This is a genomic window from Saliphagus sp. LR7 (assembly GCF_003344565.1).
In the GTDB taxonomy this organism is placed as follows: domain Archaea; phylum Halobacteriota; class Halobacteria; order Halobacteriales; family Natrialbaceae; genus Saliphagus; species Saliphagus infecundisoli.
Window position 1 is genome coordinate 1 of sequence record NZ_QPND01000009.1, and the last position, 109,678, is coordinate 109,678.

Here is a 109,678-nt window from a genome sequence, read left to right on the forward strand (position 1 = left end):
ATTGTACTTCCGCGAACTGATTCCCTTGAACCAGTTGGCGAGAAGTGACGGGGCGTGCTTCGGTGGGCTACTCACGAACAAATGAACGTGGTCGGGTTGGACGGTGAGGTCAACAATCTCCAACCCTTTCTCGTCGGCGATTTCGTGGAGTATTCGGCGCACACGGTCTTCAACCTCATTACCCAGTACCGAGTTTCGGTACTTCGGCAACCACACTATGTGGTAGTTGAGGGTGTAGGTTGCGTGCCGTGTGGTCTTCATCCGTACTACACACTATGGAAGGCGACCGTCTTAAAACCACCGAGTGCAGGGGAAATCCAGCCGTTCGTAGCAACATAGCCCAGACGCACTATGCCTACCGCTCGACCCGCGCCTGAAGACGCGGGTATGCGCTCGCACTATGTATCAACGACAGAACACGGAGGTCAGTTAGATAAATACTGCGTGTGAACGTCCCATATGATAAAACGCAGCCCCGTGACTGTTCCGATTACACCTAATACGGGAAGCAGAAACGGGCTCCCGCGTTCATTACATCCATCGTTCCAGATGAGTCCACCTCCTCGGAGAGGACCACCCGTTCCGGGTGGAACGACCCCTTCGATCGAACTCCGCGTCGGGTGGATGCCGATCATATCACAAATCGCACTGTCAAACTGACAGGCAAGTGCCGTCTGTGAGGAGAACACAATGGTCGCAACGAGCATCAGCAATCCGAAGGCAAAAATTCCGTAACTGGCGTATCCGGCCGATATCGAAGCCATATCTCAGCTATAGACACATATTCGAATTGATGTTTTAGGATTGACTAGTCTCGGAGGTCTTACTCGTTACCGATCGCTCAGTCGGCACCTCCACTGAACAGGATCGCCCTCGGACGTCCTCGCGAAACCGATTCGGTGAACCGTCCACGAGTTCCTGGGACTACTCGACCACGTCGGCGGGCCTGGCCCCCGCGAACTCGACCAGCCGCTCGGGGTCGATCGGGAAGACGGCCTCGGGGGTGCCGGCGGCGGCCCACACTTCCTCTTCCGCGAGGAGCGTCTCGTCGACGAGCGTCGGGACGTCCCCGTCGTGACCGAACGGCGGGACGCCCCCGATGGCGTAGCCGGTGGCCTCCCGGACAGTGTCGGGATCGGCCATCCTCACGTCTCCGGTCTCGAGTTCCTCGGCCACCTTTGCCTCGCTGGCCCGGTTGGCACCGCTGGTGACGACCACGATCGGATCGCCGTCGGCGACGAAGACGAGCGCGCTGGCGATCGCCCTCACCTCGCAGCCGACAGCGGCCGCGGCGTCCTCGGCGGTCTTCGTCCCCTCGGGGAACTCGTGGATCGCGAGGTCGATGCCGAACTGATCGGTCACGCGGTCCCGAAACTCCCGGGCTCGCCGGTGCATACCGAGGTCGGACGGGGTGGGGGAACATGATCTCCACGATCCGGCCGAACCGTGTGTGTTCGGCGCCGAACTCACTCGCCGTCGTCGAGGAAGAACTCCTCGCGTTCGAACGGCTCGTCCTCGCCTTCCACCGCGAGGACGTCGAGGGCCGTCACCTCCGCGTCGGTGCCGAGCAGGCCCGCGAGGCTCGGCTCGGTCCGGTCGTCGTCGCCGCTTATCAGCTCCTTCACGTAGAGGCCCCCCTCGCCGTGGATCTCGACGTCGGCCCGGGTCGGCTCCTCGAGGTCGCCGCCGGCGTCGTAGACGGTCCGCTCGCGGACCATGCTCGCCCGGCGGTGATCGACCCGCTGGGGCGTCTCCTGGGCGACGGTCGTTCCCCGGAGTTCGGCGAGGGCGCCCTCCAGTTCGCCCTCCTCGACCGGCTCGCCGAAGGCGACCTCGGCCCGATACCGCTTGCTCGCCGCGTGTTCTTTCACGCGCTCGACGGTCTCGTAGCTCGCGAGCCGGAGGCCGGAGACCTCGACGCCCACCTCCGATTCGTTGATCGCCGTCTCGACCGGCGCGAGCTCCGGCGAGCGGTTACGGGGGCGTTCCACTTCGAGGACGAAGGGCCGTCCCTCCCCGAGCATCCGGGCGTCGACGTCCTCGCGGCCCGCGCCGTGGAAGGTGCCCGCTTCGCCGTCCATCGCCTCGACGACGTGGGGGCGGACGACCTGCTCGACGCTCGTGTCGTACATGTAGCCCGAGCCCCCGCAGTGGTCGCAGGGCTCCTCGCCGTCGTCGCCGAGCTGGACGCCGCTGCCGCCACACTCCCGGCAGGGCCACTCGGTCTGGGGGATTTCGCGTTCGCGCTTGCGGTAGCGCCCGTAGACGAACGCGGGGTTGACCTGGACGTCGACGGCGTGGCCCGTCACGGTGCCGGTCTCTATGACCTCCCGGGGGTCGAACGCCTCGAGATCGATCACGGCGAGGGCGTCGGGTCGGTCGAAGTCGACGTCGGCCCCCTCCAGGCGGGTGCCGACCCGGCGGCCGACCTCGCGGTTGCGGTCGCGATTGAGTGCGTCGCCGGCGTCGGCGGGGAGGCCCGCGTCCTCCCGGAGGAGGCGGTCGTTCTCCTCGACCAGCGGCGGCGTTCGGGTACCGACCTGGTAGCTCCCGACCGAGAACCCCTCGAGGGCGGCGACGACGGCCTCGGCGAGCGCGTCGGCGACCTCCGGGGCGCAGTAGCCCTCACAGACCCAGCAGTCGACGGGGGAGACCGGCTCGTGGGGCTCGTCGTCCTCCAGGGCGATCGTCGTCCGCAGTGCCCGCCCGCGCTCGGCGTTCGTCAGCCCGAAGCTCCGTTCGGCGAAGGGGCGTCCGAGACAGGTCGCACAGACCGGCCCCGTCCCGGCGACCGCGCGGGCCTGCTCGAGTATCGTCATCGCCTGTCCTCGGGACGGGCGGGGTAACACGTTTTCCCTTCGACGCCGAGGATTCAAGTCCGTCCCGTCCCTCGACGAGGCCATGAGTGATCCCCGAGCGGGCCCGGACCTCGGCCGGCGACGGCTTCTCGCGGCCGTCGGCGTCGCGTCTGCGAGCGCGCTCGCCGGCTGTTCGAACCCGCTGAACCAGGCGGGGACGAACGACACGGACGATGCAAACGAGACGAACGGGAGCGCGACCAACGGGACCGACGCCGCCACCGGGACGAACGAGACGGACGCGAACGGGACCGCGACGAACGGAACGGAATCCAACGGGACGGCGACGGAGGCGGGCGAGAACGCCACCGATCCGGCGGCGGACGCGGACGTCTACCACGAGGTCTACGAAGCGGTCGTCGGTTCGGTCACGTTCCTCCAGGTCGGCGGCGTCGAGGACCCACGGACCGGCAATCAGGGCCAGGGACAGGGCTCGGGCTTTCTGTACGACGACCGCCACGTCGTCACGAACCAACACGTCGTCGTCAACGGCGACGAGGTCGACGTCCGCTACACCAACGGCGACTGGGCGACGACCGAGATCCTGGGCTCGGATCGCTACAGCGACCTCGCCGTCCTCGAGGTCGATCACGTCCCCGAGGACGCAGAGCCCCTCGGCCTCGCGACCGATTCCCCCCGGGTCGGCCAGGAGGTGCTCGCGATCGGGAACCCGTTCGGGCTCGAGGGCTCGATGAGCCAGGGGATCGTCAGCGGCGTCGATCGCACCCTCGAGATGCCCGGCCAGGGGTTTGCCTACCCGAACGTCGTCCAGACCGACGCCGGGATCAACCCCGGCAACAGCGGCGGCCCGCTCGTCGATTTAGAGGGAGAGGTCGTCGGCGTCATCAACGCCGCCGGCGGCGACAACGTCGGCTTCGCGATCTCGGCGGCGCTGACCGACCGGGTCGTTCCCGCCCTGATCGAGGAGGGCGAGTACCGCCACCCGGTTCTGGGGATCAGCCACGTGCCCGTCGATCCGACGATCGCCGAGGAGAACGACCTCCCGGAGGCCGACGGCGTCATCGTCTACGACGTCGTCGATGGCGGCCCCGCCGACGGCGTCCTCGAACCGTCGCCCAACCAGGTCCAGCGCGGCGGGAGCGCTGTCCCGGTCGGTGGCGACGTCGTTCTCGAGCTCGCCGGCGAGTCGACCCCCGACGGCCACGCCCTCGCGCGGGTCCTCGCCCTCCAGACGAGTCCCGGCGAGACGGTGCCCGTCCGGGTCTACCGCGACGGCGAGGAAACCACCGTCGAGGTCACCCTCGGCGCCCGCGCGGAGATCGCCGAGGAGATGGGGACGGGATCCGCGTCCCAGTCGCCCTGACGACGGGGGCGCGCCGTTCTCGCGACCTCACGGCGCTCGCGCCTGCCTCCCGCGGACTCTCTGAGTCCGCGCCTGCCTCCCGCGACCTCACAGCGCTCGCGCTGCCGGCGTCCCACACTCCACACAGACGACCGCCCGATCGCCCTTGTAGCGCTCGCGAACGAGGTCGCCATCGCAGTACGTACACGCTCGCCCCTCGAGCCTGGCGAACAGTTCGCGGGCCCCGCCACGCTCGGCTCGTGCCATGGGCCGGGCTCCGCCCGCGCGAGGGGAAACGCCTCCCCATGCGTATGCAACCCGCACGCGAAACGAGGCTCCTATCCCGCCGGCCGCCCTCGTGCCGGTATGCGCCAGTTCGTCTGCCTCGGCCACGAACTCCCGACCGACGCCGACTTCTCGCTCGACGACCTCCCCGGCGCCGGTCGCCTCGACGCGCTCTGCCGGTCGATCACCGCCGCCCTGCTCGTCTCCCACGACATCCGCGAGGACGTCCGGGTCCACGTCGTCTGCCGGGACGAACTCGCGATCACCTTCGACGGGAGCGAGCTGCGGCGGCTGAACCCCGACGAGCGAAGCACTGCAGCCCTGGTTCGGACCGCCCTCGACGCCCGCGAGGAGGCCATCGGCGCGATGCCCGCCGAACCGAGCCCCGGGATCTCCCTCTACAGGCGGGGGCTCGAGGCCACCCTCGATGCGGTCGCCGGCGAGGGGCCGCTCCTCACGCTCCACGAGGACGGCGACCCGCTCGCGGAGACCGAGCCGCCCGCGGATCCCGTTTTCGTCCTCTCGGACCACCGCGACTTCACCGAGCGCGAGGGCGAGCTGCTCGCCGAGCGGGCCGACCGACGGCTCCGGATCGGCCCCACGAGAGTCCACGCCGACCAGGCGATCACCGTCGCGCACAACTGGCTGGATACCGACGGCTACACGGCGTACTGATGGACCGGGAAGCGGGGGACGGCGGGCGGGGCGACGACGGCGACCGGCGGACGACCCCGCCGCCGGAGACCGACGACCGCTTTTCGGTCCCGCTGCGGGGCGTCGCCGTCGATCGCGAGACGCGGTGTGCCCACTACGACGACCCGGTGGACGTGATCGCCTTCCGGTTTCCCTGCTGTGGCGCCTACTACCCCTGTTTTTCCTGCCACGAGGAACTCGCCGACCACGACGGAGAGCGGATCCCCCGGTCGGCGTTCGGCGAGCCCGGCGTGCTCTGTGGTGCCTGCGGCGCGACCCTCTCCGTTGAGGCCTATCTCGCCTGCGACGAGGCCTGTCCCGACTGCGGGGCCGCGTTCAACCCCGGCTGCCGTCGCCACCACGACCGGTATCTCGAGACATAGCCCTCGCCTGCGGCCCGGTCCTCGAGGGTCGCAGTTCCGGAAACGTTAAACGATCAACGGGCGTTAGTCCGCCTGCGGGCCGGTGGGGTAGCTTGGTATCCTTCGGCCTTCGGGTGGCCGTAACCGCGATTCGAATTCGCGCCGGCCCACTTTTCCCGCACCGCGATACGAGGAGCGCAGCGACGAGTCCGAGATGCGGGTAAATGGACCCAAGCGGATTCGAGCACGGCGGACGAGCGAAGCGAGTCCCCAGGAGTTCGAATTCGCGCCGGCCTACTTCTCGTACCGTGATCGACCGGAGTCGCGCTGTTGCCTGCCCGATTCGTCTCCGCCCGGTTCGTCCCGTCCGAGACTGGTCATTGCTCGTGGACATCTCCTCGCGAGAACCGTTGAAGGGGTCGATATCGGCCGTTGCAAGCACTACCTTGTTTACACTCCTCGTGGACGATCCTGGGCATGGTCGTCGCATCCATCATCGTGTTCGTCGTCAGCCTCCTGATCGGCGCGCTGGGCATCTACGTCGGTGCCCGGGTCGTCACGGGGGTCGAGGACTACACCTACGCGATCGTGACCGCCCTGCTGGGAGCGATCGTCTGGGCGGTCGTCGGCTTCTTCTTCGGGTGGGTTCCGCTGCTAGGGCCGATCCTGGTGTTCATCGCCTACCTCGCGATCATCAACTCGCGGTATCCCGGCGGGTGGATCGATGCCCTGTTGATCACCCTCGGGGCCTGGCTCACCGTCTTCGTCGTGATGTACGTCCTCGCCGTCCTCGAGATCGTCACGTTCGAGGCGGTGGGCGTTCCGGGATTCTGACCCGCTCGCGGTCCGCAGATCGCTCGATCAGCGGTCGTCGGAGTCGGGGCCGGGATCGGGGTCGCCGTGCCGGCGGCGGTCGATGGCGGCCATCGCCGGGCTCGCGGTGATCCCGTGGAGGACGATCGAGGCGAGGACGACCAAGCCGACGACCGCCCAGAGGCGCTCGGCCGCGACGAGGAGTTCGATTTCCGTAAACGAGGCGTGAGCGAGCGCAAAGGAGAGGTAGTAAAACGAACCGACGCCGCGGATCCCGAACCAGGAGACCGCCGCCCGGTCGGCCAGGGGGGCGTCCGAACCCGCGAACGCGAGCAGGCCCGAGAGCGGCCGGACGACGAGGAGGATCGCGAGCGCGACCGCGACGCCGGCCGGCGTCAGCGGGGCGAGCAGGCCGCCGGCGACCGCGCCGCCGAAGAGAACGAGGACGGCCGCCATCAGCAGGCGTTCGACGATCGCCGCGAAGTCGTGGAGCTCGCGGTGGTACTCGTGGGTCCACTCGTAGCGTCTGAGCGCGAGTGCCGCGACGAACACCGCCAGAAAGCCGTAGCCGCCGACCAGTTCGGTCAGGCCGTAGGCGAGCAGCGTCGTCGCGAGCGCCTCGGCGCCGGCCATCACCTCGGCCCGGCGGGAGGGCGCCGGCGAGCCGAAGACGAGCCGAGCCATCAGGACTCCGATCGCATAGCCGGCGAGGACGCCGACGGCGATCCGGTAGCCGACGTCGACGAGCGCCCACTCCGCGAGCCACCGCCAGCCGCCCGTGGCGGCGGGCCCGGTCGCCGCTGCGAGCGCGATCGCGAGGTAGGTAAACGGAAAGGCGAGCCCATCGTTGAGCCCCGCCTCGGACGTCAGCGAGAACCGTACCGACCCCCAGCGGTTCTCGGGCGCGCGCTCCTCTTCGACCTCGGTCAGGGGCGCACCGGCTTCGACGTCGGATGCCAGGACGGGATCGGTTGGCGCGAGAACCGCACCCAGCAAGACGGCCGTCGCGGGCAGGAGTCCGAGTACGCCCCAGCCCAGGAGTGCGGTCAGCGTGATCGTGACGGGCATCGCGACGGCGAGCAGCCGCCAGGTCGAAGCCCAGCCCGCGAGGCCGAACGGCCGGTCGATCTTCAGCCCCGCGCCCATCAGGGCGACGATCACGACGAGCTCGGCGAGGCGCTCGGTCGCCGCCGGGGTGGCGACCGGATCGACCGCGGGCGCGCCCGGCACGACCGTAAAGAGGACCGCGCCGAGGGCGACGTAAACGATCGGGAGCGAGAGGGGCTTCCCGGCGAGCCGCCGGGGGAGGACGATCGCCCCGAACAGCCCGAGGGCGACGATCACGAGGAAGACGTCATACGGACTCACTCCCGACTCTACGGCACCGGGGACGGTAAACGGGCGGCTTGCCGCGGGCTACGACCGTCCGGGACCGGTTTCGCCCTCCGCCTCCGCGCGCTCGTCGATCATCGAGGCGGCCGTCTCGAGCCAGTCTCCCCACCGGAAGCCCGCGGCGACGACGGCCGCCCAGCAGACGTAGGAGAGGACGATCCCGGCGTAGACCCCGGGGAGGCCGTAGCCGAGGGTGATCGCGAGCAGGTACGAGCCGGCGAGCATGAAGACGACCGTGCCGAGAAACCGGGCGTAGAACGGCGTCCGGGTGTCGCCGGCGCCCCGCAGCGCGCCCGAAAGCGGGAAGAAGACCCCGAAGAAGAGCATCGAGACGCCGAAGACCCGGGTGAACTCGACCGCGTAGGCCCTCGTCGCCGCGTCGCTCGTGAACACGCCCGCGAGCGGGGCGGCGGCGACGACGAGGACGACCCCCGAGACGCCCATCGTGACGGTCCCGAGGACGAGGATCGCCCGGGCAGCGAACCGGGCGCCCGCGGGGTCGTCCTCGCCGACGGTCTGGCCGACGACGATGCTCGCCACCGTCGAGAGCGAGCGGTAGATCGGCCCGGTGAGCTGCTGGTAGATTCGCCGGCCGATGTGGTAGGCGGCGTTGACCTCGGTGCCAAAGAGCAGGAGGAGGGCGTTGAACGGGAAGTTCGCCAGCGAGGTGCTCATCCCCTCGGCGAAGTTCGGGACGCTGACCGCGATCAGCTGGCGGGTGATCGTGGGGTCTCGAGGCCGGGTGAGCCCGGGCGGGGTCCGCTCGCTGGCGATCGCTCCGACCACCGCGACCGCCTCCAGCGTGCGGCTGACGGCCGTCGCGAGCCCGACGCCGACGATACCGAGGTCGGGCGCGACGGAGATCCCGAGGCCGAGGCTCACCGTCAGGAGGATGTTACAGACGTTCGCCGTCCCGTTGACGTACATCGGGGTGCGGGTGTCGCCCGTTCCCTGGAGCGCGCGGGCGCCGACGAGGCCGACGATCCGGACCGGCGCGGCCACGAAGACCAGCGTCAGATAGGCCCCGCCGAGCGTGACGACCTCGGTCTCGGCACCGAGCACCGCGATCAGGGAGGGGGCCGCGAGCAGGCCGACCGCGACGAGGGGAAGCCCACAGAGAAAACCGATCAGCAGCGCCTGGCTGACCGCCCGGTCCCGGTCCAGGTCGGCGCCCCGGCCGGTGTCCTGGCTCGAGAGCGCGATGGCGCCCGTCCCGAGGCCCAGGCCGATCCGCAGCGGGAGCTGGGCGTAGAGGTCGGCGAGGCCGACGGCGGCGACCGCCGCCGGGGAGAAGAGGCCGGTGACGACGACGTCGACGGTCCGCATCAGCGTGTTCAGCGTCTGCTGGACCGCGATCGGCCACCCTAGCCCGACGGCTCGCCGCCAGACCGCGAGCACGTCGTCGCGTCCCCGACCGAGCAGCGCCATCCACTCGCCCGGATGCCGACCCCGATAAACAGGCTGGCGGAAGGGGAGGGCCTTACTGGGACCGGCGCTAGGCCGGCTCCGTCCCGCCAGGAACTATCATAAATATTATTTTTCTGTGGACGAACCGGGCGTTCCTGCGAACGGGGTCGGGATGCGCGATGCTGCCGGGATGCTCCCGACGGGCACCGGTAACCGATCGCATCGGAAACGTTTTCTATCAGTGCTAACGAGTATCACGTATGCAACTGGATCGACGGGAGCTTTTGTTCTCGGGGACGACCGCCCTCGCCATCGGGCTCGCCGGCTGTGCGGCCGAGCCCCTCGACGGGGACGAAGAGGAGAACGAAACCGACGATAGCGATACCGAGGGCAACGACAGCGACGGCAACGACACCGACGGCAATGAGTCCGACGGGGAGGACCTCGGGAACGATACCGACGACGGCGGTCTCGACGAGAACGGAACCGACGAGACGGACGACAACGACACCGACGACAGCGACAACGGGACGAGCGACGGGTTCGGCGACGACGAGACCGACGGCAACGGGACGGACGACGACAACGATACCGACACCGACAACGGCACGGACGATGCCGATGGCGAGACGAACGGCACCGACGGCAACGAGTCCGAGGGCAACGACACCGATGACAACGGGACGGACGACGAAACGGACGGCAACGACACCGACGACGACCCGGCCGGCAGCGGGGACGTCGAGGCACCACCCCAACACCCGATCACCGTGACGGTCTTCGGCCCGGCGGGCGAACGGGTCGAGGGCGCGACGGTCCACGGCACCGGCGGGTCCCTCGAGGCCGACGTCTCGACGGAGTTCGTCGCCGAGACCGACGCCCAGGGCGTCTACACCGACGAGGTCTACGAGAACGAGTACACCATCGAGGTCAGCCACCCCAACTTCGAGTCGGCGACGGTCGATCACGTCCACGACGGCGAGAGCGAACTCACCGTCGAACTCGAGTCCGCCGAAGGCGAGCCCGACACCTCCCTGCTGCGGCTGTGGGTGACGAACGCGGTCGGCGACCCGATCGAGGGCGCCGAGGTCGCGGGCGTCGGCGACTCCCACCCCGCGGACATCCCCCTCGAGTTCTCCGGCGAGACCGACGGCGAAGGGCTCTACGACGACGTCATCTACGAAAACCAGTACACGATCGAGGTCTCACATCCCGACTACGTCACGAAGACGGTCGAACACAGCCACGAGGGCGAAAGCGACGTCGTCGTCGCCCTCGAGGCCGAAGGCGAGCCCGGAACCGCGGGACTGACCCTCCGGGTCGTCGACGGGAACGGCGACCCGATCGAGGGCGCCTCCGTCCTCGGGACCGGCAAACCGACCCCGGGCGACGTTCCCCTCGAGTTCTCCGGCGAGACGAACGGAAACGGGGTCTACGGCGACGTGATCTACAAGAACACGTACACGATCGAGATCGACCACCCCGATTACGCAGGGACGACCCTCGAACACGACCACCGGATGGACACCGATATCGAGGTCGAACTCCAGGCCCAAAGCGAGGCGGCGCTCACCGTCCGTGCGGTCCACCCCGTTTCGGGGGAGCCGGTTTCCGGCGTGACCGTCTCGGTCGCACGCGAGGACGGGACCGGCCGCGAACTCGAGGCCGAGACGGGACCGACTGGCCTCGCCTCCTTCGACGTCGAGCCGGCGGAGTACCGGATCGTCGCCTACGAGCGCGAACTCTACCGGACGAACCCGATGGCGACGGTCGTCACGGTCGGCGAGGACCCACGGACGGTCCAGGTTCGGGCGGTCGTCGAGCCCGAGGACTGTACCGCCCCGGTCGAGGTCGTCGACGGGGGGACGGGCGACCCCGTCGAGAACGCGACCGTCTCCGTCGACGTCGCGCGGCCCGACCACGGCCTCATGGAGAACCCGACGGGCGAGACGGGCGCCGACGGCACCGTCGAGATCACGACCTGGTGTGGCGAGTGGACGATATCCGCACGCGCCGACGGCTACAACCGGGTCCCCCAGGAACAGGCCCGGGTCGCCGGCGACCGCGACGAGCCGATCACGATCGAGCTCTGAGAGGGTCGGTTACAACGGTGTACCGTTCGATCGCGCCACCGTGTTGCGATCGACGGGGCACTGACTTGGAACCGATCCTATGAGCGGTCCGTTCGGTCCGCCGGGCATCCCGACGGTCGTGTGCCGTCGCTCCCGACGAGCCCGTAGAATCAGGCGTTCAGAACCCGCCGGAGCACGTCGGGTGCGTCCGCCAAGGCCTCTTCGAGGGCCTCGCCGTCGGGCCCGCCGCCCTGGGCGAAGTCGGGCGGACCGCCGCCGCCGCCGCCGACCCGGGCGGCGAGTTCGGAGACGACCTCGCCAGCGTCGACGCCGGTTCCTTCGGGGGCGGCGACGACGAACTGGGCGCCGTCTCGGGCGCTGCCGATCACCGCGATCGTGCCGTCCTCGGCGACCGCGTTCGCCGTCGCCTGGAGCTCGTCCATGTCGGCGTCGATGCGCTGGATCACCGCGGTCGCGTCGCCGACCGCGACCTCCTCGCCGCCGCCCCCGCCGCCCGCGCGGGCCGCAGCGAGCTGTTCTCGCAGATCGTCGATCTCCTTGCCCCGGGCCTTCCATTCCTCGAAGAAGCGGTCGGCGGTTTCGGGAACCTCCTGGGGGGAGACGTCCAGGATCTCCGCCGCCTCGTAGAGGGCGTCCTCGACCTCCTGGGTCGCCGAGATCGCGGCGTCGCCCGCCGCGAACGTGAGCCGCTCGACGCCGTCCTGGACGCGCTCGGTCGAGCGGATCTTGATCGCGCCGACGTCGCCCGTGCGGGCGACGTGGGTCCCGCCACAGGCCTGGACGTCCTCGGCGACGTGGATCAGTCGAATGTTCGTCCCCGGCGGGATGCCGCCCTGATAGAGGTCGAACCCGTGTTCGGCCTCGGCCTCGTTTCTGTGGGGCCATTCCTGGCTCACCGAGGTGTTGTCCATCACGATCTCGTTGGCGACGTCCTCGATTTCCTTTACCTCCGCCCGCGAGATCCGATCGTAGTGGCGGACGTCGATCCGCGAGGAGTCGATGCCCTTCTGGGCGCCGGCCTGGCGGATATGCTCGCCCAGGACCTCCCGGGCAGCGTGGATGACGATGTGGGTCGCGGTGTGGTGGCGCATCAGCCGCCGGCGGCGGGTCACGTCGATCTGACCCTTCACGAACTCGCCTTTCCCGAGGTCGCCGTCGGTCCGGTGGAGGACGACGCCGTCCTCGCGCTGGACGTCCCGGACTTCGACGGTCGCGTCGTCGGTCGAGAGCGTCCCGTGGTCGGCGGGCTGGCCCCCGCCCTCGGGGTAGAACATCGTCTGGTCGAGCACGACGTCGTACCCCTCCTCGCGCTCGAAGACGTCGAGGACGACCGCCTCGAACTGGGTGCGTTGCTGGTCGTCGTAGTACAGCGTCTCGGTCTCGGGGAGGTCGTCGAACCGGTCGTCCCCGCTCCCCTCTACGGCCTCGGCCTCCTCGGGGGTGTCGTGGCGGGCCGCGACGAGGCTGTAGAAGTCGTCGGATCGGTCGACCTCGGCGCCGACCTCGCCGGCGATCTCGGCGACCATGTCGGGCTGGATGCCGTGGGAGTCGTAGAGCTCGAGGAGCTCCTCGGTCGGGATCGGCTCGCCTCGCTCGGCGTACTCCTCGGCGATCGCCTCGACTCGACGTCCCCCGCGTTCGAGGGTCTCGCGGTACTTCTCGACCTCCGAACGGACCACGTCCCGGATCGTATCGCGGTTCTCGTAGCCCAGGCGTTCGGCCTGCATGTCGACGAGTTCGTCCAGCGGCGCGTCGACGCCGACGGCGTCACAGAGGCGTTTGGTCCGTCTGAGCACCATCCGGGCGAGATAGCCCGTCTCGACGTTCGAGGGGACGATCCCGTCGCCGAACATGTACGCGAGGGTGCGACAGTGGTCGGCGATCGCGTAGATCGCCTCGAGGGGCTCGACGAGCTCGCGGAGTTCGGCGACGTCGATGCCGAGTTCGGCGGCGATCTCGCCTCTGGCGGCCTCGACGTCGTCGACGTCGTCGATGTCAAGGTTCCCCGAGAGCCGCGCGGCGCGGTTGACGAGGTCGACCTCCTCCTCCGTATGGTCGATCCCGGCGTTCTCCCGGAGGAAGGCGATCATCTCGGGGTAGACCGCCTCGTAGACCGTCGGCGTTCCTTGGGACATCCAGGTCCAGCGTTCGAGGCCGTAACCCGTGTCGACGACGTAGGTGTCCATGAACGAGTAACGGTTCCCGTCCTTCAGCTCGTACTCGCCCTCGGGGTCCCGTTCCATGCACATGAAGACGAGCGTCGCCAGCTCGAGGCCTTTGTAGATGACCTCGATGGCGGGGCCGGCGTTGCCGCCGCCGACCCAGGGGTCCTCGATGTAGGTGACCTCGGTGATGTCGGCGCCCATCGACTCCAACAGTTCGTCACAGAGCTCGACCGTTCGATCCTTCCAGTAGACCTCGCCCTCGTAGGCGTACTCGCCCTCGACGTCCTCGCGGGCGTTGAACGCGTGGTGGGCCATCATCTCGAAGGCCATCGTGTGCCGGCCCGTCTTCCCCACGTTGTCGATGTCCTGCATCCGGATGCAGGGCTGGGAGATGGTGAGGGGGTTCGCCGGCGGCGGCGTCTCCCCCGACGTCACGAGGGGCTGGAAGTCGGCGATCGAGGCGATGGTCAACATCATGTCCTCGCGCCAGCGCTCGGCGGCGACCGGGTAGGGGTCGATCCGCTCGTGGCCGTGGTCCTCGAAAAAGGAGAGGTAGGCCTCGCGCATCTCCTCCAAACTGTGGGGCTCGTCGAAGCCCGGATCGCCGACGAACTCGTACTCCGCACACGGGGGCTCCCCGCAGGTCTCCCGGTCGTGATCGCGCGTCCAGAAGTGTGCGCCACAGGAGGGACACTCCTTGCGCTCGAACCCCTCCTCCTCGAAGTAGTCGAGACGGTACTCCTCCTCGAGAGCGCTCATGATAGGTGTGGTTGGCCGTGGAGACGGTAAAACAGTTGCGCACCGGCCGTTCGCGGCTCCCGCGACACCTACCCGTCTTCGAGGGCCAGCGAGGCCAACAGCGCCTCGAGCTGGAGGCGTTCGCCCGCGCCCTCGGTGATCCGGTAGTCGGCCTCGCCAAGCCGCTCGAGCAGGCGGACCGTCTCCCGTTCCTCGAGATCAAACTCCCAGGCCGAGCGGTGGAGCTGGTCGATGACGTCGCCGCCGGCGAGCCCCCGATCCGTGAGGAGGTCGTCGAGCGCGGCGCGGGCGGCGGTGAAGTCGCCCGCGATCGCGCGATCGACCATCGCTTCGACCTCCTCAGGGCGGGCGGTCGAAGTGATCGCGAACACCGTCTCCTCGTCGACGAGCTCGCCCATCACGGCGGCGGCCTGGAGCCCGTTGATCGCCTTGCGCATGTCCCCCGCGGCGGCGTACACCAGGGCCTCGACGCCGTCGTCGGTCACCTCGATGCCCTCCTCGCTCGCGATTTCCTCGATCTGGGCCTCGATCGCCTCGTCGCTCAGTTGGGTGAACCGAAAGACCGCACACCGCGACTGGATCGGGTCGATGATCCGGCTCGAGTAGTTACACGAGAGGATGAAGCGGGTCGTGTTCGAGAACTGCTCCATCGTCCGGCGCAGCGCCGACTGGGCGTCGCTGGTGAGGGCATCGGCCTCGTCGAGGAAGATGACCCGGTAGTCGTACCCCCCGAAGCTCGTCCGCGCGAAGTTCTTGATCCGGTCGCGGACGACGTCGATCCCGCGCTCGTCGCTCGCGTTGAGCTCGAGAAAGTTCTCGCGCCAGTCCTCGCCGTAGATCTCGCGGGCGATGGCCTGTGCCGCGGTCGTGTTGTGCATCACCGTCGGAACCCGTCCGGCGACGTAGTTTCGCGTTCCCGGAACCGTGAGATCGTAGACGCGCCTGCTCCCCTCGACGGGTTCGACCTCGGTCACGCGATCGAAGTAGAGCGTGTCCCGCGAGAGGCGATCGAGTGCGGAGAGTCGTTCGATCACCGCCATCGAGCACATCTCCGAGGCGACGTCGTGGATACGCTCGGCGACCGTATCGAACCGCGCGAGGGTGGCGAGGTCGTGACCGTCGCTCTCGATCAGGTTTCTGACGTCCCGACCGAGCAACTCCGTTCTCTCCGCAACGCGGTTGTCCGAAACGCCGAGCGCTTCGATCGACGACCCGAGCACCGTCTGGACGCTGTCGGTATCCGGCGTGTCGGGCCGGGAGCCGAGGGTCACGAGCAACTCGCCCGCGCGGCTCGCGGTCGGGGATCGTCGGCCGTCGGCATACTCAAGCAATCGGTCCGTTCGAACTCCGGTCGTCTCCGCAATATCCGTTCGCGTCTCGAGGGGTTCGAGCATGGCGCGATCACCGGTCCACGTCGAGAGAACGGCGCTCAAAGAACGGATTTCGCCGCGGAGGGACTCGACCTCTTGTCGGACTCGTTGGGCCGTCTCGATTCGCTCGGATGCTGCGTCGAGGACGCGGTCGATGTCCTCCATGTGTGACTCGCGGCCGGGCCTGTCGGGGTTCAGGCTCCCGGTCACCAACGGTCCCTTATCGAGGGCGAGCATCTCACAGAGGTCGTCGATGGCCTCCTGAGCCGGAATCGTATCGTGATTCGGGTTCCCGGTTCCAGCCGTCGCGTCGGCGAGTCGATCGCGCTTGTGGTCGATCGTGAAGCCGATCTCGTCCGCGAACCGCGAGATGTGGGACGTTCCCGAGACGTACAGCGAGTGGTACTCCCGCTTCGGACCCGAGCCGTTCGTCGCCGCCTTCTCGACTCGCTTTCGGCGTGTCGGGATCCCGAAGGAAGCGAGCAGGTACGAACAGAGGGTGATTAGCGACTCGTCTTTCTGCGTGAGTTCGATCGTTCCCTGGTCGGCGACGTACGACTCCGAATCGAAGATCGCCTGCAGGAACGCCGCCCGAACCTCCGCCGGGGCATGGACGAGCGTCGATCCGATCTCGATTGAGTCGCCGAAGACGCCGAAACACGACGCGAGGAAGTGATGAAGGGATTTGGTCCGGAGTTCGACATACAGGACGTCCTTCTGGGTTCCTCGAGTCGTCTCGACGCCGAACAGGACCTCTGCGAGGCGCTCGAACGCATCGAGGAGCGCGTCGTCGGTGTTGTAGAACTTGATGCGTCCGTTCTCGATTCGAGCCTCGCTGATCGCGAGCCCGACGAAGCGTGCCAGCTCCGGCGTTAGCTCCCAGGGCGGTGTAATCGGATCGGATCGCTGGTTGTAGTCGGTGACGTATCGGACTGATTCGACGTGGCCTTCGAGTTCCGATCGGTCGGCGTCGAGCCCACGAAGGAACGAGAGCGAACACGTCGTGGACGGTCTTTCAAGGTCGATCGAAAGCGATCGGGCGTAGTTCCCTGCAGTTTTTCGGGAGACGTCGTGTTCCTCGGTGATCTCCTCGAGGGAGTCGCCCCGTCGGAGACCACCGATCACCGTCTTCTTCTGGCCAACGTAGTTCTCCTCGGCCGGAATCGCGTACTCCTTGGCGAACGACTCCGAGACGGTGACGAACGTCCGGTCGCCGTCCATCGTGGAGAGCCAGTCGAGCGCCGGATCGTCGTCCGCGACGGGCATCGAAAGGGGTCTAGCGATGCGTTCCCCGCCCGAGAGTGATCCTGCCTCCCGCCAGGAGAGCCCCTCCTCGTCGGCTACCAAGAGCTTGTGTTCGGGCGTGACCGTGATCTCGTTTCCGTCCCGGGTTTCGACCGAGATGAGGTCGGAGGCCTCCTTGGAAAAGACCTGGGATGGTGTGGTGTACTCGAAGTCGCCGTCGGATCCGTAGGTGAGAATCTCGAGGTCGTCCTCGGGCTGATCGAACCCCTCGACGTCGCCGACGACCTCCGAGATGGGGGAAACGCCGTTGCTCGTCAGCACCGGGGTCTCGCCGGTAACACATTTCCCCGTCCCTGCCGGCCCTGCGAACATGAGGTGGGGGAGGTCGTCGGTGGCGACGTAGCGCTCGAGACGGGGGACGACGTCCTCGTGGCCCTTGATCTCCGAGAGCCGTTCGGGGCGGTACTTCTCGATCCAGACGTCGGTCCGACCGGGAGTGCCCGCCGCGTCGGCGGCGTCGGCCTCGCTCATACCGGTCGGAGGGGTGGCCCGCCCATAAGTACCCCGAAGGGGCCGCCCCGTGTCACCCGTTCAACCTTTAAGTCCTCCTGCGTGGTGGGGGAGTCCATGCTCGAAGCTCCCTCCGTCCGGCTCGCCGCCGTGTGCTTCGTCTGTGTCCTCGTCGGTTCGGCTCCGGTCGCCGGTGTCCCCGGCGCTGCCGACGGGACGATCGCCCAGCCGGCCCAGCCGAACGTCGGCGGCACAGTCACGGTCGCCGACGGCGAGACCGTCGACGAAATAGCCGCGGTCGCGGGAACGATCATCGTCGAGGAGGGCGGGACGGTCGAGGGATCGGTGAGCGGGCTCGCGGGCAACGTCTACATCGACGGCACCGTGGAAGGAGACGTCTCCGTCGCCGCCGGCAACGTCGAGATCTCGGGGACCGTCTCCGGCGACGTCTCGGCGGCGGCCGGCAACCTCCTCGTCGCGGAGGGTGCGACCGTCTCCGGCGACGTCGAGGCCGGCGCGGGCAACGTTCGTCTGGCGGGGACGGTGGAGGGCGATGTGAGCGTCGGCGCCGAGACGATCGTGCTCGGCGATGGAGCGTCGATCGCCGGCGACATGCGCTACGACGGCGATCTGGAGGGCAACGAGGCTGCGGTCGCGGGCGACCTGACGCGGGACTCGACGGTCGGCGTCGAGGTCGGACCGACGATCGGCCCCGTCGCCTCCTGGCTGTTCGACGCCTACGCGCTCCTCTTGCACCTGCTTCTGGGTGCCGCCTTGCTCGCGCTGTTCCCACGGTTCTCGACGGGGGTCGTCGAGCGGGTCGCCGACGACCCCGTTCGGACCGGGCTCGCGGGTATCGGCGTCCTCGTCGCGGTTCCGGTCGTGCTGATCGCGGTCGCGATCACGGTGATCGGCATCCCGATCACGCTCGTCGGCTCGCTCGTCTTCGCGCTCTCCGTCTGGATCGGGATCGTCTACGGACGCTTCGCCGTCGCGGCCTGGCTGCTCTCGTATGCGGGGATCGGGAACCGCTGGCTCGCGCTCGTCGTCGGCCTGATCGCCGGTGCCGTCCTCGGTCTGGTGCCCTACCTCGGCGGGCTGATCAATTTCCTGATCTTCCTGCTCGGCTTCGGCGCGCTCGCAGTGGGGCTGTACGTCCACGCGCGCGGTAGCCGGCGCGAGCCCTCGCCCGGCCTCGGAGAACCCGCCTGAATAGGCCACACCGGGTCGGTGCCGAACCATCGGTGGAACCGCCGTTTCCAGAGCCCACGTCTCCATGCACGTCCCCGTGAAAGCCGACGTTCTCAAGTTCCACCGGACGAAACTCGGGCCATGACCACCGTCACCGTCTCCGTCGCCGGCGAGGACGACCGCGAGGTCGACCTCGAGGAGATCGCCGGCGGGGCGCCCCCGGAGACGCCGACGTACGCCGACCTCCTCTCGGCGGTCGAACTCAGCCCCCACGAGGCGACCGTCCTCGTCGAGGGCAGGCCGGTTCCCGAGGACCGGCCGGTCGAGGCCGAGCGCGTGACCGTCCTCCGGCTGATAAAGGGGGGATGAGCGAGGAGGTCGCGGTCCGGACGGCGACGCCCGGGGACCGCCTCGCCGTCCGCCGACTCGTCGACGGTGCCGTGCTCTCGGTCCCCGACCTCGACGCGCGGATCGAGGCCGGCGACGTCCTCCTGGCAGTCCGGAGCGACGGCGGCGATGGCAGGACGGGACGGCCGCTGGGAACGCTCGTCTGCGAGCCGATCGCAGGGGGGTGGGAGGTCGTCGCCGTCGCGGTCCGGCGCTCCCGGCGCGACCGGGGGATCGGCCGCGCGCTCGTCGAGGCGGCGGGCGAGCGGGAGGGCCGGCTCGTCGCCGAGTTCGACGCCTCCGTGGAGCCGTTCTACGAGTCGCTGGGGTTTGCGATCCAGCCGGTCGACGACGAGGATCGGTACCGGGGCGAGTTCGATTAGTTCGAGGGCGCGCCCTCGGTTCCCGACGCCTGGTCGTCGATGTCGACGTCGTCGGCTTGCTCCTGGGGGTCCTCGGCGGTTTCGCGGTCGGACTCGCCCGGTGGCTCGGAGGTGTACCGGAGCTCGAGCGAGAGCGATGCGGTGCACGAAAATTCCGTCTCGTCGAGTTCGGTATCCGACTCCGCCTGGTCCATGAACGCGTTACACCGGCCGTGGTTGACGACGTTCGAGAGCGTCGCCGCCGACCCACACTCCGGGCAGTCGATGTAGTGGTTGCCCTCGTCGTCCTGGTGCCAGGCGTCGGCGTCCAGTTCCATCGTGGCGTGGTCGTCCGTGTCGCTCATACCACCCCTTCGGCCTCGACCCGGATACCGTTCGACCCGGAGAGCGCAACCTGCTCACCGGTTGGGGCGGTTCGCGGCCGCGGCCCGCTCCCGGTGACACTTATTGCCACGGGCCGTCTACGGACAGGGGATGGAGTGGCTGATCTGGGCGGCGCTTCTCGGAGTGGCCCTCGTCCTCGCCTACACGGCTCTCGACCGCCTGGCCAGCCCGCCCCGGCAGGCGGTCCTCCCCGCCCAGTACGATCCGACGAACTACGCGACCGACCCCTCGTCGATCCCCGGCCGGTGTGTCCGCTGTGGGAGGAGAAACGACCCCGACTACCGCTACTGCGGGAACTGCGCGGGAGAGCTGCCGGACGCCGATTCCGTCTCCGCGGCGGCCCGATCCCGGCCGTTCGACCGCGAGTGAGCTACACGACCGTCCCGAGCAGCTCCTCGCCCGCTGCGAGCAGCTCCGAGACGCGCTCGCCGTCCTCGGCCTCGGCGTACACCCGGAGGACGGGCTCGGTGCCGCTCGGGCGGACGAGCAGCCACGACCCGTCCGCGAGCAGGAGCTTGAAGCCGTCGGCGGTGACGACGTCCTCGACTGCGACCCCCCGCACCTCCTCGGGAATGTGGTCCTCAAGCTCGGCGATCGCTCGCTCCTTCTCGTCGTCGGGACAGTCGACGCTCGTCTTGTCCTGGACGACGGTGCCGTGGGCCGAGAGCAGCCGGTCGACCCGGTTGTCGGTCGGTTCGACGGCATGCATCGCCGCGGCGACGGCCGCCATCAGGACGCCGTCCTTCTCGCGGACGTGGCCGCGGATCGTGAAACCGCCCGACTCCTCGCCGCCGACCAGCGCGTCCTCCTCCTCGATGGCCTGAGCGATCCACTTGAAGCCGACAGGGACCTCCCGGACGGACTCGCCATGAGCTTCGGCGACCCGGTCGATCAGGTACGTCGTCGAGACCGTCCGGACGACCGGGCCCGCGTCGTCCTCGAGCAGGTAGTCGTACAGCGCGGCGAAAAAGAGGTTCTCGTCCAGGTAGCCCCGCTCGGGGGTGACGACCGCGATCCGATCCGCGTCGCCGTCGTTTGCGATCCCCACCTCCGCGTCGCCTCCCTCGACCCGCTCGACGAGTTCCTCCAAATTTTCGGGGGCGGGTTCGGGCGGCGAGCCGCCGAAGTCCGCCTGCCGTTCGCAGCGCAGGCGGGAGACGTCCGCCCCCGCTCGTTCGAGGAGGGTATCGGTCGTCCCCCGCCCGCTTCCGTGCATGGCGTCGTAGGCGACCGAGAGTCCGGAGATACCGTCGGTGTCGACGAGCTCGCGGACCTGGTCGGCGTGGGGCGAGACGAAGTCGACCTCGCGGGCCGAGCCGTGTTCGTCCTCGGGCAGGGTCTCGGGTTCGGCGAGTCGGTCCTCGATCCCGTCCATCACGGGCGGGAGTGCTGGCGCGCCGTCTCCGGGAATGAACTTCACGCCGTTGTACTCCGGCGGGTTGTGGGAGGCGGTGACGACGACCGCGCCCGCGAGGTCCCGGTCGACGATGCCGTAGGCGAAGAGTGGGGTGGGGCGATCCCGTTCGGGAAGGAGGACGTCGAACCCGTTCGCACAGAGCACGCGCGTGATCTCCTCGGCGAACGCGGGCGAGCTCTCGCGGGCGTCGTAGCCGACCGCGACGGGGCCTTCCGGACCCTCCTCACGGAGATACGACGCGACGCCCTGGGCGAAGATCCGAACCCGGGGGGTCGTGAACTCGTCTAGGGTCGCCCGCCAGCCGTCGGTACCGAACGTGATCGCCTCTGGTTCCATGTCTTCTCACTCGCAACGCGGTGCGAAAAAGGCGACGCACGCGTGCTCGTCCCGGCCCGGCCGGTCGGAGTTGCTGCCGGACCGACCGGTCGGTCGTCAGTGATCGTGGCTGTCGTTTTCGTGGTCGTGATCGTCGTTCCCGTGGTCGTGGCCCGAACGCAGTTCGGTCGCCTCCGGCGCCATCTCGTCGCCGGCCGGAGCGCGGAGTTCCGCGTCGAACTCGTCGGGGACGTGGGCGGTGAACATCGAATAGGACCCGTCCGAACCGACGCGCAACTCGATCGTCGTTTCGCCGGCGGACTCGAACTCGATGCGATACAGCGTCTCAGAGGAGGGTCGTATCGCGTCGCCGTCGGAAACGACCGTGTCCGCGTCGTCGGCCTCGAACAGTTCCGTCGCCGTCTCCCCCGCATGAAAGAGGCCGTGGTCGTCGGATTCCTCGGCGGGGACGAACGCGAGGTCCATCTCCGGGTCGGGTCCCTCGTGATACGTGTAGGTGTAGACCCCCGACTCGAGTTCGTACGACCCGCCCCACTCCCAGGGGGGATCGTCGTGTTCGTGCTCGTGGCTGCCGTCGTCGGTGAGACTGCCGAGACAGCCGGCGAGGCCGGCCGCGAGGGTGGCGACGCCGAGGGCGACCTGACGCCTCGTGGGTCCGGAGACGGGTTCCATGTCCGCTCTGGCCCGTCGCCCAGGATAGCCCTGTCGGAAAATGATCGGGCACTGTCGAGCGCCCGTCCTCGAACTGTCCTCGGGATCCGACGGCGTTTTCCGGTCCGGACCGGTAGTTCGAGGTATGAGTTCGGCCCCACGCGTCGTCGCGGTAAGCGGAAGCCTCCGCGACGAGAGCACCACCCGAACCGCCCTCCAGTACGCCCTCCGGGCCGCCGCGGAGGCCGGCGCGGAGACCGAGCTGTTGGACCTCCGGAAGTACGACCTTCCGGTCTACGACCCCGACGTCGACGGCCAGGGCGACGGCGAGGAGGCGATGCGGATCGTCCGGGAGGCCGACGCCGTCGCGCTCGGCACCCCCGTCTACCACAGCTCGTATTCGGGTGCACTGAAGAACTTCCACGACTACTGTGGCTTCGACGAGTTCGAGGACACCACCGTCGGGCTGCTGGCTTCGGCGGGCGGGGGTTCCTACGGGTCGACGCTCGACCACCTCCGGATCACGGTTCGAGGAGTGCATGGTTGGGTGCTCCCCCACCAGGTCGGCATCCGCGGGGCCTCCGGCGAGTTCGAGGCCGATCCGGACGCGATCGACGGCCGTCGGTTCGTCGACCCCGATCTCCAGGAGCGCGTCGAGAAGCTCGGCCGGATGCTCGCGGAGTACGCCTTCATCGAACCCGACGTGACGACCTCGCGGGCCGCGGCCGACGACTGATCTACTCGCCGCCGACCAGTTCCAGCTTCCGGCGCCGGCTCCACTGCTTGATCTCGTACTCCCTCGAGAGCGCCGCCGACCGCGACTCGTGGGACTCGCTGTGGACGACCGCGACCGGTGTCCGGCCGCGGGTGTACTTCGCGCCCTCGCCCGCGTTGTGTTCGGCGACCCGACGTTCGAGATCGGTCGTGTAACCGGTGTAGAGGCTGTCGTCGGCACACGAGAGGACGTAGACGACGTGGGAAGCGCTCATGTCGGTGTGTGGATCCGGCGGGCCAAAAAGCGTCGCGGCGTGGGGGCGCGTGGTAATCGACGGCGGTGCGTCCTGGAGGGTCAGGTGCTCCGGGCACGTTCCCGGGCCACCTCGGCGATTCCCGCGTTCGCCGAGCAGGCCGTACACGCGTGGACCTCCCCCGTCTCGTCGGAGAAGACCCGCACGAACCGTTCGGAGACGTGCGCACCACAGTGGTTGCACTCGGGCATGGTCGTGCCGGGCGTCACCGGCACGTCGAACTACTCGGCGTAGGATTAAATACTCTTTCCCAAATTCGACCCGGTTTTTTCCTTCCGGGAGGATTTTTTCTCGATACCCTCACTCGCCGGCGCCATCGATCGCGCGGGCGATCAGGACCGCCTGACAGCCCGCGACGAACCCCGCATCGACGTTGACCACCGAGAGGACGGTACACGACTGGAGCATCCCCGAAAGCGCCGCCCGCCCGTCGCCGCCGAACCCGTAGCCACTGGAGACGGGAACGCCGATGACCGGGGTGTCGACCAGCCCCGCGATCACTGTCGGCAGGGCGCCCTCCCGGCCCGCACAGACGATCAGGACGTCCGCCCGCGACAGCCGGTCGACCTGGTCCAGGGTCCGATCGAGGGCGGCAACCCCGACGTCGTCGATCCGGTCGACCGACGCGCCGGCGTCCGCACAGACCACCTCGGCCTCGTCGGCGACGGGGCCGTCGACCGTCCCTGCGGTCACGAGCCCCACCGTCGCCGCGAGTTCGGCGGGCTCGCGGTCGGCTCCGCGGACCACGAGCGTCGATCCCCGCCGCTCTCGGGTGGCGTCCCCGCCGGCGAAACGGTCCTCGACCGCCGCGGCCCCCTCGTCGTCGATTCGGGTAATCAGTGCCCGTCCGGTCGTCTCGACGGCGGTCGCCGCAAGCGAGGCGACCTGTTCGGGCGTCTTTCCCTCCGCGAGGATGGCCTCGGGGATCCCCCGGCGTTCCCCCCGTGCGGCGTCGAACCGCCCGGCCTCGCCGGTGACGTACCCCGCTAGCTCCGCCTCCGCGCGGACCGGCGAGAGCTCGCCCGCCGCGACGGCTTCGAGGATGTCGCGCATAGCGCGTCTCGGGTCCGCGCCTACTCGAATCCGTCGGACCGTGGCGCGCGCGAGCGGCTCGGACGGGCGATCGCGGCCGGTCAGAGCGGTCGGACGGACCGTTCCGGCCGGTGCCACCATCATCGTATATACTTTATGGTGGCAGGAGCCGGTAGATCGCCGTGGGAGCCCGCGAGACGCCCGCTATCCGGCATGTAAACAGAACGTTTATAAGCTGGAAACGGAAAGGAGGTATCGTATGGCAGACCTTATCGTCAAAGCCGCCGTCAAGGAAGCGCTCGATGACAAGAACGTCGCCTCGGACTTCTACGACGCCCTCGACGAGGAAGTCGACGAACTGCTCTCCGACGCTGCCCGACGCGCCGAGGACAACGACCGGAAGACGGTCCAGCCCCGCGACCTGTAAGGTCGTCGAGTCCCCGTTTTTTCGCGCGTGAACCCGCCAGCGGCCGCTGTCGAAGGCGGGCCGCGCGGAACCGCTTTTGTCGACGGCGCCCGTAGGAGAGGTATGTACCGTCCGTTCCTCGTCGTCGTCGGCCTCGTCGAAATCGTCGCGCCGAACCGGCTCGTGGAGTGGGGCGAACGGCTCGCCTTCGAGAACCCCGAACGGGCCCGCCTTCGCCGGTGGACGATCCCGATCGCCCGCCTCGAGGGATTCCTCTTCGTCCGCCTCGCCCTGCGGGGTGCCGTGCCGGCGTCGGCCCGTCGGCTGCTCGCGGTCGTCGGCCTCCCGCTGGCGCTTGCCCCGGACCGGACCCTCGCGGTCGCGCTCGGGGCCGCCTACGAGAACGCCGGGGAGATTGAGCTCAAACCCTGGGTCCGGCCGTTCGCGCGCCTGCTCGGAGCGGTCTACCTGCTCGCCGCGCTCGCGGGACGAGCCGACGCTCCCGAGGAGACCGGAACGTTTTGAATCGGCGGGGCCCACTGCCCGGGCGTGGCCGAACGCACGCGACTGACGGCGGTCGAGACCGTCCGCGAGGAGGGGTCGTGGCTCTTTACCATCGAGGACCGACACGGGGATCGCGAGGAGGTCATCCTGGTGCCCTGCGAGGACGACGGCGCCGAGGTCAAGGCCTGGGTCAACGTCTGCCCCCACGAGGCCCAGCGTCTCGATCCGGGCTTCGGCGCGACGATCCGCGAGGAGGGGATCGTCTGTCCCCGCCACGGCTCGCTGTTCGAGCCCTGTACGGGCGACTGTGACAACGGCGAGGCTGCCGGGACTACCCTCAGGCCGGTCGAGACGGTCGTCGAACTCGGCTCGGTCTACCTCGTCGACGAGGACGCCCGGTTCCGCCACGCCGGCGGGATCGGAAGCGGTGACGGTGACGACGGGGACGACGATATGCCGGGGTCGACCTCCCACATCGGCTTCTAGTAGTCGATCCGTTCGACCCCCTCCTCGACTCCGACGTAGACCGTGTCGGCGAGGTCGACGAAGAGGCCGTGTTCGACGACCCCCGGGATCGCCGACAGCCGGGTCGCCAGCCCGCCGGGGTCCTCGATGGCGCCGAACGCACAGTCGATCAGGAGGTTCCCGTTGTCGGTGATCACCGGGCCGTCTTTCCCCGCGGCCTCCCGGAGGTCGGGCTCGCCGCCACACTCCCGAAGCCGGTCTTCGACGACCGGGCGGGCGTCGGGGAGGCATTCGACGGGCACCGGCCGGTCGAGGACGTCGGTCGCCTTCGTCGGATCGGCGACGACGAGGAACCGGTCGGCGGCCCCGTCGATGATCTTTTCGCGTGCGTGTGCGCCCCCACCGCCCTTGATCAACGCGCCCGACCCGCGGGCGAACTGGTCGGCGCCGTCGATCGAGAGGTCGACTCCCTCGACCTCGTCCAGGCTCGTCAGGGGGACTCCCGCCTCGATCGCCAGCTCCCGGGACTGGTAGGAGGTGGGAATCCCCCGGACGTCGGCGTCCTCGAGCGCCCGGATCGCGTGGGCGGCCGTCGAGCCGGTGCCGAGACCGACGACCCACCCCGGCTCGACCTCTCGGGCCGCCCGCTGGCCCGCCCGGCGCTTTGCCCCCTCGGAGCCCCCCTCGCCCTTCATGCCCCGACGGACGTGCGGGGGCGACAAAAGGGTTGTAACTTCACGAAGCTATCGTTACATACAAGCGGCACCAGTATCGTTCAGAAGAAGATATATAATCAACAATTCCGATCTGAGAAGGTGATGAATCAGAATTGGGTTCATTTTGGAATGTTGTTGATTGGTTTGATGTTTATTATCGCAGGTATTGTTAGTGGGATTGTTGCAGCCGAGTACGTTATTTTCCACGAAAAGAGCGTCCAAAACGCAGAAAACGTGTCCGAAGAGATTCCCAAATATGGGGTCGCCGAGTACGAGGAGTTGTCAGAAGAACATCGACAAATCGTCGATGGAACAATCGAGGGCGAACGATACAGATTCGATGATAACGACACCGAGGCCATTGCATGGGGTACTGGACGTGTCGTGTCTCAGGACGGCCGATACCATGTGATCCCCCGAGAGACAACAATCAACTGGAAGAGTGCGCCGGGAGCCCTAGCACTTGCTCTCGGAATCGCGGGAATACTCCTCATAATCGAGGCAATACGTCGGGATCATTTCCCTCACTACCGCCCCTTTGCTGATTGAGATACATCGGGCTCCGTTACGTATGCACCCCGATGTAACGATTCGACCGATTCGCGTCCGGGTCCACGATCGGGAAACCCGTCGGTTCGAAGAGATCGCTATCACGCACTTATTTTATCGCCGACTGGGTAGGGTTCGCCGATGGTCGAGACGCTCCTCCTGGTCGGTGTCGTCGCCTCGATCTTCGTCGGGTTCAACATTGGCGGCTCCTCGACGGGGATCACGTGGGGGCCCGCGGTGGGAGCGGGGATCGTCACGAAGACGACCGCGGCGGCGGTGATGACGGGCTTCGTCTTCCTCGGAGGGATGACCGTCGGGCGGAACGTGATGGATACGCTGAGCGGGGAGATCATCACAACCGAACTCACGCTGTCGGCGGGGGTCGCCGTCCTCTTTTTCATCGGGCTGGGGATCCTCGTCGCCAACGTCTTCGGCGTGCCCGTCCCCACCTCGATGACGACGGTGGGTGCGATCGCGGGCCTGGGACTCGCGACCGACAGCCTGAACTACGAGACGATCGCCTGGATCGTCTCCTGGTGGGTCGTGACGCCGATCATCGGCTTCTGGATCGGCGGCGTCATCGGCCGGTATCTCTACCCCGAGATCAATCGGCGGGTACGGATCGAGAAGTCAGAGGGGCCGCTGTTGACCCTCGATCGGCGTGGCTCGATCCCGAGGCCGGAACTGGGCCCGAACACGACCCGGGTCGAGCTCGCCACGACGGCGGTCGTCCTCGTCATCGGTTGTTACATGGCCTTCAGCGCCGGTGCGAGCAACGTGCCCAATGCCGCCGCGCCGCTGGTCGGCGAGGCGGGACTGGAGGTGACCACCGCGGTCGTGATCGCCACGCTCGCGATCGGCCTCGGCGGGTTTACGATCGCCCGCCGGACGATGGAGTCGGTCGGCGGCGAGTTGAGCGACATCCCGCTGCTCGCGGCCCTGTTCGTGATGGTGACCGCCTCGACGATCACGACCGCCCTTTCGGCCATCGGCATCCCGATCAGCCTCGTGATGGCGACAGTGATGACGATCGTCGGCATCGGCTGGGGTCGGGCGACCCGCCCGGTCACCGTCCGCGAGGCGGTCACCCGCAACGCCGGCGACCACGAGATCGTCCCGGGCGCGATCACCGCCGCGGAGACGGCCGACGAGCCGGCGGCCCCCATCGGCGAGGAAGAGCCCGCGGAGGTGCTCCGCGCGGGCGATCTGTTCAACCCGCGGGCGGTAATGAAGTATGTCTCGATGTGGATCATCGGTCCCTCGATGTCGACGCTTCTGGCCTACGGCTTCTTCGTCGCCTTCCCGGGGGTCGCCTAGGGAGTTTACGGTCCCGGGCCGCCTACGTCGAGTATGCTCTCGCGCATCCTCGTCCCGATGGACGACTCCGACCCTGCCGGCCGCGCCCTCGCGTACGCCCTGGACAACCACCCCGACGCGGAGGTGACCGTCCTCCACGTCGTCGGCGTCCCGTCGATGATGATGGGCGAGGCCGTGGGACTCACCCTCGAGGACGACCTGGACGCGGCGGCCGCCGAGCGCGCGGCCCCGGTCTTCGAACGCGCCCGCGAGGTCGCCGACGAGCAGGGCCGGGAGATCGAGACGGTCGTCGGGATTGGCCACCCTGCCCGGAACGTCATCGACCGTGCCGACGAGTACGACGCGGTCGTCATCGGGGCCCACGGCGCCGACCGCGAGCGCGTGACCCACAGATTTCTCGTCGGCAACGTCGCCGAGACGGTCTCGAAGCGGGCGCCGGTGCCGGTAACGATCGTGCGCTGACGGCCTCCCGGCCCCGTCGGAGGATGACCCCCGCTCCCGGCTGGGTCTCCCGAAGGGACAGCGTTATTGCCCCGCTCCGGTAACCGATCGGCACACGATGGCAGGGATATCCACCGTTTCCAGGGTTCTCGACGGGGGGGCGCGATGCGGGTCGTAGCGAAGTTCGGCGGCACCAGCCTCGGCAGCGGCGACCGGATCAACCGGGCCGCCGACTCGATCGCCGCCGCCGTCGAGGACGGCCACGAGATCGCCGTCGTCGCCAGCGCGATGGGGTCGATGACCGACGACCTCCTCTCGGAGATCACCTTCGACGCCGAGGAGGAAGACCGCTCCCAGATCGTCAGCATGGGCGAGCGGATCTCGGTGCGGATGCTGAAGGCGGCACTGGCCTCCCGCGGGATCGACGCCCGGTTTCTCGAGCCCGGAAGCGAGGACTGGCCGATCGTCACCGACGACATCGGCGAGGTAGACGTCGAAGAGACCCGCCGGCGGACCGACGAGGTCGCCGCCTCGCTGGGCGAGGCCGTCCCCGTGATCACCGGCTTTCTCGCCGAGGGGACCGACGGCTCCGTGACGACGCTCGGGCGCGGCGGGAGCGACACCACCGCGGTCATGCTGGGCAAGTACATGCACGCCGACGAGGTCGTCATCGTCACCGACGTTGAGGGCGTGATGACCGGCGACCCCCACGTCGTCGAGGGCGCCAGAAACGTCGGCGAGATCTCGGTCGACGAACTCCGCAACCTCTCCTTTCGGGGTGCGGAGGTCGTCGCCCCCTCGGCGCTTTCCTACAAGGACGGCAAACTCGACGTCCGGGTCGTTCACTACCAGCACGGCGACCTCCTCTCGGGGGGGACGAGCATCGAGGGCGAGTTCAGCAACTTAGTCGACATGCGCGAGCGCCCGCTGGCCTGTCTCACCGTCGCCGGCCGGGCGATCCGCAACCAGCCCGGCGTCTTCCAGTCGCTGTCGGCCGCCCTCGGCGACAGCGAGGTCAACATCGACGCGGTCGCCAGCGGCCTCGACACCATCACCTTCTACGTCGACGAGGAGGACGCAGAACAGGCCGAGACCATCCTCCACCGCGAGGTCGTCGCCAGCGACGCCCTCTCTAGCGTCACCGTCGACGCCCCGACGGCCGTCATCCGGGTCACCGGCGGCGAACTCCCCAATCAGCCGGGGATCGTCAGCGAGATCGTCGATCCGCTGGGCGAGGCCCACATCAACCTCCACGACATCATCACGAGCGCGACCAGCGTCGCGCTGTTCGTCCGCTGGGACGACCGCGAAGAGACCTTAGAGATTACCCAGGAGCTGTTCTAGATACTCGGTTGCCCCGGAGGAGCCGGCTACGATCGCCAGTAGGCGGGGGTCAACAGAACGAGTACGGGGATGATCTCGATCCGGCCGATCCACATCATGATGACCATCACCGCGCGGGTGGACGTCGGGAACGCGAGGTAGCTGTCGAACGGTCCCGCTGCGCCGAAGGCGGGGCCGATGTTGAGAAAGATCGAGGCCGCGGCGCCCATGGCTTCGAACTCGCCGATGGCCCCGCCGACGCGGGCCGAGTCGACGACGACGACGACCGTCAGTCCGAAGAAGATCAGGATCGCGAGCAGGACGTAGGAGAAGACGTCCCGGATCGTCTCCTCCTCGACGACGCCGTCGCCCAGCCGAAGCGGGCGGACGGCCTGGGGGTGGACGGCCAGAAACAGCGTCCGCCGGAGGGATTTGAGGATCACGAGCCACCGGATCGTCTTGATCGAACAGGTCGTGCTCCCGGCCATCCCGCCGACGAACATGCACAGAAAGAGGAGGTGTTTGGCCGCGGGCGTCCAGAACGTGTAGTCGACGGAGGCGTAGCCGGTCGTCGTCGTGATCGAGATCACGTTGAACAGCCCGTGGCGGACCGTCGGCTCGAGCCCGCCATCGAACTCGGGGTCGCCCGCCAGGAGGGCGACGACGATCAGGGAGGCGACCGCGAGAAAGCCGACGTAGAACCGGAACTCGTCGCTCTCTGCGGGCCGGCGCCACTCCCCGCGGGTGAGCGCGTACAGCAGGATGAAGTTCGTCGCCCCGAGGGTCATAAACGGCATCAGCGCCCACTGGGCCGCCGGCGAGAAGCCGCCGGCGCTCTGGGGATGGGGGGAGAAGCCGGCGGTGGCGACGCTGGTCAGGGCGTGCGAGACGGCGTTGAAGAGGTCCATGTTCGGCGCCGCCCCGACGAGGTAGAGCCCGTAGAGGACGACGACGGCGACGAGGGTGAGCCCGACGTACAGCCCCCAGATGAGCCGGGCGGTCTCGGCGATCCGGGGCCGGAGCTTGTGGACGTTCCTGGTCTGGGTCTCGGTCTCCATCAGCTGTGCGCCCCCGACCATCAGGTTCGAGAGCAGGCCGATCGCGACGACCAGGATCCCCAGCCCGCCGAGCCACTGGAGGAGCTGGCGCCAGAGCAACACCGCTCGGGACTGGGCCCCGAAATCGGCGAGGACGGTCGCACCCGTCGTCGTGATCCCGCTGGTGCTCTCGAAGAGGGCGTTGACCGGGTGGGCGAGCGCCCGCGAGTCGGTCACGCTACCGGGATCCGCGAGGACGAACGGGATCGCGCCGACGCCGGCGACGGCGAACCAGACGGCCGCGACCACGAGAAACGCCTCGCGCTGGCCCAGGTCGCGATCGTCGCGAAGTCGTTCGAGGAGGGTGCCGACGACGACGGTGACGGCGATCGCGCCGGCGAACGCGAGGACGTCCTCGCCGTCGACGATCGCAATGACCAGCGGGACGGCGAGGGGAACCGCGAGCCACCGGAGCACCGTCCCGACGAGGCTGGCGCTGGATCGCCAGTCGACGCGGACCCTCATCGCGGACCGCCGGCCCGCCTCGACCGTCGGTTCGCCTCTCGACGCTGTATCACACCGGCCCTCCGGACGCCCACGGAATAAGTGGTCCCATACCCGGCCGCCGACGGCCCGTCCGCCGCCCCGGTTTCCGGCGGACCCGAATTTAAGGGCTCGCGACCCCAAACGGCTCCATGACGCCACCTGCCGGCGAGAGTGCGGGCCCGAAGCCGATCGACCGCGTCGCGGGCGGGGTCGGCTGGATCGCCCACCCCGAGGAGACGATGCAGCGCGCGAGCCACGCCGTCGCCGGCGACGACGGCCTCTGGCTGGTCGACCCCGTCGACGCCCCCGGGCTCGACGACCTGCTCGCCGAACACGGCGAGGTCGAGGGCGTCGCCGTCACCCTCGATCGCCACACCCGCGACGCCGCCTCGATTGCAACGCGCCACGACGTTCCCGTCTGGCTCCCCGAGGCGTTCGACGGCCGCGGCAAGCTCCCCGACCGGACGCCGATCGCCCGCTTCGGGAACGAACTCGGCGAGAGCGGCCTCGAGAGCCACACGGTCGTAGAGAGCCGGTTCTGGAACGAGGTCGCCCTCTACGACCCCGATCGGGGAGTCCTGATCGTCCCGGAGTCGGTCGGGACGGCGCCGTACTTCCTCGCGGGCGACGAACGTCTCGGGGTCCACCCGATGCGCCGGGCGGTCCCGCCGCGGGCGGCGCTCGGGCGGTTCGTCGGCAACGTCGAGACCGTTCTCGTCGGCCACGGCGCGGGAGTCACCTCGGGGGCCTCGTGGGCGCTGTCGGACGCGCTGTCGGGCGCCCGCGCCCGGATCCCGCGGCTGTGTGCCGAGACCCTCTGGGGGATGGCGCGATAGGTCTAACCCGCTCGGCGCCCTCAACCGGTCGTGGTCTACGTCACCCGCGGACTGCTGGCGGTCCTCCTTGAGTTCGCGAGCGACGCCGATCCCGACGGAGTGACCATCGCGCTCTCGGCCACGCCCGCTCCCGACGTCGACGACGCGCTCCCGCCGGAGGCGACCGTTTTCACCGACTTCTACCTCCCCGATGCGGGCCGGTCGGTGGCCGCCGTCTTCGGCGTCGACCTCTCGACGCCCCCCGGCCAGGTCGGGGGGCGGTTCGTCTCTCACCCCCGGGGCGAGCTGTCGGTCACCCAGGGCGACGACCTCGCGGAGGTCGTCCTCGTCACGGTCCCGCCCTGGGACCGGGAGTCGGTCCGGGCGTTCGACCGGCGGGGACGCCGGCGCGAACTCGCGGTCGTCGACGCGGCGCCACCCACGGAGTTCCTCGAGTAGCCCGCGGGCCGATCGGGGACTTCCGGGTCGTCTCCGACCCTATCAGAGGCCGACGCCCTCGGCGATCAGCTCGTGTGACCGGACCCGGTCGTCGGGATCCTCGATCAGGTTCTGGACGATCACCTCGCTCGCGCCCACCGCGTCGGTCATTCGAGAGAGGAGCGTTCCGATCGTTTCGGGGCTCCCGGAGATCGCCCGCGGCCACTCGCCCGGCTCGAGATCGGCCGGCGTCGGCTCGGGGACGCCGCCGAGCTCGTCGACCGCCTCCTCGACGGTCGGCGGCGGGCCGAACGCCCCCTGGGCCATCCGCCGGTAGGCGGCCTCCGAGGAGGCTCGCAGCCGTGCGGCCTCGTGGTCCGTCTCCCCGCAGGCGACGTTGACCGCGAGCATACTGTGGGGCTCGTCGAGTCCGAGATCGAACTCCGAGGCTCGGAACGCCTCGCGGTAGGCCTCCATGGCCCGCGGGGCGACCGTCGGCCGGATGAACGCGGCGAACGCGTAGGGAAGGCCGAGTTCGCCCGCGATCTCCGCGCTCGAGGGACTCGAGCCGAGCACCCAGACCTCGGGCGTGCCCGCTCCCGACCGGGGAATCTCGATCCCGCTGTAGGGATGGTCGTCGGGGAAGGCCCCATCGAGGTGTCTCGTCGTCTCCTCGATCTTCTCGGCGTGGTCGTCGCCGGGGCGTGGGTCCCCGCCCTGGAGCGCCCGGTCTGCGGCGGGCATTCCGGTTGCTCGGCCGAGTCCGAGGTCGATCCGGTCGGGGGCGAGCGCGTCGAGGGAGGCGAACGTCTCGGCGACCTTGAACGGGCTGTAGTGGTTGAGCAGGACCGTTCCCGAGCCGACGCGGATCTCCTCCGTGTGCGCGGCGATGTGGGGGATGAGCACCTCGGGGGTGGTGCTCGCGATGGCGTCGGCCAGCCCGTGGTGTTCGGCGACCCAGAAGCGCGAGTAGCCCACGCGTTCGGCCGCCCGCGCGAGACGGACTGACTGCTCGTAGGCGTCCGTCGCCGTCTCCCCCTGCCGAACGGGCGCGATGTCGACGATCGAGAGCTCCATTCGGTTCGGGTTTGTGACTCGGGACACATGACTCGTGGGAACCGGGGCCGCTCCGGCCGCGGACGCCAGTTCCCTTTAAGTTCCTCTCGCGACAAGGTGGAGATACGAGGCGGGGCAGTCCGGGTGCGTTCTTCGACACCGAAGCGACCAGCGACGGCCGGCACGTGATCGGTCAAGCCCGCTCGTGGATTCGATCGGACCCGCTTCAAAAACCACGTCAGAGAGGGATCTACGGGACGAGTATCCACCGCAGGAAGAGCCAAGGGCCGGATTTGAACCGGCGATGGGCGGCTCTGCAGGCCGCTGCGTTAGGCCGGACTCTGCCACCTTGGCGCGCAAATCGGGGTAGTGGGCTGGTGTGGTTAACTGTATCGGTCCACCACGACCGCGGGCGAGCGGTCGGACGCCCGAGGCGATCCTCGAGCGCCCGGTACCCTCCGTCCGTCGATCTCTGTAGTGGCGGGAGCTATCGCTCCTCGTGATGATGAACGCCCCGGGTGGCGAAGCCACTCCGGGGCAAGTAATGAATGGGGGGCGGCGAATCGGATTTCCCAGAGGCTCGCGCACTCCAGTACTGACCGAAACGCAGGCGGGCTTATCTTCCGTGTTCGGGATGGGTACGGGAGTTGCCCCGCCGCTGTGGCCGCCCTAACGCCGACTCGTGGAATCGAACCACGACGTGGTCCACCGTCGGTGGTTGCCGTATGTACGTGTAGTCCAGTTAGCGCCTGGACCCGTTCAACGGGTCCGTACGATCCATGCGTATGAATGGTGGCTCGACCTGTTAGTGCTCGCGGGCTCAACGCCTCGTTGCCTTGGCGCGTACACCCCGAGTCTATCGAACTCCTCTTGTAGGAGTGGTCTCAGTGGTATCTCTTTTCCAAGCGGGTTTCGAGCTTAGATGCGTTCAGCTCTTACCCCGTGGTGCGTAGCTGCCCGGCACTCGCCCTCTCGGACGACCGGTACACCAGTGGCACCCATTCGTAGTTCCTCTCGTACTATACGAACGTTCTCGTCAGATACCGTAACACCCCCAATAGATAGCAGCCGACCTGTCTCACGACGGTCTAAACCCAGCTCACGACCTCCTTTAATAGGCGAACAACCTCACCCTTGGCCGATTCTGCACGGCCAGGATGGAGGGAACCGACATCGAGGTAGCAAGCCACCCGGTCGATATGTGCTCTTGCGGGTGACGACTCTGTTATCCCTAAGGTAGCTTTTCTGTCAGCAATCTCCCGCATCAAGCAGGATGATTGGTTCGCTAGACCACGCTTTCGCGTCAGCGTCCGTCGTTGTGCCGGACACTGTCAGGCTTCCTTATGCTCTTGCACTCTTACTCGGGTCTCCGACCCGAGTGAGGAAACCTTGGGGCGCGCTCGATATCTTTTCAAGCGCGTACCGCCCCAGTCAAACTGCCCGGCTACCGGTGTCCTCCTCCCGGAGTGAGAGTCACAGCCACCATCGGGTAGTATTTCAATGATGCCTCGGTGACCCGCTGGCGCGGGTACCTGTGTAACGGCTCCTACCTATGCTGCACAATGGCGGCCATGTCTCAGCGACAGCCTGCAGTAAAGCTCTATAGGGTCTTCGCTTCCCCTTGGGGGTCTCCAGACTCCGCACTGGAATGTACAGTTCACCGGGCCCAACGTTGGGACAGTGGCGCTCTCGTTGATCCATTCATGCAAGCCGCTACTGAAGCGGCAAGGTACTACGCTACCTTAAGAGGGTCATAGTTACCCCCGCCGTTAACGGGTCCTTCTTCTCATTGTACTGAGCGTTCAGATACCCGCACTGGGCAGGATTCAGTGACCGTACGAGTCCTTTCGGATTTGCGGTCACCTATGTTGTTACTAGACAGTCGGAGCGCCCGAGTCACTGCGACCTGCCCCTTCGCGGGGCAGGCATCCCTTATTGCGAACGTACGGGACTAACTTGCCGAATTCCCTAACGTCGGTTGCTCCCGACGGGCCTTGGCTTTCGCTGCCATGAGTACCTGTGTCGGATCTCGGTACGGACGGTATGCTCGTCTTTTCACGGGCTCTAGGTTGACCCAACTTGCGCTATCTCACCGTTCATCCGCTTCGTGCCATTACGGCTTCCACGAATTTTGATGATTCGACCGGGCGAAAGCCCGGCTTGGGCGGCCCCAAAGCGTCGACTTTTATTGCATACCGGCACAGAAATATTAATCTGTTTCCCAATTGTCAGCTTCGAATTACGGGCTGACTTAGGACCGGCTAACCCTCAGCTGATAAGCATTGCTGAGGAACCCTTACTCGTTCGGCCGTCGGGGTTCTAACCCGACTAACGCTGCTACTATGACCAGGATTTTCGTTACCGCACGGTCCACACGAGATCTCTCCCGTGCTTCCACCCGAACGGAATGCCAACCTACTGGATCACCTTGTGACAGGTGCCGCTAGGTCTCGGTGGTGGACTTGAGCCCCGATCATTTTCGGCGCCTCAAACCTCGGCCGGTAAGCTGTTACGCTTTTCTTAGAGGGTAGCTGCTTCTAAGCTCACCTCCCGGCTGTCTAGGGCTTGAGACCACCTTCGATCGCACTTAGTCCACACTTGGGGACCTTAACCCAGCTCTGGGTTGTCTCCCTCACGGTACACAGGCTTACCCCGCGCACCGGATTCCCCGCGTCGACGGCGTTCGTAGGTTCGGAGTTGGACAGGGGGGCACACTCCTCTCGGAGTGCGATCCCCCAATCCGTCGCTCTACCCCACGAACTACCTCGGCGGAGGTCATGCTTCGACATGTTTCGGTTGGAACCAGCTGTTTCCGAACTCGATGGGCCTTTCACCCCTAGACGTAGGTCACGAGAGGGTATTGTAGGACACCAACTCTAGCAGGCCTCCACGTGCCTTTCGGCACGCTTCACCTTGCCCACGTCTAGATCGTCCGGTTTCGGGTAATGCCCGTTTGACTCCCCGCGCTTGAACACGGTGGCCCTCGTCGTAAGACTGCGGCCATATCGGTTTCCCTTCGCCTTCCCCGATGATCGGGTTAGACTCGCCAAACAGGCATACTCCCTGGTTCGTTTTTCAAAACGTACGACGGAACATCGGCTCCCCGCGGGTCCTACTACAGGTTCGCACCTGGTTCGTTTTCCGCGGGGCCTTGTATGCCCCGTCGTTCAATCGCCAACTGATTTCAAGAACTATTGCACCTCCCTTTGTGGGGTGCTTTTCAGCGTTCGCTCACGCTACTTGTTTGCTATCGGTCTCGAGGAGTGTTTAGTCTTCGCGGTCGATGCCCGCGAGATTCTCGAGGGATATCCAACCCCCGATACTCTGGTACTGACGCGTCTCATACTACTCGACAGTACGGGACTGTCACCCTGTTTCGTGCTCCGTTCCAGGAGACTTCGTGTCGCAGTTCTGAGAGTGAGAGTCAGTCCGAACACCACATTGCCCGAAGGCTTCGGTTTGGACTGTGTCGGGTTCATTCGCCATTACTATCGACATCGCGTTTGCTTTCTTTTCCTGCCGGTACTAAGATGTTTCAATTCCCGGCGTTCCCCATTGCGCGAAGCAATTGCGGTGGGGATTCCCATTCGGAGATCCCAAGTTCTTACCCTCCATGCGGGTCCCTTGGGCTTATCGCAGCTTGGCACGTCCTTCATCGGCACTCGAGCCGAGCTATCCACCAGCTGGCACAGTAGCCACGTTCTACGGATCGGATGTAACGCTGCACTGAGTGCAACGCTAGTGACCCGGGAACGGGTCCAGTGGACGCCTGGACTACACGTACACACGGCCTCATCCGCACGCCAGTAGACGGCTGGCATGCATCAACCCTTCCCACCCACGCTTGCGCGGGGTGGTGCATCGGTCTTCGGGATCAGATCGTAGCGCCGTCTCCCACTTAAGGGACACGGTTCGACCTCGACCCCGACGTATGGACCCACTGGGATTCGAACCCAGGGCATCCTCCTTGCAAAGGAGGCACTCTACCACTGAGCTATGGGCCCACCCCCTCGCGGGGGATGGGTTAGCCTTGACAGTTCAAAGGTGCCCGGTCGGACGACGGGCGATCGCGAACGGACCGAATAGTAGGCCGGGGCGTCGCCCCGGTCCTGATCAGTGGAGGTGATCCAGCCGCAGATTCCCCTACGGCTACCTTGTTACGACTTAATCCCCCTTGCGAAGCCCAGATTCGACCGCCGTTACGGCGGCCTCATCCGGACCTCACTCGGGTGATTTGACGGGCGGTGTGTGCAAGGAGCAGGGACGTATTCACCGCGCCCTTCTGAGGCGCGATTACTACCGAATCCAGCTTCATGAGGGTGAGTTTCAACCCTCAATCCGAACTACGATCGAGTTTCGGAGATTAGCGCCGCCTTTCGGCGTGGCATCCCACTGTCTCGACCATTGTAGCCCGCGTGTAGCCCAGCACATTCGGGGCATACTGACCTACCGTTGCCCGTTCCTTCCTCCAGTTTGGCACTGGCAGTCCTCCTAATGTACCCAACCACCACAAGGGTGTTGCTGGCAATTAGGAGTGCGGGTCTCGCTCGTTGCCTGACTTAACAGGACGCCTCACGGTACGAGCTGACGGCGGCCATGCACCTCCTCTCAGTGGCTCCAATAAGCTCATCACACTGATCTTCATCGCACACTGTCGGTGCTGGTGAGATGTCCGGCGTTGAGTCCAATTAAACCGCAGGCTCCTCCGGTTGTAGTGCTCCCCCGCCAATTCCTTTAAGTTTCATCCTTGCAGACGTACTTCCCAGGCGGTCTGCTTCACGGCTTCCCTACGGCACAGCGCTGGCTCGTAGCCAGCGCCACACCTAGCAGACATCGTTTACAGCTAGGACTACCCGGGTATCTAATCCGGTTCGTGACCCTAGCTTTCGTCCCTCACCGTCGGATCCGTCCTCTCGAGGCGCTTTCGCCACCGGTGGTCCGTCCAGGATTACGGGATTTCACTCCTACCCCGGACGTACCCCTCGAGCCTTCCGGTCCCAAGCCGAACAGTTTCCGCCGGACGCCCGCACGTTAGGCGTGCGGATTTCCCGACGGACTTGTTCGGCCGGCTACGGACGCTTTAGGCCCAATAATAGCGGTCATCACTCGTGCTGCCGGTATTACCGCGGCGGCTGGCACCGGTCTTGCCCAGCACTTATTCTACTACCACCTTACGGTAGTGAAAAGCGAGGACTATATGCCCTCGCACTTGGAGTCCCCCTATCGCACTGTCGTGCAGTGTAAAGGTTTCGCGCCTGCTGCGCCCCGTAGGGCCCGGAATCTTGTCTCAGATTCCGTCTCCGGGCTCTTGCTCTCACAACCCGTACCGATTATGGGCACGGTGGGCCGTTACCCCACCGTCTACCTAATCGGCCGCAGCCACATCCTGTCGCGCCGGAGCGTTTCGAGCTCGGGCCAGTTCCAGGCACCGAGCCGTATGCGCTATTAGCCTCAGTTTCCCGAGGTTATCGCGCTCGACAGGGTAGTTTGACCACGTGTTACTGAGCTATCCGCCACGGGCCTAAACCCGTGCGACTAGCATGGCTAAATCGGACTCCAATAGCAATGACCTCCGGCAGGATCAACCGGAATGCTATTCCCTGGCGATGCCAGGGAGTTTGGCGGAGTGTGTAAACACACTCACACGTAACTTGGTCCGTTCGGTGATCGCGATCGGTCGGACCGATCGGGCGTCACCGAACTGTCAAGGCTAACATCAGATTCCATCTTGACGGCGGACCGCAGGGGTGGAATCCTCATCTCCTTCGGACTTCTTTGTAGGCCCGGAAGGGTACTTAACCCCTTCGGACCTCGCGTCCGAGACGACGAAGCGAGTCGAACGCTCCGTCACTCACGCGTTCTTCGCATCACATCCGAGTGCCCTTGTACTGATAAGGGCTTCGGAACGGATCGCGCCGGAAGTCGCATCCGGAACGACCGTCGCGTGACTTTTCGTATCCGCCCTTATCATATAAGGGCGTCGTCTCGCGACGGTCGCCGGAACCCGGCGTCGTCGTTCGCACCCCGCCGACCGCTCGGCGGCGCGCGGATGTGTGCCGACCCCCGTGCCGGATCTCGGCCGGAGGGGACGTGGCCGCGTGGGCCACGTCGTTTGCGTTCCATCCGAGGAGTGGGGTACATATAACGCCGTCGGACTGGAGGCGCTCCGAAACCCGATACCATGGCACGGTTTTCCACCGCCAGGACCGACACCTTACACTACTTAAACGAAGCGGCGGCTCGATCAGATACGTCGAAGGAGTGTCGCGCGGGTGGAGGTCGATCGGTCATCCCGCCCTCGTGGGCGTGGTCTGATCGGATGATTCCCGCGCGTTCACACGCGAGGGTGCGCGCGTGTATGAACTACCCGATCTCCGGTAGAGTCGGCCCCACGCAAAAACGGGTCCGTTCAGTCGATGTAGGACCCGATCTCCGGTAGAGTCGGCCCCACGCAAAAACGGGTCCGTTCAGTCGATGTAGGCGTCGGAGTCCTGTTCGAACGACTCGCGGCAGTCGAGCGAGCAGAGGTACTATATCTTCCCGTTTTTCTCGGACTGTCCCTCGGTGTCCTGTGGGTGTACCTCCGAGCCACACACCGGACCGGTGACCATACCGATCCCAGCGCGTCGATCCGAAAAGCGGTTGTGCAGTCCGTTACCGGGCGAGGGCTTCCCGCCGAGCCGCCGGCCGCGATCCGAATCTCGATGAGCGACGGTTTATAGACCATCGAGCGCTAGGGGAGGTCAATGGCGCAAGCGGGCAACGCGGAACTCGTCGACGCGTTCGAGCAGTTCTTCAGGAACTACTACGACAACGAGGTCAAACAGCTCGCCCAGCGATACCCCAACGAACAGCGCTCGCTGTCGGTCGACTGGCAGGACCTCTACCGGTTCGATCCCGACCTCGCCGACGACTTCATCAGCCAGCCCGAACAGCTCCAGCAGTACGCCGAGGAGGCGCTGCGGCTCTACGACCTCCCGATCGACGTCAGTCTCGGACGGGCACACGTTCGCGTGCGCGGGCTCGCGGACACGGAGTCCCCCGAGATCCGCGAGATCCGGGCCCGCCACATGAACACCCTGGTGCAGGTTCGGGGTATCGTCCGGAAGGCGACCGACGTCCGCCCGAAAGTCGAGGAGGCCGCCTTCGAGTGCCAGCTCTGTGGCACTCTTACCAGGGTACCGCAATCCAGCGGCGACTTCCAGGAACCCCACGAGTGCCAGGGCTGTGAACGCCAGGGACCCTTCCGGGTGAACTTCGACCAGTCCGAGTTCGTCGACTCCCAGAAGCTCCGGATCCAGGAGAGCCCCGAGGGCCTCCGTGGCGGGGAAACTCCCCAGGCGATCGACGTCCACGTCGAGGACGACATCACAGGCGAGGTGACCCCCGGCGACCACGTCTCGGCGGCGGGCGTCCTCCGGCTCGAACAACAGGGCGACGGCCAGGACAAGTCCCCCGTCTTCGATTTCTACATGGAGGGAATGTCCGTGGAGGTAGACGAAGAGCAGTTCGAGGACATGGACATCACCGACGAGGACAAAAAGCGTATCTACCAGCTCTCGGAAAGCGAGGACGTCTACGAGCGGATGGTCGAGTCCATCGCGCCCTCGATCTACGGCTACGAACAGGAGAAACTCGCGATGATGCTCCAGCTCTTCTCGGGCGTCACCAAACACCTCCCCGACGGCTCGCGGATCCGGGGGGACCTCCACATGCTCCTGATCGGGGACCCGGGGACCGGGAAGTGTCTGAAACATGATAGTAAAGTGACGCTTGCCGATGGGACCGAACGCGAAATCGGACGGATCGTAGAAGAGAACCTACAGGACCCGATTCCGATAGATGATGGGTGGTGCCAGAACGTAGAAATCGACGTACCCACGGTCCTTCCGGATGGCTCGATTGCAGACGGGAAGGCGACGACGGTCTGGAAACGCGAGGCTCCCGATCACATGTATCGGATTCGAACGGCCGATGATTCCGAACTCGAGGTGACTCCGAGCCATCCGTTGTTCGTTCAGAACGATGGTGAACCCCAAGCAAGGCGGGCATCAAAGCTCCAAGAGGGTGATTTCGTTGCTGCTGCACGAGAGGTGGAATTAGCCGGCGACAACACGCTTTCGGTACAGTTCGAGCGAGTCGATTCGAACAACGCCAACACTGTTCGCATCCCCGAGGAACTAACCCCAGAACTTGCCCAACTGTTTGGATTACTTATCGGAGAAGGGCATGTGGTCGATACCGACACCAGTGCGACAACGACCATAACGAACGCCGATAGAGAACTCATCGACGCCGCGGTCGAAGGGTTCGAATCACTCAATCTTCGGTACAACGTTCGGAAGCATCACACTAACAAGGACGTCTGGACCGTTCAATGCCACTCACAGGAGTTCATCAGGTTCGCTGAAACGATCGAACCGGCGATCCTCAGGCGTTCCGACGGCCAACGCGTACCGGACGCGATCAAGCGAGCGACTCCGGCGATACGATCCGAATTCGTCAAGGCATACGTAGACGGGGAATGTCACGTTTCAGCGACACAGCGAGAAATCACGGTTGCGTCGATGAGCAACCAGTTACTTGAAGACGTACGAGGTGTTCTTCGATCGCTGGGCATCAGCAGTCGGCTTGAAAAGCGAAACAACGGAAGTTACCGACTCCGTCTCAGTGGTGGCGATTTCAAACGATACATAGACCGGATCGGGTTCATAACTCCGAGGAAAGAAGAAGCATCGTGTGCGTTCACCGACGTTCCACCGAATACTAATACGGATATCGTTCCACGAGTCGGTAATCAGCTTCAAGGGATCCGACGGAAACTTGCTCTCTCACAGTCGGAATGTGGGATCCCTCGGACGACGTATCAGCATTACGAGCGTGGGGATAGAAACCCGTCGAGAGAGTCGCTAGAGATCGTTTTGGAGTCGTTCGACCAGCGGATAGATGAAATACGACGGCTGAAAGGTCGAATCGAAGAGGGGAACTGGTCCGAAATTGTCACCGCACGCGACGAGTTCAGCATATCTCAAGCCGAGCTTGCGACGGAGATGAGTGTTACTCAGACATCAGTCAGCTACTACGAGCGTAAGCAGGTTCTTCCGGACGGCGGTGACATCCAAGCCGCCGAATCCGTCGTTCTAGACCGAATAGATACTGCTCTTGACTCCCAGGAGGAGGTGATACGTCTCCAGCAACTGATCGACAACGATTTACAGTGGACTCCTATCGTTGGTATCGACAAAATCGAACCCGAGTACGACTGGGTGTACGACCTCGAGGTCGAAGGGACCCATAACTACGTCTCGAACGGGGTTATCTCGCACAACTCCCAGATGCTGAGCTACATCCAGAACATTGCTCCTCGCGCGGTCTACACCTCGGGGAAGGGGTCGTCGGCCGCAGGGCTCACCGCAGCTGCTGTGAGAGACGACTTCGGCGACGGCCAGCAGTGGACCCTGGAGGCGGGCGCGCTCGTCCTCGCCGACCGCGGAATTGCGGCGATCGACGAACTCGACAAGATGCGATGTGTCACCGGAGACACGCTGGTTCGGGCCGGTAACGGAATCAAACCCATTCGCGAGCTTGCACACGAAGCGGTAGACGACGGACGTATCGAGGGCCTCGAGAACGGACGAACGATCCGGGACGTCGATGCGGACGTCTGGACGATGGCCGAAGACGGAAACATCGTCAAGCGAGACGTGCTCGCGGTCCACGAGTACGACGCTCCGGACGAACTCCGACGCGTCGAACTAGAGAGCGGAGAGCAACTAACGACGACCGCCGACCACCCGTTTTTCGTTCTGGACGGAGGGAAGCAAACCGAGCGTCAGGCACGGAACCTGAACGAAGGAGACTGGGTCTTCGTTCCCGAACGGATCCCGGAAGAAGTGATGGACGGTGGGGTTAGTGTCCTGCCGACAGGGGAGACAGGTCAGGAAATACACCATCTCTCACCCTCGCACGGGGCTATCCTCGGATACCTCGCTGGCGATGGGAACGTCTTCTACGACCGTGATGAAGGCGTCTATGGCCTCCGGTTTACGAACAAGGAGGAAGAACTGCTACGCGACTTCGAAAACGCGTGTACGAACGCGTTCGATACCCGAACCGTTCGTCATCCGAGCGAGCAACGAGACGACGGCGTCGAAACCGTCCGCGTCCACGGAAAGGAGTACGTCGACGAACTCCTCGAGGCCGGAGCGAATCTCGAAAACTATGACGGGAAACGGCTCCCAGAAGCAGTAACGAACGCGTCCAGGGAGACGAAAGCGGCCTTCGTCCGTGCGCTCGCGGATTCCGAAGGGACGGTCGGCGGGCGCGCCGTCAAAATAGCCTCCTCGAGCTACGAGTTGCTGCTCGGGACGAAGATGCTGTTGCACGAGTTCGGCGTCTCGAGCCAGATACAGACGCGGTCCCGAGAGCGAAAGCGCGACCTGTTCGTTCTCGCGATCACGTCAGACGACTCGCTCGCCGCGTTCGAGCGCCACGTCGGATTTACGCTCGAGCGAAAACGGCAGGCGTTAGCTCGCGCCTGTGAACGGACCACCGGCACTCGAACCATCATAGACGTGCTTCCGGAGTGTGGCGAACTGTTCGAACGGGCTCGCGGTGCGCTTCGCCTCCACCAGTCGGAATGCGGCCTCGAACACGATTCGACCTACTGTAACTTCGAAAACGGCGATGCAAACGCATCGATCCGTCTCTCGAAGCACGTCTTCGAGGCGTTCGAAAGCCGACGGGCTGAGGCGAACGACCACTACGACGAACTCACGACGGAGACGTCCTGGGAGCGACTCGCCGAACTTCGGGAACGGTATCACGTCTCCCAACGGGAGTTAGCCGCAGAAATGTCGATCTCCCAGCCCCGACTCTCGGTCCGCTGGGGTGACGGACCCGAACTCCGAGAACGGGTCCGAAACCGGCTCCGCGAACTCCTCGAGACGCCAGCCGCGGTCGATCTGGATCCGCTTCGGGAGTTACTCGAGGGGGACGTGAAGTGGCGGCGAGTGGACACCGTCCGGCGGGTCGATTCCCACGAGCATACCGATACCAGGGTCCAAGTTCTCGAACAGCGTCTTGCCGACGAGATCGGCGCACACACCGTCGATTCGGTCCGAGAGGAGGCGCAGTCGCTGCTCGAAAACGACGGCACGATCGAAACGTGGGACGAACTCCGAGGCCGGCTTGAGGCGTACGGAATCTCCCTCCAGCAGGTCGCCGAAGAGATGGACGTCGCCGGCTCGACCGTTTCACGGTGGTTCGCGGGCGAGACCGACGTCGGGAACTTCGATACCGTTCGCTCCGTGTGCCGGGAGTTATTCGACACGAAACGCTCCCGGATATCGGAGCTTCTCGAGGGGATCGAACGCCGCGAGCAGCCACGAGTCTACGACCTCACGGTCGAAGGCACACACAACTTCATCGCGAACGGGATGATCGTCCACAACTCCGAGGACCGGTCGGCCATGCACGAGGCCTTAGAGCAACAACAGATCAGCGTGAGCAAGGCCGGCATCAACGCCACCCTCAAGTCCAGATGTTCGCTGCTGGGGGCGGCGAACCCGAAGTACGGCCGGTTCGACCAGTACGAACCGATCAGCGAACAGATCGAGCTCGAGCCCGCCCTGATCTCGCGGTTCGACCTGATCTTCACCGTGACGGACAAGCCCGACGAGGAGAAAGACCGCAATCTGGCCGAGCACATCCTCAAGACCAACTACGCCGGGGAGTTGACGACCCAGCGCGAGGAGATGAACACCCTGGAGGTGTCCGCCGACGAGATAACGGAGATGACCGAGCAGGTCGATCCGACGATCGACGCCGAACTCCTCCGGAAGTACGTCGCCCACGCCAAACAGAACTGCCACCCGCGGATGACCGAGGCGGCCCGCGAGGAGATCCGCGATTTCTACGTCGATCTGCGCTCGAAGGGGACCGACGAGGACGCCCCCGTGCCGGTCACGGCCCGGAAGTTGGAGGCGCTGGTCCGGCTCTCGGAGGCAAGCGCCCGGATCCGGCTCTCGGATACCGTCGAGTTGGCCGACGCAGAACGGGTGATCGAGATCGTCCGGTCGTGTCTCCAGGACATCGGCGTCGACCCCGAGACCGGCGAGTTCGACGCCGACATCGTCGAGGCGGGGACCTCGAAATCCCAGCGCGACCGGATCAAGAACATCAAGCAGCTCATTACCGACATCGAGGAGGAGTACGACGAGGGCGCGCCGGTCGACATCGTCCTCGACCGGGCCGAGGAGATCGGGTTAGAGGAGTCGAAAGCCGAACACGAGATCGAGAACCTCAAACAGAAAGGGGAAGTCTACGAGCCGAGCATGGATCACCTCCGGACGACCTGAGTCGCGGTCACGACCCCGAGCGCCCGCTCATACGGACCGCTATAAGTCATTACCGGCGAAACGCAGAACGTCACGGTTTCGCCGGTAAATCGTGACAGCAATCCGTATCAGTCATCCGTGGATCGGCCGCCGTCGTCGAGTTCTTTCCGCTCGTCAGCGTCTGCATCGCCGGATTCGAGGGCTCTGATCTCTTCGACCGTCGATCGGACCGTCACGGGCGAGACGCCGGCGACGTCGGCGGCCGTCGCCTGGGTGATCGACTCGCAGTCGCCCCGGCGGGCGGCGGCGTAGAGACAGGCCGCGGCGACGCCGCTCGGGTTCCGCCCGCCGAGGACGCCGGCTTCGGCCAGGTCGCGTGCGTACCGTTCGGCCCGGCGTTCGACGCCGTTGTCGAGGTCGAGCCGGGAGGCGTACCGGGGAAGATACTCCACCGGGTCGATCGGGCCCGTCGGGAGGCCGAGTTCGCGGTTGAGCGCGGCGTAGGCGGCCGCGAGTTCGTCGCCGTCGGCCCGTGATATCTCGAGGATCTCCTCTCTCGTCCGGGCGATATCGCGGGTTCGACAGGTCGCGTACACCACGGCCGCGGCGAACCCCTCGAGCGAGCGGCCGATGAGGAGGTCCTCGGTCTGTGCGGACTCGAAGAGCGTACAGGCCTGCTCCCGAACGGCCCCCGGAAGGGAGAGTTGGGAGACGATCCGCCGGATCTCGGTGAAGCCGGTCATCCGGTTGTAGTCGGCTTTCGTCTCGAAGCGTGCACGGGCCTGTTCCCGGCGCATTCGGGCGAGTTGACGGCGTTTCCGGCCGGTCACCCGAATGCTCGATCCCGAGCCGATCCGCGTCGAGAGCCCCCGGTCGTGGCGCGAGCGCGTCAGGGGCGCTCCCGTCCGTTTTCGTTCGGCTCGGTCGAACGACCGCCACTCGGGGCCGTGGTCGATGACGTCGCCCTCGGTGACGAGGCTGCACTCTTCACAGACCAGTTCCGTGCCGACCGGCCGGAGCCGCCCCTCGCACTCGGGACATCGCGTGGGTGGAACGCCCGTCATTCTCACCGACATGTCCGTCGGACATTACCGCCCACGGTAAGTCTTTCTATTAGTCCTGAATGTCTATCTATCAGAAACCACCCGTAGGAAATATATGCGAAGAGAGGGCCCGATCGGGTCTGCTTCCCCGATCGGATAAAAACGTCCGGGCTCGGGCCCGGCAAAAGACCTATCGCACCGACGGCCATTGCGTCGAACATGGATGACAGCGCGGCCGTCGACGTCGATTTCGGCGAGAGCGGGCTCGTCCCCGCGGTCGCCCAGGACGCGGAAAACGGGGAGGTGTTGATGCTCGCCTACGTCTCGCCGGAGGCGCTGGCGCGGACCCGAGAGACCGGACGGGCCCACTATTACTCCCGGAGCAGGGACGAACTCTGGGAGAAGGGGGCCACGAGCGGCCACGTCCAGTCGGTCGCGGAGGTCCGGGTCGACTGCGACGCCGACACCCTGCTCTACCTCGTCGACCAGGAGGGCGGGGCCTGCCACACCGGCCATCGGTCCTGTTTCTACCGGACGATAGAGGGCGAGACCGTCGGCGAACGAGTGTTCGATCCCGACACCGTCTACGAATGAGCGAGCGTCTCGAGAGCCCACGGACCGGCGAGGACGACGGACCGGTCGAACGCCTCGAGGCCACCCGGCGGCGCCACGCGGAGGCCGAAGACCGGATCGACGAACACGGCGAGGACACCGTAGAGAGGGTCGCCGATGCCTACCGGCAGGCGACGGGCCTCCTCGAGGAGTACGAGGGTCGAGCCGCCGGAACCGGCAAGGAGACGTTCAAGGCCTACGTCGAGCTCGAGGGCGAGTTCGAGTCCCTGCTCGAGGACCTCCCCGAGGACCTCCCGCGCCGAGGGGCGTTCGAGGACGCGAACGACGCGATCGACAAGCGCCGGCTGAGCGAGGCCGACTTCGAGCGGGCCCGCGAGGCCGTCGAGCCGGCGAGCGAGTTCGTCGATCTGCTCGAGGAGCGCGAGGCGGCCGCCGAGGCCCGCGAGTCGGCCCGGATCGACCTCCGGGAGCGTCTCGACGAGCTCGAGGCGGGGATCGAGCGCCGCGAGGAGCTTCTCGAGCTCGGATCGGCCGATCTCGAGGCACCGGTCGAACGGCTCCGCGACCCGATCGACCGCTACAACGCGGCCGTCGAGGACGCCTTCGAGCAGTATCGACGGGAAGCTCCGGCCCGGGAGCTGTTCGACCTCGTGGACCGGAGCCGGCTCTACCCGCTGGTTCCCTTCGAGCGCCCGCCCGAGGCGCTGCGCCGCTACGTCGAGGAGGCGCCGGCGGGCACCGAGCCGGTCCCGACCCTCCTCGAGTACGCCGGCTACTCCCGCTCGAAACTCGCCCACTACGTCGCGGACGCCGACGCGTTGAAACGCCGGGTGACGACCGAGCGGACCTTTCTCGAGGGGATCGACGCGGAACCGCTCACGGTCGAGTGGCCCCCCGAACCCGCGGGCGTCCTCTCCCGGCGGGCCCGCGAGCTCCGCCCGTTCGTCGAGCGCGTCGGGAGCGAGGCCGAAGTCGCCGCCCTCCGGGCGGTTCGGGAGACGACCCGCGATCCCGAGTACGGGCGGCTCCGGCGGGCCGCGGTCGCGGCCGACCGGCTCACCGAGACGGAACGCGAACGGCTCGCCGACGGCCGGGTCGAAGCGGAACTCGAGAGGCTTCGGGCCGAGCGCGACCGCCTCCGCGAGGCGCTCTAGATCTCGGCTTTCGCCTCGACGAGTTCGTCATACATCCCCGCAACCAGCATCTCCGCGCGCGCGATGTCCCGCGCTTCGGCGTAGATCCGGACCAGTGGCTCGGTGCCCGAGGGTCGGGCGAGCACCCACGCGTCGCCGTAGTCGAGCCGGTAGCCGTCGCGGGTGTTGATCGTCGCGCCTTCCCGTTCGGCGCGGTTGGCCGCAGCCGTAAGCATCGCCGCCCGCTGGCCGGGCGACTCGTAGTGGACGTTCCGGCGGACGTTCGCGTAGTCGTCGTAGGGCGCGACGACCTCGCTGACCCGGCGGCCGCCGAGCACGGAGAGAAAGCGCGCGGCCGTGTAGGCGCCGTCTCTGGCGAGGCGGTAGCCCGGAAAGAGGACCCCGCCGTTTCCCTCGCCGGCGACGGGCACCCGCCGGCCCTCCTCTGTGAGCTCCCGGACCCGACCGATGATGTTCGTCGACCCGATCGGGGTGAGCTCCAAGTCGGCCCCCGCCTCGTCGGCGACGTCGACCAGCCGCTGGGAGACGTTGACCGCGGAGACGACGGCGTCGCCGGCGTCGAGTTCGGCGGCCGCGAGCGCGGCCAGCGAGGCGTCGCCGCTGACGAACTCGCCGCGTTCGTCGACGAACACCGCACGGTCGGCGTCGCCGTCGTGGGCGATCCCGACGTCGGCGTCGCTGGTCCGGACCAGCCGCGAGAGGTCTCCGAGGTTCGCCGGGACGGGCTCGGGATCCCGGCCCGGAAAGCGCCCGTCGGGCTGGCCGTTGACCGTGAGCACGCGACAGCCCAGTTCCCGGAGGAATCGAGGGGTAGTGGCAGCGCCGGCGCCGTGGCCCGGATCGAGGGCGACGGTCAGCTCCGCACCGGCGATCCGCGAGCGATCGACGGCCCCGAGCAGGTCCTCGACGTACGCCCGGCCGGCGCCCTCGACGCCCTCGGCCCGGCCGACCCCGTCCCAGGCGGCGTCGGCGAACTCCCCCGAGTCAAACGTCTCCTCGATCCGCTCGAGTTCGGCGACCGAGAGCTCGATCCCGTCGCTGCCGACGAGCTTGATCCCGTTGTACCGCGGCGGGTTGTGCGAGGCCGTGACGACGAGTGCCTCGACGCCCTCGCGGGCGGCGTACGCCTGGACTCCGGGGGTCGGGACGACGCCCAGCCGGTCGACGTCGCGGCCGACGCTCGCGAGCCCGCTCGCGGCTGCGTCGGCGAGCATTCGCCCGCTCGTCCGGGTGTCCCGACCCACCGCGACCCGCCCGTCCCCCCTGACCGTCCCCACGGCCTTCGCGACGCGCATGGCGAACTCGGGGGTCACCTCCTCGCCGGCGACCCCGCGCGTCCCGCTCGAGCCGAAGATCTCCATCAACGAGCGCTCGGGACGGAGCACCCAAAGGGGTTCCGAAGGGGGCATACCCGTGGCCCGCCAAGAAACCGCCATGAGCACGATCGACGAGAAACGCGTCTACGGCGACCGGGCGGGCGCCGACCGGGCGTACGTCGCGGGCGGCGTCGGCCTGCTCTCGGTCTCGATCGCCGGCGGCTCCGTCGGCGAGTTCGGCCTCCGCCGGCGCGGGCGCGCCCGCGACGTCGCGACCGCCGGCGGCCAACTCGCCGTCGCGACCGACGACGCCCTCCTGCTCGCCGACCGCGGGGTGGCAGGCGGCGACCCCGACCTCGAGGAAACCGGGTTCGGCCCCGCGACCCGCGTCGGCGTCGACGGCGAGAGAGTGATCGCGGTCGGGCCGGACGGCCGGGTCGCCCACCTCCGGGGCGGCGAGTGGACGACCCTCGGCGACGCACGCGAGGTTCGAGGAATCGACGGCGACCTGGTCGCGACCGCCGACGGCGTTCTTCGGGTCCAGGGCGAAGGGCTCGAGCCGGCCGGGCTCGACGACGCGCGGGACGTCTCGGCGGCGGGGATCCCCCTCGCCGCGACCGGCGACGGGCTGTACGCGCTGGGCAACGGCTGGCTCCGGTCGCTCGAGGGGCCGTTCGACGTCGTCGGTGCCGACCCCGCGAGCGAACCCGGCTCGCTCGCCCGCGCCCACGCGGCCGCGTGCGGACGGGTGTACGAACACGCCGACGGTGACTGGCACGACCGGGGAGAGGCTCCCGGGCAGGTCGCCGGCTTCGCGTACGGCGAGCGGGCGTACGCGGTGACCGAGGACGGCGAGTTCCTCGCGGGCGAATCGGGCGAGACCGTCGGGGAGTGGCGGAGCCACCCCCTCGGCGTCCCCGACGTCGGCGCCGTCGCCCTCGCCGGTCCTGAGTCTGGCGTGACAAGTTGAGATACCGGTTGGTTTTAGACCGCAACGTTAGGTCCGAATAGCGGACTCCGTGTTACATACAGGCGGTGCAATTACCACAGCGTGACAGTGGAAACTCGAGACAGAGCGTTCTCAGAAGAGGGACAGTTCCGTTGTTCGAATGGATTCAGACAATCGAATCAGAGCCGTCCCGAAGAGTACAACCGTGATTCCGCTCAGCGCGACCACTGCCACCAGTTCAGGATCGCCACTGGCCATCACGGCAAAAGACACTGCTCCGATAAGCAACGTCACAGCGAAGAGCAATTCCACTGCTCTGACGTTCAGTTCGCTCCATGTTGATGGGACGCTAAACGTCATCTGATGGTTGTGAACCATATATCACAGTGACATCTCCCGCGTCATAAATCTGTGGTTTTGTCTACAAGAACGACTGATACGTTCGCAGTCCCAATGTGACATGATATTCACTCCGAGTCACATCGAAATTATCCGATCAGGCCACATGGCGAGATAAGCGGTACCGACCGAACGCGGAACGAAAGCGGGTTTACCGTCCGGGCTGTGGCCCCGACCATGACAGCGATCGTCAGCGGCTCGGCCTCCCAGGCACTCTCGGCGGCTCTCGCCTCCGAACTCGACTGCCCGCTCGCGGCCGTCGAGTACGACCGCTTTCCCGACGGCGAACTCCTCGCCGCGGTCCCCGGCTTCGACGCCGACCGGGCCGTCGTCGTCGCCTCGACGACCTCCCACGCGGCCCACCTCGAGCTCCTCTTGCTCCAGGACGCTCTCCACGAGGCCGGTGCCGAGGAGGTCGTCACCGTCCTCCCCTACATGGGCTACGCCCGCCAGGATCGGGCCTTCGAGTCCGGCCAGCCGATCTCCTCGCGGGCGGTCGCCCGGGCGATCTCGACCGGCGCCGACCGCGTGCTCACCGTCTCCCCCCACGAGGAAGGGGTGTGCGAGTTCTTCGAGCCGACCGCCGAAGTGGTCGATGCCGCTCCGGTTCTCGCCGACCCGCTCCCCGACGACCTCGCCGATCCGGTCTTTCTCGCGCCCGACGAGGGAGCCGTCGGCATCGCCGAAACCGTTCGAGACACGTACGGCAGCGGCGAGATCGACCACTTCGAGAAGCACCGACTGTCGGGCGAGAGGGTCGAGATTACCCCCTCCGACGCGGACGTCGCCGGCCGCGACGTCGTCGTCGCTGACGACATCATCGCGACCGGATCGACGATGAGCGAGGCCGTCGAAGTGCTCCACGACCGGGAGGTCGCCCGGGTCTTTGCGACCTGTGTCCACCCGCTGCTGGCCGGAAACGCCTACACCAAACTCGCCGCGAGCGGCGTCGAGGCGATCTACGGTACCGACACGATCGAGGGGCCGGCGACCGCGGCCTCGGTCGCGCCGGTCCTCGCCGAGCACCTGTCGGCGGACTGACCAGGGTCTCGCCGCCGGCTTCCAGTCACAGCGACTGAGGACGGCCTCGTGGTATTACCTCGATGCGGGACCGAGGACGGGACATGAAGCGGGACACGGTCGCGTTCGGCGCGTCGTTTCTGACCCTCGCGGTCGGCCTGGGCGTGCTCGTCGCCGGAATCTTCCAGGGCGGACTGACCACGCTCGCGGTCGGCGGCGGGGCGATCGTGGTGGCGGGCGTCGTCGGACTGTACGTGGCGGTCGCGGGGAGCGCAGGGGCCTGACCGTCAGGACGAAGGGGCCGGCTCGATCGCCAGCTCGACGTCGACCCCCTCGATCTCCCACTCCATGCGGTGGCCCTCATCGACGTCCCCGATCGCGTCGGCCCGGACCTCCTCGCGGATCAGCTCCTCCCGCCGGCGGACGAGGTCGGCGACCCGGTCGTCGGCGATAGCGATCTCGACTGCGATCCGCTCTTCGACGTCGAGGTCGAGGTCCTTTCGCATCTCCTGGACCCGTCGAACGACCTCGCGGGCGTAGCCCTCGCTTTCGATGTCCTCGGTGAGGTCGGCGTCGACGTAGACGACGCCGCGGTCGTCGCCGTCGATTCCGAACGCCGTGCCGGCGACGTCCTCGGGCGTCTCGGTGACGAACGAAACCATCTCGGGCTCGAGTTCCTCGCCGACCGCCCCCTCTAGGGCCGCGAGGTCGGGCTCCTCGATCCGGGCCTCGTTCAGCGAAGTCATTACCTCGCCGGCGCGGTCGCCGAACGCGGGGCCGAGTTCGCTCATGTCGGCCTCGGCGCTGTAGGCGAGTTCGCCCCACCGCTCGCCGGGACCCACGAGTTCGACCGCACGGGCGTTGAGCCGGTCGGCCAGCAGGTCCTCGTGGCGGGCGACCGCCTCGGCAACCCGCTCGTCGTCCGCGGCCACGACGATCCGGGTCACGGGCCAGCGAAGCTTCCGACCGGCTCCCTGGCGGGCGTTCGCGCCCGCCTCCTCGATCGCGCGGAGGAGGGCGACGTCGGCCTCGAGTTCGTCGTCGGTCCAGTAGTCCGAGACCTCGGGCCAGTCTTCCATGTGGACCGTCTCGTATCCGGTCTCGCCGGTGAGCGTCCCGTAGAGTTCGTCGGCGACGAAGGGAGCGTAGGGGGCGAGCAGCGTCACGACCTCCCTGAGGACACGGTGAATCGTTGCGTAGGCCGCCGTCTTCGACCCGCTTTCCTCCTCGTCCCACATCCGTTCGCGGACCGCCTGGACGTAGTACCGGGAGACGTCCTCGACGACGAACTCGATCAGAGCCGAAAGGGCGCGGTCCTGGCGATAGTCCTCGAACGCCGCGGTCACCTCCCGTTTCGTGGACTGGAGGCGGGCGAGCACCCACTCGTCTACGACCTCGAGGTCCGAATCGACGTCCTCGAGAGTGGTTTCGTCGGGATCGAAGCCGTCGAGACGCATGTACGGTAGCGGGAACCGGACGACGTTCCAGAGCGTCCGGAGATGATTCTCCATCGTCTCCATCCCGTCCCAGGAAAAGCGCATGTCCTCGCCCTGGGGGTTGTTCGAGAGCAGGAAGAGGCGCATGACGTCCCGGCCGTGACGGTCGATCGCCTCGTGGGGATCGACCAGAATGTCCTTTGACTTGCTCATCGCCCGGCCGTCGGGCATCTGGGCGAACCCGTGCATCAACACCTGTTCGTAGGGAATCTCGCCCATCGCCGCGGTCCCCATCCCGAGCTGGGACCAGAACCAGCCCCTGGTCTGGTCGTGGGCCTCCATGATGAGGTCGGCGGGCCAGAGTTCCTCGAACCGTTCCTGGTCGGCGGGGAAGCCAATAGTGCCCCAGGAGGCGACCGAGGAGTCGAGCCAGACGTCGAAGACGTCCGGAACCCTGGTGTAGGTCGTCCCGTCCTCGGTGATCGTCAGCTCGTCTACGGTGTCCTTGTGGAGATCCACGGAGTCGGGATCGATAGCCTGGTCTGCGCGCTCGGCGAGTTCCTCCCGATCGCCCACGACGATCATCTCCTCGTCGTCATCGCGGCCCTCGGGGGTCCAGATCGGGATCGGGATCCCCCAGTACCGTTGTCTGGAAACGTTCCAGTCGGGGGCCTCGCTGACGAAATCCCGAAAGCGGCTGTCGCGGGCCCACTCGGGGTGCCACTGGCTGTCCTCGATGTTTTCCAGGAGCTCGTCTTTGATGTCGGTGATCGTGATGAACCACTGGTCGGTAACGATCTGGACGATCCCGGTATCGCAGCGCCAGCAGTGGCCGTAGCTGTGGGTGATCGTCCCGGAGGCGAGCATCGCCCCTTTCGACTCGAGGTCGGCGATGATCTCCTCGTCGGCCTCCTTGACGAACTGGCCCTCGTACTTCCCACCAGCATCGGTGTAGACGCCGTCGCTCCCGACGGGACAGAAGATCGGGAAGCCCAGTTCCCGGCCGCGCTCGAAGTCCTCCTCGCCGTGGCCCGGCGCGGAGTGGACGAGGCCGGTGCCGTCGCCCTCCGTCTCGACGTAGTCGGCGGCGTACACCTCGTGGGCGCCGTCGTGATCGGTGTGGTCTGGGACCTCCGCCGCGAGGGGATGGTCGTACCCCCAGCCGAGCAGCTCCTTGCCCGCGAGCTCCTCCTCGACCTCGAAGTCGTCGTAGCGACCCTCCCGGAGGACTTCCTCGTACTTCGCCTCCGCGACGTACAGCAGTTCCTCCTCCCCCTCCTTCCGTGCGCGCACGCCGACGTACTCGCCGTCGGGATCGACGGCTGTGAAGGTGTTCGCCGGGATGGTCCAGGGGGTCGTCGTCCAGACGACCAGCGATCCCTCGCGGTCGGCGAGATCGAACTTCACGTAGACCGAGGGGTCGGAGACGTCCTCGTACTCGACCTCGTTGTTCGCGATGGCGGTCTCACACCGGGGACACTGCGAGATCGACCGGTGGCCCTTCTCGACTAAGCCGCGCTCTGCGGCCCTCGAAAAGCCCCACCAGGCGGCCTCCATGTACTCGGGGTCGACCGTCTTGTACGGATCGTCCCAGTCCATCCAGACGCCGAAGTCCTGGAAGTCCGACTGGAGGCCCTCGAGCTGTTCGTCGGCGTACTCCTTGCAGGCCTCGATGAAGGCGTCCTCGCCGTAGGCCTCGATGTCCTTTTTGTTCTCGAAACCCAGTTGCTCCTCGACTCTGGTCTCGATCGGGAGCCCGTGCATGTCGTAGCCCGGGCGGTCGGTGACGTCGTAGCCCTGCATTCGCAGGAACCGGATGTAGCAGTCCTTCAGGCTCTTGTTCCAGGTCGTCCCCATGTGGGCCGACCCGGAGGTGTACGGCGGGCCGTCGACGAAGAAGTAGGTCTCGCCCTCGGCTCGGTGCCGTTTGGTCCGCTCGTAGGCGTCTACGTCCTCCCAGTGGTCGAACACCCGTTGCTCGACCGCGTGGGGGTCATAGCCCTCCTCGATCTCGCCGAACCTGCTCATAGGGGATACGACCGCCTCGGACACTAAAGGGGAATCGGTTGTGCAGACGGCCGAGAACGCAGAGCGAGAGTCGGCGATCGAGGCCCGAGAACCGACCGAGGACGGCGTTATCCGGCGAGCGAGGCGAGCGAGGCGAGGGCCTTCCGGCGACCCACCGTGATCCCGGCGTACAGCATGATTCCGCCGAAGACGGCGAGCCAGACGGCGACCATCGTCTCCCCGCCGGTCGTGACGTACTGGAAGCTGGTGTACTCCGCGGCGGTACCGACGACCGTCAACAGCCCGGCGGCGACGGCGTAGACGACCGCCGAAAGCACCTCGACTGCGAGTTCGCGCATGAAACAGGGAAACGAGTGGACGGACGTAAACTTGTCTATCCCGCCCGGGCTCGAGAGGCGCCACGGTGCCGGGACCGTGAAGCCCTTGGCCGGCCGCTCCGAACGCCGGGCGTGTTCGATCCGGAGTCCTCCGAGCCCGCGTTCCCGGACCGCCGCCACGTCATGGCGCCGGGCTGTCGCCGTTGTCCCGCCCTCGTCTCCGGCCGCGAGCGGATCTCCTGGGGAACCGGACCCGGGGACGCGGACGTGATCGTCGTCGGCGAGGCGCCGGGATACGGGAACCCGGAGGCCGACCGCTGGCGCGGGGGCAACTGGACCGGGAAGGCCTACACCTCCCGCCACTCCGGCCGGCGGATCCGCCGGCTGCTCGCCGACGTCGGCTTTCCCGACGCCTACTACACGAACGCCGTGAAGTGTTTTCCCGCGAGCGAGGAGCCACGGTCCTCGGAGGCGAGCGGCGAAGCCGCGAGCAAGGACGAGACGCCGACGAACCGCGAGCCGACCCCCGGGGAGCGCGAGCGGTGTCGGGATCACCTGCTCGCCGAAATCGACTCCGTCTCCCCCGCCGTGGTGCTTGCGACCGGCAAACACGCGACGACCTCGGTGCTCGCGGCCGAGGGACGGGAGCTGGACGGCTTTCTCGACTGCGTGCTCGAGCCGATCCCACTGGGCGGACTCGGCCTCACGCTGCTCCCGATCCTGCACCCCTCCTACCAGGACGTCTGGGTCGCCCGGCTGGGGTACGAACCCGAGGAGTACCGGACGGCAGTCGGCGAGGCACTCGAGGACCTCGTCGGGTGACCGTCCGGTCGTCGCCGCTCGTCGTCGGCCGTCCCCACACCATCCGGTCGCCGCCCGGCCGAGCCGGAAGAATCACGTGTGGATCGGTCGATCTGGAACCATTCGGATCGCACTCCGCGACCGGTCTCCGCCACCATCGCCAACCTTCTTGCCCGATGGGGACACACGTCCGCGTATGAGCACGATCTTCGGTCAGATCGTTTCGGGGGACATCCCCGCGCGCGTCGTCTACGAGGACGAGACCACGCTGGCCTTTCTCGACGCCAACCCGCTCGCGCCGGGACACACCCTCGTGATCCCCAAAGAGGAGTACGAGCGCCTGAACGACGTCCCCGACGACGTCGCGAGCGACCTCTACGCGACCCTCCACCGGGTGGTGCCCGCCGTCGAGGAGGCCGTCGATGCCGACGCGACGACGGTCGCGTTCAACAACGGCGAGGCTGCGGGACAGGAAGTCCCCCACGTCCACGGCCACGTCATCCCCCGATTCGAGGGCGACGGCGGCGGCCCGATCCACGCCGTCGCGGGCGACCCGCCCGACCTCTCCGACGAGGAACTAGATAGGATCGCGGGCGATATCGACGACCGGCTCTGACCGTCCCGGGCCTAAAGAGGAGCCGTGACTCCTATCGGCGACCGGAACTGTATATGTAGCTCCACGTTCTACCGGTGGTATGGCTGCGATCGAGGTCCGGGAGCTAACGAAGACCTACGGCGAGGTCGTCGGGATCGAGTCGCTGTCCTTCTCCGTCGGGAAAGGCGAGGTCTTCGGCTTCCTGGGCCCCAACGGCGCCGGGAAGACGACGACGATCCGGGTCCTGCTGGGGCTGCTCTCGCCGACGGCCGGTTCGGCGGAGGTACTCGGCGCCGACGTCACCAGCGAGTCGGATCTGATCGAGGCAAAGCGCCGGATCGGTTACCTCCCCGCCGACCTGGGCTTCGACGAGGACGTCACCGGGCGGCGGGTGCTCGACTACTTCGCGTCGATCCGAGGCGACGAACGACGCGCGGAACTCCTCGAGATCTTCACGCCACCCCTCGATCGGGAGATCCGCGAATACTCCTCGGGGAACCGCCAGATGCTGGGCGTGATCCAGGCGTTCATGCACGACCCCGACCTCGTGATCATGGACGAACCCACGAGCGGGCTCGACCCGCTCAAACAGGAGCGGTTCAACGAGTTCGTCCGGGCCGAACGCGACCGCGGGACGACCGTCTTCTTCTCGAGTCACGTCCTGAGCGAGGTCCGGCGGGTCTGTGACCGAGTGGGGATCCTCCGGGAGGGAGAACTGGTCGCCGCCGAGGACGTCGAGAGCCTGGTCGACCGGGGCGGCAAGCGCGTCCGCGTTCAGGTCGGCGGCGAGGGGGGCGGGCTGGGCGACGTGGAGGGCGCGACCGACGTCCGGAGGCTCGGCGACGAACACCGCTTTGCGTATGCCGGCGACTACGGCACGCTCCTGGCCCACCTCGCGAGCTACGACGTCGTCGACGTCGAGATCGCCGAACCGCCTCTCGAGGACGTGTTCATGCACTACTACGGCGGGAGCGAGGACTCGGACGGCGAGGGCAACGAGAGCGATGCGGGCGAAGAGTCCGGAAGGGCGCCCGAACCGGCGAGCGAACCCGCCGGAGGTGACGCCGATGCTTGAGATCGTCCGCTACGAGGCCGAAAAGCGCCTGACGGGAACCCTCGCGCTCGCGGTCGGGCTCGGCGCCCTCGCGGTCTTCTTCGTCGCCTTCTTTCCCTCCTTTGCCGACGTCGACATGGAGAGCTACGCCGAGGCGTTCCCGCCCGCCTTCCGGGAGGCCTTCGGGATCGAGGCGATCGGCACCATCGAGGGCTTTCTCGCCGTCGAGGTCTACCAGTTCCTCTGGGTGCTCCTTCTGGGGCTCTACGTCGCCTACCTCGGCGCCGGAGCGATCGCCACCGACGTCGAGCGCGACCGAATGGACCTGCTGCTCTCCTTGCCGGTCTCCCGAAGCCGCGTGCTCGGCGAGAAGTTCCTCGCGCTCGCGGTGCCGATCCTCGTGCTCAACGCCGTCGTCCCACTCGCCGTCTACGGCGGCGTCATCGCCGTCGGCGAGTCGATCGACGCCGTCAACCTGGCGATGGTCCACCTGCTCTCGATCCCCTACCTGCTCGCGTGTGCGGCGATCGGCCTCCTGCTCTCGACGCTCGTCGACCGGGCCGACGTCGCCCAGCGGGCCGCCCTCGCCGCCGTCTTCGCGCTGTTCCTGGTCGACTCGATATCGGCGAGCGCCGAGGACCTCGAGTGGATCGGGGGGATCAGCCCGACCGCCTACTACGACCCGAGCGCGATCCTCGTCGAGGGGAGCCACGACCTCGGCGGTGCGGTCGTCCTGCTCGGGGCGACCACAGCGCTCGTGCTTCTCGCGTCCATCCGGTTCCGGCGGGCGGACGTCGGCGCGTAGCGGGAGGAAGGACTTTGTGGGTCCCGGTGGGATTTCGCCCCATGGGATGGCTCTCGGGACTGTGGGCCGACGTCCGCGCCACCCCGGTCGCCGCGGCCCTCGAACTCGGGACCGTCTTCGCGAGCGCCGGGCTCTTCCTCGCGCTCGTCGTCGCGCTCGCGTGGGGACCGCCGCCTCGCGGGCCGACCGCCCTCTGGGCCGCGATCGTCGCCGTCGGGGCGGGGGTCGCGGTCGTGTGGACGGTCCTCGTTCCGGTGTACGACCGATACGGCTGAACGGAGTGGCGTCTCCGGTCCGGTACAACCACACGACCGTCGTTGGGGTTCTCGGGAACGGCGTACAGCAGCGGAATCACGCCACCAGCCCGACCAGGAGGTCGCCGTAGACGAGCGCGATCACGAGGCCGACGAGGACCGCGACCAGGAAGGGCATCCCCGGTGAGATCCAGACCCGGTCGCGGCGACGGACGACCTCCAGGCCCTCCCGGAGCGTTTCGGGCGAGGTGCCGTAGGCCGTGCCCTCGATCTCGTCGAGGAAGGTTTCCGCTCCCCAGGGGTCGTCGGCGGTCGCTTCCGGGCCGCGGGCCGGTCGGTCGCCATCGCCCGCCGCGGCTCCTGTGGGAGCTGACCGCCCCGCCCCGACCGCGCCGTCGGTCGGCCGATCGGGTTCGACGGGGAGGGTCGCGGGATCGCGGTAGCGGTCGGGATCGGCCCGCAGGTCGGCGACGGTCAGCCCCCGCCACCGGAGGTACATCCGGAGGGCATCGAGGTCGAGTCCCGCTCTCAGGGCGGGCCCTTCCGCCGTCTCGAGGAGCCGACCGTGGGTCTCCTCGAGGGCCTCCCAGTCGACGGGGCGGCCGACGGCCATCGCGGGAGTCAGCCGGCCGGCGGCGGCGTTCCGGACCGCGAGAGCAACGGGGACGCAGGCGGCGACGACGACCGCGTTGGCGAGTATCGTAAAGGGGAACGCGGCGATCGTCCCGGGCTCGAGCGGAAACGGGGGGGTGTCCGGCGGGATCTCTATGGCGTACGTCGGAACCGTCGGGAAGAGAAGCGCGAGCGCGAACAGCGCCCGGGCGTCGGCGCCGCCGAACCCCCCGGCCCACCACGTGAAGTAGGCGATCGGGACGACGAGCCCGAAGCCGACGGCGGCGGGCACGAGCAGGTCGCTCCGGGCGAGCGGGCCGGCCCGCCAGGCCAGCCACGCCTCCCAGCACAGCAAGACAGCTCCGAGGGCCCCCAGGGGGACCCACGCGACGCTCGGAACCCGTCGGCTCCGGACGTCGCGGACGGCCGCCCAGGCGAGGAGTGGGACGGCGACGAGTCGCAGGAGATCGGGAGTCGTCGTCCCGATCACGCCCGACCGCGAGAGTGGGCTCTCACGGCCGACTCCTCTCGAGGCGGCGGTGTTATCGTTTCGTTTCCGTCCAGTCGTCCGTTTCCCTCGGATCAGTTCGATCGTCCTGCTCCGGGCCTTGCGGGGCATCCCGATCACCGCTCGTGCCGGGTGCGGTCGGTCCGAAAAGCCGGCAAGCAGCGATACGTCGGTAAGAAGCGATTGACGACCGTTAATACGCAGGTAACGGTCGATCGACCCGGCGGCGATCGTGGAGATCGTTTCGGTCGTCCGGTTGGGAACCCACGCCAGTCTTGTCGCCAGAGAACTATATTCGTCGATCCGAATATCCCGCGTATTCGGACCGTACGGGGCGATATATCCGAAGTAGCCCGATCGATACGACCGGTCGTATCGGCTACCGGTAGCGTACGTAGAACCTAAATTCTCTTATACCGTGGTCTCGAACGCTCGTGTGATGAAAGCGGTCGAACTCGGGCGTCCCACGGGGACCCCGACATCGAACGGTCGGCGGTCGGAACGGAGCCACGGGAGGTGGTCGCCCGTCCGATCATCGACCGGCGGCGTCGGACGATCCCTTCGCTCGGCGCGCGCTGAATTTATTTCTGATAAGTCGTATTCAGGCATGAAGGTTTTTATGCTCGGTCCTCACTGGTTCATACGATCAACCGAACTGCAGCCGTCGGAACGACCGGAGACGGCTGTGGGTCGTTTCCCACATCATGTCTGAATCGTTCACGAACACGAACCGGGCGGAGTTCGCCGAGGACGATCACGAGCGGGTTCGCTCCGAGCCGGTCGCCATCGGGGTTCTCGCGACCGAGGACGGCGAAAACAACCTTCACAGGACCGTCCTCCAGTCGATCCGCGACGGGTTCGCCGTCTTCATCGTCCCCTGGGGGATCTCCGCGGACACCGAGGCGGCCATAGACCAGACCGACGCCACGATCGTCGAACCCGCCGACTGCGGGAGCGTCGACGACGCCCGCGAACGCCTCGTCGAGGCCGCCCGGACCGCGGGGGCGGGCGGGATCGCCCTCTGTGAAGCCGGCGACGAGATCGACCTCGATAGCTGTCACGAGGCGGTTCACTCCGCCCCGGAGTACGCGATCTCCGCGCCGATTCGAGGGGAGACCGGCCGGCTAGTCGGTATCCCCGCCTACAACGAGTCCGTCGGCATCGGCAGCACGATCATCGCCGCCCAGGAGTACGCCGACGAGGTCGTCGTCGTCGACGACGGCAGCGCCGACAACACGGCAGCGATCGCCAGGAACACCGACGCGACGGTCATCGAACACGCGGAGAACAAGGGGAAAGGAAGCGCGCTATACACGTTCTTCGAGTACGCGCGGGCCGCCGACGCCGACTCCGTCATCGTCCTCGACGGCGACGGCCAACACGTCCCCCACGACATCCCGAAGGTGACCGAACCGATCGAGGAGGGCGAGGCCGACCTCGTCGTCGGCAGTCGGTATCTCGAGGGAAGCGGCGGCGAGACCCCGTTCTACCGCCGGTTCGGCCAGCAGTTCCTCGACGTCCTTACCTTCGGTTCCAGTGGAACGCACCTCTCGGACACCCAGAGCGGGTTCCGAGCGTTCTCGCCGAAGGCCGTCGACACCCTCTCGATCCGGACCGACGGGATGGGCGTCGAGAGCGAACTCATCGGGACCGCGATGGACGCCGACCTGCGGATCGAGGAGGTTCCTATCGACGTCCGCTACGAGGGGATCGACGGCCAGACGTACAACCCCATCCGCCACGGGCTCGGGGTCGCGACCTATCTCGTGCAACTCATCCGGGACCGCCATCCGCTGCTTTTCTTCGGCGTTCCCGGACTCGTCTTGACCCTCGCCGGACTCGCCCTCGGCGTCGACGTCGCCGCGACGTACAACGCCCAGGGTGCGATCGCGCCCGGCCGGACGCTCGTCGCCCTGTTCCTGACGATCGTCGGCGTCCTCGGGGTCTTCTGTGGCCTGATCCTGAACCGAATGTCGACGATGCTCGCGGAGCTTCGATCGGAGTAGTTCGGAGGGCCGTCGTCGAGAGGAAGAACTCTCTCCAGCAGTCGACCATGTCGGTGGGAGCTCCCCGGTGAGTCCCTTTCGACGAGTCCATCGAACCCGTCGGCCTCACGAAGAAGGAAGGTAATACAACGGGGAGGGAGCCGCCGCGAGCGACGCCGAAGCCAGTAAAGGTACCACGGACCGACCCCGGCGACCTACCCCCACCCCTTCGTTTCGAGTGGAACCGAACGAGGGGCGGTTCGGAACAGTCGGCACGAAGGCAGCGACGAGGGGATCGATCGAGAGACGAAACCGGCGAGAGAAAGGCGAGAGAAGCCACTCGGGAGCAAAGCGGAGAAATCAACCGAACGGGACCAGCAAGCCACGGGAGAGATCGGAAGGACTAGTAACGACTACCACAAATCTAGTAAATCGCTCGGTTTGCTAGTGTTGCGGATATTGTTTCCCTCCCACCCAAATAAAACCACCTGTTCTAGAGAACCCCCCTCCCCCACCCATCCGGATCGCTCTCCACTCGAAACGAAGGGGTGGGGGGTTCGCTCTCCATCCCACCCTAATCCGTCACGTCCGTCGCGGGTCTCCATCCGAACCCGTCGCTTCACCCTCTCCGGACGCTCCCATCCACACCTGTTCTCGCTTTCCGTCGCTCTTCCGAGCTCGGGGTTCCCGATCCAACCCGTCGTGAGCTCGGTTCTCCTCTTGAGGGCTCGGTCCCCGTTGTATCGATCGACCCGACGAGGACACCCCTCGTTCCACTCGAGCCGAGGCGGTTGCGACCCGACTTTCCCCTCGAGGACGGATCGACCTCGTCGAACGCCGACTCGTCGAGACGTATATTCCGTCGAAGTAGTCCCGCAATCGGAGTGTCGTTGCCGTTGAAGGGAAGGACTTATTAGCTAGCTATTCCTCTGGTTCGTCTGCATCAACTGGACTCGGGCGAGGGATGGGAGACGGTTTCCCGGCCGATTTCGGCCACATATGGGCGAGTATCGCTCGTTTCCGGTCCGCGTTCCACACGAAACAAAGGGGTAACGCATACGACGGATGTCTGACGACGATTCACAGACGACGGGTTCGAGTCGAGAGATCGACCTCGCCTCCACGCGTGGTTTCGGGTCGAGCGGGGAGGCCGAGTCGGGGAGCGACGACCCTGGCCAGGGCCTGTTCGACGACCTCCTCTCGGGCGAGCCGATCTTCGACAACAAGGAGGTGCTCCGTCCGTCGTACACGCCGCACGAGCTCCCCCACCGGAGCGACCAGATCAACAAAATGGCGACGATCCTCGTCGCCGCGCTCCGCGGGGAGACCCCCTCGAACATCCTCATCTACGGGAAGACGGGGACGGGAAAGACCGCGAGCGCGAAGTTCGTGAGCAAGGAGCTAGAGACCACCTCCTCGAAGTACAGCGTCCCCTGCGAGGTCGAGTACATCAACTGCGAGGTCACGGACACCCAGTACCGGGTGCTCGCCCAGCTCGCCAACAAGTTCATCGAGGAGAACGAGCGGATCATCGAGGAGCGACTCGATACGCTCGACTCCCTCCTCTCCGCGGCCGAGGAGTACGACGGACGGATCGACGGGGGACGTCGGGAGGGTGCCGACTCCGCCGGCGGATCGGCCGGCCCGACCGGAGACGGTTCCGAACCCGCGACGGGCGAGTCGGAGTCGGCCCCCGGCGAGGACGGTTTCGCGGCGGGGAGCCCGGACGATCCCGATACCCTCGAACGACCGGAAACAGCCGAAAGAGACGCCGAATCCGACGATTCTCCAGTCGAAACGGAGGGGTTCGATTCGGAGTCCGGGACCGATCTCGCCTCGGCCGTCGAGCCGGACCCGATCGTCGATCCCGAGGCGGATCCCGAGGGCGGGTTCGTCGGCGAGGGGGACGAATCCGAAGGAGAGCGGGTCGAGATCCCGGACGCCGAGGAGCAGGCGAGAGCAGAGTCGGGTCACCCACTCGTCGGAACCGGCTTCGCCTCCGTCGACGAGGTTCGCGACCGGATCGAGGAGCTAGAGGCCGACCTGGAGGGGTTCGAGGAGGTACCGATGACGGGGTGGCCGACCGACCGGGTGTACAGCGTCTTCTTCGAGGCGGTCGATTACTCCGAGCGGGTGGTCGTCATCATGCTGGACGAGATCGACAAACTCGTCGAGAAGTCGGGCGACGACACCCTCTACAACCTCTCGCGGATGAACTCCGAACTCGACAACTCCCGGGTGTCGATCATCGGGATCAGCAACGACCTGAAGTTCACCGACTTCCTCGACCCCCGTGTCAAGTCGAGTCTGGGCGAGGAGGAGATCGTCTTTCCGCCCTACGACGCCAACCAGCTCCGGGACATCCTCCAGCACCGCTCGGAGGTCGCGTTCAAGGAGAGCGTGCTCTCGGCCGACGTCATCCCGCTGTGTGCGGCCTTCGCGGCCCAGGAACACGGCGACGCCCGGCGCGCGCTCGATCTCCTCCGGACGGCGGGGGAACTCGCCGAACGCGGGCAGGCAGAGCGGATCGACGAGGACCACGTCCGACAGGCCCAGGACAAGATCGAACTCGACCGCGTCGTCGAGGTCGTCCGCACGCTCCCGACCCAGTCGAAACTCGTCCTGTTCGCGACGATCCTCTTGGAGAAGAACGGCGTCCACTCGATCAACACCGGCGAGGTGTACAACATCTACAAGCGTCTCTGTGAGGAGATCGACGCCGACGTCCTCACACAGCGCCGGGTCACGGACCTCATCAGCGAACTCGACATGCTCGGGATCGTCAACGCGGTCGTCGTCTCGAAGGGCCGGTACGGCCGGACCAAGGAGATCAGCCTCTCGGTGCCCATCGAGGAGACCGAGGTCGTGCTGCTCTCGGACTCGCGGCTCTCGGACATCGACGACGTCCAGCCGTTCGTCCAGGCCCGGTTCGACAACTGATCGGTCCGGGCGGATCCTTTCTCGCCTCTCCCACAGCCGTCGATCCCGGTCCCGTCCGCGCAGATCACTGCCGCTCTCACCTCCTCACGCGTAGTGACCGACCTCAGTTCCGCAGTCGCCGCCGGGTGACCGTCACGGTTCCGACCGCCGCCGTGCCGGCCACGAGGCCAGCGGTGCCGACCGACGCGGGCGTCGATCCGGCCGGCGACGGCTCTGCTGCGGCCACGGGCTCTATCGCGGTCGGCCCCGTCGCGAGGAGGTCGTCGAAGGCGAGGCGGACGTGGCCGAGCCACGGGACCCGGAACATCGCCTTCCCCTGTATCCAGGCGGGTCTGACGACGTCGGTCGATGCGCCGGTACCCATTACCTGGTCGTAGCCGTCGTTGGCGTCGCCTTTCGTGACGAAGCCGGCGTGGCCCGCCGGGCAGGTCACCACCTCCTCGCAGGTCGTCGCACCGTTCAGGTAGTCGGGGTTCGCCTGCTCGTCGACCCAGTTCTCGCCGGGTTCGACCCAGAAGTGTGCCCGGTGGATCACCGGCGTCCGGAACTCGCTTCCGTCGGGCCGGAAGACGATGACGTCGCCGGCCTGGCCGAACTTCTCGTGGCCGCTCTCGGTGCCGCTTTCGGCGCTGACGACGCCCGTATCGCCGATCGGGCCGTCGCCAACGAACCGCCCCTCTTCGGCGATGAAGACCAGGTCGCCTTTCTGCATGTTCGGCTCCATGCTCCCGCTCTCGACGGCGACCATCGGCGGCCAAATCCCGCTGACGCCGAAGAGGACGAGCCCGATCAGGGCGACGATCGCGACGCTGCTGGCCACGTCCCGGATCGCGACGACCGTCCCGTTGTCGGTCCGGAGGAACCACCGGATCGGGGCTTCCGTCGGCTCGAGATCCCGTTCTCTCCCCGTCGATTCCCGTTCGGGAGCGTCGGGCTCCCCGTCGGCCGATCGATCCCCGGCGACTGGCGCGCCGGTTCCGTTCGCGGTCGCCTCCTCCGGCCGCGAGCGGTCGGCACCCTTCCCGTCTCCGGACTCGGCCGTCGGCTCCGAGTTCGACGCCGACGACCGGTCGTCGGGCGTCTCCTCCGGAGGGTCGTCGGAGCCGGGGCCGTTCATTGGCCCCCGTTTCGACGGGGTCGACAATCAACCTTCTGTTCGCTCTCCCCGTTCGTCATGCTTTTCTCGGCGCTCGTCAATGAGGGGCTGTGTCCGTAGAGGGGGCCGCCCGGATCGTCCGCGAACTGACGAGCCGCGGCTACAACGCCGACCGCGAGACGGTGGCGCTGATCGCCGACAGCGAACGGCCGGTGGCCGTCCTCGAGCGCGTGCTCCGGGAGACGCCCGAGGACGCGCTGGTGATCCGTCCGGAGTTGGTCCGGTCGGCCCGCGCGGCGGTCGATCGGGCGGGGGACGGGACGGGTGGGGACGGCCGATCGGACCGAAGCTCGGACGGGTCCGAGCGGCGACTCGGTCGGATGCCCGACTCGGGCTCCGCCCCCGAAGACCCCTCCGTTTCAACTGGAACCGATCCCGAACGTCCCAGCGACGGGGGTGGGGAGTCTCCAGTCGAAACGAAGGGGTCGGAACCGCCGGACGTCGACGGGGAAGATCGCCGCGAAACCGGATCCGAGAGCCGGGTGGCCGACCGCGAGACCGGTGGAGGCGAGACCGTCGAGCGCGAAACCGTCGAACGCGGCGATCGGGAGGTCGAGATCGCCGGCGACATGACCGGCGCGAGCACGGGGACCGGGGAGTACCGGGACTTCGTGGCGGTGTTTCGCGACCGCCTCGACCGGCTCGGCTCGAAGCTGAAGGGGCGGGTCAACCACCGGCCCGCGAGCGCGATCGGGTCGATGTCCGGCGGCAGCGAGGCCGGAATGGTCGGCCTCGTCAACGACGTTCGCTCGACGGCCAGCGGCCACTGGCTGATCGAACTCGAGGACGCCACCGGCACGTTCCCGTGGCTCGTGATGAAGGATCGGGAGTACGCCGGGCTCGTCGACGAACTGCTCTTCGACGAGGTGCTCGCGATGGAGGGCACCCTCGCGGACGATGCGGGGATCGCCTTCGTCGACTCGATGTACTTCCCCGACGTCCCCCGGACCCACGAGCCCTCGACGGCCGACCGGCCGGTCCAGGCGGCGCTGGTGAGCGACGTCCACGTCGGGAGCCGGGAGTTCATGGGCGAGGCCTGGGACGCCTTCGCCGACTGGCTCCACACCGACGCGGCCAAGCGGGTCGAGTACCTCCTGATCGCCGGCGACATGGTCGAGGGCGTCGGCGTCTACCCCGGCCAGGACGAGGAACTCGACATCGTGGACATCTACGACCAGTACGAGGCGTTCAACGAGCGCCTGAAGGGCGTCCCCGGGGATCTCGAGATCGTGATGATCCCGGGCAACCACGACGCCGTTCGGCTCGCGGAACCCCAGCCGGGGTTCGACGAGGAGCTTCGCGGGATCATGTCGGCCCACGATCCCCGGATCGTCAGCAACCCCGCGACGGTGACCGTCGAGGGCGTCTCCGTCCTGATGTACCACGGCCGCTCCCTCGACGAGGTGATCGCCGAACTCCCCGCCGAGAAGGCGAGCTACGACGAGCCCCACAAGGCGATGTACCAGCTTCTCAAAAAGCGCCACGTCGCCCCCCAGTTCGGGGGCCACACCCGTTTGGCGCCCGAGGAGAAAGACCATCTGCTGATGGAGGAGGTCCCCGACGTCTTCCATACGGGCCACGTCCACAAGCTCGGCTTCGGGAAGTACCACGGCGTGCTCGCGATCAACTCCGGGTGCTGGCAGTCACAGACGGACTTCCAGAAGCGAAACAACATCCAGCCCGACGCCGGCTTCGCGCCGATCGTCGACCTCGATACCCTCGACGTGACGGTCCAGAAGTTCAGCTAAGTGCGGGGGTTCCGGCGCTACGTCTCGGGATCCCGAGCGTCGGCCGCGCTCTCGAGACGGTACCGAATCGTGGGGTCGCCGTCGAACCGCGGGCCGGCGCCCGCTTCCTCGAAGCCCAGGCGGTCGACCGCACCGATCGCGGGGGAGTCGGGCGGGAGCAACGTCTCGACGGCCATCGACTCGCCGGCGGCGAACTCGATCGGTTCGGCGAGGAGTCGCTCGCAGACCGCCTCGGTGCCGTCGATCCCGGTGACGTGGACGGTCCCCGCGTCGGCGTCGAAGCTGACGAACCCGAGGAGCTCCCGGTCGTCGTCGGCATCCCCCGAGGGGTCGGATCCGCGGTCGGGGTCGTCGGGCTCTGCGACCCGGACCGTCCGGTCGTGGACGAGATTTCGCATGACGTCGGCCGGACTCCCCGCGACCGCCGCGAGCGCGGGGGCGTCGGCCTCGACTGCCTCGCGTACGTGCATCGACTCGTGGTACCGCGTCCGTCCACATAACTCCCGGCACGCCCCGCCGACCGCGTCCGACGCGTCCCTTTTTGATGGCCCCCTCTCTACGTGGTGTCATGGCAGGGACCGACCGCCGCTGTGACTTCTGTCGTCAGCCGCTCGTGGGTGAGGACCACGTCCTCGAACAGGAGGGGAACCGGTACCGGTGTTGTACGGAGCAGTGTCGGGAGGCCTTGGCGGGAAGCGACCGAGTGTTCACGGAGTACGACGGCCACCGCCGGATGCGGGCGGGGGTCGCGGGGATCGACGACGCCCTCCCACAGGGGCTCTCGCGGAACTCGTTCGTGTTGCTCGCGGGGAACACGGGCACCCGCGAGGGGGCGTTGCGGGCGGAACTCGCCTGGCGAACCCTGGAGCGGGGCGAGCCCGTGATCCTCGTGGCCTTTACCGAGCCGCCGATCTCGCTGGTCGAGAGCTACCTCGCGATGGACTGGAACGTCCTGCCGGCGATCGAGGACGGCCGGGTCCGGATCGTCGACTGCTTCACTCCCCGCGTCGACGACCGCGAACGGCTCTACGACCGGCTCACCCCGTGGAACCGCCATCTCGACGGCCTGGTTGAGCCGGCGACGGCGGTCGTCCGGGACCCCGGCGACGGCCACGAGCTCCGGAACAAACTCGACAACGCTCTGGAGGACCTGGGGATGGTCGAGTCGGGACTCGTCGCGATCGACTCGCTGGTCGAGTTCGCCTCGCTGGTCCAGCCGGGCCAGGCCTACGGCTTCCTGAAGGACGTCCGGGCGGAGGTCTGCAAGGGGCGGTTCGTCCCCGTGATCGGCGGGGCGACCGGCGGCGACGAGGAGGCGTTCCCGCGGGACCTGGAGTACGTCGCCGACGGGGTGATCGACCTCCGCCTCGACGGCGGCATCGTCGAGGACACCCTCTTCCGTCGGCTGCGGGTCCGGAAGATGCGTGGCGTGTTGACGATCCCGGAGTGGCACACCTACGAGTACACCAGCGGGCTCGGGTTGGTCACGTTCGATCCCCGAGAGGAGGTCGAGGGCGAGGAGTCGGCCGGAAACGGAGAGGACGCGGGCGACGACGACCCCGACGCGGAGCCGGACGCCGAGAACGGACGAGAGTAGCCCAACAGCTCACTCCTCGCCGCCGAGCCGGCAGTTCCCGTCGGCTCCGTCGTCCGGGATCGGCTCGACCTTTCTGACTGCGGTGTGGACGTAGAGGTCGATCAGGAACTCGGGGGTGAGCGCCTCGAGCGTCGGGGAGTCCTGGCGGTAGTTGGTGCTCGCGCTCCGGACGAACACGCGGAGCTCCTCGTCGACCGGCCCGTCGGCCTCGATCGTGAGGTCGTTGTGGATCACGCCACGGACCCCGCGGCTGTCGACGAAGGATACGCTGACCATGCGGTGTGCTCGTTCGGTTGGTAGGGGGGGACCTGCAAAGGGGCTCGCGTGGCACCTGCCGGGGACGGCGTCCCGTAATTCTCCGGGTGAGATCCCCGCCGTTTCCCGCAGCGTCCGATCTGCAAGCGGGTTCCCCCTCACGGTCTGTGAAGCGTTTCACGATCGAGGTTCTCGAGGAACGGGGGAGATGGCACCACGGTTTCTATCGCCGATCCTCGTTGTCGGCTCCCCCTCTCGTCCGCGTCACTCCTCTTGGACCGCCTCGAGGGCGGCGACGTCTTCGCGCGTGGGGTGGTCGGGGAGCGCCTCGATGCAGGGATAACAGAGCAGATGCGTCGAGCCGTCCTCGAGGTCGAGGGTGAGCCCGGTCGCCCCGTCTCCGCCGGACCAGATGTCGGCGATGCCGCCGGCGACCCGGAGCCGTCTCCCACAGCCGTCACAGGACTCGGTCGCCATGGGCGGGCTTGTCCCCTGGGGGGCAAAACCGTTCCCCCCGAGCGGATTATGGTGCTCGCGGGCGTGGTCGGCCCATGGAGCTGAACTGCGCCGGCTGTGCGGGCTGTTGTGTGGACTGGCGCCCGCTGGCTCCCGAGGGCGGCTCCGACCACGAACGGCGCGGGCCCTACAGTCCCCTCGACGCGGCTTACAACCTGGTCGCCCTCGAACGCGAGGAGATCCGCGGCTTCCTCGCCGACGGCATGGGCGACGCGCTGACCGTCCGGCTCTGGGAAGCAGACGACGACGAGGGCGCGGTCGAGATAGACGGCCACCGGCTGGCGGCGGTCGCCGGCCGGCCCGCCTTCTTCGTCGGCCTGCGGAAACCTCCGAAACCGGTCGCTCCAGTCGGCCGCGAGGAGCCGACCTGGCTCCCGAGCTGTGTCTTCCTCGATCCCGACACCCTCCAGTGTCGGATCCACGGCGACGCGCTCTACCCCGCCGAGTGTGGGGCCTACCCGGCCCACAACCTCGAACTCGGCGTCGAGACCGAGTGCGAGCGCGTCGAGGCGGCCGGCGGCGGCGACCGCCTGCTCGAGGACGACCCCGGCGACGCGGCGGACACCGGCCCGCTCTTTGGCCCTCAGGCGGTCGGCCAGAAGCTGTTCGCCCATCCCGATTCCGACGACCTCGAGGGGATCGTCGAGCGGGCCGCCGAGGGGACCCTGACCCGCGAGGACCGCGCGGAGTTCGTCGCGGTCGCCGCGGCGTCGAGTCCGGGTACCCTGGCGCTCTCCGACCCCCACTACGAGGACGCCAGAGAGCAGGTTCTCGCGGCCGACTCCTGGGCCGGACGCGCGATCGACGACTGGGAGGAGCGAGCCGGCGGCCGCGGGGAGCCGGCAGCCACCGATCCCGCGGACGCGGGCCGGGCCGTCGAAGAGGAGCGGGGCGCGCCGGACACGCCGGGCTGGGACTGATACGGTCGCCGCGATCCGACCCGTTAAACCGCGGGCGCCGATAGACGACCCATGCGCGTGCTCGTGACGGGTGCGACCGGCTTCGTCGGAAGCCGGCTCGTCCCCGAGCTCATCGACGCCGGTCACGACGTGAGCGTCCTCGTCAGAGACGCCGCCGACTACGATCCCCCGAGCGGCGTCCGGGTGTTCGAGGGCGACGTCCTCGAGCCCGGAAGTTTCGAGACCGCCCTCGAGAACTGCGAGGCGGTTTACTACCTGATCCACTCGATGGGCGGCGGCGGGGACTTCGCCGAGCGGGACCGCCGGGCGGCCCGCAACGTCTCCCGGGCGGCGAGCGCCGCCGGCGTCGACCGCGTGATCTACCTGAGCGGGCTCGGCGGCGACGGCGAACTCTCCGAGCACCTCCGGTCGCGCCGGGAGGTCGAGTACGTCCTGGGGGAAGGGGAGTTCGACCTGACGGCGCTGCGGGCGGCGGTCGTCATCGGCGCCGAGAGCGCGAGCTTCCGGATGATCCGCCAGCTCGCCGACCGGCTCCCGCTGATGGTGACCCCCGAGTGGGTCCGCACCGAGTGCCAGCCGATCGCGGTCCGCGACGTCGTCTCCTATCTGGTCGGCGTCCTCGACGCCCCCGAAACCGCGGGTGGAACGTACCAGGTCGGTGGTCCGGAGGTGCTGACCTACCGGGAGATGTTAGAGGAGACGGCCCGGGTCCTCCACGGGCGGACACCGCTGATCGTCCCGGTGCCGGTGTTGACGCCCACGCTGTCGGCGTACTGGGTCGATCTGGTGACCGACGTCCCCGCCGACGTCGCCCACCCGTTGATCGACGGGCTGGGCAACCGGGTCGTCGTCACCGACGACTCGATCGAGGAGCTGGTCCCCGTCGAGCTGACGACCTTCGAGGACGCCGTCCGGCGGGCCATCGACGAGGAGCGAGAGGATGGAACGCGGCCGAATCACGCGGCCGGCTCGAGCGACCGGGGGGCGGTCCCGATCGACGACGAGGGGAGCGGCGGGGCCTGATGGAAGTCGAGTACGGCGAGACCTGGGTCTACGAGAGCATCGTCGGCGCGCTCCCCGGCGTCGACCTCCCCGACCGGGTCGCGGTCGCGATCCAGCTCGCCGCCTTCGAGGCCGCGATCCTCGTCGTCGCCGCGGTCTACGGGCTGTGGACCGCCGTTCCTGCGGGGACGGCCGCGGTCGCCGTCGCCGCCGCCGGGAGCTGGTTTATGCTCCGGTACAGCCGCGAGACGCGGACGCTGAAGACTCCGCCGGCTTACAGGCAGGTGCTGTTCGGTTCGAGCATTGAGGTCGTCCTGGGGGTCGTCGCGTTCGTCGCGCTGATCACCTACCTCTTCGTCTACGACCCTGCGACGACCGGCGAGTCGCTGGTGACCGAACTGTTCGGTCCCGAGCCGCCGCCGCTCGCGGTGGGCCTCGCCTTGCTCGTGCTCTGGGACGTCGTCTACCGGATCGGCACCTGCTGGTGGGCGAGCGTCGCCTCGCTCTGGCGAGCTTACCGGTACGCGTTCGACGCCGACGAAACCCGGCGGCTCGTCGCCCTCGACGCCCGAAACGTCGGCTTCGCTGCGGTCCAGCTCTTGTTCGTTCCGTTCGTCGCGGATCGGCCGCTGTTGCTCTGGGCGCTGTGTGGTCACGTGCTCGCGGTCGCCTGCGTGAGCGGGCTGGCGATCGTTCGCCAGCGGGCCGTCGCCGGTTAGCCGGATTTCATCTCCTCGAACTGGTCCAGAAGCGCCTCCATCGATTCGCCGGAATCGTATTCGACCGAGCCGTGGTAGATCGTTCGTTCGTCGTCGAAGTCGGTATCGACGGCAGCGGCCTGCTTCTCGCGACGCTCGTGTTCGTCTTCGTCATAGGCACCCATTGACATGGTACGTATGAACGTATCTTGGTCGCTCGCGCTTATCAATGTACCGGCCGGCGAGGGCAAGAGGTATGGCCGCCGGTCCCCTACCGACGGCCGTGGCACGGCCGCTTCGATTCCGATACTCGCCCGAGTCCTGGAGCGAACAGCGGGTTCGCTCCCAGCTTCTCGGCCCCCTTCGATCCAACATCGGCGCCCGCGCCGTCTCCCCCGAGTACGGGGTGACCGGCGGCTGGGAGACCCACCGCTTCGAGATGTCGAACGGCGACGTCGCGCTGTTCGCCCGCCGGGACGCCGAAGCCTACTGGATGGGCAACACGGAGACCCCCCAGGCGCTCTGGAAGACCGACAAGTTCGGCTGGCAGGAGGTGCCCCACCAGGTCTCGCGGTGGGCCCAGCGCGAACTGCTCGCCGCCCTTTACGAGGACGATCCCTGGCTCGCCGACTACCCCTACCTCTCCTGGTACTTTCTTCCCGTGTTCATGTCCAAGGACGGCCGGGAGTCCACCCGGGAGTTCTTTCGCTCCCACGCCGCCGGCTTTCCCGACGCCGGCCGCCGCGAGGCGACCCGGTACGTCGAGTCGGTCCTGAAAACCGCCCCGCTGGACGAGTACCGTGGGGTGATGTCCGGCAAACTGGGCACGAGCGACCACGTCGACCGCGTCCGGATGAGCGCCGCCATCGGCGAGTTCGTTGCCGCGAAACTCCTGACCGACGCGGGCTACGACGTCGTCCCCGAGATCGAGGTCACGACCGGCCACTCGCTCGACTATCGAGCGACGAACGGGGAGATGAACGTCTTGGTCGAAGTAACCAGGCCCCAGCCGCCGAACACCCGCGCGGCGTCGGGCCCGATCGCCGCGGTCAGGGACACCGCCGAAACCAAGACCAGCGGCCAGCTCGAGTCCCACGGCGGTGGCGCCGTCCTCTTCATGGACTGTTCGTCGTTCCGCGACGACCAGTGGGCGCCCGTCTACGGCGAACGACCCGACGTCCGCCACCGCCCCGCCGTCGTCTACCGGGTTCGCCCCGACGGGAGCGCCGAGGGCTACACCAAGGGGTCGGTCCCCCTCGATCTGGAGGACGCGATCGATCTCGACGGCTGATACGGCCGGAAACGACGAGGCCGACAACTCGGTCGGGCCGGAGCCGCCGGTCAGAACGAGACCGGCTCAGGCCCTTCGCGACTCCCGGGCGGCGTCGGGTCGCGGTCGCTGTAGCCCGGACGTCCGATCGCCTTCCCGCTGACAGCCGCGTAGAGCGTGTCGCGGGCCTCCTCGGGCGAGTCGAACCGTTCCTCGGGGAGGTGTGCGAGCGCCTCGCCGACCGTCTCCGAGCCGTTCTGGAGCTCGAGCGAGCGGTCGCCGTGGGCGTCGATGAGGTCCCCGGTGGTCGCGGGGTACTCCTGGTCCGCGACGAGTTCGCCGATGCGTGCGTGTAACATTGCACCCGTCCCTGGCCCGGGAAGTAATATAACTATTGTCCATGTATGTTCTCTAGGCTCACCCCAAACCTTGTCCTGATTAAGGACGATAAGAGGTTCCGAAGGAGAGCGGTTTTAGAACCCCCCGGCCCGAGCTACGAGGTGTGCCCTACGCCGACCTCCACGTCCATACCACCCGATCCGACGGCAGCCTCGAACTCGGCGACGTCCCGGAGGCCGCCCGTGCCGCCGGCGTGAGCGTCGTCGCCGTCACCGACCACGACCGCCTCCAGCCGTTCTCCCGCCCGATCGTCGAACGCGACGGGCTCCCGATCGTCCACGGGATCGAACTCCGCGTCGAACCCGCCGCGGGCGAGCGAGTGGACCTGCTCGGCTACGGCGTCGAACCGACCCCGGATCTCGAGGCCGAGTGCGAACGGATCCAGCGGGATCGGCGCGAACGGGGCCGGCGGATCGTCGAACGGGTCGAGGATCGGCTGGGGATCGACCTCGATATCGGGATCGAGGAGGGGATCGGCCGCCCCCACGTCGCCCGCGCGATCGACGACCATCCCGAGTCGGGCTACGACTACGAAGGGGCGTTCGACGATCTCATCGGCGACGACGGCCCCTGTTTCGTCGGCCGGTCGGTCCCCTCGTTCGAGACGGGCTGGAGACTGCTCGCGGCGGCCTGCGAGATCGTCTCGCTTGCCCACCCGCTTCGGTACGGCGATCCCGAGGCCGCCCTCAAGCTGACCGCCGATCTCGACGCCGTCGAGTACGAGTACCCCTACGGCCGCGAGGTCGATCCCGCGCCTGTCGAGCAGGCGATCGAGCGCCACGACCTGCTCGTCACGGGCGGCAGCGACGCCCACGACGACCGCCTCGGGCGGGCGGGGCTCGACGAGGACGAGTTCCGGGCGCTCGGGCTCGCGTGATCGCGGCGATCCCGGACGGGAACGGAGGGTTCAATGCACTCCGTCCCAACCCGTTGGTATGCAGTGTCACTACTGCGATCGCGACGCCGCTTTCGCCGCCGAATCCGGCGGCGTCAACGTCGGTCTCTGCGAAACTCATTTCCGGGAACGGTTGCAGGAACTCGCCGATGACGAGGGCTTGGAGGCGCTGAAAGAACGGGTCGATGTCGACCGCGCCGAGTAGCCGGACGGACTCCTCTCGGTCGATACAGCGATCCGTCTCAGGCCGTTCGGCCCGCGTCGACGTCGATGGCGTCGACCGGGCAGACGTCGACACAGAGCATACAGTCGATACACTGGGCCTCGCGGGCGGGATCGGCCTTCTCCTCGCTTTCGGGATGGCCCGGGCTGTCGATCCAGTCGAAGACGTCGACGGGACAGTCCTCGAGGCAGGCGCCGTCGGCGAGGCAGATGTCGAAGTCGACCGCGACGTGGGTGCCGTGGATGCCGAGTTCCTCGGGTTCGTCGACGGGGCCCCAGACGGCGTGACCCTCGTGTTCGTCGACCTGCTCTCGGTTCTCGTGGAACTGCGGATCTATGGCCATTGCTACCAGATCGAACGGTCGGCGCGCACTTAAAAGTATGCGCCTGCGGCCGTCGAAATCGGCGAATACCTTCGGCGGCGGCTCCCGGCCGTGGCGCGATCTGACGGGCTTTTGGGCTCTCGACCCCTACGGGTCGTATGGACGCCGAACACCCGCCGCGGCTGGTGTACGACGACGACTGTGGGTTCTGTACGTGGTGTGTCCGACAGGCCGCGAAGCGCGGGGAGTTCGAGGTCGTCGGCTTCTCCGAACTCACCCCCGACCAGCGCGCCCGGCTCCCCGACGAGTACGAGGACTGCTCGCACCTGCTGACCGACGACGCCGTCTACTCCTGTGGGGAGGGGTTGGAGGAAGCGATCGCCCGCTTCGACACCCCCGCACGATACCTCGCGCTCGCGTTCAAACACCTTCCGGCGGGGAGCCGAGAGCGCGTCCGCGAGCAGGGTTACCGGGCGGTCGCGGACCGCCGTGGCCTGTTCGGCCGGGTCGTGAGCTGTACGCCGCCGGCACGGGGAAGGGAGTAGCGGGAGACACTTCACTCGCCGCGACGAGGGAGGGGTATGCAGCCACGCGTGCTGGTCGCGAGCACCGGCGGAACGATCGCGAGCACCGGCGCCGACGCGAAGACGCCGACCGAGTCGGCGCCGACGCTCCTCGGGGCCGTCCCGGGAATCGAGGAGGTCGATCTCGAGGTCGCCGAGGTCGCCCAGGCCTCGGGGTTCCAGATGGATTTCGACCGGCTAGAGGCGCTCCGGGAGACGGTCGTCGGGGCGCTCGCCGACGGGGTAGAGGGCATCGTCGTCACCCACGGCACCGACACGATGGCCGAGTCCGCCTACGCGATCGAACTGCTCGCCGATCCCGACCGACCGGTCGTCTTCACGGGTGCCCAGCGCCCGGCCGACGAGCCGGGAACCGACGGCCCGACGAACCTTCGAGACGCGATCCGTACCGCTGCCGACCCGCGATTCCGTGCGGCCGGCGGGACGTACCTCGCGTTCGACGACGAGGTCCACGCGGCCCGCCGGGTCCGGAAGGGCCACACCACGGCACTGGGAACGTTCGAATCCCCCAGTACGGGTCCAGTCGGGGAGTTCACGCCCGACGGTCTGCGCCTGCTCCGCGACCCCGGACCCGAATCCGCGCCGATCCCCGACGCCGAACTCGACCCCGAGATTCGCGTCGAGATCGTCACGAACGCCCTCGGCGCCGACGGCGGAGCGGTCGACCGGGCCCGCGAGGCCGGCGTCGACGGCATCGTCCTCGCGGGGACGGGCCTGGGGAACGCGACCGCCGACCTCGGAGCCGCCCTCGAACGGGCGATGGCGGACGGGATTCCCGTCGTCGTCACCTCTCGCTGTCCCGACGGAACCACGGCGGGGCTGTACGGCGGGCCCGGCGGCGGCGCCACCCTTCGGGAGGCGGGCGCCGTCGGTGCGGGCGACCTCCCGCCCTGGAAGGCCCGGCTGCGGCTGGCGATCGCGCTCTCCTCGGATGCGGACGTCGCGGAGTGTTTCGGAGGACTCGAGTCGGACGGTCAGGCGTAGTCGAGCGAGCCGGTGTACCGATCGAGGGCGCCGCCCTCTCGCCCGCGCTCGCGGCCGAGCCCTTCCGGCAGCTCCCGAGCCGGGCGGGTCCCCGCGAGTGCCTCGACCGGCTCGTCGCCGACAACCGGGGACTCCTCGGGAAAGCGTTGCGACGGGAGCCACCCGCCCGAGCGGGCGATCGCCGCTGAGACCCGCGCTCGATCAGGCGACCGTCTCCTCGGTGTAGTCGAGGGAGTCGGTGTAGTAGTCGAAGCCGAGGACGACGACCGCGCCGAGAAGCGTCGCCGCGAGCACCGCCGCGATCAACTCGGGAGTCCAGACGTCGGTCTCCTCGACGGCCCTCGAGACGGGAAGCCGGAGCGCGCCGACCATCAGCCCGACGAGGAAGGCGAGCGTCGCCATCCGGTTGCGCTCGAGCGCGCGCTTGACGACCCGTGCCATCGTCAGCAAGCCGAGGGCCGCGCCGACACAGAAGACGACGACGGGAATCCCGGGTTCGAGGACCGCCGAAAGCGAGCCGCCGGCGGCAAGCGAGAGCAGCGAGTCGACGAACTCGGTCAGCGTCCCCGTCATGTAGGTGTAGAGCCCGAGGATGTAGAGAAACGCCGACCCCGAGATCCCGGGGAGCACCATCGCCGAGATGGCGATCGTCCCGCCGACGAACACGAGGAGGAGCCCGGCGTCGCCACCGGGATCGGCGGAGGCGCTGACGGCGAAGGCGAGGACCGCACCCCCGAGGAGCACGCCGACCCGTTTTCGGGTGTCGACGTCGGTCACGCGGTAGATCACGACCGCCGAGGCGGCTATCAGTCCGAAGAAGAAGCCGTTGAGGACGGCCGGATACGCCTCGAAGGCGGCGTCGATGACCCGCGAGAGGAGGACGATCGCCGTCGCGACCCCGACGCCGAGGACAACGAGGAAGTGGACGTCGAGCTCGATCAGGCGGTCCCGAAAACGCGCTCGTCCCTCGGCGCTCGCCAGCCCGGGAACCAGCGTGAGGATCCGGGGGTCGAGTCCGGCGATCGCAGCGATGAATCGGTCGTAGATCCCGGCGATGAGCGCGATCGTTCCCCCTGAGACGCCGGGGACGATATCGGCCGCACCCATACAGAGGCCGGTGAGGTAGATCCCGAGCCACCCACGGAACGAGTCGGCGGCGGCCGACGGCGCACCCTGGCGCGCGCTCTCGGGGGCGGTCGGGGCCTCGCCGCCGTCGGGTTCGCGGCTCACGATGTCCCCGTCGTCCGTCGGTCGGCCGCCGGCGCTGCGCTACTCATGCCTCCACGTGGCACCCGCCGCTACTCGAAGGCAGCGATTCCCGTCAGCTCCTCGCCGACGATCAGCGTGTGGATGTCGTGGGTCCCCTCGTAGGTGTAGACCGTCTCCATGTTCGCCATGTGGCGCATCGGCGAGTAGTCGGTCGTGATCCCGTTGCCCCCGAGCATCTCGCGGGCGGTGCGGGCCGTCTCGCGGGCCATCCGGACGTTGTTGCGTTTGGCCATCGAGACCTGCTCCGGCCGGAGGTCGCCGCGTTCTTTCAGCTCGGCGAGCCGGTAGGCCAGAAGCTGTCCGAGCGTGATCTGCGTCGCCATCTCCGCAAGCTTCCGTTGTTGAAGCTGGAACCGCGCGATCGGGCCGCCGAACTGCTCGCGGTCGCCGGCGTACTCCCTGGCGACCTCGAAGCAGTCCCGTGCGGCGCCAACGGCGCCCCAGGCGATCCCGTAGCGGGCCTGGGTGAGACACGAGAGGGGCCCCTTCATCCCCGACACGTCGGGGAGGCGGTTTTCGACGGGGATCTCGACGTCCCGAAGCTCGAGCGAGCCCGTGCTCGAGGCCCGCATCGAGAGCTTCCCCTCGATCTCCGGGGTCGAGACGCCCTCGCGGTCGGTCTCGACCAGAAACCCCCGGATCGCGTCCGCGGAGCGATCGCGCGCCCAGACGACGGCGACGTCCGCGATCGGCGCGTTGGTGATCCAGGTCTTGGTGCCGTCGAGGACGTATCCCTCCCCCTCGCGCTCGGCGCTCGTTTCCATTGCCGAGGGGTTCGAGCCGTGTTCGGGTTCGGTGAGTCCGAAACAGCCGACGGCCTCGCCCTCGCCCAGCGCCGGGAGCCAGTTCTCCTTTTGCTCGTCGCTCCCGTAGGCGTAGATCGGATACATCACGAGCGCGCCCTGGACCGACGCCATCGAGCGGATCCCCGAATCGCCGGCCTCCAACTCCTGCATCAGGAGCCCGTACGCCGTCTCGGAGACGTTCGGCGAGCCGTACCCCTCCAGATTGGGCGCGTAGAATCCCAACTCGCCCATTTCGCCGATCAGATCGGTGGGGAAGCTCCCGTCCTCGAAGCGCTCGCCGATCTCCGGACGAACCCGGTCGTCGACGAACTCCCGGGCGGTCTCGCGGATCAGCCGTTCCTCCTCGTCCAGATCCGCCTCGAGGTCGAGATAGTCGAGCATGATCGATCATCGCGGCCGGCGGTGAAAAACGCTCGCGTGGTCGGGAGCCGGTCGTGGTCGGGTTACTCCGCGGTCGGCGTCGAGTCGGCCGCGGACGCGGCCTCGTCGTCGCGGGTGTCGTCGGTTCGAACGTCCCGGACGTACGCGAGGAAGTTCTCGAACACCCGTTTGGCCTCGCGGGTCGCCGCGTGGTTCTCGTCGGTGACGGAGGCGAGCAACGACCGCCGGCGGTCGTCGGTCAGCTCCTTCTCGCGTATGAGATGGCGGGCCGTCTCCTGGTCGTACTCGGGATGGAACTGGATTCCGAAGACGTCCCCGCAGGAAAAGCCGTGGTTCGAGTACTCGTTTGCGGCCAGCGGACGGGCACCCGGCGGGAGTTCGGTCACCGCGTCCGAGTGGGAGGTGAAGGCGGTAAAGTGCTCGCCGATCCCCGAAAAGAGCGGGGAGTCGCCGGTCTGCTCGATCTCGCTGTAGCCGACCTCGTAGACGCCCATGTCCTCGACGGTGCCCCCGAGGACCGAGGCCAGTAGCTGGTGGCCCCAGCAGACGCCCAGCGCGGGCAGCCCCCGCTCGATCGCCTCGCCGGCCCACTCCTCGACGCCCGCGATCCAGTCCTCGTCCCAGTAGACCGACGACCGCGAGCCGGTGACGAGGAAGCCGTCGTAGGCGAAGTCGGGGGGGAGTTCGCCGGCGGTGACGTCGAACCGATCGAGGTCGGCCTCTAACTCCCGCCGGAAGTTCCGCGGGGTGTTCGCGTCCCCGTGTGAGGCGTCGAGCACGGCGATGCGAAGCGGGTCCATGGACGGGGAAAGCGACTCCGACCGAATAGGCCTTGCGGCCTAGCAGGGGTGGTAGCGACGGCCGGCGTCCCGCCGGAACCGATCGCCCGTCGGATGCCACCCCTCACCGTCCGTCCGGCCAGCGTCGGCCGTCTCCCGTCGCTCGCCGACCATCGGCCCCGCGAGCTCGAGAGTGCCCTCCCCAGCGCCCTCGACGACTCCTCCCTCCGCGACGAGGCGAACCCGGCAGTCGAACGGCGGGCGGAGGCCCTCGTCGTCGCCATCGCCGCGGTCCGGCGCCGGTCCCGAGAGGATCGTGGGACAGACCGGAGTTCCGTACGCCCGGCGGACGGCGAGTCCGTGCTCGCGGTACTCCGCTCGCAGGGCCGCGGGAACCCCCGCGTCGGCGATGATCTCACAACCGGGCGCCGCGTCCGGGAACCCCTCGTCGAGGAGGCCGCGAAGCCCGGCCGTCCGGCCGGCGAGGACGGTGACGGGCTCGTCCCCTCCGACCGCAACGAGGTCAGCGGGATCGAACGCCCGATCGAGCAACAGGGTTCCGCCGGAGTAGAGCGTGGGCAGTGCGACCCGGAGGAGCCCGTCAGGCGCCGACAGCGGGAGCGTCAGGGCGAGCCGGTCGGCCCGGCCGATCCCCCACGTGGTCGCCACCGAGCGGCAGGTCGCCTCGACCGCGTCGGCCGGGAAGTTTACGACCGCCTCGAGCCCGCTCCCCTCGCTCGGCTCGGAGACGACGGGCAGCGCGAGGAGGGGCGTCTCGCCCCGCTCCGGGCGACCGTCGGAGGGCGAGCGACCGGACCCGTCGGCATCCGCGTCGTCGGCGAGGTCATCGAACGTCGCGGTGGACTCCCCCTCGAGCGCCGCGAGGAGGTCGCCCTGTGCCTCCTCGGCGACGACGAGCGTCGGCTCCAGTCGATCGATCGGGCCCGTCACGGTTGCGGGGGTGTGGCGGTGAGAGACCGGTGCGACCGTCGCCCCCAGCCGCCGGCAGGCAAAGAGGAGAGCGAGCGTCCGGACGCGGTTCCGGCTCAGGACGGCCATCACGTCGCCGGGACCGACCCCGCGGTCGGCGAGAGTCGTTTCGAACCCCGTGGCGAGGGAGGCGAGGTCGGCGTAGGAGTACCGCTCCGGGGAGCTCCGGCGGGCCGCCGAGACGTCGACGACGGCGGTTCGGTCGCCCCAGTGGTCCGCGCGGGCGGAAAGCGAGAGCGTCATGGGCGAGCCACGGGGGCCAGCGACGTAGAGGGAGGGGTTGCGATTACGTGCCGTGCTCGGCGAGAAAACCCGCGAGGCGGTCGTTGACCTCCCGGGAGCGCTCGACGAAGGGGAAGTGGCCCGCGCCCTCCCAGGCGACGTACTCTCCGCGCGGGAGGCCGTCGGCGAGATCGCGGCTCCCCTCGGGAGAAACGAGCCGATCCGCGGTTCCCGCTCCCACGAGCGCCGGCTGAGTGATTTCGACGAGCCGGTCGGTGGCATCGAACCCGGAGAGGGCGGCGATCTGGGCCGCCCAGCCCTGGCGATCGGCGTCGCCCTCCGCCCGCCAGTCGGCGATCCCCTCGATCGCGTCGGGCTGGTCGCGGCGGAATTCCGCGGAGAGGGCGACCTCGAGCGAGTCCCGGATCGCTTCTCGGTCGCCGGGCGGGGCGAAGAGGGGGTCGAGGGCGAACCCCTCGCCGGCGGGGGCGGTCCCGAACAGCGTCAGGGTCTCGGCGCGCGTCGAGCGGCGGGCCGTCTCGAGGGCGACCGCGCCCCCGAGGCCACAGCCGACGAGGTGGGCTTTTCGGATCTCACACTCCTCGAGGACCGCCAGCAGGTCGCCGACGAGCGTCGAAAGCGAGTACGGTCCCGGGGGGGCGTCCGAGCGTCCGGTCCCCCTGAGATCCCAGACGACGGTCCCGTAGGGACCCGAAAGCGCGGCGTGTTGCCACCCCCAGAGCCACCCCCCGAGTCCGGCTTCGGGGACGAAGACGACGGGCTCGCCGCTGCCCTCGCGCTCGTAGTGGATGGCCACGTCGCCGTTTTTCGCCGTCGGCATGGGTCGGCTTCGCCGCGAGAGCGGGAGGATCTTGCGGTCTCAGTTCAGCACCGCCCGCGAGAACCGCGCGTAGCCGATCGCGATCGGAACGGCGATCCAGGCGATGACGATGACGCCCGCGAACCAGGTCTCGAGGTAGAAAGGCACCTCGCCGGCGACCCGTCCCGCTGCCGTGAGGTCGATCTCGGCGACGTCGATGACGTCGACGATCTCGATGGCGACGGCCGACAGCGCCTGCCCCGGGGAGAGCCGTTCGACGAGGACGAACCACGCCGGCAGCGACCCCTCGCCGTAGAGGGTCGGCCAGCTTCCCTCGAGGAGGTAGTAGATACCCATCGGCACCGACTGCCAGACGACGTCGAAGAGGACGAATAGGCCGAGGACGCCCGCGATCGCCTTCCCCCGAGAGGAGACGCTCGCCGAGACCCCGATCGCGATCGAGAGGTAGACGAGGCCCATCACCACGGTAAAGGCGAGGAGTGCGAGGTAGTCGCTCACGACGAACCCGTCGTAGAGCCAGGCGATGACGCCGGCGCCGACCGCGAAGGCGACGACCGATGCGACGACGACGACCGCCGTCCGGCCCAGGAGCTTCCCCCAAACGACGTCCCGGCGGGTGTTGGGCAGTCCGAGCAGGAAGCGGATGCTCCCGGACTCGCGTTCGCCGACGACGGCGTTGTACCCCAACAGGAGGCCGACGATCGGGATCACCAGCGCGACCGCCGAGAACAGGAAATACAGCGCCTGTCCGAACGGCTCCTCGGTCTCGAGCAGGGAGGGGATCGCGGTCATCCCCGCGACGAGCAGGATCAACAGGCCCGTCACGACCCACAGCGTCAGCGACCGGCCGGCGTCGGCGAAGTCCTTGCGCGCGATGTGGGCCCAGCTCATGGGGCCACCTCGGATTCGGTCGTCAGCGCCTCGAAGAGGTCCTCAAGCGATGGCTCCTCGGTACTGACGTCCTCGACGGCCGCGCCCGAGCGCTCGACGGCGTCGAGGGCCGCGGTCTTGCGGCCCGCCCGCGAGAGCGCGACCTCGATCTCGCCGTCGTCGATCCGGACCGCCGAGACGCCTTCGAGCGCCAGAAGCTCCTCGCGGATGCCCTCGGGAACCCGGTCGACCTCGACGACCAGTCGCGAATCGACGTCGAGGTCGCGTTTCAAACTCGCGATCGAGTCACACGCGACGAGCCGACCCTCGCGCATCACGCCGACGCGGTCACAGATCGCCTCGACCTGTTCCATGATGTGACTCGAGAAGAAGACGGTCGCACCCCGGTCGACCTCCTCGCGGACGATCTCGCGCATCTCGCGGGCGCCGTTGGGGTCGAGTCCCGACGAGGGCTCGTCGAGGATCAGGAGCTCGGGTTCGCCGGCAAGCGCCATCGCGAAGGCGAGGCGCTGGCGCATCCCCGTCGAGAACCCCCCCGCTTTGCGGTCGGCCGCGTCCGCCAGCCCGACGCGAGAGAGGAGGGCGTCGGGGTCGTCGCCGGCTCCCTTGCAGTCGATCGCAAAGCGGACGTGCTTGCGCGCGGTGAGCCGCTCGTAGACGCCGAAGTCCTCCGGGAGCACCCCCGTCCGCTGGCGGACCGCGAGCGATTCGGTGGCCGCGTCGTGACCCAGCACCGTCGCCGACCCCGCGGTCGGCGGGACGAACCCCAGAAACATGTTGATCGTCGTCGACTTCCCGGCGCCGTTGGGTCCCAGGAAGCCGAACACCTCCCCCTCGTCGACCTCGAGGTCCAACTCCTCAACGGCCTGGACGCTCCCGAACCGCCGCTCGAGCGAATCTGTTTCTATTGCAACCATTCTTGTCGGGGGAAACGTAACTGGAGAATAAGTACCTTTTCGTTAAGGGGTGCCGACGCCGGCGCGTTCGGTCATCGTCGTCCGCCGCCGGCCTCTGGTTCGGCCGGGTCGGCCGTCGGTCGACTCGCCCACAGAAGACGTCTCGGATGCACCGGCCGGGAGTTGAACCCGGGCTATGAGCTTGGGAAGCTCATGTCCTACCACTAGACCACCGGTGCGCGTTCCCGACTTCCGGGCCGTGACACTTGAACGTAGCGCTTCCCCACACCGGGAGTCCGTGGGGCCGGCGGTCGCCGGCGAAGCGGACGGACGTCCATTTTTTCTCCCGAGGGAGAGGCTATTTGGCCGCCGGTCACCTACGGCCGCCCGATGCTGGACCTTCGCTTCTCGGAGGCCGAACTCGAGACCCGCCGCGAACACGTTACGGGATTCATCCGCGAGACGGCCGACGCCGCGGGCGCCGACGGCGCCGTCCTCGGGCTCTCGGGGGGGATCGACTCGACGCTGACCGCCTACCTCGCCGCCGAGGCGCTGGGCGCCGACGCCCTCCACGGGCTCGTGATGCCCGGCACCGTCAGCGACGACGACAACATGAGCGACGCCGAACGGGTCGCGATGGACCTGGAACTCTCCTACGACATCATCGAGATCGAGCCGATCGTCGGCTCGCTGCTTTCGGCCTACCCCGAGGCCGAGGGCGATCAGGTGGCGGTCGGCAACGCCCGGGCGCGCGTCCGGGCCGTGCTGAACTACCTCGTCGCGAACCACGACGACCGGCTCGTGCTGGGCACCGGCAACCGGAGCGAGGCCGCCGTCGGCTACTTCACGAAGTACGGCGACGGCGCCGTCGACTGCCACCCGATCGGCAACCTCTACAAACGGCAGGTCCGCCAGCTCGCCCGCCACGTCGGCGTTCCCGACGACCTCGCCGAAAAGACCCCCACCGCCGGGCTCTGGGAGGGACAGACCGACGAGGCCGAACTCGGCCTCGACTACGACACCCTGGATTCGATCCTCGCGCTCCACATCGACGGCCCGCTGTCGGCCGCGGCGACCCGCCGGGAGCTCGGCGTCGACCGCGAGGCGATCGAGACCGTCCGCGGGCTATACGAGCGAAGCGCCCACAAACGGGCCGCGCCGCCGGCGCCCGATCCGCTTCCCTGATCGCCCGGCTCCTTGAGGGCGTCGACGGCGTTCTCTCCCCGAGGCACGGCGCCGACCGCCCGTTCCAAAGGCCTTTGGCTCCCCCGCCGTTACCTCCCGCTGATGGACCGGGTCGCACGCTGTCGACGGGCCGCTCGCGACGCCGTCGCGGACGTCGAGCCCTCCCAACTGCAGGCGGTCATCGCCGAGACGATCGACGACGCGTCGATGACCCCCGCCGTCCTCACCGTCGAGAGCGCCGTCGCCGCCGATCCCGACGCAGACCGCGACGCGGTCGCCCGCCGGGCCGCCGGCGTCCAGCTCATCTACGAGGGGCTCGCGCTCACCCGCCGGCTGGCCCACGAGGAGCCCTGGGACGACCACCGGGAGCGAAGCGACCTCGAGATCCTCGCCGCCGACATCCTCGTCGCCCGCGGGTTCTACGTCCTCGCCCGGACCGACGCCGCCGGCAAGGCCGTCCGGACCGTCCAGGCGTTCGGCCGCGACCAGAGCCGCCGGGAGGAGCCCGGGGCCGACGCCGACGCCCTGGACGCGGGCCTCGAGCGCGACGTCGCCGAACTCGCGGTCCTCGCCGGCGCCGCCGCGGTCGGCGCGACGCCGACCCGGGCGATCCTCGCCGACGCCGGCGACGTCGCCCGCGGCACCGAGTTCCCCCCGCCGGATCGCTGTACGGGCGTTCTCGAGGGTGGTGCCGGCGCGAGCCCGGGGGCCGACCGCCGGGAGGACGACCGAGAGCCCGCGGACGCCGCCGACTCCGAGGCGGGTCCCGGCGATGGCGGCCGGGCCGACCGGGCGACGTCGGCGACCGACCCCTGACCGGGGAACCGAAACCCATAAAGACGACTCACGGCAACGAACGGATGCGCGCCTGGGTAGCTTAGCGGTAAAGCGCGTCCTTGGTAAGGACGAGAGCCCGGGTTCAAATCCCGGCCTAGGCTTGTACATGATCCTCTGAGCCACGGGTATGAGCGTGGTTGCCTCGGATTCGTACGACGCGCGATACGTCCGGTTCGATGCCGACCGGTCACCTTCTGGCGTGCTCCGATAGTTTCGGTCCCCTCAGAGATCGGGACCCTACCTGGGAATCCGAAGCAGCAGGGCTTATCAGGGTCCTTTCGGGAGCGGTCCGGGGGCCTGTCTACAGTCGAAACCAGGACGGAACTCATCGTCTCTCGTGATACACGCAACCCGGCGCGGTTTAGTGCCTGGAGGCGTTGTCCTTCTCATACCGATGCCAACAAGTGATCGAGCTGGTCTGCTCAAGAACGCGAGTACAGTAACGACGGTCATCGATGCGGCGATGGAGATCCTAAAGGGGCGCCGTCTCGGCGGGCTATTTCTCCTCGGTGCTGCGGCCCTGTCCTCTCGCGTTCCCGGGGCTGGTACGGCTGCTTCCCTCCTTCTCCGGGCGTACCGCCGATTTCGCTGACGCTCCTGGTTCGGGATCGACGACCGTCGTCGAGCGGTGGCCCTACCGATCAGCAGCATCACCGGTCGGAACGACCTTGATGAACGTATCGTTCCCGCAGTTGTGACAGATGGGCGGCTTCTCGAACCCTGCGTACACGATATTGCAGATCTCGCATGAGAAAAACGTCCGTTGCTCGTACTCGTTCTGACTCACGGTCGAGAGGACACTCGTCACGAACTCGTTTAGCGCTACTGCTTGGATGGCTCCCTTCACTTTCCACTTCGAAGCAGCAGTGGGGGGCGGGCGGAGACCGCGAGACAGTCACACCTGCGGCGTTCGCGGAGGAGCCGGTGCTCTAAAGCGGGCCACCTAACCCCGCTCGGCGCCTCCCGATGGTATGACCGACGGACTCGAGCGGGAGATCGAGTCGGCCGACGACGCGGCCGCTGCCAGAGACGAGGTCCTCGAGGACGTTCGCTCGCATGCGGGGCGGGCCGCTCGCGAGCTGGCGCTCCTGGAGGGCGGGGACTACGGACGGGAGACGTTCGACACCGACGGCGGAAGCTGGACGCTGAAGTACGAGGGCGGCGACGTCCAGTACCTCCGATACGAGCCCCGTACGGGCGGGGAGACGTACGTCGTCTCGACGAGAGAGCCTCCCGAACCGGAGGCGCTCGCAACGGCGCTGGCCGACTACGACGCCTTCGTCGCGGCGTTCAACGCGTTCGTCGCCTCCTACGACGACGTCCTGGCGGACGTCCCGACGGAGTTCCCCGAGGTCGCCTCGACCGCGGAGGCCGTCGCCGAACGCGACCGGATCGTCGCCCGCATCCGGGAGGTGGCCGACGCGATGGCGGACGAACTCCACCGCTACGGCGATTCCTATGGCTCCTACACGACGACCGTCTCGGGGACCCGCTGGGAACTGAAGTGGGAGGAGGGGCGGACGAGCTATCTCCGGATCGGCGGCGAGGGCGGGGTCTATCTCCTCTCGCAGTACAGTCCCGCGACGCCCGAGGACCTTCGGCGGTACGCCGACGACGTCGGCGCGTTCGTCGAGGCGTTCAACGGCCACGTCGCGGACCTCGAAGCCGACCTCGATACGGTCTCGCTGTGAGCACAGCACAACGGTTTTGACCCGTTCGGGCGAACGGTCCCCTGATGACGAACGAACCACTCGGAACCGCGGCACGATCGCTCCGGGAAGCCGAAGAGGCCGCCGACGACGAGTCGGTGGCCGACCGGCTCGATCGGCAGGCCGAACAGTTCGAGCGAATGGCCGAGGACGACAGCGGCGTCGACCACGGCCGGCTCGCGCGCCACGAACACGCCCTCTCGGAGATCTCGGACGACCAGGGCGACACTCCGGTCGCCGACCACGTCGGCGAGGCCCTCGCGGCGATCACCAGCTATCGAGAGACCTTAGAGGGCGTCTGATCAACAGACGGGCTTCGGGTTCGCGCCCATCCCCTCCAACACTTCGACGTACTCCTCGTAGGCGGCTCCGATCGCACCGGTCGCGGCCTCCTCGGCGCGCTCGATCTCCTCGTCGGTACAGGCCGCCTCGAGAGCGTCGAGCGCGCGATCGAGTTGGTCGTCTAAATCGTCGCCGAACTCCCTGAACAGCGCGGCTGTCTGGGGGTCGGCATCGCCGACGAAGAAGCCGACGACCTGGCTCTTCGAGCGCTCGCTGGCGAGGGTGCGTCCGACGAGCCCGCCGAGCCGTTCGGGGGTGTCCCCGAGACCGCGAAGGTAGTCGTGGAGTGCCGGCGTCTCCCCCTCCTCGGGATCGTGGTCGCCGAGTTCGTCCACGACGGTCTCGTAGTGGTCTTGCTCCTCGTCGGCGGTCGCCTCGAAGACCTCGCGGGCGCGGTCGTCGCCCTCGCTTTCGGCCCACGACTCGAACGTTTGCCAGGCGGCGTACTCGGCGTCGGCGGTCGCACGGAGCACCGGGTCGACGTCGATCTCGCCCTCGGTCGCGGCGTACAGCGACTTCGAGGAGCCAAGCCGCGAGAGTTCGGTCTGGTTCTCGGATTCGATTCGCTCGACGAAGTCCTCGCCATCGGTCATACCCGCCGATACGATCGGTCCCGAGTTATGTCTGTCGTCAGCGAGGCCGAGTGAGCGATGCGAACGAGGTCTCGTGGTGGAGCGGAGGCGAAGCCGACCCGCGGAACCGACGGCTCGAGCGGTCGGCGACCCCTTCGAGCCGCTCACCGGTTCAGTACCGTTCGCCACGCAGTTCGTGCAGTAAAGAAATCGAGTCGCTTACTCGGCCTCGCCCGTTTCGCGGCTCCGTCCGTCGCCGCTCCACATCGAGGCCTCCGCTTTCACTTCGTTCAGTCGTCGGCCTCGCCGGTCTCTACGGGCGCGCCGACGAGGTTCCCCCACTCGGTCCAGGAACCGTCGTAGTTGATGGCGTCGTCGTAGCCGAGCAGTTCGTGGAGCGCGAACCAGGCGACCGAGGAACGCTCGCCGATCCGGCAGTAGGCGACGGTGGTCTCCTCGCCGCCGATGCCGTGGTCGGCGTAGAGCTCCTCGAGTTCCTCGCGGGTCTTGAAGGTGCCGTCGTCGTTGGTGACCGCCGCCCAGGAGATGTTCTGGGCGCCGGGGACGTGGCCGCCGCGCTGGGCGGTCTCGTCGAGTCCCGGCGGAGCCAGCACCTCGCCGGAGAACTCCTCGGGGCTTCGGACGTCGACCAGGGGTAGGCCGCGGTCGATCGCGTTCTCGACGTCGTCGCGGTAGGCTCGGATGCTCTCGCGGGGGCCGGAGGCGTCGTACTCGGTCGCCGAGAACTCGGGCTCCTCGTCGGTCGTCGGATACTCGTTCTCGAGCCAGTACTCGCGGCCGCCGTCGAGGAGTTTCACGTCGTCGTGGCCGTAGTACTTGAACTGCCAGTAGGTGTAGGCCGCGAACCAGTTGGAGTTGTCGCCGTAGAGGACGACGGTGTCGTCCTCGCTGATGCCGTGACTCCCGAGGAGGTCCTCGAAGTCCTCCTTCGAGAGGACGTCCCGAGTCGTCTGGTCCTGGAGTTCGGTCTCCCAGTTGAAGCCGATGGCGCCGGGTGCGTGGGCCTCCTCGTAGGCCTCGGTGTCGACGTCGACCTCCACCAGCCGGAGACCGGAGTCGTCGTCCTGGAACTCCTCGAGATGGTCCTCGACCCAGTCGGCCGATACGAGCACGTCGTTGGCATATTCGGTCTCTGCCATGCCCGGCGATAGACGCCCCTGCCCCATAGGTACTTCCGATCCGGTCAATACGGTCGTCGCTCGATCGTCCCGGGTATTGTTGCCGGAAGGTGGCCCGGCTCGGGTGCCGATCGGCCCGGCGAGCCGTCGCCGAGGCCGTCGTGGGCCGGAAACGGAGGTTCGCGGGAGGGTCGGTCCGTCGTCGCCGGGGCGAGTACCGGAGACTTTTGCCCGGACCCTGGAACCGGAGCTGATCGTGTCGGAACCGAGGTGTTCTGTACGTGGAGTCCGTAGCGGGCGGTCATGGACCCCATCGTCTCCCGGGACTGGCTCGCGACACGGCTCGAGACCGACGACCCCCCGCGGATAGTCGACGTCAGGGAGTCCTGGGAGTACGAGGGGATCGGCCACCTGCCCGGCGCGGTCAACGTCCCCTTCGATCGGTTCCGCGACGAGGGCGACGACGCGCCGGGGATGCTCCCCGGGAGCGAGGCGTTCGGGGAGTTGCTGTCGGAAGCGGGGATCGAGGCGGACGATACGATCGTCGCCTACGACGACACCCACGGCGTGTTCGCCGCCCGGTTTCTGGTCACCGCGCTCGTCTACGGCCACGAGGACGTCCGCCTGCTCTCCGGCGACTACAGCGCCTGGAGCCGCGAGCACCCCACGGAGTCCGGCACCGTCGAGCCCGGAGCGACGGAGTACGAGCCGACACCCCTCCCGTCCGAGGCGAGCCCGCTGATCGACCGGGCGGGAGTCGAGGCGGCCCTCGACCGTGGTGCCCTCCTCGTCGACACCCGCGAGGAGTTCGAGTTCGAGGAGGCCCGGCTCCCCGGCGCGGTCCGCCTCGACTGGCGGACCGTCGTCGACGACGAGAGCCGCGGGCTGAAGCCCCAGGAGGAACTCGAGGCGCTCCTGGCGGAGCGGGGGATCACGCCCGACCGGGAGATCGTCCTCTACTGCAACACCGCCCGCCGGATCAGTCACACCTACGTCGTCCTCTCTCACCTCGGCTACGAGGACGTCGCCTTCTACGAGGGGAGCCTCACGGAGTGGCTCGCCGCCGATGGGAGAGTGGAGACCGGCGAGGCTGACGACCGAACGAAGTGAGGAAGGAAGCCTCGACGTGGAGCGGGGAGCGACAGCGACCCGCGAAACGGGCGAGGCCGAGTGAGCGACGCGAACGAGGCCTCGAAGCGAAGCGGTGAGCCGGTAGGCGAGCCGCGAAACGGTTATAGGACTCGCAGGCGAGAATACCACGCCGTAAACGGCGTGGATGAATCGCCGTCTTCATCCGTTCAAACGCCCGAATCGGAAGGGTTCGGTGCCCCACGGGCGTATATCTATCCGTCGCCGGGACGGAGAACCGTCGCGTCTCGACACCCCGAAAACTGGCAGTTGACTCGGTGTTTGCCTCATCAAAAAGTAAGCCCTCGGGAACGCAGACCGACGAAACACAACCACGTACCTCCGAGTCCCGTGTGGGATAGGAGTACCGGCGGCGTGGCACCGCCATGAGTTCGTCGGACTCGAAACCAGAAGGTCCCAACGAACCGCCCTTTTCGTGGGCGTGGGAGGCCCGCGTCTTCAGGCGCGGGAGGATGTCACGACGGCGACGCTCTCGGAATCGGATGACGAGAGAAGAGCCGACGAACGAAAGAGACTGGCCGGAGGAAGTCAGTTGTCGCCGGTCTTGCCCTGCCAGGCGTAGCTCCGCTGTTTCTCGGACTTGCCGAAGCCACACGAGGCACACTGCTTTTTGGTCGTGTGGTAGGATTTCTCGCCACAGCGCCGGCACTTGACGTGGACCGTTTTGTTCTTCTTTCCTTGGCTCGGGGTTCCTGCGCCGGTCATGGAGTGATCGAAACCACGTTATCGCCGCGTATAATCGTTGTGTCTTCGGTCGGTGGCTCCTCCCCGACCGTCGATTCAACGGGGATCGAGACCTCCTCTAGGACGAGGTTCATGTGCTGGTCGTACCCCGTCAGGTCGCCGACGTACTCGTCGCCGCTTTTCAGACGGACCGAGACCCGTTCGCCGAGCGACGCCTCAAGGACGTCCAGCGGTCGTCCGCTCATGGGAGAACCCGCAAGTGACGCACACTTAATCGTACCGATCGGGGGGCAGCCGGCACAACGGCTAAGTGTGCGGTCGTCGACGGTTCGGACATGGTCTCGCTCACGTTCATCGAGTTGCACCTGGACGGAAACACGCAGTTCGGCCCCAAGCGCATCGGCGAGGCGACCATCGGCGAGGACGACGGAGCGGAGGACGAAGAGGAGGCCGCCGCGGCCGAGGACGGCGGCGGGAAACCGGTTGGCGTCGTCGTCGGACTTCTCGTGTTGGTGGCCCTCGGGCTGGCCATCCGGAAGTTCCGGGGCGACGACGATGGGGAGTTCGAGGAGTTCGAGCCGGCCGACGAGCCCGACGTCGTCGTCGATTGAGGCGGTCGGAGGCGACCGGCAGCCTTTTTCCCGACGCCGGAAACGCACAGACGATGAGCGACGAGGTCGTGTCCCGCCATCGCCCCGCCGCGGACGTCGACCGACCGGTCCCCCCGGAGTCGGTCTGCGTGCTCGTCCCCACCCTGGATGAGGCGCCGACGATCGGGGCGGTCGTCTCGGGCTTTCGCGATCGCGGCTACACGAACGTCCTCGTCGTCGACGGCGACTCGGACGACGACACCCGCGAAATCGCCCGCGAGCGCGGCGCGCGCGTGATGACCCAGTCGGGCTCGGGCAAGGGCCAGGCCGTCCGGGAAGCCCTCGAAGAGGTCGAGACTCCCTACGTCGTCCTGGTCGACGGCGATGGCACCTACGATCCGGCCGACGTCGAGGCGCTGCTCGCGCCGCTTTCGGCGGGCTACGACCACGTCATCGGCAACCGCTTTGCCGACATGGACGACGACGCGATGGCGCGGCTCAACGGGGTCGGAAACCGGCTGGTCAACGGTGCCTTCCGGTTCATCCACGGCGGCGAGTACGCCGACATCCTCTCGGGGTACCGGGCGTTCCGGACGGAGGCGATCCGTCGGCTGCCGCTGTCGGCCGAGGGGTTTACGATCGAGACCGAACTCGCCGTCGAGTGTGTCAAACGCGACGTCGAGACGACTGTCGCCCCCATCTCCTACAGCGCCCGCCCCGACGCCTCGGAAACGAACCTTCACCCGATCCGGGACGGCGGGACGATCCTGCTCACGCTGTACTCGCTGGCCAAGACCACCAACCCCCTCTTTTACTTCGGGAGCCTCGGCGCGGCGTCGGTCGCCGGCGGGGCGGCCGTCGCGACGTACGTCCTCTGGGAGTGGCTCCGCTACAGCGAGGGCCACGAGATCATGGCGGTGGTCGCGGCAAGCGGGATCCTGCTGGGCGTCCAACTGCTCATGTTCGGCGTGCTCTCGGACATGATCGTCGCGCTCCACCGCGAACAGCGCCATCGCCTGGAGCGGATCACCCGGCGCTCCTCGCGGGAGGAGGTCTCCGGGAGCGGCGAGCGGGGCGGCGACCGGCGGGAGCCGGGACGACCGGAGTGCTCCGCCGACGACGAGCGGTGATCAGAAGGGGAGAAACGAGCGGACCTGCTGGACGACGCTCCCGCTCCGGTCCTTCCGGTAGCGCTCGAAGGGGGGGTGAAGCGCGTTCAACAGCTCCTGGCGGTCCTCGAAGCGCTCGCGATCCACCTCCTCCAGGATCTCCCGGAGGGCGACCGTGTTCCCGTGGACGTCGTAGGCGATCTCCTCGTCCCCGAGCGCCGCGGCGACCTCCCCCTCGGTGACCGGAAAGGGGAGGTCCGTCCGCCTGAGCCGTGCGTCGACGGCGGCGATCCCGAACTCGATGCTCTCCGGCTCGTCGTCGCCTCCCGATGGTGGCCGAACGCCCATGGAGCGGCCTACGCCTCCCCGCGTCAAAACCGCACCGGACCCGTCCGAAGCCGGTCCTGGACCAGTCCCGAGCCTCCGGTCTCGCGGCTGCCGACAGCCCTATCCCTCCGCCCGCGATGGTACCGACCATGTCCGACTACACCACCGTCTCGATCCCGAAGGAACTCGCCGACCGCGTCGACGAGACCATCGAGGGCACCAGCTTCCAGAGCACGAGCGACCTCGTGCGATTCCTGCTTCGCAGCATCGTCATCCAACACCAGAAGTCGGGAGAGCTCACGGAAGCCGAGTTCGAGGAGATCGCAGAACAGCTGCGTGGACTGGGCTACCTCGAGTAGCGCTACAGCCGGTAGTACTCGAGCCCCGCCTTCGAGAGCGCGTCGGAATCGAGGACGCCGTCGACGTCGACCAGCAGCGGGTTCGCGGCCATCGCGCTCGTCGCGGTGGTGTAGTCGACCTCCCGGAGCGCGCGGTGGGGGGTCGCGAGAACGATCGCGTCGACCCCATCGACTTCGAGCTCGTCGGCGATCTCGATGCCGAACTCGTCGCGCGCTTCGGCCGGGTCGACGTGGGGGTCGTAGCCGACGACGTCACAGCCGAATGCCTCGAGCTTCGCGATCGTGCCGTTGATCGAGGAGGTCCGGACGTCGCCGACCTCCGGCTTGTAGGAGAGTCCGAGGACGAGCACCGAACTCTCCTGGGGGACCTTCCCGCACTCGTTGAACCCCCGGAGGACGAGGTCGGCGATGTGGACGGGGACGTAGTCGTTGACCTCGCGGGCGCTCTCGATGAGCTGGGGGGTGAAGTCGTGGCGTTCGAGCTCGTAGATCATGAAGAAGGGGTCGACGGGGATGCAGTGGCCCCCGACGAGTCCGGGCCGGTAGTCGTGGAAGTTCCACTTCGTGCCAGCGGCGTCGAGCACCGATCGGGTGTCGAGGCCGAGTTCGTGACAGGCGACCGCGAGCTCGTTCATCAGCGCGATGTTGACGTCCCGCTGGACGTTCTCGATGCATTTGGCGGCCTCGGCGACCTCGATCTCGGGGGCGCGGTGGACGCCGGCGTCGACGATCGACTCGTAGAGGACGGCGACGTCCTCTAAGACCGACTCGTTCTGGCCGCTGACGATCTTGATGACGTTTCGCAGGCCGTGTTCCTCGTCGCCGGGGACCATGCGCTCGGGGGAGTAGCCGACGAAGAGGTCCTCGCCGACGGTGAGACCTGACGCGTCCTCTAGGGCGGGCGCGAGGATCTCCCGGGTCGCCCCGGGGTAGACCGTCGACTCGAGGACGACGGTCGTTCCCGAACCGACGTTTCGACCGACGGTCTCGCCGGCGGCCTCGACGTACTTGAGGTCGGGATTCTTGAGGTCGTCGACCGGCGTCGGGACGGCGATGAGCACGAACTCGGCGCGCTCGATCGTCGACTCGTCGGTCGTAAACTCGATTCCCGACTCCGCGATCGCGTCGTCGCCGACGTCGCCGGTCGGATCGACGCCTCCCTCGAGGATCTCGACGCGGTCGGGGTCGACGTCGAAGCCGACGACGTCGTGGCCGCTGCGGTCGAGTTCGACCGCCAGTGGGAGGCCGACGTAGCCGAGGCCGACGACGCAGACGGTCGTGGTCGCGGCGCCGGTCATCGCTTTCGCTCCGCGGGGAACGGTTCGGCCGGGGCGAGCGTGCGATCGGTGCCGTGTGTGTGGCGGGAACAATATTTCATAGATCAACCTCCAGTCGCTCGGACGCGGCCAGGACGGGCCGGGACGGCGACGATCAACGTGGAGCCACATTACCGCCAGACGAATCAAATAGCTGTCGATCCGGCAGGCCGTCGTCGCGTCCCGCGGTTGGCGGGCGCCATCGTCGCCGGACCGGACGGACCGTACGCGGCCCGTACCGTCCGGTCGCCGCCCGTTGGGAACGCGTAACAAAGCCGGTCGGCCTCCCCGGGAGGGACATGCCCGAGCAGTCTCCGGCCTGTCCCTGGTGCGGTCGCCGCGTCGAGAGCGGGGCCGTCGCCGTCGGCCCGCCGCCCCACCTCTCGACCCACCACCGGTTCCGGCTCCACGAGCGGTGTCTCGCCGAGTGGCACCGGTTCGCCGACCGGCTGTTCGATCTCTCACGGCAGGGGGCGGGGGCGACCCTGATCGAGTACCCGAAGAACCACGGTCCCGAGGATCTCGTCGGCGACGGATCCGAAGGCCCCACCGGCGATTCCCGCCGGGAGGAGAGAGGGGCCGGCAATCCGGCGAACGCACCGGCGAGGCAGGCGTCGGACGCCGGTCCGGCGGAACGATAGGTTGATACCGCTCTCGGGGATCGTACCGAAGGATGGCCGACGAGACGATCGCCCTGTTCGGGATCGGCAGCACGAACCTCCGCTCGGCGCTCGGCTCGCCGGGCGCCGGCCTCCGGGGCGACGTCCACGTCGAACGAACCCGGATCGACGACCTGATCGAGCAGGTCCACGGCCGACTCGAGACCCTCCGTGAGCGCGCCGGGACGATCGACGCGGTCTCGATCGCCTGTGCGGGCCTGATCGACGGCGGGACGATCCGCGAGATCGACACCCCCGACAACGAGGTCGTCCGGGAGATCCCGCTCGGACCGGCGATCGAAGCGGAGTCCTCCCTCCCGGTCCGGATCGAAAACGACTGTACGGCGGGCGCGCTCGCCGAGTGGGTGTACGGCCGCGGTCGGGGCCACGACTCCGTCGTCCACCTCACGATGGGTACGGGAATCGGCGCAGGCGTCGTCGATCGGGGCCACGTCCTCCGAGGCGCCGCGGGCCAGGCCGCCGAGGTCGGCCTCCTCCCGATCGGTCCCGAAGAGCGCTCGAGTTCCGGCGTCCCGGGCGCATGGGAGGCCTACTGCTCTGGCCGGGGGATCGCCGGCTTCGTCGCGGACCTGCTCGCCGACGACTCCAGGGAGACGGCCCTCGATCCCGAAGGGCTCACCTCGCGGGACGTCTTCGAGGCCGCCGCGGCGGGCGACCGCGTCGCCGACGACTACTTAGACCGGATCGGGCGCTACAACGCCGCCGGGATCGGTGCCGTCGTCAACGCCTACAACCCGGGGCTGATCACCGTCGGCGGCGGCGTCGGCGAGCCCAACTTCGAGGAGATCGTCGAGCGCGCCCGGCCCCGTCTCGCGGACTACGCGCTCCCCGAGGTGCCGCCGATCCGCCGGACGGACCTCGGCGACGCGATCGGGCTCTACGGCGCGCTCGCGCCCCACGCCATGCGGAGCGGGGTCGAGGCCACGCCCTAACGCCAGGCGTCGACCACCGCCGCGAGCTGGTCGAGCTTTCCCAGCAGGATCGCGATGACGACGACGGCGCCGGCGATGGTCGGCCAGCCCAGCGCGTACTCGGGGGCCAGCGAGCGGTAGGCGAGCCCGAAAAAGGCGAGCGCACAGGCCAGCCCGACGAGGCGCTGGGCGGTCGAGAGCGAGGGTCGGGTGAGTGAGGGGATCGACATCGGGAGTCACGCCCGCCGTGGGCCGTCGATCTCGACGACCTCCCAGGGGACGACCTCCTCGCGTTTCTTGTCGAAGAGGCGGTGGTGTTCGGGATCGACGTCCGCGCCGTTGTCGGCCTGGCGCCGACAGCCCCGACACCAGAGGTGGTTGTTGGTACGATCCCAGTCGGCGTGGCCGTTCGGGCAGACGTAGCGGTACCGGTCGGCGTCGGCGTCGATGACGACCCGGGATCGGGGGGTGACGGGGTCGGCGGGGTCGGCCTCGAGGTGGGGATCGGGTGCCATCGACGGATCGAACGCGGGGGACGACAAAAGCCGTTTTTCTGCCCCGGTGCGGAAGTGATCGCCAGCGCGGAAGCGCCGGAAGGGGCGCTCTCACCCTCCTGTTTCCGGTGGAGATTTCCGACGGCGGCAGTCCGGGGAGGCGAAAGTGGTCCGCCCTATAGCTCGCCGGGCTCCCGACGGCCCTGCTCGCTCAGCAGGTTCGTCAGTGTCCGTTTGACCCGCTGGGGGTCGGGCACGTCCCGGAAGGTGACGTCCTCGGTGCTGGTTCCGGCGGTGTAGACCCGGACGTCGCCGAACGAGAGGAAGCGCTCGGCGACGCTCTGGTCATAGGCGGTGTTCTGGATGCGATCGAGGCGGATCTGGGTGACGTCCCGGGAGACCAGCCCGTGTTTGACGTAGATCTCCTCGCTGGTGATGACGTACAGCAGCCGGACCCAGTCGAGGTAGGCCATCAGGATCCGGCCGATGCCGACGACGACGAGAACGAGGGGGAGAGCCGCCGCCCAGGGAGGAAGATCCATCGTCGAGAGCCAGATCGCGAGCCCGATCCCGACGGCCGCGAGGACGACCCCGACGACGATCGAGGTCGCGATCGTGTACGCCGAGGGCCGGCCAACCCACTCGACGGTCTCGCCCTCGGTGAGGTGGAGCCAGTCGGCGTCCTCGACGTTCTCGCTCCCGGGCAACAGCGTCCCGACGCTCACCGGTCTCCACCCGTCATACCCCGTGACATGGAACGGCAGGCTAATAATAGTATCCGCCCGCGCTACCGGTCGGACTCCAGAGCCCGGCAGCGATCGAGGAGCGCGACGAACCGGTCCTCGAGGGCGATCAGCCTGATCGCCCCGCTTCGGGGGTCGTACTCGATCAGTCCCCGGTCGGCCAGCTTCGGGAGGTGGTTGTGGGCGAGATCGATCCTGACCGCCTCGGGGTCGGCTCCCCGCTCCCGGCGGGCGATCCGGCCCGCGATCGACTCGATGTCGGCCAGTTCGTGCTCGACGAGGTAGTAGAGCACCTCCCGACGCCGGCGCCGGGAGAGGCCGGAGAGCAGTTCGCTCAGGGGATCCCGGCGGCCGGCGGGGACGTGACCCCCCGCGGTCGGGCCGTCGCCATCGGGGATGTCGCCGTCGTCGGGGCGATAGTCGCCCATGGTCGTATCGAGCGTCGGGTCGGCAATAAGCCTGTCAGAGAATTGTTCGGGCGGGCTGTTCGGAACCAAGAGCGACTGCCCGGGGGGAGTGAAAAACTTCCGTGAACGGTCGGTCTTGATCCGACGACGGTTCGACGGGAGCGTTTACGTGAGGCTTTCGTCGCTTGCGGGGGTACGAAGGGTGTATGCGTGACGACGATCCGCCGCGGGGGGACGGAGAGACGGACGGGGCCTCGAACTGGCCCGACCGGGCCAGCCTCGCCGTCGTTCGCCGCGTCGCCGACCGCGAGGGCGCGTCGGCGCTCTCGCTGCCCGCGCTCAACGGAACGGTCGATCCCGACGCCCTGGACGACCTCCTCGACGGGAGGGCTGGCGCCGATGGCGAGTCGCCCCCCGATACGGGGGCGGAGTCCGCCGCCGGGACGACTCCCGAGCGGACCGCGTGGCCGGCGGTCACGACGAGCTACGACGGGCGGACGGTCCGGGTCGACCCCGACGGCGTGACCCTCTCGCCCGACGAGCCCGACTGGGACCACGTCTCCCGGATCGACGCGCGGACCGACGACGTCGGCGCCGGCGTCGTCCTCGAGCTCGCGGACCGAACCGGCGAGGACCCGACCCGCGTCCGGAGCGAGCTCTCCCGGATCGTCGATCCCGGGGCGCTCTCCCGGCTCAATCGCCCGCGGGCGAACGGGGTCCCCCGAACGGGGGCGACGGTCCGGTTTACGGCGCTCGGCTACGACGTCGTCGTCGAACCCGATGGGGTGTCAGTCGGCTGTACCCTCCGCCGGCTCCGTGCGGGCGGCAACGTCCTCGTGGTCGGCTCGGTTCCCGACGCGATCCTCGACTCGGCCGGCTCGCGGCTGCTCGAAGGCGACGACGGCCACCTGTTCGCGCTGTTCGACCGCGAGGTCGGGATCGTCCCCGCACAGCTCCCGCTCGGGACGGCACGCGAGGCGACCGTCCTCGCTCACGCGACGGCCGCCCGCTCGGCGGCGAGCACGCCGACCGCCCCCGACGGCGACCGCAGCGTCCCCGGGCCGGCGGTGACCGACGTCGGGGGCGATTTCGAGACGGTCCGCGAGGCGATCGAGGCCGAACTCGCGGAGGCCGAGGAGGGCGTCCGCCTCTGTGTGGCCTCGCTCCGGCCGCTGGTCGAAGCGCGCGAGCCGGCGGCGGTCCGGGAGTTCCTCGTGCCGCTTTGTGCGGCGGTCCGGGACCGCTCGGCGCTCGCCCACTACACCCTCCCGATCGACCGCGAGTCGGCGGCCGTCCGGGCGATCGAGCCCGCCTTCGAGGCGACCCTCGAGCTCCGTCTCGAGGGGGCGACCCCCGAACAGCGCTGGCACTTCCGGGACGGCGATCACACGACGGAGTGGGCCCGGCTCGAGCGATGACCGGGCCGGCCGGCCCGACCGAGCCGGCGTCCCGGCCGCGTTTCCGGACCGACGGGGCCGACCTCGTCGTCGTCGATCCGGTCTGCAACGCCCGCTACCCCATCGGGACCGGCGACCGCCCGGAGCCGCGGCCGGCGGAGTCGACGGGGTTTCGGTTCCCGGTCGATGCCGCGGTCGCCGTCCGGGCCCCGGAGCTGGTCTTTCCGTACGTCGTCCCGACCTGCATCCGGGACGACGCGGGCGAGACCGTCGCCCGGACCGAACACTACGCCTACGAGACGCTGCCGGCGGGGCGCTACGTCGTCGAGGTGATGGCCCCGATCCGGCTCTACGTCGCCGTCGAGGGGCCGCTGACGGTCGCCTCGGCCGACGACCGGCTGGCGATCGAAACCGGTTCCGGCGAGGTCCATATCGGCGCCCGTTCCCGGCACGACCGGCCCGCGGCGACCGTCCGGACGACGGCCGACCCCGACGACCTCGCGCGGGCGATATCGACGTTCGGCTCGGGGCTGAAGACGACCGGTCCCGAACGATCGCTCCCCTCGCTGCGGGGCCACCCGCCGCGGCTCGAGTTCGCAGACGAGCTCTCGATCCCGTCCGGCCTGGAGCCGCCCGGCGCGGTCGAACTCGTCGTCCCGCCCGACCGCTCGGCGGTGTACGCGGCCGCCTCGCTCGCCGCCTACCTCGGGGCGACCGTCCGGACGGGCTCGACCCCCCGGATCGAGACCGACGGGTTCTCCCGCCGGCTGGGACCGACGGCGACCGCCTCGACCCCCGCCTTCGAGCGCGCCGTCGAGGACGTCCTCGAGCGGATCTTCCTCCTTGAGTGCGTCGTCCGAACGGAGGGCCTCTACACCATCGATCTCGACGAGCGCCGCCGGCTCGAAGAGCGGATGGATCTCCCCGCCGCGGACCTGTACGATGCCCCGATCGGGGACCGGCTCGCGGCCGCCGCCGAGATTCCCGGGGACGCCCTCGCGGAACTCGGCCCGCGATGGGGGCTCGTGGTCCACACGACGGGAGACCGCGACGGAATCGCCTCCCTGCCCTTTCTCGCGAACGACCTCGCGAAGATCCGGGCGGCGCCGGCCGTGAAGAGCGTTGGGGACCCGCCGCCGGGCGCCGACGTCGGGACGCTCGCGCGGGCGGCTGGCGATCCCGCCCGCGGCGCCCAGTCTGCCGGCACCGGGGATCGCGCGGAGCCGTACGTCTCCGCGCCCGCGGCCGACGCCTTCGAGCAGGGGTGGCTCGGATCGGGGGTGCCGACCGACGCGAACAAGCTCCTCCATGCGGGGTTTGAACACGGCCTCGACGGCTCGCCCGCCGAGGGCGGGATCGAGGTCACGCTCGTCTGTACCGACGACCGGATGGCCGGGGAGGTAGACGGCGACCTCTACGGCGGCCGCGAGGACCTCCCGTTCGCGGTGGACGTCCACCGGAACCCGACGGTCGCCGACCTTCGGGGGCTGCTGGCCGCCGGCGACGTGCTCCACTACGTCGGCCACGTCGAGGGCGGCGGCTTCGTCTGTTCGGACGGCGTTCTCGATCCGGATTCGCTGGAGTCGGTCGGCACCGGGGCCGTCATCGTTAACGGCTGTCGGTCCTACCGGACGGGCGTGGCGCTGGTCGAGGCGGGTGCCGCGGGCGCCATCGCCACCGTCAGCGACGTCGGCAACGCCGACGCGATCGCCGTCGGTCGGCTACTCGCCGGGCTCCTGAACGCGGGCTTTACGCTCCGCTCGGCGGTCGACCTCGCCCGCTCGCGCCGGCTGGTGGGAAACCAGTACGTCGTCGTCGGCGACGGCGGGGCCGCGGCCGCCCAGGCCGGTGGGGGCGTCCCGACGCGGTGTCGGATCGAACCCGCAGACGACAACTACCGGCTCACGGTGACGTTCTACCACGCCCGCGACGGGATGGGCGGCGTCTCGATCCCCTACATCGACGGCGTCGATCGCTACGTCCTCTCGGGGTCGTCGCCGACGTTTTCGGTCGGCGCCGGGCAACTCCGGCGCTTCCTCCGCCTGGAGCGGATCCCCGTCGAGTACGACGGGGAGCTCTACTGGTCTACCGACGAGGCGCTCGTCGAACGCCTCGATTAGGTGATCGTGCCGTTGTTCCCGGCGGCGACGGGTGCCGCCTGGGAGAGCAACAGGCAGACGGTCGCCAGGACGCCGATCGCTCGGGGGTGATCCGCGAGGTACTCGAGTAAGTCGCTGTTACTGTCTGACATCGCGTTCTCCCGTGGGAAGGGACGCGACTTAGTCCTAGTTCAAGCCTCCCGAGACGACGACAATTGAATCTTACCGGGAGTGACACGGTATCTAATACGATCCGGGCGGAGGTAATCCCCGCTTTCGCAGCGGGCCGCCGGAACGCGGCGCGACGCCCGGACCGAGTCCGGAGCGAACCCGAAACCGGGTCCGGCGAATCCGTCTCGACCGGATCGGTTCGCGACGCTCGTCGGCCGATTCGGCGGGAAAACCAGTGGTTTCGGCACCGAAACGGTCGTTAGCCGGTCACTAGCTCGCGGTAGAGCCGGCCGAACGCCTGCCGGCGAAGCGTCTCGACGGCCGCCGCCTCCTCGTTCTGGAAGGTCGCCGCGACCGCCTCGCCGGCGGGCCCGGCGTGCCAGGCGACGCGGTCGACGTGCTCGCTCCCCGAAAGAAAGACCTCGCCGTCGTACTCCCCGGCCCACTCCTCGAACTCCTCGCGGCTCCCGACCCGGACGTCGAGCAAGGAGGCGAAGATCGCCTCTCGAGCCGTCTCGACGACCTCGCCGGTCACCCGCTCGTCGTACTCCTCGCGCTCGAAGCCCATCGCGCGGGCGACCGCTCGCACGGTCGTTTGTGCGACCGGGCCAACCGACTCGTAGCGTTCGCGGGCGGCCTCGACCGACTCCGGCGCGAACGTCCCCGTCGTGTGCATGGCAGGGGGTTTCGCCTCCGGGAAGTTATACGGACCGGCCCGCCGGCTCCGCGTTATCCTTTCCCCTCGGCGCCTTTCGTCCCCTTGCCGTCGCCGCTTTCCCCTCCCTCTTCCGATTTGCTCCGCTCGTTTGCGCCCTCCCGGCGCCGTTCGGTGAGCTCTCTGGCCTCCGCCAGGGCGCGTTCTGTCTCCTCGGTCAGCGACTCTCGGCCCCCGCTGCGGCCCGCACCGCGGCTCTGGCGGGCCAGCGCCGTCTCGACCTCGACGTCCGGCCGTCCCGCGGGCGCGTGGTCGTGTTCCCCCGTCGAGCCCTCGGTCTCGACCTCGAGGGCGTACTCCGAGACGACCTCGCCGAGCTCCTCGGGGCCGCAGTCGGCCCAGTCGGGGGCGTACTCGGCGAGCCACTCTCGGTGGTTCTCCCGGCCCAGCGAGGCCGTGATTGCGAGGTGGTTCGCGAGGTGTTCGGCGTCCGCCTGCGTGCTGTCACAGACCGGACAGGCGTATCCCATGGCCGGAGGGAGGGCTCGGGTCCAGTTAAACGCCCGGCTCCGGCGCCACGCCTCGACCGAACCCGTGCGAGCGAGGGCCGACGACCCGTCCGGAATCGGCGACGACCCCCCGGACCTCAAAAGCCGGTTGCGTTCGCAGGCCCACCTCCGTTGGAGGTCGGGTACAATCGTTAGGTATGACGGTGTCATCCGACGACGGCGGGACGGTCGACCTGGACGCACAGCGTGCCGACGGGCTGTCGGTCCCTCCGGCGCTGTTCGATACCCTCTCTGCGCCCGCGCGCCGCCATGCCATGGCGGCGCTGTCGAAAACCCCAGGGCCGATCGGGGTCAGCGACCTCACGGGCCGGGTCGCAGACCGGCTCGAGCGAGAGACGGGCCATCGAGCACTCGAGATCGAGGTGCGCCACGTCCACCTGCCGGCGCTTTCGGACGCGGGCCTGGTCGAGTGGCACCAGGCCGAGGACGTCGTCGACTCGACGGCCCGGGGCGCCTCGCTGGTCGCCCCCGACGGGCAGTAGCCCGGGAGCCGCGGATTCAAGTACCAGGACGGGGCCAGGCGGTGTCGTGTCACCGACGTCCGACGGCCGCGGGGTCAGCCCGGTCGTCGGGACCCTTCTCCTTATCGCGCTCGTCGTCTCTTTCGCCGCACTCATCGCGGTCGCCTTCGGCTCGATGCCGATCGCCTCGTCGGGTGCGGACGCGGCCTTCGAGATGGAGGTCGGCGCCGACGGCGAGATCGAACTCGACCACGTCGCCGGCGATCCGGTCGCCGTCGACGAGCTCTCGATGACGATCTCCGTCGACGGGGAGGCCCTCGAACACCAGCCCGAGATCCCGTTCTCCGGAACCACGGGGTTCGACGGACCGCCATCGGGCCCCATCAACGCCCGGTCGAGTGCCTCCGAGTGGTCGGCCGGCGAGAGCGTCAGCCTCGAGGTCGCCGGGACCAACGACCCCGAAGTCACGGCCGGCGACCGAGTGACGGTTACTCTCACGGTCGACGGCGAGACGATCGCCCGCGAGGAGACGACGGCCTCGTGAACTGCTCTACTCGGGTGCCCGCGCGACGGTCGTGATCGCGACCTCGGGGCTGTAGGAAGGGCCCATGAAGGCGTGTCTGACCTCCTCGAAGCCCGCGGTCTTGAACATCCGGTCGGCCTCGTACTCGTCGTAGAAGAGCATCATCGCGTCGGCGAGCCGGCGGGCGATCGGGTCGTCGGGAGTGTTCGGGCCGACGACGAGGACCTGCCCGCCCGGCTTCAGGACGCGGCGGAACTCCCGGAGGGTGCGGACGGGGTCGGGCCAGTACTCGATCGAGCCCGACGACCAGACGACGTCGAAGGCGTCCGTCGCGAACGGGAGCCGTTCGGCGTCGCCGCGGTGGAAGTGGACCGGCCCCCGCTTGCCGAACTTCGCGTAGGCCTGCTCCAACTGGTGTTCGCTCTGGTCGATGGCGTACACCTCCTCGACGTGCTCGAGCAGTCCCTCGGTGGCGAAGCCGGTGCCACAGCCGACGTCGAGCACCGTCGGATCGTCCGAGAAGTCGAGGAGAGTGAGGGCGTCGGTGCGCATCTCCTCGGTCCAGACGAACGGGTTGATCCGGTCGTACACCCGCGAGAGGTACTTGTAGAACAGCCGGGCACGAGCCTTGTTCTCGAGGATACCCATCGACGGGGGTTTCGACCCCGGAAAGATAGGTCTGCTGTTCGCGCCCGGCGTCGCGCCGACGGATTCGACCGCGGCGCTTTCGCAACTACCAAATAGGCCACTCGCAAAGCCACGCCCACTGAGACTATGCCGAGGCCAGAGGTTCTTCAACGAATTACGTCGGCCGAGGAGGAAGCCGACGAGATCGTCGCAACGGCAGAGAACGACCGCGACGAACGAATCGCCGAGGCACGGGAGCGAGCCGAAGAGATTCGAACGGACGCGGAGAAACGCGCGGCCGACCTCAAAGAGCGTCGGCTCGAGGAGGCCCGCGACGAGATCGACCAGGAGGTAGAGGAGGTCCTCGCGGAGGGCGACCGCGAGCGGGAGGCCCTCGCCTCCCGCGGGGAAGAACGGGTCGACGAGGTGGCCGAACACGTCGTCGACCTCTTCGAGGAGGAAGTCCATGCTCAGACCTGACCGGATGAGCAAGGTCTCGGTGACCGGCTCCAAACGGGTCATGCCCGAGGTCATCGAGGCGGTCTACGCGCTGAACGAGGTCCACCTCTCGGACTACGACGGCTCCTGGGCCGCCTTCGACAACGGCGACCCGATCGCGGGAGCCGACGAGGCCTCCGAACGGCTCGTCACCGTCCGGGCCCTAGAGAGCACGCTCGATATCGACCGCGAGGAAGTCGAGCCCGAGCCGGGCGTCGAGGACCGGGAGGCACGTTTGGAACGGGTCCGGAGCCGGGTCAACGAGCTCGACGACGAACGAACCGAGCTCCGCGACGAGCGCCGGCGGGTCGAGGACCGCCTCGACCGGATCGAGCCCTTCGCCGATCTCGGGATCGACCTCGACCTCCTGTCGGGCTATCGGTCAGTCGAGGTCGGCGTCGTCTCCGGTCCCGAAGCCGAGATCGAGGCCGCCCTCGCCGAGAGCGAGGAGATCCGGGCCTACGAGACGTTCACCGGCGGCGACGTCGTCGCGATCGTCGCCGCGCCCGCCGAGGGGTACTCGGTGGGCGACGGCGTCATCGACGACGCGCTCGTCGGCGTCGACCTCACGCGCCACGAACTGCCCGACACCGACCGCAGCCCCGAAGCCTACGCCGACGAGCTCGACGCCCGCCGGCGGGAACTCGACGCCGAACTCGAGGACGTCGAGGCGCGCCTCGAGCAGGTCGCCCGCGAGGAAGGGAGTTTCCTCGTCGGCCTCGAGCGCCGGTTGACGATGGAGGTCCAGCAGGCGGAGGCACCTCTCCAGTTCGCGACGACCGACCGGGCGTTCGTCGCCGAGGGCTGGATCCGGACGAAGCAGTACGACACCCTCGTCGCCGCCGTCACCGACGCGGTCGGCGAAAGCGTCGAGATCGAGGAGCTAGAGCGGGCCGACTACGACGACCACGGCCACCCGACCCACACCGAGGAGGTCGATCACGACGACGGCGACGGCAACGGCGGGTCGGGTCCCGACTCCGAGGAGCCGGCCGCCGACGACTCCGAACGGGAGCCGGCCAGAGCCGCCACCGACGGCGGCCAGGCCCGGGCCGGGGGCGATATCGTGACGATCGACGACGAGCCGCCGGTCGTCCAGGACAACACCAGGGCCGCGAAACCCTTCGAGTTCCTGTTGCAGATGATCGCCCGGCCGAAGTACAGCGAGCTGGATCCGACGTTCTTCCTGCTTCTGACGTTCCCGGCGTTCTTCGGGTTCATGCTTGGCGACCTCGGTTACGGACTGCTGTACGGAACCGTCGGCTTCCTGTTGTACAGTCGGTTCGACGACGACGTCGTCCGCAGTCTGGGTGCGATCGGGCTGTGGGCCGGCGGCTTCACGATGCTGTTCGGGATCCTCTACGGGGAGGTCTTCGGGATGCACGTCCTCGGAGACGTCCTCTTCGGCGGCTCGCCGCCGATGCACAAGGGGCTCCAGCCCGCGTACGCCGAGTACAGCCAGACGTGGCTGATGGTGAGCGTGCTGCTCGGATTGGCCCACCTGACGCTCGGCTACGTGCTCGGGTTCATCAACGACATGAAACACGGCGTCGCCGAGTCGTACCTCGAGCACGGCTCGTGGGCGCTGCTCATGCTCGGGTTCTGGACCTGGGTCTTCAGCCGCCACACGAGCGGCGTGAAACCCGACTTCCTCTACGAGGCCCTCGGGAGCGGCTCCGGGGCGGCATACGAACTCGGTTACACGGGACTGCCCGCCGACGTCGGGCTGTACGTCGGCGTTCCGGTCGCGGTGATCGGGCTGGTGACGATGATCTACGGCGAGGTCAAACACTACGGCGGGCTCGGGATCATCATCGGGCTCCTCGAGAGCTTCAGCGTGCTCGGGGACGTCCTCTCGTACCTGCGGATCGCGGCGGTCATCCTCGCGAAGGCGGGCATGGCGTTCGTCGTCAACATGCTCTTCTTCGGGGTCTACGTCGACGACCACGGCGGCTGGCACTTCGGGACCGGCGGCATGCCCGATTCCGAGGCCGTCGGGGCGCTCGAGGCCGGCGAGACGGTTGCCTACCACGGCTACGAGGTGACCGAGATCATGTTCGGCGGCCTGCTCCACGGTGGCCTCCTCTCGGCAGCCGTCGGCGTGGTCGTCCTCGTGGTCGGCCACATCGTCGTCCTCCTGCTCGGTGTGACCAGCGCCGGGCTACAGGGGATCCGTCTCGAGTACGTCGAGTTCTTCGAGAAGTTCTACGAGGGCGGCGGCCGGAAGTTCGAGCCGTTCGGCCACGGCTCGGCCGACGGCGAGGAGTGACGGCTCGCGAGGGCTCGCCGTCGGCCGCCGACGCCCGCCGCAGTTCGCCGACGGACGGCTTCTTCCGGGGTGGATTCCGGACGGGATTCGCGTCCGTTCGTCGATTCTCCACCCGTGTGAATGCCTACCGATCCCCCGCTACAGCTACTCTCTGCCGTGATTCGGCGAGTTGGTTTGGGAAGCTTTATGAACACAGTGCCGTCAGTACCGACTGTCCGTAACGAAAGCACGAGGAACACGTAATCATGATCGAAACTCTACCCGACGTTGCACTCGCGGCGAACAGCATGGCAGAGAGCGTTGTACTTCAGGCCGAGGACGGTGCCTCCGGTCCCGCCATCGAGCAGGGCGCGGCGGCGGCCATCGGCATCGGGCTGGCGGCCATCGGCGCGGGCTACGCCGAGCGAG

112 protein-coding genes, 5 tRNA genes and 3 rRNA genes (1 of these 120 cut by a window edge) are annotated in these 109,678 nt (G+C 67.9%); 62 read left to right on the top strand and 58 right to left on the bottom strand.

Going from position 1 to position 109,678, the window contains the following annotated elements:
- The 3 genes from tnpA to DVH23_RS13100 form a co-directional block, all read right to left on the bottom strand.
- The coding region (tnpA, locus tag DVH23_RS13090) for an IS200/IS605 family transposase (RefSeq protein ID WP_114577886.1) at positions 1-261 on the bottom strand (261 nt) is incomplete at its 3' end.
- Between the two features lie 663 nt (positions 262-924).
- The gene (locus DVH23_RS13095) at positions 925-1,395 is read right to left on the bottom strand and encodes a YbaK/EbsC family protein (RefSeq protein WP_114577887.1); all 471 of its coding nucleotides are present in this window, start codon (positions 1,393-1,395) and stop codon (positions 925-927) included.
- Positions 1,396-1,466: 71 nt separating this feature from the next.
- Positions 1,467-2,819: a tRNA pseudouridine(54/55) synthase Pus10 gene (locus tag DVH23_RS13100; RefSeq protein ID WP_114577888.1), complete on the bottom strand. Its 1,353-nt coding sequence runs from the start codon at positions 2,817-2,819 to the stop codon at positions 1,467-1,469.
- A gap of 82 nt (positions 2,820-2,901) precedes the next feature.
- On the opposite strand from DVH23_RS13100, the gene DVH23_RS13105 reads away from it, so the two are divergent.
- Positions 2,902-4,182, top strand: coding sequence for a S1C family serine protease (locus DVH23_RS13105; RefSeq protein ID WP_114577889.1), 1,281 nt, complete (start codon positions 2,902-2,904; stop codon positions 4,180-4,182).
- 87 nt (positions 4,183-4,269) lie between these two features.
- Here the strand turns inward: DVH23_RS13105 and DVH23_RS24265 are convergent, their stop codons facing one another.
- Positions 4,270-4,428, bottom strand: a complete 159-nt coding sequence (locus DVH23_RS24265) for an HVO_A0556 family zinc finger protein (protein ID WP_198667925.1) — start codon at positions 4,426-4,428, stop codon at positions 4,270-4,272.
- Between the two features lie 99 nt (positions 4,429-4,527).
- Here DVH23_RS24265 and trmY point away from each other — a divergent pair, with 99 nt between their 5' ends.
- The 4 genes from trmY (at position 4,528) to DVH23_RS13125 (ending at position 6,335) form a co-directional block, all read left to right on the top strand.
- Complete coding sequence (trmY, locus tag DVH23_RS13110) at positions 4,528-5,121, top strand: tRNA (pseudouridine(54)-N(1))-methyltransferase TrmY (RefSeq protein WP_114577890.1); 594 nt, start codon at positions 4,528-4,530, stop codon at positions 5,119-5,121.
- On the top strand, positions 5,121-5,522 hold the full coding sequence (locus DVH23_RS13115; RefSeq protein WP_114577891.1) for a CHY zinc finger protein: 402 nt from the start codon (positions 5,121-5,123) through the stop codon (positions 5,520-5,522). The genes trmY and DVH23_RS13115 overlap by 1 nt, the downstream gene beginning before the upstream one ends.
- A 76-nt stretch (positions 5,523-5,598) precedes the next feature.
- Positions 5,599-5,671: transfer RNA gene (locus DVH23_RS13120), tRNA-Pro, on the top strand.
- Between the two features lie 307 nt (positions 5,672-5,978).
- Positions 5,979-6,335, top strand: a complete 357-nt coding sequence (locus DVH23_RS13125) for a hypothetical protein (protein WP_114577892.1) — start codon at positions 5,979-5,981, stop codon at positions 6,333-6,335.
- Positions 6,336-6,362: 27 nt separating this feature from the next.
- Here the strand turns inward: DVH23_RS13125 and DVH23_RS13130 are convergent, their stop codons facing one another.
- Positions 6,363-7,682: a sodium:proton antiporter gene (locus tag DVH23_RS13130; protein WP_114577893.1), complete on the bottom strand. Its 1,320-nt coding sequence runs from the start codon at positions 7,680-7,682 to the stop codon at positions 6,363-6,365.
- A 48-nt stretch (positions 7,683-7,730) separates the two neighbouring features.
- Positions 7,731-9,134 (bottom strand): MATE family efflux transporter, encoded by a 1,404-nt coding sequence (locus DVH23_RS13135; protein ID WP_394342633.1) that lies wholly within the window; start codon positions 9,132-9,134, stop codon positions 7,731-7,733.
- Between the two features lie 239 nt (positions 9,135-9,373).
- On the opposite strand from DVH23_RS13135, the gene DVH23_RS23570 reads away from it, so the two are divergent.
- Positions 9,374-11,206: a carboxypeptidase-like regulatory domain-containing protein gene (locus tag DVH23_RS23570; RefSeq protein WP_157972398.1), complete on the top strand. Its 1,833-nt coding sequence runs from the start codon at positions 9,374-9,376 to the stop codon at positions 11,204-11,206.
- 149 nt (positions 11,207-11,355) lie between these two features.
- On the opposite strand, the gene alaS is transcribed toward DVH23_RS23570, so the two are convergent.
- Together alaS and DVH23_RS13150 are read right to left on the bottom strand one after the other, a co-directional pair.
- On the bottom strand, positions 11,356-14,130 hold the full coding sequence (alaS, locus tag DVH23_RS13145) for an alanine--tRNA ligase (protein WP_114577894.1): 2,775 nt from the start codon (positions 14,128-14,130) through the stop codon (positions 11,356-11,358).
- Between the two features lie 68 nt (positions 14,131-14,198).
- Entirely contained in the window at positions 14,199-17,276 is a 3,078-nt protein-coding gene (locus tag DVH23_RS13150; RefSeq protein WP_114577895.1) for a replication factor C small subunit, read from the bottom strand.
- Between the two features lie 96 nt (positions 17,277-17,372).
- Here DVH23_RS13150 and DVH23_RS13155 point away from each other — a divergent pair, with 96 nt between their 5' ends.
- The 3 genes from DVH23_RS13155 to DVH23_RS13165 all read left to right on the top strand — a co-directional run bounded on the left by DVH23_RS13155 (position 17,373) and on the right by DVH23_RS13165 (position 19,216).
- Complete coding sequence (locus tag DVH23_RS13155) at positions 17,373-18,467, top strand: polymer-forming cytoskeletal protein (protein WP_114577896.1); 1,095 nt, start codon at positions 17,373-17,375, stop codon at positions 18,465-18,467.
- 120 nt (positions 18,468-18,587) lie between these two features.
- Positions 18,588-18,815, top strand: a complete 228-nt coding sequence (locus DVH23_RS13160; protein WP_114577897.1) for a ubiquitin-like small modifier protein 2 — start codon at positions 18,588-18,590, stop codon at positions 18,813-18,815.
- Positions 18,812-19,216 carry a GNAT family N-acetyltransferase gene (locus DVH23_RS13165; protein ID WP_114577898.1) on the top strand — a complete coding sequence of 135 codons (405 nt, stop codon included), beginning with the start codon at positions 18,812-18,814 and terminating at the stop codon, positions 19,214-19,216. The genes DVH23_RS13160 and DVH23_RS13165 overlap by 4 nt, the downstream gene beginning before the upstream one ends.
- Here the strand turns inward: DVH23_RS13165 and DVH23_RS13170 are convergent.
- The gene (locus tag DVH23_RS13170; RefSeq protein ID WP_114577899.1) at positions 19,213-19,560 is read right to left on the bottom strand and encodes a hypothetical protein; all 348 of its coding nucleotides are present in this window, start codon (positions 19,558-19,560) and stop codon (positions 19,213-19,215) included. The two genes, DVH23_RS13165 and DVH23_RS13170, sit on opposite strands and share 4 nt — an antisense overlap.
- 130 nt (positions 19,561-19,690) lie before the next feature.
- On the opposite strand from DVH23_RS13170, the gene DVH23_RS13175 reads away from it, so the two are divergent.
- Positions 19,691-19,969, top strand: coding sequence for a hypothetical protein (locus tag DVH23_RS13175; protein WP_114577900.1), 279 nt, complete (start codon positions 19,691-19,693; stop codon positions 19,967-19,969).
- Between the two features lies 1 nt (position 19,970).
- Here the strand turns inward: DVH23_RS13175 and DVH23_RS13180 are convergent, their stop codons facing one another.
- Positions 19,971-21,353, bottom strand: a complete 1,383-nt coding sequence (locus DVH23_RS13180; RefSeq protein WP_114577901.1) for a phosphoglucomutase/phosphomannomutase family protein — start codon at positions 21,351-21,353, stop codon at positions 19,971-19,973.
- Between the two features lie 96 nt (positions 21,354-21,449).
- Positions 21,450-22,025, bottom strand: a complete 576-nt coding sequence (locus tag DVH23_RS13185; protein WP_114577902.1) for a hypothetical protein — start codon at positions 22,023-22,025, stop codon at positions 21,450-21,452.
- A 124-nt stretch (positions 22,026-22,149) separates the two neighbouring features.
- Between DVH23_RS13185 and DVH23_RS13190 the strand changes: the two genes are divergently transcribed.
- Positions 22,150-22,740, top strand: a complete 591-nt coding sequence (locus tag DVH23_RS13190) for an NADPH-dependent FMN reductase (RefSeq protein ID WP_114577903.1) — start codon at positions 22,150-22,152, stop codon at positions 22,738-22,740.
- A gap of 1 nt (position 22,741) precedes the next feature.
- Here DVH23_RS13190 and DVH23_RS13195 read toward each other — a convergent pair whose 3' ends face one another.
- The 3 genes from DVH23_RS13195 to larB form a co-directional block, all read right to left on the bottom strand.
- Positions 22,742-22,993: a GIY-YIG nuclease family protein gene (locus DVH23_RS13195; protein WP_114577904.1), complete on the bottom strand. Its 252-nt coding sequence runs from the start codon at positions 22,991-22,993 to the stop codon at positions 22,742-22,744.
- An 80-nt stretch (positions 22,994-23,073) separates the two neighbouring features.
- Positions 23,074-23,241 (bottom strand): hypothetical protein, encoded by a 168-nt coding sequence (locus DVH23_RS23575; protein WP_157972399.1) that lies wholly within the window; start codon positions 23,239-23,241, stop codon positions 23,074-23,076.
- Positions 23,242-23,332: 91 nt separating this feature from the next.
- A complete protein-coding gene (larB, locus tag DVH23_RS13200; RefSeq protein WP_114577905.1) occupies positions 23,333-24,085 on the bottom strand; it encodes a nickel pincer cofactor biosynthesis protein LarB in 753 nt (250 codons plus the stop codon).
- Between the two features lie 238 nt (positions 24,086-24,323).
- On the opposite strand from larB, the gene DVH23_RS13205 reads away from it, so the two are divergent.
- The 3 genes from DVH23_RS13205 to DVH23_RS13215 all read left to right on the top strand — a co-directional run bounded on the left by DVH23_RS13205 (position 24,324) and on the right by DVH23_RS13215 (position 25,460).
- On the top strand, positions 24,324-24,491 hold the full coding sequence (locus tag DVH23_RS13205; RefSeq protein ID WP_114577906.1) for a DUF1931 family protein: 168 nt from the start codon (positions 24,324-24,326) through the stop codon (positions 24,489-24,491).
- 102 nt (positions 24,492-24,593) lie between these two features.
- Positions 24,594-24,995 (top strand): hypothetical protein, encoded by a 402-nt coding sequence (locus DVH23_RS13210; protein WP_114577907.1) that lies wholly within the window; start codon positions 24,594-24,596, stop codon positions 24,993-24,995.
- 24 nt (positions 24,996-25,019) lie between these two features.
- Positions 25,020-25,460: a Rieske 2Fe-2S domain-containing protein gene (locus DVH23_RS13215; protein ID WP_114577908.1), complete on the top strand. Its 441-nt coding sequence runs from the start codon at positions 25,020-25,022 to the stop codon at positions 25,458-25,460.
- Here DVH23_RS13215 and rpiA read toward each other — a convergent pair.
- On the bottom strand, positions 25,457-26,134 hold the full coding sequence (rpiA, locus tag DVH23_RS13220) for a ribose-5-phosphate isomerase RpiA (protein WP_114577909.1): 678 nt from the start codon (positions 26,132-26,134) through the stop codon (positions 25,457-25,459). The two genes, DVH23_RS13215 and rpiA, sit on opposite strands and share 4 nt — an antisense overlap.
- Before the next feature lie 123 nt (positions 26,135-26,257).
- On the opposite strand from rpiA, the gene DVH23_RS13225 reads away from it, so the two are divergent.
- The 4 genes from DVH23_RS13225 (at position 26,258) to DVH23_RS13240 (ending at position 29,806) form a co-directional block, all read left to right on the top strand.
- A complete protein-coding gene (locus DVH23_RS13225; protein ID WP_114577910.1) occupies positions 26,258-26,704 on the top strand; it encodes a hypothetical protein in 447 nt (148 codons plus the stop codon).
- A gap of 141 nt (positions 26,705-26,845) precedes the next feature.
- The gene (locus DVH23_RS13230) at positions 26,846-28,021 is read left to right on the top strand and encodes an inorganic phosphate transporter (RefSeq protein WP_114577911.1); all 1,176 of its coding nucleotides are present in this window, start codon (positions 26,846-26,848) and stop codon (positions 28,019-28,021) included.
- Between the two features lie 33 nt (positions 28,022-28,054).
- Positions 28,055-28,483, top strand: a complete 429-nt coding sequence (locus DVH23_RS13235; protein ID WP_114577912.1) for a universal stress protein — start codon at positions 28,055-28,057, stop codon at positions 28,481-28,483.
- 144 nt (positions 28,484-28,627) lie between these two features.
- On the top strand, positions 28,628-29,806 hold the full coding sequence (locus tag DVH23_RS13240) for an aspartate kinase (protein WP_114577913.1): 1,179 nt from the start codon (positions 28,628-28,630) through the stop codon (positions 29,804-29,806).
- A 26-nt stretch (positions 29,807-29,832) separates the two neighbouring features.
- Here the strand turns inward: DVH23_RS13240 and DVH23_RS13245 are convergent, their stop codons facing one another.
- Positions 29,833-31,347, bottom strand: a complete 1,515-nt coding sequence (locus DVH23_RS13245) for a TrkH family potassium uptake protein (RefSeq protein ID WP_114577914.1) — start codon at positions 31,345-31,347, stop codon at positions 29,833-29,835.
- Between the two features lie 170 nt (positions 31,348-31,517).
- On the opposite strand from DVH23_RS13245, the gene DVH23_RS13250 reads away from it, so the two are divergent.
- Entirely contained in the window at positions 31,518-32,204 is a 687-nt protein-coding gene (locus tag DVH23_RS13250) for a hypothetical protein (RefSeq protein ID WP_114577915.1), read from the top strand.
- 30 nt (positions 32,205-32,234) lie between these two features.
- Complete coding sequence (locus DVH23_RS13255) at positions 32,235-32,642, top strand: hypothetical protein (RefSeq protein ID WP_114577916.1); 408 nt, start codon at positions 32,235-32,237, stop codon at positions 32,640-32,642.
- Between the two features lie 42 nt (positions 32,643-32,684).
- Here DVH23_RS13255 and DVH23_RS13260 read toward each other — a convergent pair whose 3' ends face one another.
- The 6 genes from DVH23_RS13260 to DVH23_RS13285 form a co-directional block, all read right to left on the bottom strand.
- The gene (locus DVH23_RS13260) at positions 32,685-33,698 is read right to left on the bottom strand and encodes an LLM class flavin-dependent oxidoreductase (RefSeq protein WP_114577917.1); all 1,014 of its coding nucleotides are present in this window, start codon (positions 33,696-33,698) and stop codon (positions 32,685-32,687) included.
- A gap of 257 nt (positions 33,699-33,955) precedes the next feature.
- A tRNA-Cys gene (locus DVH23_RS13265) sits at positions 33,956-34,031 on the bottom strand.
- Between the two features lie 196 nt (positions 34,032-34,227).
- Positions 34,228-34,349: ribosomal RNA gene (rrf, locus tag DVH23_RS13270) — 5S ribosomal RNA — on the bottom strand.
- 115 nt (positions 34,350-34,464) lie between these two features.
- Positions 34,465-37,381, bottom strand: a 23S ribosomal RNA gene (locus DVH23_RS13275).
- A gap of 228 nt (positions 37,382-37,609) precedes the next feature.
- Positions 37,610-37,681: transfer RNA gene (locus DVH23_RS13280), tRNA-Ala, on the bottom strand.
- A gap of 113 nt (positions 37,682-37,794) precedes the next feature.
- Positions 37,795-39,269: ribosomal RNA gene (locus tag DVH23_RS13285) — 16S ribosomal RNA — on the bottom strand.
- The 16S, 23S and 5S rRNA genes sit together here with 2 tRNA genes alongside, the layout of an rRNA operon.
- 1,154 nt (positions 39,270-40,423) lie before the next feature.
- Between DVH23_RS13285 and DVH23_RS13290 the strand changes: the two genes are divergently transcribed.
- Complete coding sequence (locus DVH23_RS13290) at positions 40,424-46,036, top strand: LAGLIDADG family homing endonuclease (RefSeq protein ID WP_114577918.1); 5,613 nt, start codon at positions 40,424-40,426, stop codon at positions 46,034-46,036.
- Between the two features lie 107 nt (positions 46,037-46,143).
- On the opposite strand, the gene DVH23_RS13295 is transcribed toward DVH23_RS13290, so the two are convergent.
- Positions 46,144-47,091 carry a transcription initiation factor IIB family protein gene (locus tag DVH23_RS13295; protein WP_232833762.1) on the bottom strand — a complete coding sequence of 316 codons (948 nt, stop codon included), beginning with the start codon at positions 47,089-47,091 and terminating at the stop codon, positions 46,144-46,146.
- A 186-nt stretch (positions 47,092-47,277) separates the two neighbouring features.
- On the opposite strand from DVH23_RS13295, the gene hisI reads away from it, so the two are divergent.
- Both hisI and DVH23_RS13305 read left to right on the top strand, forming a co-directional pair.
- The gene (hisI, locus tag DVH23_RS13300) at positions 47,278-47,652 is read left to right on the top strand and encodes a phosphoribosyl-AMP cyclohydrolase (protein ID WP_114577920.1); all 375 of its coding nucleotides are present in this window, start codon (positions 47,278-47,280) and stop codon (positions 47,650-47,652) included.
- Positions 47,649-48,785, top strand: coding sequence for a hypothetical protein (locus DVH23_RS13305; RefSeq protein ID WP_114577921.1), 1,137 nt, complete (start codon positions 47,649-47,651; stop codon positions 48,783-48,785). The genes hisI and DVH23_RS13305 overlap by 4 nt, the downstream gene beginning before the upstream one ends.
- Here DVH23_RS13305 and glmM read toward each other — a convergent pair.
- Complete coding sequence (glmM, locus tag DVH23_RS13310) at positions 48,782-50,146, bottom strand: phosphoglucosamine mutase (protein WP_114577922.1); 1,365 nt, start codon at positions 50,144-50,146, stop codon at positions 48,782-48,784. The two genes, DVH23_RS13305 and glmM, sit on opposite strands and share 4 nt — an antisense overlap.
- A 73-nt stretch (positions 50,147-50,219) precedes the next feature.
- Here glmM and DVH23_RS13315 point away from each other — a divergent pair, with 73 nt between their 5' ends.
- Complete coding sequence (locus tag DVH23_RS13315; RefSeq protein WP_114578011.1) at positions 50,220-51,071, top strand: hypothetical protein; 852 nt, start codon at positions 50,220-50,222, stop codon at positions 51,069-51,071.
- A 111-nt stretch (positions 51,072-51,182) separates the two neighbouring features.
- Here the strand turns inward: DVH23_RS13315 and DVH23_RS13320 are convergent, their stop codons facing one another.
- Positions 51,183-51,428, bottom strand: a complete 246-nt coding sequence (locus DVH23_RS13320) for a hypothetical protein (protein WP_114577923.1) — start codon at positions 51,426-51,428, stop codon at positions 51,183-51,185.
- A 198-nt stretch (positions 51,429-51,626) separates the two neighbouring features.
- Between DVH23_RS13320 and prs the strand changes: the two genes are divergently transcribed.
- Together prs and DVH23_RS13330 are read left to right on the top strand one after the other, a co-directional pair.
- A complete protein-coding gene (gene prs / locus DVH23_RS13325; RefSeq protein WP_114577924.1) occupies positions 51,627-52,490 on the top strand; it encodes a ribose-phosphate diphosphokinase in 864 nt (287 codons plus the stop codon).
- An 83-nt stretch (positions 52,491-52,573) separates the two neighbouring features.
- The gene (locus DVH23_RS13330) at positions 52,574-52,753 is read left to right on the top strand and encodes a GPR1/FUN34/YaaH family transporter (RefSeq protein ID WP_114577925.1); all 180 of its coding nucleotides are present in this window, start codon (positions 52,574-52,576) and stop codon (positions 52,751-52,753) included.
- Between the two features lie 3 nt (positions 52,754-52,756).
- Here DVH23_RS13330 and ileS read toward each other — a convergent pair whose 3' ends face one another.
- Together ileS and DVH23_RS13340 are read right to left on the bottom strand one after the other, a co-directional pair.
- Positions 52,757-55,933: an isoleucine--tRNA ligase gene (ileS, locus tag DVH23_RS13335; RefSeq protein WP_114577926.1), complete on the bottom strand. Its 3,177-nt coding sequence runs from the start codon at positions 55,931-55,933 to the stop codon at positions 52,757-52,759.
- Between the two features lie 107 nt (positions 55,934-56,040).
- Positions 56,041-56,271: a hypothetical protein gene (locus DVH23_RS13340; RefSeq protein ID WP_114578012.1), complete on the bottom strand. Its 231-nt coding sequence runs from the start codon at positions 56,269-56,271 to the stop codon at positions 56,041-56,043.
- Between the two features lie 162 nt (positions 56,272-56,433).
- Here DVH23_RS13340 and DVH23_RS13345 point away from each other — a divergent pair, with 162 nt between their 5' ends.
- From DVH23_RS13345 to DVH23_RS13365, 5 genes are all read left to right on the top strand, one after another.
- Complete coding sequence (locus tag DVH23_RS13345; RefSeq protein WP_114577927.1) at positions 56,434-57,072, top strand: uracil-DNA glycosylase family protein; 639 nt, start codon at positions 56,434-56,436, stop codon at positions 57,070-57,072.
- 175 nt (positions 57,073-57,247) lie between these two features.
- The gene (locus DVH23_RS13350) at positions 57,248-57,667 is read left to right on the top strand and encodes an HIT family protein (RefSeq protein ID WP_114577928.1); all 420 of its coding nucleotides are present in this window, start codon (positions 57,248-57,250) and stop codon (positions 57,665-57,667) included.
- 79 nt (positions 57,668-57,746) lie between these two features.
- Positions 57,747-58,721 (top strand): ABC transporter ATP-binding protein, encoded by a 975-nt coding sequence (locus tag DVH23_RS13355; protein WP_114577929.1) that lies wholly within the window; start codon positions 57,747-57,749, stop codon positions 58,719-58,721.
- Complete coding sequence (locus tag DVH23_RS13360) at positions 58,714-59,505, top strand: ABC transporter permease subunit (RefSeq protein ID WP_114577930.1); 792 nt, start codon at positions 58,714-58,716, stop codon at positions 59,503-59,505. The genes DVH23_RS13355 and DVH23_RS13360 overlap by 8 nt, the downstream gene beginning before the upstream one ends.
- Before the next feature lie 41 nt (positions 59,506-59,546).
- On the top strand, positions 59,547-59,780 hold the full coding sequence (locus DVH23_RS13365) for a hypothetical protein (protein ID WP_114577931.1): 234 nt from the start codon (positions 59,547-59,549) through the stop codon (positions 59,778-59,780).
- A gap of 76 nt (positions 59,781-59,856) precedes the next feature.
- On the opposite strand, the gene DVH23_RS13370 is transcribed toward DVH23_RS13365, so the two are convergent.
- Complete coding sequence (locus tag DVH23_RS13370) at positions 59,857-60,990, bottom strand: A24 family peptidase (protein WP_114578013.1); 1,134 nt, start codon at positions 60,988-60,990, stop codon at positions 59,857-59,859.
- Between the two features lie 593 nt (positions 60,991-61,583).
- On the opposite strand from DVH23_RS13370, the gene DVH23_RS13375 reads away from it, so the two are divergent.
- Entirely contained in the window at positions 61,584-62,885 is a 1,302-nt protein-coding gene (locus DVH23_RS13375; RefSeq protein WP_198667926.1) for a glycosyltransferase family 2 protein, read from the top strand.
- A gap of 1,044 nt (positions 62,886-63,929) precedes the next feature.
- Positions 63,930-65,804, top strand: a complete 1,875-nt coding sequence (locus DVH23_RS13380; protein ID WP_114577932.1) for an AAA family ATPase — start codon at positions 63,930-63,932, stop codon at positions 65,802-65,804.
- A 103-nt stretch (positions 65,805-65,907) separates the two neighbouring features.
- Here the strand turns inward: DVH23_RS13380 and DVH23_RS13385 are convergent, their stop codons facing one another.
- Positions 65,908-66,921 carry a S26 family signal peptidase gene (locus tag DVH23_RS13385; RefSeq protein WP_114577933.1) on the bottom strand — a complete coding sequence of 338 codons (1,014 nt, stop codon included), beginning with the start codon at positions 66,919-66,921 and terminating at the stop codon, positions 65,908-65,910.
- 89 nt (positions 66,922-67,010) lie between these two features.
- On the opposite strand from DVH23_RS13385, the gene DVH23_RS13390 reads away from it, so the two are divergent.
- Complete coding sequence (locus tag DVH23_RS13390; protein ID WP_114577934.1) at positions 67,011-68,708, top strand: DNA-directed DNA polymerase II small subunit; 1,698 nt, start codon at positions 67,011-67,013, stop codon at positions 68,706-68,708.
- A gap of 17 nt (positions 68,709-68,725) precedes the next feature.
- On the opposite strand, the gene DVH23_RS13395 is transcribed toward DVH23_RS13390, so the two are convergent.
- The gene (locus tag DVH23_RS13395; RefSeq protein WP_114577935.1) at positions 68,726-69,178 is read right to left on the bottom strand and encodes a hypothetical protein; all 453 of its coding nucleotides are present in this window, start codon (positions 69,176-69,178) and stop codon (positions 68,726-68,728) included.
- A 98-nt stretch (positions 69,179-69,276) separates the two neighbouring features.
- Here DVH23_RS13395 and DVH23_RS13400 point away from each other — a divergent pair, with 98 nt between their 5' ends.
- Positions 69,277-70,305: an RAD55 family ATPase gene (locus DVH23_RS13400; RefSeq protein WP_157972400.1), complete on the top strand. Its 1,029-nt coding sequence runs from the start codon at positions 69,277-69,279 to the stop codon at positions 70,303-70,305.
- Between the two features lie 9 nt (positions 70,306-70,314).
- On the opposite strand, the gene DVH23_RS13405 is transcribed toward DVH23_RS13400, so the two are convergent.
- The gene (locus tag DVH23_RS13405) at positions 70,315-70,581 is read right to left on the bottom strand and encodes a hypothetical protein (RefSeq protein ID WP_114577937.1); all 267 of its coding nucleotides are present in this window, start codon (positions 70,579-70,581) and stop codon (positions 70,315-70,317) included.
- A gap of 243 nt (positions 70,582-70,824) precedes the next feature.
- Positions 70,825-71,037: a hypothetical protein gene (locus DVH23_RS13410; protein ID WP_114577938.1), complete on the bottom strand. Its 213-nt coding sequence runs from the start codon at positions 71,035-71,037 to the stop codon at positions 70,825-70,827.
- Positions 71,038-71,111: 74 nt separating this feature from the next.
- Here DVH23_RS13410 and DVH23_RS13415 point away from each other — a divergent pair, with 74 nt between their 5' ends.
- Genes DVH23_RS13415 through DVH23_RS13425 form a run of 3 tightly spaced genes read left to right on the top strand, consistent with a single transcriptional unit; the run spans position 71,112 to position 73,717 of the window.
- Positions 71,112-71,996, top strand: coding sequence for a YkgJ family cysteine cluster protein (locus tag DVH23_RS13415; protein ID WP_114577939.1), 885 nt, complete (start codon positions 71,112-71,114; stop codon positions 71,994-71,996).
- A 51-nt stretch (positions 71,997-72,047) separates the two neighbouring features.
- Positions 72,048-73,019, top strand: a complete 972-nt coding sequence (locus DVH23_RS13420) for an NAD(P)H-binding protein (protein WP_114577940.1) — start codon at positions 72,048-72,050, stop codon at positions 73,017-73,019.
- The gene (locus tag DVH23_RS13425) at positions 73,019-73,717 is read left to right on the top strand and encodes a hypothetical protein (protein ID WP_114577941.1); all 699 of its coding nucleotides are present in this window, start codon (positions 73,019-73,021) and stop codon (positions 73,715-73,717) included. Before DVH23_RS13420 ends, DVH23_RS13425 begins: the two co-directional genes overlap by 1 nt.
- Here DVH23_RS13425 and DVH23_RS24270 read toward each other — a convergent pair.
- Entirely contained in the window at positions 73,714-73,887 is a 174-nt protein-coding gene (locus tag DVH23_RS24270; protein WP_232833763.1) for a DUF5786 family protein, read from the bottom strand. The two genes, DVH23_RS13425 and DVH23_RS24270, sit on opposite strands and share 4 nt — an antisense overlap.
- Positions 73,888-73,979: 92 nt before the next feature.
- Between DVH23_RS24270 and DVH23_RS13430 the strand changes: the two genes are divergently transcribed.
- Positions 73,980-74,987, top strand: a complete 1,008-nt coding sequence (locus DVH23_RS13430) for a DUF5784 family protein (protein WP_114578015.1) — start codon at positions 73,980-73,982, stop codon at positions 74,985-74,987.
- Between the two features lie 50 nt (positions 74,988-75,037).
- Here DVH23_RS13430 and DVH23_RS13435 read toward each other — a convergent pair whose 3' ends face one another.
- Entirely contained in the window at positions 75,038-75,325 is a 288-nt protein-coding gene (locus DVH23_RS13435; RefSeq protein ID WP_114577942.1) for a DUF2795 domain-containing protein, read from the bottom strand.
- Positions 75,326-75,468: 143 nt separating this feature from the next.
- Between DVH23_RS13435 and DVH23_RS13440 the strand changes: the two genes are divergently transcribed.
- On the top strand, positions 75,469-76,242 hold the full coding sequence (locus tag DVH23_RS13440) for a PHP domain-containing protein (RefSeq protein ID WP_114577943.1): 774 nt from the start codon (positions 75,469-75,471) through the stop codon (positions 76,240-76,242).
- A 58-nt stretch (positions 76,243-76,300) separates the two neighbouring features.
- Positions 76,301-76,465: a DUF6757 family protein gene (locus DVH23_RS24275; RefSeq protein WP_198667927.1), complete on the top strand. Its 165-nt coding sequence runs from the start codon at positions 76,301-76,303 to the stop codon at positions 76,463-76,465.
- Between the two features lie 37 nt (positions 76,466-76,502).
- On the opposite strand, the gene DVH23_RS13445 is transcribed toward DVH23_RS24275, so the two are convergent.
- Complete coding sequence (locus DVH23_RS13445) at positions 76,503-76,826, bottom strand: ferredoxin family protein (protein ID WP_114577944.1); 324 nt, start codon at positions 76,824-76,826, stop codon at positions 76,503-76,505.
- A gap of 137 nt (positions 76,827-76,963) precedes the next feature.
- Here DVH23_RS13445 and DVH23_RS13450 point away from each other — a divergent pair, with 137 nt between their 5' ends.
- Positions 76,964-77,350, top strand: a complete 387-nt coding sequence (locus DVH23_RS13450) for a DCC1-like thiol-disulfide oxidoreductase family protein (protein WP_114577945.1) — start codon at positions 76,964-76,966, stop codon at positions 77,348-77,350.
- 36 nt (positions 77,351-77,386) lie between these two features.
- Positions 77,387-78,373, top strand: coding sequence for an asparaginase (locus DVH23_RS13455; protein ID WP_114577946.1), 987 nt, complete (start codon positions 77,387-77,389; stop codon positions 78,371-78,373).
- Positions 78,374-78,574: 201 nt separating this feature from the next.
- Here the strand turns inward: DVH23_RS13455 and DVH23_RS13460 are convergent, their stop codons facing one another.
- From DVH23_RS13460 to DVH23_RS13495, 8 genes are all read right to left on the bottom strand, one after another.
- Positions 78,575-79,603, bottom strand: a complete 1,029-nt coding sequence (locus tag DVH23_RS13460) for a DUF368 domain-containing protein (RefSeq protein WP_232833764.1) — start codon at positions 79,601-79,603, stop codon at positions 78,575-78,577.
- A gap of 68 nt (positions 79,604-79,671) precedes the next feature.
- Positions 79,672-80,829 carry an acyl-CoA dehydrogenase family protein gene (locus DVH23_RS13465; RefSeq protein WP_114577947.1) on the bottom strand — a complete coding sequence of 386 codons (1,158 nt, stop codon included), beginning with the start codon at positions 80,827-80,829 and terminating at the stop codon, positions 79,672-79,674.
- Between the two features lie 62 nt (positions 80,830-80,891).
- On the bottom strand, positions 80,892-81,629 hold the full coding sequence (locus tag DVH23_RS13470; RefSeq protein WP_114577948.1) for a type 1 glutamine amidotransferase: 738 nt from the start codon (positions 81,627-81,629) through the stop codon (positions 80,892-80,894).
- A 39-nt stretch (positions 81,630-81,668) separates the two neighbouring features.
- On the bottom strand, positions 81,669-82,841 hold the full coding sequence (locus DVH23_RS13475; protein ID WP_114577949.1) for a class I adenylate-forming enzyme family protein: 1,173 nt from the start codon (positions 82,839-82,841) through the stop codon (positions 81,669-81,671).
- A 43-nt stretch (positions 82,842-82,884) separates the two neighbouring features.
- Entirely contained in the window at positions 82,885-83,661 is a 777-nt protein-coding gene (locus DVH23_RS13480; RefSeq protein WP_114577950.1) for an alpha/beta fold hydrolase, read from the bottom strand.
- A 39-nt stretch (positions 83,662-83,700) separates the two neighbouring features.
- Positions 83,701-84,552, bottom strand: coding sequence for an ABC transporter permease subunit (locus DVH23_RS13485; RefSeq protein WP_114577951.1), 852 nt, complete (start codon positions 84,550-84,552; stop codon positions 83,701-83,703).
- A complete protein-coding gene (locus DVH23_RS13490; RefSeq protein ID WP_114577952.1) occupies positions 84,549-85,469 on the bottom strand; it encodes an ABC transporter ATP-binding protein in 921 nt (306 codons plus the stop codon). The genes DVH23_RS13485 and DVH23_RS13490 overlap by 4 nt, the downstream gene beginning before the upstream one ends.
- 147 nt (positions 85,470-85,616) lie before the next feature.
- Positions 85,617-85,687 (bottom strand) — tRNA-Gly (locus tag DVH23_RS13495).
- A gap of 151 nt (positions 85,688-85,838) precedes the next feature.
- Here DVH23_RS13495 and DVH23_RS13500 point away from each other — a divergent pair.
- From DVH23_RS13500 to DVH23_RS24580, 4 genes are all read left to right on the top strand, one after another.
- Positions 85,839-86,633, top strand: coding sequence for an NAD+ synthase (locus tag DVH23_RS13500; protein ID WP_114577953.1), 795 nt, complete (start codon positions 85,839-85,841; stop codon positions 86,631-86,633).
- Positions 86,634-86,735: 102 nt separating this feature from the next.
- A complete protein-coding gene (locus DVH23_RS13505; RefSeq protein ID WP_114577954.1) occupies positions 86,736-87,449 on the top strand; it encodes a hypothetical protein in 714 nt (237 codons plus the stop codon).
- 50 nt (positions 87,450-87,499) lie between these two features.
- A tRNA-Thr gene (locus DVH23_RS13510) sits at positions 87,500-87,571 on the top strand.
- Between the two features lie 293 nt (positions 87,572-87,864).
- Positions 87,865-88,062, top strand: coding sequence for a hypothetical protein (locus DVH23_RS24580; RefSeq protein WP_114577955.1), 198 nt, complete (start codon positions 87,865-87,867; stop codon positions 88,060-88,062).
- A 42-nt stretch (positions 88,063-88,104) separates the two neighbouring features.
- Here DVH23_RS24580 and DVH23_RS13520 read toward each other — a convergent pair whose 3' ends face one another.
- Positions 88,105-88,317: a hypothetical protein gene (locus tag DVH23_RS13520; RefSeq protein WP_114577956.1), complete on the bottom strand. Its 213-nt coding sequence runs from the start codon at positions 88,315-88,317 to the stop codon at positions 88,105-88,107.
- Positions 88,318-88,441: 124 nt separating this feature from the next.
- Between DVH23_RS13520 and DVH23_RS13525 the strand changes: the two genes are divergently transcribed.
- Together DVH23_RS13525 and DVH23_RS13530 are read left to right on the top strand one after the other, a co-directional pair.
- The gene (locus DVH23_RS13525; RefSeq protein WP_114577957.1) at positions 88,442-89,161 is read left to right on the top strand and encodes a hypothetical protein; all 720 of its coding nucleotides are present in this window, start codon (positions 88,442-88,444) and stop codon (positions 89,159-89,161) included.
- Positions 89,162-89,205: 44 nt separating this feature from the next.
- Positions 89,206-89,481, top strand: coding sequence for a hypothetical protein (locus DVH23_RS13530; RefSeq protein WP_114577958.1), 276 nt, complete (start codon positions 89,206-89,208; stop codon positions 89,479-89,481).
- On the opposite strand, the gene DVH23_RS13535 is transcribed toward DVH23_RS13530, so the two are convergent.
- Both DVH23_RS13535 and DVH23_RS13540 read right to left on the bottom strand, forming a co-directional pair.
- Positions 89,482-90,114 carry a rubrerythrin family protein gene (locus DVH23_RS13535; RefSeq protein ID WP_114577959.1) on the bottom strand — a complete coding sequence of 211 codons (633 nt, stop codon included), beginning with the start codon at positions 90,112-90,114 and terminating at the stop codon, positions 89,482-89,484.
- 269 nt (positions 90,115-90,383) lie between these two features.
- The gene (locus DVH23_RS13540; RefSeq protein WP_114577960.1) at positions 90,384-91,253 is read right to left on the bottom strand and encodes a sulfurtransferase; all 870 of its coding nucleotides are present in this window, start codon (positions 91,251-91,253) and stop codon (positions 90,384-90,386) included.
- Between the two features lie 282 nt (positions 91,254-91,535).
- Between DVH23_RS13540 and DVH23_RS13545 the strand changes: the two genes are divergently transcribed.
- On the top strand, positions 91,536-92,342 hold the full coding sequence (locus DVH23_RS13545) for a sulfurtransferase (protein ID WP_114577961.1): 807 nt from the start codon (positions 91,536-91,538) through the stop codon (positions 92,340-92,342).
- A gap of 567 nt (positions 92,343-92,909) precedes the next feature.
- Here DVH23_RS13545 and DVH23_RS13550 read toward each other — a convergent pair.
- Positions 92,910-93,086 carry a 50S ribosomal protein L37e gene (locus DVH23_RS13550; protein ID WP_114577962.1) on the bottom strand — a complete coding sequence of 59 codons (177 nt, stop codon included), beginning with the start codon at positions 93,084-93,086 and terminating at the stop codon, positions 92,910-92,912.
- The gene (locus DVH23_RS13555; RefSeq protein WP_114577963.1) at positions 93,083-93,310 is read right to left on the bottom strand and encodes an LSM domain-containing protein; all 228 of its coding nucleotides are present in this window, start codon (positions 93,308-93,310) and stop codon (positions 93,083-93,085) included. The genes DVH23_RS13550 and DVH23_RS13555 overlap by 4 nt, the downstream gene beginning before the upstream one ends.
- Before the next feature lie 90 nt (positions 93,311-93,400).
- On the opposite strand from DVH23_RS13555, the gene DVH23_RS13560 reads away from it, so the two are divergent.
- On the top strand, positions 93,401-93,676 hold the full coding sequence (locus DVH23_RS13560) for a hypothetical protein (protein WP_114577964.1): 276 nt from the start codon (positions 93,401-93,403) through the stop codon (positions 93,674-93,676).
- Positions 93,677-93,729: 53 nt separating this feature from the next.
- Positions 93,730-94,785, top strand: coding sequence for an S-layer glycoprotein N-glycosyltransferase AglJ (gene aglJ / locus DVH23_RS13565; RefSeq protein WP_114577965.1), 1,056 nt, complete (start codon positions 93,730-93,732; stop codon positions 94,783-94,785).
- On the opposite strand, the gene DVH23_RS13570 is transcribed toward aglJ, so the two are convergent.
- Positions 94,786-95,112 carry a hypothetical protein gene (locus DVH23_RS13570; RefSeq protein WP_114577966.1) on the bottom strand — a complete coding sequence of 109 codons (327 nt, stop codon included), beginning with the start codon at positions 95,110-95,112 and terminating at the stop codon, positions 94,786-94,788. It abuts the gene before it with no gap.
- Between the two features lie 128 nt (positions 95,113-95,240).
- Between DVH23_RS13570 and DVH23_RS13575 the strand changes: the two genes are divergently transcribed.
- Positions 95,241-95,450, top strand: a complete 210-nt coding sequence (locus DVH23_RS13575) for a ribbon-helix-helix domain-containing protein (RefSeq protein ID WP_114577967.1) — start codon at positions 95,241-95,243, stop codon at positions 95,448-95,450.
- A 2-nt stretch (positions 95,451-95,452) separates the two neighbouring features.
- Here the strand turns inward: DVH23_RS13575 and DVH23_RS13580 are convergent, their stop codons facing one another.
- Positions 95,453-96,748: a nucleotide sugar dehydrogenase gene (locus DVH23_RS13580; protein WP_114577968.1), complete on the bottom strand. Its 1,296-nt coding sequence runs from the start codon at positions 96,746-96,748 to the stop codon at positions 95,453-95,455.
- 317 nt (positions 96,749-97,065) lie between these two features.
- Between DVH23_RS13580 and DVH23_RS13585 the strand changes: the two genes are divergently transcribed.
- On the top strand, positions 97,066-97,407 hold the full coding sequence (locus DVH23_RS13585) for a hypothetical protein (protein ID WP_114577969.1): 342 nt from the start codon (positions 97,066-97,068) through the stop codon (positions 97,405-97,407).
- A 32-nt stretch (positions 97,408-97,439) separates the two neighbouring features.
- Positions 97,440-98,378, top strand: coding sequence for an ROK family protein (locus tag DVH23_RS13590; protein ID WP_114577970.1), 939 nt, complete (start codon positions 97,440-97,442; stop codon positions 98,376-98,378).
- On the opposite strand, the gene DVH23_RS13595 is transcribed toward DVH23_RS13590, so the two are convergent.
- From DVH23_RS13595 to DVH23_RS13610, 4 genes are all read right to left on the bottom strand, one after another.
- Positions 98,375-98,587 carry a hypothetical protein gene (locus DVH23_RS13595; protein WP_114577971.1) on the bottom strand — a complete coding sequence of 71 codons (213 nt, stop codon included), beginning with the start codon at positions 98,585-98,587 and terminating at the stop codon, positions 98,375-98,377. The genes DVH23_RS13590 and DVH23_RS13595 overlap by 4 nt on opposite strands.
- 6 nt (positions 98,588-98,593) lie before the next feature.
- Entirely contained in the window at positions 98,594-98,872 is a 279-nt protein-coding gene (locus DVH23_RS13600; RefSeq protein WP_198667928.1) for a hypothetical protein, read from the bottom strand.
- Positions 98,873-99,027: 155 nt separating this feature from the next.
- Complete coding sequence (locus DVH23_RS13605) at positions 99,028-99,576, bottom strand: PH domain-containing protein (protein WP_224827672.1); 549 nt, start codon at positions 99,574-99,576, stop codon at positions 99,028-99,030.
- A gap of 62 nt (positions 99,577-99,638) precedes the next feature.
- Positions 99,639-100,022: a hypothetical protein gene (locus DVH23_RS13610; protein ID WP_114577972.1), complete on the bottom strand. Its 384-nt coding sequence runs from the start codon at positions 100,020-100,022 to the stop codon at positions 99,639-99,641.
- Positions 100,023-100,207: 185 nt separating this feature from the next.
- On the opposite strand from DVH23_RS13610, the gene DVH23_RS13615 reads away from it, so the two are divergent.
- Together DVH23_RS13615 and DVH23_RS13620 are read left to right on the top strand one after the other, a co-directional pair.
- A complete protein-coding gene (locus DVH23_RS13615) occupies positions 100,208-101,419 on the top strand; it encodes a HalOD1 output domain-containing protein (protein ID WP_114577973.1) in 1,212 nt (403 codons plus the stop codon).
- Entirely contained in the window at positions 101,416-103,518 is a 2,103-nt protein-coding gene (locus DVH23_RS13620) for a hypothetical protein (RefSeq protein WP_114577974.1), read from the top strand. Before DVH23_RS13615 ends, DVH23_RS13620 begins: the two co-directional genes overlap by 4 nt.
- Here DVH23_RS13620 and DVH23_RS25035 read toward each other — a convergent pair.
- The 3 genes from DVH23_RS25035 to DVH23_RS13630 all read right to left on the bottom strand — a co-directional run bounded on the left by DVH23_RS25035 (position 103,515) and on the right by DVH23_RS13630 (position 104,853).
- A complete protein-coding gene (locus tag DVH23_RS25035) occupies positions 103,515-103,649 on the bottom strand; it encodes a hypothetical protein (RefSeq protein WP_255565252.1) in 135 nt (44 codons plus the stop codon). The two genes, DVH23_RS13620 and DVH23_RS25035, sit on opposite strands and share 4 nt — an antisense overlap.
- Positions 103,650-103,927: 278 nt before the next feature.
- Positions 103,928-104,344, bottom strand: coding sequence for a DUF5809 family protein (locus DVH23_RS13625; protein WP_114577975.1), 417 nt, complete (start codon positions 104,342-104,344; stop codon positions 103,928-103,930).
- A gap of 53 nt (positions 104,345-104,397) precedes the next feature.
- Positions 104,398-104,853 carry a DUF5810 domain-containing protein gene (locus tag DVH23_RS13630; RefSeq protein ID WP_114577976.1) on the bottom strand — a complete coding sequence of 152 codons (456 nt, stop codon included), beginning with the start codon at positions 104,851-104,853 and terminating at the stop codon, positions 104,398-104,400.
- Positions 104,854-105,029: 176 nt separating this feature from the next.
- Between DVH23_RS13630 and DVH23_RS24585 the strand changes: the two genes are divergently transcribed.
- Both DVH23_RS24585 and DVH23_RS24590 read left to right on the top strand, forming a co-directional pair.
- The gene (locus tag DVH23_RS24585; RefSeq protein WP_114577977.1) at positions 105,030-105,374 is read left to right on the top strand and encodes a hypothetical protein; all 345 of its coding nucleotides are present in this window, start codon (positions 105,030-105,032) and stop codon (positions 105,372-105,374) included.
- A 46-nt stretch (positions 105,375-105,420) separates the two neighbouring features.
- Complete coding sequence (locus tag DVH23_RS24590) at positions 105,421-105,897, top strand: type IV pilin (RefSeq protein WP_114577978.1); 477 nt, start codon at positions 105,421-105,423, stop codon at positions 105,895-105,897.
- 6 nt (positions 105,898-105,903) lie between these two features.
- Here DVH23_RS24590 and DVH23_RS13645 read toward each other — a convergent pair whose 3' ends face one another.
- Positions 105,904-106,524 carry a methyltransferase domain-containing protein gene (locus DVH23_RS13645; protein ID WP_114577979.1) on the bottom strand — a complete coding sequence of 207 codons (621 nt, stop codon included), beginning with the start codon at positions 106,522-106,524 and terminating at the stop codon, positions 105,904-105,906.
- 126 nt (positions 106,525-106,650) lie between these two features.
- Between DVH23_RS13645 and ahaH the strand changes: the two genes are divergently transcribed.
- The 3 genes from ahaH to DVH23_RS13660 all read left to right on the top strand — a co-directional run.
- The gene (gene ahaH, locus DVH23_RS13650) at positions 106,651-106,983 is read left to right on the top strand and encodes an ATP synthase archaeal subunit H (protein ID WP_114577980.1); all 333 of its coding nucleotides are present in this window, start codon (positions 106,651-106,653) and stop codon (positions 106,981-106,983) included.
- Positions 106,970-109,270: a V-type ATP synthase subunit I gene (locus DVH23_RS13655; protein WP_224827666.1), complete on the top strand. Its 2,301-nt coding sequence runs from the start codon at positions 106,970-106,972 to the stop codon at positions 109,268-109,270. Before ahaH ends, DVH23_RS13655 begins: the two co-directional genes overlap by 14 nt.
- A 245-nt stretch (positions 109,271-109,515) precedes the next feature.
- Positions 109,516-109,678 carry the 5' portion of a hypothetical protein gene (locus DVH23_RS13660; protein WP_114577981.1) on the top strand. It continues 122 nt past the right edge of the window, so only the first 163 of its 285 coding nucleotides appear in the window; it begins with the start codon at positions 109,516-109,518; its stop codon lies beyond the right edge, outside the window.

Excerpts from the sequence above, each read along its gene's own strand:
- glmM (WP_114577922.1), bottom strand. The coding sequence starts at position 50,146 with ATGGAGATCTTCGGCTCGAGCGGGACGCGCGGGGTCGCCGGCGAGGAG.
- DVH23_RS13630 (WP_114577976.1), bottom strand. The coding sequence starts at position 104,853 with ATGGGATACGCCTGTCCGGTCTGTGACAGCACGCAGGCGGACGCCGAA.
- DVH23_RS13530 (WP_114577958.1), top strand. The coding sequence starts at position 89,206 with ATGACGAACGAACCACTCGGAACCGCGGCACGATCGCTCCGGGAAGCC.
- DVH23_RS13250 (WP_114577915.1), top strand. The coding sequence starts at position 31,518 with ATGACGCCACCTGCCGGCGAGAGTGCGGGCCCGAAGCCGATCGACCGC.
- DVH23_RS13195 (WP_114577904.1), bottom strand. The coding sequence starts at position 22,993 with ATGAGCGCTTCCCACGTCGTCTACGTCCTCTCGTGTGCCGACGACAGC.
- DVH23_RS13585 (WP_114577969.1), top strand. The coding sequence starts at position 97,066 with ATGCCCGAGCAGTCTCCGGCCTGTCCCTGGTGCGGTCGCCGCGTCGAG.
- DVH23_RS13350 (WP_114577928.1), top strand. The coding sequence starts at position 57,248 with ATGAGCACGATCTTCGGTCAGATCGTTTCGGGGGACATCCCCGCGCGC.
- ahaH (WP_114577980.1), top strand. The coding sequence starts at position 106,651 with ATGCCGAGGCCAGAGGTTCTTCAACGAATTACGTCGGCCGAGGAGGAA.
- DVH23_RS13620 (WP_114577974.1), top strand. The coding sequence starts at position 101,416 with ATGACCGGGCCGGCCGGCCCGACCGAGCCGGCGTCCCGGCCGCGTTTC.
- hisI (WP_114577920.1), top strand. The coding sequence starts at position 47,278 with ATGGATGACAGCGCGGCCGTCGACGTCGATTTCGGCGAGAGCGGGCTC.
- DVH23_RS13240 (WP_114577913.1), top strand. The coding sequence starts at position 28,628 with ATGCGGGTCGTAGCGAAGTTCGGCGGCACCAGCCTCGGCAGCGGCGAC.
- DVH23_RS13155 (WP_114577896.1), top strand. The coding sequence starts at position 17,373 with ATGCTCGAAGCTCCCTCCGTCCGGCTCGCCGCCGTGTGCTTCGTCTGT.
- DVH23_RS13385 (WP_114577933.1), bottom strand. The coding sequence starts at position 66,921 with ATGAACGGCCCCGGCTCCGACGACCCTCCGGAGGAGACGCCCGACGAC.
- prs (WP_114577924.1), top strand. The coding sequence starts at position 51,627 with ATGACAGCGATCGTCAGCGGCTCGGCCTCCCAGGCACTCTCGGCGGCT.
- DVH23_RS13505 (WP_114577954.1), top strand. The coding sequence starts at position 86,736 with ATGGACCGGGTCGCACGCTGTCGACGGGCCGCTCGCGACGCCGTCGCG.
- DVH23_RS13580 (WP_114577968.1), bottom strand. The coding sequence starts at position 96,748 with ATGACCGGCGCCGCGACCACGACCGTCTGCGTCGTCGGCCTCGGCTAC.
- DVH23_RS13180 (WP_114577901.1), bottom strand. The coding sequence starts at position 21,353 with ATGGAACCAGAGGCGATCACGTTCGGTACCGACGGCTGGCGGGCGACC.
- DVH23_RS13435 (WP_114577942.1), bottom strand. The coding sequence starts at position 75,325 with ATGTTACACGCACGCATCGGCGAACTCGTCGCGGACCAGGAGTACCCC.
- DVH23_RS13615 (WP_114577973.1), top strand. The coding sequence starts at position 100,208 with ATGCGTGACGACGATCCGCCGCGGGGGGACGGAGAGACGGACGGGGCC.
- DVH23_RS13500 (WP_114577953.1), top strand. The coding sequence starts at position 85,839 with ATGCTGGACCTTCGCTTCTCGGAGGCCGAACTCGAGACCCGCCGCGAA.
- DVH23_RS13185 (WP_114577902.1), bottom strand. The coding sequence starts at position 22,025 with ATGGAACCCGTCTCCGGACCCACGAGGCGTCAGGTCGCCCTCGGCGTC.
- DVH23_RS25035 (WP_255565252.1), bottom strand. The coding sequence starts at position 103,649 with ATGTCAGACAGTAACAGCGACTTACTCGAGTACCTCGCGGATCACCCC.
- DVH23_RS13115 (WP_114577891.1), top strand. The coding sequence starts at position 5,121 with ATGGACCGGGAAGCGGGGGACGGCGGGCGGGGCGACGACGGCGACCGG.
- DVH23_RS13560 (WP_114577964.1), top strand. The coding sequence starts at position 93,401 with ATGGTCTCGCTCACGTTCATCGAGTTGCACCTGGACGGAAACACGCAG.
- DVH23_RS13455 (WP_114577946.1), top strand. The coding sequence starts at position 77,387 with ATGCAGCCACGCGTGCTGGTCGCGAGCACCGGCGGAACGATCGCGAGC.
- DVH23_RS13545 (WP_114577961.1), top strand. The coding sequence starts at position 91,536 with ATGGACCCCATCGTCTCCCGGGACTGGCTCGCGACACGGCTCGAGACC.
- DVH23_RS13465 (WP_114577947.1), bottom strand. The coding sequence starts at position 80,829 with ATGCTCGACTATCTCGACCTCGAGGCGGATCTGGACGAGGAGGAACGG.
- DVH23_RS13330 (WP_114577925.1), top strand. The coding sequence starts at position 52,574 with ATGAAGCGGGACACGGTCGCGTTCGGCGCGTCGTTTCTGACCCTCGCG.
- DVH23_RS13595 (WP_114577971.1), bottom strand. The coding sequence starts at position 98,587 with ATGTCGATCCCCTCACTCACCCGACCCTCGCTCTCGACCGCCCAGCGC.
- DVH23_RS13575 (WP_114577967.1), top strand. The coding sequence starts at position 95,241 with ATGTCCGACTACACCACCGTCTCGATCCCGAAGGAACTCGCCGACCGC.
- DVH23_RS13540 (WP_114577960.1), bottom strand. The coding sequence starts at position 91,253 with ATGGCAGAGACCGAATATGCCAACGACGTGCTCGTATCGGCCGACTGG.
- DVH23_RS13490 (WP_114577952.1), bottom strand. The coding sequence starts at position 85,469 with ATGGTTGCAATAGAAACAGATTCGCTCGAGCGGCGGTTCGGGAGCGTC.
- aglJ (WP_114577965.1), top strand. The coding sequence starts at position 93,730 with ATGAGCGACGAGGTCGTGTCCCGCCATCGCCCCGCCGCGGACGTCGAC.
- DVH23_RS13260 (WP_114577917.1), bottom strand. The coding sequence starts at position 33,698 with ATGGAGCTCTCGATCGTCGACATCGCGCCCGTTCGGCAGGGGGAGACG.
- rpiA (WP_114577909.1), bottom strand. The coding sequence starts at position 26,134 with ATGAAGGGCGAGGGGGGCTCCGAGGGGGCAAAGCGCCGGGCGGGCCAG.
- DVH23_RS13590 (WP_114577970.1), top strand. The coding sequence starts at position 97,440 with ATGGCCGACGAGACGATCGCCCTGTTCGGGATCGGCAGCACGAACCTC.
- DVH23_RS13295 (WP_232833762.1), bottom strand. The coding sequence starts at position 47,091 with ATGTCGGTGAGAATGACGGGCGTTCCACCCACGCGATGTCCCGAGTGC.
- DVH23_RS13360 (WP_114577930.1), top strand. The coding sequence starts at position 58,714 with ATGCTTGAGATCGTCCGCTACGAGGCCGAAAAGCGCCTGACGGGAACC.
- DVH23_RS13655 (WP_224827666.1), top strand. The coding sequence starts at position 106,970 with ATGCTCAGACCTGACCGGATGAGCAAGGTCTCGGTGACCGGCTCCAAA.
- DVH23_RS13370 (WP_114578013.1), bottom strand. The coding sequence starts at position 60,990 with ATGCCCCGCAAGGCCCGGAGCAGGACGATCGAACTGATCCGAGGGAAA.
- DVH23_RS13445 (WP_114577944.1), bottom strand. The coding sequence starts at position 76,826 with ATGGCCATAGATCCGCAGTTCCACGAGAACCGAGAGCAGGTCGACGAA.
- DVH23_RS24585 (WP_114577977.1), top strand. The coding sequence starts at position 105,030 with ATGACGGTGTCATCCGACGACGGCGGGACGGTCGACCTGGACGCACAG.
- DVH23_RS13400 (WP_157972400.1), top strand. The coding sequence starts at position 69,277 with ATGGCAGGGACCGACCGCCGCTGTGACTTCTGTCGTCAGCCGCTCGTG.
- DVH23_RS13610 (WP_114577972.1), bottom strand. The coding sequence starts at position 100,022 with ATGGGCGACTATCGCCCCGACGACGGCGACATCCCCGATGGCGACGGC.
- DVH23_RS13405 (WP_114577937.1), bottom strand. The coding sequence starts at position 70,581 with ATGGTCAGCGTATCCTTCGTCGACAGCCGCGGGGTCCGTGGCGTGATC.
- larB (WP_114577905.1), bottom strand. The coding sequence starts at position 24,085 with ATGCGCGACATCCTCGAAGCCGTCGCGGCGGGCGAGCTCTCGCCGGTC.
- DVH23_RS13365 (WP_114577931.1), top strand. The coding sequence starts at position 59,547 with ATGGGATGGCTCTCGGGACTGTGGGCCGACGTCCGCGCCACCCCGGTC.
- DVH23_RS13340 (WP_114578012.1), bottom strand. The coding sequence starts at position 56,271 with ATGCGCGAACTCGCAGTCGAGGTGCTTTCGGCGGTCGTCTACGCCGTC.
- DVH23_RS13480 (WP_114577950.1), bottom strand. The coding sequence starts at position 83,661 with ATGCCGACGGCGAAAAACGGCGACGTGGCCATCCACTACGAGCGCGAG.
- DVH23_RS13095 (WP_114577887.1), bottom strand. The coding sequence starts at position 1,395 with ATGCACCGGCGAGCCCGGGAGTTTCGGGACCGCGTGACCGATCAGTTC.
- DVH23_RS13290 (WP_114577918.1), top strand. The coding sequence starts at position 40,424 with ATGGCGCAAGCGGGCAACGCGGAACTCGTCGACGCGTTCGAGCAGTTC.
- DVH23_RS13315 (WP_114578011.1), top strand. The coding sequence starts at position 50,220 with ATGAGCACGATCGACGAGAAACGCGTCTACGGCGACCGGGCGGGCGCC.
- DVH23_RS13205 (WP_114577906.1), top strand. The coding sequence starts at position 24,324 with ATGGCAGACCTTATCGTCAAAGCCGCCGTCAAGGAAGCGCTCGATGAC.
- DVH23_RS13245 (WP_114577914.1), bottom strand. The coding sequence starts at position 31,347 with ATGAGGGTCCGCGTCGACTGGCGATCCAGCGCCAGCCTCGTCGGGACG.
- DVH23_RS13105 (WP_114577889.1), top strand. The coding sequence starts at position 2,902 with ATGAGTGATCCCCGAGCGGGCCCGGACCTCGGCCGGCGACGGCTTCTC.
- DVH23_RS13355 (WP_114577929.1), top strand. The coding sequence starts at position 57,747 with ATGGCTGCGATCGAGGTCCGGGAGCTAACGAAGACCTACGGCGAGGTC.
- DVH23_RS13225 (WP_114577910.1), top strand. The coding sequence starts at position 26,258 with ATGAATCAGAATTGGGTTCATTTTGGAATGTTGTTGATTGGTTTGATG.
- DVH23_RS13170 (WP_114577899.1), bottom strand. The coding sequence starts at position 19,560 with ATGAGCGACACGGACGACCACGCCACGATGGAACTGGACGCCGACGCC.
- DVH23_RS13135 (WP_394342633.1), bottom strand. The coding sequence starts at position 9,134 with ATGGCGCTGCTCGGTCGGGGACGCGACGACGTGCTCGCGGTCTGGCGG.
- DVH23_RS13470 (WP_114577948.1), bottom strand. The coding sequence starts at position 81,629 with ATGGACCCGCTTCGCATCGCCGTGCTCGACGCCTCACACGGGGACGCG.
- DVH23_RS13570 (WP_114577966.1), bottom strand. The coding sequence starts at position 95,112 with ATGGGCGTTCGGCCACCATCGGGAGGCGACGACGAGCCGGAGAGCATC.
- DVH23_RS13320 (WP_114577923.1), bottom strand. The coding sequence starts at position 51,428 with ATGGTTCACAACCATCAGATGACGTTTAGCGTCCCATCAACATGGAGC.
- DVH23_RS13235 (WP_114577912.1), top strand. The coding sequence starts at position 28,055 with ATGCTCTCGCGCATCCTCGTCCCGATGGACGACTCCGACCCTGCCGGC.
- DVH23_RS13535 (WP_114577959.1), bottom strand. The coding sequence starts at position 90,114 with ATGACCGATGGCGAGGACTTCGTCGAGCGAATCGAATCCGAGAACCAG.
- DVH23_RS13345 (WP_114577927.1), top strand. The coding sequence starts at position 56,434 with ATGGCGCCGGGCTGTCGCCGTTGTCCCGCCCTCGTCTCCGGCCGCGAG.
- DVH23_RS24580 (WP_114577955.1), top strand. The coding sequence starts at position 87,865 with ATGCCAACAAGTGATCGAGCTGGTCTGCTCAAGAACGCGAGTACAGTA.
- DVH23_RS13625 (WP_114577975.1), bottom strand. The coding sequence starts at position 104,344 with ATGCACACGACGGGGACGTTCGCGCCGGAGTCGGTCGAGGCCGCCCGC.
- alaS (WP_114577894.1), bottom strand. The coding sequence starts at position 14,130 with ATGAGCGCTCTCGAGGAGGAGTACCGTCTCGACTACTTCGAGGAGGAG.
- DVH23_RS13160 (WP_114577897.1), top strand. The coding sequence starts at position 18,588 with ATGACCACCGTCACCGTCTCCGTCGCCGGCGAGGACGACCGCGAGGTC.
- DVH23_RS13375 (WP_198667926.1), top strand. The coding sequence starts at position 61,584 with ATGTCTGAATCGTTCACGAACACGAACCGGGCGGAGTTCGCCGAGGAC.
- DVH23_RS13550 (WP_114577962.1), bottom strand. The coding sequence starts at position 93,086 with ATGACCGGCGCAGGAACCCCGAGCCAAGGAAAGAAGAACAAAACGGTC.
- DVH23_RS13125 (WP_114577892.1), top strand. The coding sequence starts at position 5,979 with ATGGTCGTCGCATCCATCATCGTGTTCGTCGTCAGCCTCCTGATCGGC.
- DVH23_RS13525 (WP_114577957.1), top strand. The coding sequence starts at position 88,442 with ATGACCGACGGACTCGAGCGGGAGATCGAGTCGGCCGACGACGCGGCC.
- DVH23_RS24265 (WP_198667925.1), bottom strand. The coding sequence starts at position 4,428 with ATGGCACGAGCCGAGCGTGGCGGGGCCCGCGAACTGTTCGCCAGGCTC.
- ileS (WP_114577926.1), bottom strand. The coding sequence starts at position 55,933 with ATGAGCAGGTTCGGCGAGATCGAGGAGGGCTATGACCCCCACGCGGTC.
- DVH23_RS13100 (WP_114577888.1), bottom strand. The coding sequence starts at position 2,819 with ATGACGATACTCGAGCAGGCCCGCGCGGTCGCCGGGACGGGGCCGGTC.
- DVH23_RS23570 (WP_157972398.1), top strand. The coding sequence starts at position 9,374 with ATGCAACTGGATCGACGGGAGCTTTTGTTCTCGGGGACGACCGCCCTC.
- DVH23_RS13190 (WP_114577903.1), top strand. The coding sequence starts at position 22,150 with ATGAGTTCGGCCCCACGCGTCGTCGCGGTAAGCGGAAGCCTCCGCGAC.
- DVH23_RS13555 (WP_114577963.1), bottom strand. The coding sequence starts at position 93,310 with ATGAGCGGACGACCGCTGGACGTCCTTGAGGCGTCGCTCGGCGAACGG.
- DVH23_RS13230 (WP_114577911.1), top strand. The coding sequence starts at position 26,846 with ATGGTCGAGACGCTCCTCCTGGTCGGTGTCGTCGCCTCGATCTTCGTC.
- DVH23_RS13165 (WP_114577898.1), top strand. The coding sequence starts at position 18,812 with ATGAGCGAGGAGGTCGCGGTCCGGACGGCGACGCCCGGGGACCGCCTC.
- DVH23_RS13485 (WP_114577951.1), bottom strand. The coding sequence starts at position 84,552 with ATGAGCTGGGCCCACATCGCGCGCAAGGACTTCGCCGACGCCGGCCGG.
- DVH23_RS13600 (WP_198667928.1), bottom strand. The coding sequence starts at position 98,872 with ATGGCACCCGATCCCCACCTCGAGGCCGACCCCGCCGACCCCGTCACC.
- DVH23_RS13475 (WP_114577949.1), bottom strand. The coding sequence starts at position 82,841 with ATGACGCTCTCGCTTTCCGCCCGCGCGGACCACTGGGGCGACCGAACC.
- DVH23_RS13415 (WP_114577939.1), top strand. The coding sequence starts at position 71,112 with ATGGAGCTGAACTGCGCCGGCTGTGCGGGCTGTTGTGTGGACTGGCGC.
- DVH23_RS13395 (WP_114577935.1), bottom strand. The coding sequence starts at position 69,178 with ATGCACGTACGCGAGGCAGTCGAGGCCGACGCCCCCGCGCTCGCGGCG.
- DVH23_RS13420 (WP_114577940.1), top strand. The coding sequence starts at position 72,048 with ATGCGCGTGCTCGTGACGGGTGCGACCGGCTTCGTCGGAAGCCGGCTC.
- DVH23_RS13380 (WP_114577932.1), top strand. The coding sequence starts at position 63,930 with ATGTCTGACGACGATTCACAGACGACGGGTTCGAGTCGAGAGATCGAC.
- DVH23_RS13410 (WP_114577938.1), bottom strand. The coding sequence starts at position 71,037 with ATGGCGACCGAGTCCTGTGACGGCTGTGGGAGACGGCTCCGGGTCGCC.
- DVH23_RS13210 (WP_114577907.1), top strand. The coding sequence starts at position 24,594 with ATGTACCGTCCGTTCCTCGTCGTCGTCGGCCTCGTCGAAATCGTCGCG.
- trmY (WP_114577890.1), top strand. The coding sequence starts at position 4,528 with ATGCGCCAGTTCGTCTGCCTCGGCCACGAACTCCCGACCGACGCCGAC.
- DVH23_RS13305 (WP_114577921.1), top strand. The coding sequence starts at position 47,649 with ATGAGCGAGCGTCTCGAGAGCCCACGGACCGGCGAGGACGACGGACCG.
- DVH23_RS24275 (WP_198667927.1), top strand. The coding sequence starts at position 76,301 with ATGCAGTGTCACTACTGCGATCGCGACGCCGCTTTCGCCGCCGAATCC.
- DVH23_RS24270 (WP_232833763.1), bottom strand. The coding sequence starts at position 73,887 with ATGTCAATGGGTGCCTATGACGAAGACGAACACGAGCGTCGCGAGAAG.
- DVH23_RS13175 (WP_114577900.1), top strand. The coding sequence starts at position 19,691 with ATGGAGTGGCTGATCTGGGCGGCGCTTCTCGGAGTGGCCCTCGTCCTC.
- DVH23_RS13425 (WP_114577941.1), top strand. The coding sequence starts at position 73,019 with ATGGAAGTCGAGTACGGCGAGACCTGGGTCTACGAGAGCATCGTCGGC.
- DVH23_RS13450 (WP_114577945.1), top strand. The coding sequence starts at position 76,964 with ATGGACGCCGAACACCCGCCGCGGCTGGTGTACGACGACGACTGTGGG.
- DVH23_RS13150 (WP_114577895.1), bottom strand. The coding sequence starts at position 17,276 with ATGAGCGAGGCCGACGCCGCCGACGCGGCGGGCACTCCCGGTCGGACC.
- DVH23_RS13645 (WP_114577979.1), bottom strand. The coding sequence starts at position 106,524 with ATGGGTATCCTCGAGAACAAGGCTCGTGCCCGGCTGTTCTACAAGTAC.